Genomic DNA, 115,343 nt, shown 5'->3' with positions numbered 1-115,343 from the left:
TGTACACTTTCAGAAGCCTGTTGTACTTGGGCATTGATTTCAGTAAGGTTTAACGAGGCTAATAGTTGTCCTTTCGAAACATTTTGACCTTCCTTTACATAAATTTTGGCGATGATTCCTCCTGTTTTGAACGATAAACGAGCCTCTTGCAACGAAGCTATTAATCCAGAGGCTTTGATGACTTCATTTGAATTACCTTGGACAACCTCCGCCAATTTTACAGCGATTACATCTTCGTCTGCCAAAGATTTTTTTTCTGCTGCTTTTTTGCCACAACTTACCAGTATCGAAAACAGTAAGAAAAAGCCAATAGAATAAGTGATAATTTTTTTCATATCCTTTGAATATTTATTCTGAAAAATTGATTTAGCATGCTAATGCTTTTTTGAAAGAAGGATTTTCGGGCTTAATGGCAGAGCCGAAAAAATGGGTTAATTCCCCTTTTTCGTTGATTAGGTATTTACAGAAATTCCAGCTTGGTTCTATATTGTTCCAGCCATTTTTGTTTTCATCTGAAAGCCACTGATAAATAGGATGTTTGTCTTTGCCAGAAACACTTACCTTTTCGGTAATCGTGAATGAAACGCCATAGTTTACTTGGCAGAATTCTTCAATCTGAGAGGCACTGCCAGATTCCTGTGCTAGAAAATTATTGGCGGGCATACCGATAACAACTACTTTATCTCCAAATTTTTCATGAAATTTTTGCCAGTCTTCATATTGTGGCGTGTATCCACATTTAGAAGCCGTGTTGATAATCAATACTTTTTTGCCTTTAAAATCAGCAAAGTTGATTGTTGTTTTACCTGTCAGGTTCTTGATTGTTAAATCATAAAATGACTTCTTGCCAGCTTTTGCCGTTTTTGGGCGAGCGATGATATTATTTTTTTCAGTAACGTTTCTGAAAATGCTTTTTATCGTGTTAAACATGATTTCTTAGTAGGGGGTTATTTGATTTCGTAACTAGCTTTGGCTCTTTCTAGGTCAGTCCATTTTAGCCAAACATCATAAAGAGAAATAGACTGTTGTAATTGTGCTGTGGTGATTTGTGTTTGTGCATCAAGCAATTCTATAAAGCTTAGGTTGCCTTCTTTGTATCTGCGAAGCATATCGCGGTAATATCTTTCAGCAGTTGATATTTGCGAAGCCTTAGATTCAAATACCTTTTTAGAGGAACTCAATGAATTTTGTGCCATTTCGGTCTGGAGAGCCAATTGGTTTTTTACCTGTTGTGCTTGTGTATCTAAAGCTGCCAAATCCATTTCCGACTGTTTTACTTTTAACTGATTTCTACCAAATGAATAGACAGGTAAGTCGAACGAAACACCAACCAATACAAAGGCATTTGGACTAAAGAAGTTTTTATCAGCACTAGCTATTTGTGCAAAACGTCCTTGTGAACCTACATCTAAGGAAGCTCCCACTTTTAGTTTTTTGTAAGATTGACTCAACCCTACCAACTGTTTGTTGATATTGATTCCTGCCTGAATCTTATCTAATTCCTCTCGATGTCCATCTTCAAGGTTCAAGTCAAGTAGAGATGTATTGAGGTTTTCAATTTGAATGTTGGCATTAAAATCCTTATTCAATAAAAAATTAAAATAAGCAGCCGCATTTAATTGATTGCCTTTGGCATTGCTAATTTCAGCATCAATTTTAGCGATTTCATTACGGGTACGTACCAGAACGGTTGGATTAGCCGAACCATTTTTAATCAAGCTTTCATTTACCCGTTCGCTTTCTTGAAGAATTTTCAACGCATTTTCATACACCTTAACGGCTTCGGTAGCTTTTAAATAATTAAAATAGGCTGCTTTGATGTCGCGTACTAATTCACGTTTATATACCTGAATTTCGGTTTGCTGTACCGTTATTTGCTCTTGTTTGATAGCTTGATTATACCTAATCTCAGCATTCAAAATGGGCATAGTGGTTTTGAAACGCAAATCGTAAAAATCTTTAGGGACTAGTTGCTCAGAGGAATTAGAGATTTGTGGAAACTTATTTGAATTGGTCAGTGCATTTAAGGTTGTGTAAACAGGGTTTACTAAATCACCTACTGGAATTTCGATTTTACGTCCGCCTTGTGCTGCCGAAACAGTAGTGTTGAAACTAACATTAGGTTTAAAGAGTGCCTTCGCTTCCTCAAGGGCATATACAGCTTTTTGTAAAGAGAATTGTTGCTGTTTGATAATCTGGCTATTTTTTAAACCTTCTTGTACATATTGGTTTAAAATATCAGATTGAGCCTTCGCATCTATCAAGAAGCTAATACTTACAAGCAATAGTAAAACCACTTTATTATTGGCAAGCTTGATTGCTATAAAAGGGTTTGCGTAAATTTTTAGGGTTTTCATAAACGTTATTTAAAATATAAACAGTGTTTAGTTGTTAAGCAAAATAAAAAGCACTTAATCTGAAATGATGGAATAGTGCTTTTTAGATGAATAAATTATAAGGACTTTATTTCGTTACTGGTAGATACCAGATTAGTCGTACATTTTGCAATAATCGTCCCTTGTTCGTTCCTGATTTCGCCTTCGGCGTGGGCTATTTTTTTGCCTACTCTGATTATTTTGGATTTTGCAGTAACCTTTTCTCCAATTTTAGCAGAAAATAGGTAATCAATTGAAAGATTGACTGTACTATAGAAAGCCGTATGTCCCATACTAAAGATTGTCATCCCGATAATGTCATCCATCATCGTGGCTGCTACGCCACCGTGAAGAATATGCGCAGGGTTACACATATCTTTGCGAATGGTGTATTCTACGGTAATAGAGCCATGTTCAAGGCCAACCAGAATGCCATCTAGCCATTTTGAAACAGGCGAAGGACTATTTTCGGCTAAGGGTTTGCCGACGAGGTTAGTGAAAAAATCAAGCGATGGATTAGTCATGTTGAATAAGTTCTATCATCTGTTCCACTGAAGCAGACATTAATTGTTGAATGTGTTCTTGTGGGAACATTTTAAATCTATTCCTTATTTTAAGTGAAACTAAACCGTGCATAAACGACCAAATCGACATAGTTGCTAATTCTAATCCAGAAATCTTGATTAACTTATTATCAATACACTCTTGTACAATAGTGCAGATAAGTTCAAAACATCTATGACCACAGGCCCATTCTTCATTGTCAAAAATGGCTTCCATAGGTGCATTCTGGATAAACATCAAATCATACATGGCTGGGTTTTCCAAAGCAAACTTCATATAAGCATATCCTTGCTGACGAAGTTTTTCAAGGGGATTCTTTATGCCCTCAATCGCATCAGACATTTCCAGTATTAATTTTTCAAAACCTAATTCATGAACAGCAAAGAAAATCTCATTTTTGTCTTTAAAATAAAGATATATTGTTGCTGGACTATACTCCACACGGTCGGCAATGGCACGGATAGAAGCCTTCTCGTAGCCATCTTCTATAAAGGCCTGTTGTGCAGCTTCTAAAATCAATGACCGAACTTCTTGCCTTTCTCTTTCTTTTCTCTCAATAATACCCATATTTTGAATGTTCAATTTTAAAATGTGGATACAATTCCCACAAACATCATTTAACTCTTGTCCATACAGTTGACCTTCCTAATAAAGAAATACCAACATAACCCCTGATTTCTAATGCGTCATTACTCTTTAGCTTCATCGTGCAAGAGTAGCTCTTGCCATTATTAGGGTCATATACGTTTCCGTCTTCCCATGATTTTCCTTTGAAACTAAAGTCTTTTAAAATAGTAGAACCAATAATATCTCTGTTTCTTAGCGAAGGGTCTGGATTCTTCTCATCTTTTTTTCCAGAAGACTTTCCCCAAATTACTTTTCCAAAATATTTTTCTCCTTGTTTAAAAATTAACACCTTCCCGTCTTTTTCTTCAGAAAGCCATTCTCCTAAAATAGCATCTTTACTAATAGACTGTGCCTTGCCAAGATTGATTATTAACAGAAACATAATAATCGTACTAATTGTATTTTTCATATTTTTAGAAGTTTAAAATCATTTGGTACAAAAATAATGAACACTGTTTATAAAAAGAACACCTTTTTGTTAAATTTTTATAAATCTAAGAAAAATTATTTTTCAAAAAAAGTTAAGTGATTGTTTTATAGAGTGTTATGTGTGTCTTGTATTGAATTAACACAATATATGAACATTCTAATTTGCTGGATAGCAAGGATATATTTAATTTTGCAGTTCACGTTCTTGTATTGATTAAATAATGTGCTTTTTTTTAAGTAAAAATTTGGAAATCAATACCCGAAAAACGACAGGTGACAACTGATAACCGATAACAAAATATGAATTATCCACTTACTCAAATTCCTGAGAGAACTACTAAACCACGCCAAAAAGGATACACAATGGTGATGGACAAAGGTCTAAGTATCAGACAGATAGAGGATTTTTTGGAAACGAGTGCTGCTTATACTGACATTGTAAAGTTAGGATGGGCTACATCGTTTGTAACCCCAAACTTGAAAGAAAAATTAGCCGTTTACAAATCAGCAGGGATTCCTGTATATTTTGGAGGGACTTTATTTGAAGCTTTTATTATTCGTAAACAATTTGATGAGTACCGTCGTATTTTAGATCAATTTGGAATGGAGTATGCTGAAGTTTCTGATGGTTCTTTAGAAATGGAACAAGATGATAAATGCGAATATATCAGAACTTTAGCCCAACAAGTAACTGTACTTTCTGAAGTAGGTTCTAAAGACGAAGCTAAAATCATTCCTCCATACAAGTGGATTAAATTGATGAAAGCTGAGCTAGAAGCAGGTGCTTGGAAAGTAATTGGCGAAGCACGCGAAGGAGGAAACGTTGGTTTGTTCCGTGCGTCTGGTGAAGTTCGTCAAGGATTGGTAGAAGAAATTCTTACAGAGATTCCAGAAGAGAAAATCATTTGGGAAGCTCCGCAAAAATCTCAACAAGTATGGTTCGTGAAGTTGGTAGGGGCTAATGTAAACGTTGGCAATATTGCTCCACACGAAGTGATTTCTTTAGAGACCATTCGTCTAGGATTAAGAGGTGATACATTTACTCATTTTTTGGATAAGTAACCACTCAACATCAACAAACAGAAAGAATCAGTTATTAGTGAAGGCGAATGCAAGAAGTGCCTTTTCTCATAACTGATTTTTAATGTATAATACTTACTAAACAAACCCAACGAACAAATGGAAATTATCAACTTTATTTTAGAGTTTCTTAAAAATCCAACTCCTATACTTTCTGATTTTATCAGCGAATATGGAGCTCTTACTTATGCATTACTTTTCTTGATTATTTTCGTAGAAACAGGTTTTGTTGTTATGCCATTATTGCCGGGAGATTCCTTGCTATTTGCAGTTGGTTTTCTAGCATCGTCTACGGGAAAAATTGAAATTAGTTTTGTTATTCCATTATTAATTGGGGCAGCCCTTTTAGGAGATAACTTAAACTATTTCGTTGGAAAGTACTTTAGCGAATACGTAAAATCTAAAGATAAGATTCTATTTTTAAAGCGTGAACACATTACCAAAACAGAAGAGTTTTATGCCAAACATGGTGGACAAACTGTTATCATGGCTCGTTTTGTACCAATAGTCCGTACAGTAGCACCATTTGTAGCAGGTGCTGGCAGTATGAAATACAGTACTTATATAACATTTTGTATACTAGGTGCTGTTTTGTGGGTAACGGCTATTACTTTATTGGGTTATTTTTTAGGAACTAATGAATGGGTAAAACATAATTTAGAAAAAGTAGTATTAGGTATCGTAGCCTTTTCTGTTTTTCCAATGGTTTTTGCTTTTGTAAAAGCTAAGTTTGCTAAATAGATTGTGGAGTTATATCAACAAAAAAGCCTGCAAAAAATATTTTTGCAGGCTTTTTTGTTGATATTTTAAATGCTTATTTCTGAACAACTTTTGCAAAACGGTGATAAAATGGCGTTTTGCTGTTTTCGTTTTTAGGCATGTATTTACCAGTGATGATAGGTACATACATTACTCTACGACGAGACTTCTCACCAACATTAGGTGAAACCTCAACTCTATGCCATAAACGACCATCGTGTACAGTTAAATCGCCTGCTTCAATCTCAAAACCAACTTCCTTTGTATCAGGGGTATGGTCAATAAAATATTTTTTACCAAACAAAAGTTTCAAAACACTTTGGTTTTGTGTACCTGGCAATACTCTTAAACCTCCATTAGAACTTGGACAATTATCTAAGTGTACTCCTACGTTCAACATAGGAAGGATTTTTTGCCCTAAAAATAAATCACGAGGGCTGTCTGTATGCCATCCCATTTGTGTGAATTTACTGTTTAGCGCATTTACATAATGATTAAAGACAAGACCATCCTTTTCGTTGTCGCTAATACGGCCATCATAAGGAGCCAATAACTCAACCAATACTTGTAAGCGAGGATCTTTCAAGAATTCACCTAGGAAAGTACTGTACTTATTGGTAAAGCACATTCTTTGAATCATTTTATTGCCGTGTTCGTCTTTACCAAACTTCAACGGAATACCGTTGATTTTCTCAACGCCATCAGCCAACCATTGCTTTTCAATTTTATTTAATTCGCTGATACACTTTTGTATGGTTTCAGCATTAATGAAATTTTTAAATTGAATTACACCATACTTGCGGAAATAATCTTTCTGCTCTTGTGTTAGTTTCTCCCCTAATTGGAAGGTTTTGTACTCAAACTTTACCATATTTTTACCCTGAATTAAAGTGGTTTGCAAGAACTATATTTGATAGAAAGTTCCTGATACAAAACTAATTTGTGAAACCAAATCAGTTTTGTAAAAAATTGTACAAAATAAAGTTTAACGATCTTTACAATCGTTTCATAAACATAGTTGGGCAGAACTATGTTTACTTAGTCTAGGAATAAGAAAATCAATCTTCTTTTTCTGTAAAACAATGCAAATTAATTGAATGTAATCAAATTGTAAATTTTTCATTAGAAAATTTACAATTTACCTCTGTTAATTTACAAATATTTAGTTGCAAACTTAAAAACGCTCAATAGTTTTTTAACGACTTTCAATTTTTGACTTGCAAAATTAAGGGTTTAATTAATATATTTTCTATCATCCCCTTAAAATACAAGAGTTTATGATTTTTGGACTTAAATTATTTTACTGCTGAGCCAAAAAAACGTTTCTAGTGCAGTGAAAAATAATAATAATATAGCACAGGTAACGGGCCATTTTTGTTTATTGATATAACGTGCAATCACATAAGAAAGTGCAGTAAAGAAAAATGCACCGATAACATCAGCAGTGTAATGAACGTGTTGAACAAGTAACAATATGGCTAATACGATGCATGAAATAGTTGCTAATGCTTTTTCCCAGCGTTTTTCAAGAAACAACCAAATCATGACCATCGTTGCTGTATGACCAGAAAAAAATAAATCTTTTGTGATAGGTTCTGTATCTCCATAGATTAATAACTCGGCAAAAGTATCATGCAAAGGGACTAAACCAATAGGAGGATTTAAAGGAAAAAAATAAATACAAGACATCCTCAATACTGTTTCAATCACAAACGTTAAGCAGAAAAGTAAAAATAATTTTGGCTTAACAATTACCCTACAAAGTAGGAATACAAGCATCCCATAGATAATAGCAAAAATTGGCGTTGAAACATCAAGCGCTGGTATATGGTTTAATACGACATCAGAAAGGTAAGCACCATCACGTTTTTGAATATTAATAAAATAAGAAGGAAATTTTGGGGCAGCCAAAAAAGCAATACCAACTGCTGTTAGTAATTTAATAATAAAGCCATCTGTCTGGATAGCATCTTTCCAGCGTTGTTGAACAACTTTAAAGTAACTTTTTGATGTTTTTTGTGGTTCTGATTTTGTAAGTATGTCGTTCATCAGACAATCTAATTTTTTAATTGGTACTATCTTTGGATATTATTTTTACGTATGTAATCTTACAGGGATATAATCGTTGTAAGAAATACTTTCATAAAAAATACAAACTTACATCAAGTTTTAAACGTTATCAACAATGAGAACAAAAATTAATATCATACTTCTTGGAATATTTACATTGTTAGTGAATATTTCTTGTGCTAAAAGTTCTGATAATCAGAAAAATACGAATAAAATGAACAATGAAAAAGTCAATCTTGAGGGAACAGAAGTAGTTACGTTTGGAGCGGGATGCTTTTGGTGTGTAGAAGCTATTTTTCAACAAGTAGAAGGTGTTGTAAAAGTAGAATCAGGTTATTCTGGAGGAAAGGTGAAAAACCCATCTTATAAAGAAGTTTGTACGGGTCTTACGGGGCATGCTGAAGTAGTACAATTAACTTTTGACCCTAAGAAAATATCGTTTGATAAAATTTTAGAAATTTTCTGGAAAACCCACGACCCTACTACCTTAAACCGTCAGGGAGCTGATGAAGGACCACAATATCGTTCTGCCGTTTTTTATCATAACGAAGCCCAGAAAAAAACTGCGGAGGCTTGGAAAGCTAAACTAAATGCTGAACACGTTTTCCCGAATCCGATTGTTACAGAAATTACTCCATTTTCAGTGTTTTATCCTGCTGAAGATTATCACCAAGATTATTATGAATTGAATGGTCATAATCCTTATTGCCAAGTAGTGATAAAGCCGAAACTAGAAAAATTCACGAAGATATTCAAAGAGAATTTGAAGAAAATGAACTAGTTCAATAAAGACAATTATTTAAAAGGTTAAATTTGAGAAAATTTAGCCTTTTTTGTTTTCATTCAAAAAAATAAATGAAGTCGGCAATCAGACATTTATTTAGCCTGATTTGATTTAAATTTGTATATGAAAGCAATAAAATGTTATCTCAAGTTGTATTTACTAATAGAAGCTGTTTAAACTTTCCGTTTCTGAGGTGAAAGTATTGTATTTTAGAATTGATTTTTTCAAAATTTGGGAAGCATAGCATCGCTACGTTGAGTAAATTTTGGAACAAGCTATTCTAAAAGACTTAGTTTAACCCGAAAGGGAAAGTTTAAACAGCTTTATAATATCAGAACCTACAACCACAATTTACTGTTTAGAAAATTAAGCATATTATACAATCCATCAACAGATGAAAAAGTTATTTTTTAGTTTATTTATATTACTCGCTTTCTCAGTAGCCACTACTGCACAAAAAGTTAACCCTGCAAAATGGTCTTGGACTTTATCAAAAGCAACTCCAGCAGTTGGCGAAACGGTTGACATCATTTTTTCGGTAGATATTCTGGATGACTGGTATTTGTATTCTTCTGATTTTAGTGAAGATTTAGGCCCAACAGTTACTACGATTAAATTAAAAGAAAATGATAGTTATGAGGCCGTAGGAGGTCTAAAAGCTATCAATCCATCTAAGAAATTCGATAAAGAAATCTGGAATGGCGAATATACCTACTTTAAACATAAAGCTACTTTTCGCCAAAGTATCAAGATATTAAAGGCAAAATTCTTCATTGAAGGCTCTTATGATAGCCAATCTTGTTCAGATGTTAGCGGATTGTGTGTTCCTGTAAAAGGCAATTTTTCTTTAACAGGCGCAGAAAAAAAAAACGATAGTTCCATCGAAGAAAAAGTTGTAAAAACAGCTACAGAAAGTACTACTTTAACGCCTGTTGTTAAAGACTCGGCGGTGGTTAAGACAGATTCAGTAATCCAAGCAGATACATTAGTCGCTGAAAAAAGCAATAGTTCTGTAGCATCTGAAACACCAACATTACCAGCAGAACAGGAATCATTATTTGCTTTCTTTTGGGTAGCTTTTGGCGCGGGACTTTTGGCTTTGTTGACACCATGTGTGTATCCACTAATTCCGATGACGGTAAGTTTTTTCACCAAACAAAAAGGGGGAAGAAAATTAGCATTCTTATATGGCTTTTCGATTGTAGCTATCTATGTATTATTTGGCACATTGATTGCCGCATTGGCAGGGCCGGGTTTTGCTAACTGGTTGAGTACTCACTGGGCTCCTAATTTGTTATTCTTTGTCATTTTTGTATTTTTTGGCATTTCATTCCTCGGTTGGTTCGAAATCGTTTTACCTTCAAATTTTGTTAACAAAATTGATGCTCAGTCTGATAGAGGAGGCCTGATAGGGGTGTTCTTTATGGCATTCACATTGGTATTGGTTTCATTCTCTTGTACTGGCCCTGTTGCTGGTTCTATTTTAATTGCTTCTGCCCAAGGTGAAATCATCAAACCTATTATTGGAATGTTGGGCTTTTCTTTAGCCTTTGCTATTCCATTTACATTGTTTGCTATTTTCCCACAATGGCTAAAAAACCTGCCAAAGTCGGGTGGCTGGATGAATTCTGTAAAAGTAATTTTAGGCTTTTTAGAGTTAGCATTAGCCCTTAAATTCTTAAGTACTGCCGACCAAGTATATCACTGGGGTATTTTAGATAGAGAGGTATATCTGGCTTTATGGATAGTTATCTTCTCATTAATTGGTTTCTATTTATTGGGTAAAATACAGTTACCGCATGATTCGCAAACGGATAAAGTAAGCGTGCCAAAAATGTTGATGTCTATTTTGGTTTTTGCTTTTGTTGTGTATATGATCCCTGGAATGTTTGGAGCACCACTAAAAGCATTAGCAGGTTGGTTGCCTCCGCTTACTACACAAGATTTTGTATCGTCGGGTACTTCCGTGAAAACTGAAGGGGATGCTAATTTCCCTAAACCAAAGTATGGCGAATTCCTTACTTTACCACATGGCTTACAAGGCTTTTTTGATTATGAAGAAGCAGTAGCCTATGCCAAAAAAGTAAACAAACCCATCTTTATAGATTTTACAGGGCACGGTTGTGTAAACTGTAGGAAAATGGAAGAAAATGTTTGGTCAAACCCAGCGGTGTTGAAAAGACTGAAAGAGGACTATGTTGTAGTAGCTTTGTATGTAGATGATAAAACTGAATTACCTAAAGAAAAATGGTACATCTCTAAAGACGATGGACAAGAAAAAACGTCAATGGGTGACCAAAACCTAGATTTCCAGATTGTAAGATTCAACGGCAATGCCCAACCCTATTATTGCTTGGTAAATCCGAACGAAGACAAAGGTACTTTGGCTCCACCAAAAGCATTTGATTCAAAAATTGAAAACTTTGTGAAATTTTTGGATGAAGGTAAAGCAAAATATGCTTTGAAGTAACATTTATTAATATATCAATATCAACATGAGTCATCCCGAATTTTAAAATCACAAGAAAGCGGTCAAAAAACTAATTTTGACCGCTTTTTTATGATTGATGGGCAACGAATTCCTACTGTTTGAGCGGAGCGAGTCGGTTCGCCGATGCGATTAGGAATTCTTGATTTTCTTTTGCGGTCCGCCGCGCGGTTACTTTTCTTTCATCAAGGAAAGAAAAGTAAGGACTAGACGATAATTAAGTAGAAAACCTCTCAAATTGCCTCCAAAACGAACAATTTAGGAAAAATTCGGGATGACTCATGTTGGTGTTTTATGGCAAAAACCTTAGTCGATTGAGTGCTTGTTGTTCAAGCCTGACAAGTCTTTCCATTTCTTCTTCGTATAAATTTGATTTTACTTCAAGGAAAAAAAAGAACTGATAATCAGAATATTTTTGAAAAGTAAAACGGATTCTTTCTACTTGATAATCGGAAGTAATCACAGCTACCATATCGGGTTCATAGCGATTAATGATTCTATGACATAGCTGAATGTCTTCAATAGCAGTTTCACCTAAGGAGAATTCAATAAACCTGTCGTGAGCAATTCCCTCTTCTAATAAAAAATTCTGTAGATGTTGGGCATGTGGGTATTCAGAAGTGTTGAAATGACTACCAAAGCCACCAGTACATAAAACATAAAATTCAGGATTATTTTTTAAGAATTTTGATGCACCCAATACTCTGTCAATGGCAATAGGTGAAAGGTTTCCATCATAAGTATTGGCATCAGCCATGATAATCAATAATCCGTTCATAAGGAAAATACCATTTAATAATTTTATAGTTTTATTTGATGGGAAGACATGGCAAAGATAGAACTATAATTGCTAAATAGTTTTTGCCTATCAAAGGGAAATTATGCAAAACTCTTAACTTTGTAATTCAAAAACTGTCAAACCTTATGAATCTTACCCTTTCTCAAGATGCTGATAAGGCATCTATCTTTGAACAAATTGCAGCTGCTTTGGCGGAAGATAACTTTACTGTAGTTAAACAAGACCAAACTCGTCCTTGGGGAGGTTTTTTTGTTATCGACGAAACTCAAGCACCAGCTTTTGCAGCTAAATATTTTCCACATTTGGAAATGTCTGAAATTCAGATTACCAATAAATTATCACCAAAGATTTTAGTTGTAGCTCCTGAAAAACGTTTGTCATGGCAATATCATTTCCGTCGTGCTGAAATCTGGAAAGTAATTGCAGGCACTACGGTAGGTGTAAAGATTAGTGATACTGACGAAGAGTCAGATGAAGTGAAGGTATTAGAATCAGGAAGTTTTATTCAGATGGATACAGGCGAACGCCACCGTTTAATTGGTTTAGGTGGTTGGGGAATAGTAGCTGAAATCTGGCAACATACTGACCCTGAAAATCCATCCGACGAGGAAGATATTGTGAGATTACAAGATGATTTTGGAAGATAATTCCAACCATTATTAGCTTTATTGTGTCATTAATTTACCATAATAACAAAAGGTCGTCAAGAATCATCTATTTTCTGACGACCTTTTTTGTAGTCATAACACCTGAAAAAAACAGAATTTTATGAAAAAATGGTATATTTTTTGATATAAATATTTGATAAGAAAGCATTTTACATCGCCAAAAAAATAAACACGATAAGCAAGGATATAAAAAAAATGCAAATACGACAAGTTTACTAAAACTAGTTTGCTTTACAATTATTTAACATAACCTGCACATATTAAATATTTAATACCTGCCAATAGCTTCAACCGCTTATCCCCGTGTTTTACCTTTTCTAAAAAAAATCATAAAAAACTTTGAGCCAGTTGAAAGTTTCCATAGCTTTGCATAAGAAACTTTTAATGTTTCTAAAGTTTCCTTACCAAATTATTACATCACATTGGAAATCAAAGAAAGAATCATCATTAAGGCGAAAGAATTGTTTTTTCGTTACGGAGTAAAATCTGTGACTATGGATGATATTGCCAACGAATTAGGAATCTCTAAAAAAACGATTTATCTGCATTTTGAAGACAAAGACGATATTGTGTTTCAGTTATTTCAAAGAGAAATGAAGGAAGATAAATGTGAATGGGAAGAACTACACAATTCATCAAAGAATGTCATCGATAGAATGGTAAAATCAATGGAGGTCATTAAGCAAGCCTTTGCCGAGGTAAATCCATCAACATTATTTGATATTAAAAAGTACCATCCTAGGTCATGGAATATCTTTCAAGAACATAAGGAAAAATTCATCCTAGAAAGTATCAAAAGAGATTTAATTGAAGGCATAGAACAAGGCTTGTTCAGAGCAGAAATTAAAATAGATATTCTTGCCAGAATGCGTCTTGAACAAATTGAAATGGGTTTCGACCCTAGTAGTTTTTCAATTAGCAAATTTACCATAGTAGAAGTACAATTAGAACTCCTAGACCATTTTATCCGAGGTGTTTTAACCGAGAAAGGAACCAAAATTTATAATGAATACCAACAAAAGCAAACTTCAAATGAGAAAACTTCTAAGAGGTAATTTGCTCTTATTTAGCATTTTAATTACTTCACAATTCGTAAAAGCACAGCAAAGCTACTCTCTCCGCGAAGCGGTAGATTATGCTGTCAAGAATCATACCTCTATCAAAAATGCTCAAATTGATATTTTAACTGCTGAAGCAAGAGTAAGTGAATTGAAAGGTATTGGTTTGCCACAAGTAAGTGGAAATATTGGGTATACTAACAACCTGATTATTCAGAAAGTATTTATCCCTGCTAAAACATTCGACCCTACTGCTAAAGAAGGAGATGTAATAGCTGCTGAATTCGGTGTTGCCAATAGCGGTCAGGCTGGTATTAACCTGAACCAGATTTTATTTGATGGTTCTTACTTACTAGGGCTTAAGGCAGCAGATGTATACAAAGAGCTATCTAAAAAAACACTTGTACAAACGAAGCAACAAACCGCTGAGAATGTGACAAAAGCATATTACAGTATCTTGGTAAACGAAGAGAGAATCAAATTACTTGATTTAAACATCGGTCGTTTAGATTCATTGTTGCGCGATACTAAAGCATTGAATGTACAAGGATTTGTAGAAAAAATAGATGTGCAACGCCTTGAAGTTCAGATGAATAACTTGAAAATAGAAGCCAAAAATGTACAACGTTTGCAGGATTTAAGTTACCATCTGTTGAAATTTCAAATGGGAAAGAAGATTGCTGAAAACATTACTTTAACGGATAAATTGGCCGACGTAAAAATTTCAGAGGTATTGCCAGAAACACCGCAGGATATTAAATATGGTAATCGTATTGAATATTCTATCCTTGAGACACAAAATCGTTTGGCTGAATTAGACGTGAAAAACCAGAAGGTGGGTTATTTACCAAGAGTAATGCTGACAGGTGGTTACAATTATTCGGCTGGTCGCCCTAAGTTTTCAGACTTAGTTACCAAGCCTTGGTTCAATGCCGCAACACTTGGTTTATCGATACAGATACCAATTTTTGATGGCTTCCAGAAGAAATACAAAATTGTTCAATCACAAAACAGTTTACAAAAAGTAAAAAACAGTTTTGAATTATTAGAAAACACAATCGACCTTCAAGTTACACAAAGCCATATTACGTTAAAGAATGCTTATGAAACATTAGAAGAACAGAAAGCTAATATGGAATTGGCCAAAGAAGTAGTGAGAGTTACTAAAATAAAATATCAACAAGGGGTTGGGTCAAACTTAGAAGTGGTCAATGCTGAAATCGCTTATAAAGAAGCACAGACCAATTATTTTACTACATTCTATAATGCCTTGGTTGCAAAAGTTGATTTAGACAAAGCATTGGGAAGACTTTATACTGAATAGATTCAAATAAGAACAATAAATAATTTAGATTATAAAAAGACATTTACCATCATATCAACATGAAATATTTATTAAACAAACCAAATACCTCTAAGCTCACAGGGCTTCAATTATTATTGGTGGGGAGTATACTAACAAGTTCATTGTTCATGGCATCTTGTAGTAAACCAGATAAAAAAGCTGAATTGGCTAAGTTGAAAACAGAGCAAAAAGAGCTTGATACCAAAATTAAGGCATTAGAAAAAGAACTAGGCGCTGGTGAAGATAAAGCAGAAGCAAAAGTAATTACAGTTGCTGTAATGCCGATTCAGGCTGAAAATTTCAAACATTTTGTTGAAGCACAAGGCGTAGTTACTTCTAAAAACATTGTTCAGGTAACGCCACAAATGGCAGGTGCTATCACTGGTATTTTTATCATTGAGGGTCAGGCTGTGAAAAAAGGACAGTTGGTAGCTACTATCGACAACAATGTGTTGAAAGAAAGTTTAGCTGAAATCAAAAACCAGTTAGATTTAGCAGTTACGCTATACAATAAGCAAAAAACACTTTGGGATCAACAGATTGGTACAGAAGTACAATATCTTCAAGCGAAAGCGAACAAAGAATCTTTGGAGAGACGTATCGTAACAATGGAAACGCAGTTGGCAATGACTAAGGTATATGCTCCAATTTCTGGAACAGTAGAAATCGTTCGTCAGAAAACAGGTGAAATGGGTTCTCCGGGTGTACCGATTGCTCAGATTGTAAACGTTGGCGACTTGAAAATCACGGCTAAAATTGCTGATACTTATGTAGGCTCTGTAAAACAAGGTGCTACAATGACAGTGAAATTTCCAGATATTAACAAAGAGTTGAACGCAAAAATTTCAGTAGTAAATGCTGTAGTTGACCCAGTTTCAAGAACGTTTGGTATTGAAGCCAATATCCCGAATTTGGGTGGAGCTTTAAAACCAAACCAAGTTGCTATTGTTAATATCAACGATTTGACAAAATCTAATTCATTAGTGGTTAATCAAAATATTATCCAGAAAACAGAATTAGGGGATATTGTTTACGTAGCTGTTACCGAAAATGGTAAGAAAGTAGCTCGTAGCAAAGTCGTTAAAACAGGTATTTCTTATAATGGTAATGTTGAAATTTTAGAAGGACTTACTACGGGTGACTTAGTAATTACTCAAGGGTATCAAGAATTAGTAGATGGAACACCAGTGGCATTTTAATCAATAGCCTTCTTCGCATTTACGCATTACTATCACTCAACATTTTATCATGAAAGAGCAAGAAGAAAACGAAGCCCTCACCAACGAGAAACATGGTTCGGGGGCCATATATAACATGATTGGTTGGTTAGCAACCAATCAGAAAACGGTGTACCTTTTCACCGTTGTGCTATTCATTGTCGGTATTGTTATTTATAATATTTTACCGAAAGAACAATTCCCTGATATTAAAGTACCGCAAATATATGTACAAACTATTTATGCAGGAACAACGCCAGGGGATATTGAAAATACCATTACCAAGCCAATCGAAAAGCAAATCAAAACGATTGCTGGGGTAAAGAAAGTAAAGTCGAACTCACTACAAGATTTCTCGATTATTTTAGTTGAATTTAATCCTGACGTGAAAGTAGATGATGCTTTAAGAAAAGTAAAAGATAAAGTTGATATCGTAGAATTACCAAAAGATTTAACCAAGAAACCTGTTGTGCAGGATGTTAACTTTTCGGAATTCCCGATTATGAACATCAACTTAGCTGGGAACTTCCCGTTGGCTAAATTGAAAGATTTCGCAGAAGATTTACAAGATGAGATTGAAGGTTTACCAGAAATTACCCGTGTAGATATTGTAGGTGCATTAACACGTGAAATACAAATCAACCTTGATTTGTACAAAGCACAAGCAGCTGGACTTACTTTTAGTGATGTCCAAATGGCTATTCAGGGTGAAAACGTAAACATTTCTGGAGGTGAGCTAAGTGTTGAAGGTGTTCGTAGAACGCTAAGAGTAAAAGGCGAGTTTAAATCGATGGATCAAATCCAGAATATTCGTCTTCGTTCATCTTTAGGGGCAATGGTTCGTTTAGGAGATGTTGCCGAAGTAATTGATAGCAGTGAAGAACAGCAAGATTTTGCTCGTTTGAATAACAAGAAAGTAGTTACCTTGAACGTCATCAAACGTGGTGGTGCTAACTTGATTGCTGCCTCAGAGAAAATTGAGGAAATTATCGCAAAAGCTAAAGAGAATCGTTTACCACAAGGTTTAGAAATTAAAATCACTGCCGATTCATCTGAAAGAACAAAAGGAGATATCAACGACTTGGTAAATACCGTAATCCTAGGGTTTATCTTCGTAGTATTAGTATTGATGTTCTTCATGGGGGTTCGTGATGCTATCTTCGTAGGTTTATCAGTTCCTTTGTCGGCCTTGTTAGCATTCATTCCTTTGTATTTCATGGGCTTTACCCTGAATACAATCGTACTTTTTGCTTTCTTGCTCGGGCTGGGGATTGTAGTGGATGATGCCATCGTGGTTATTGAAAACTCACACCGTATTTTCAACCGCTATCGTCATATATCAATTGTTGATGCCGTAAAATTGGCAGCTTCGGAAGTATTTATTCCTGTATTATCAGGAACTACTACTACGATTATGCCTTTCGTACCGTTGCTTTTCTGGCCAGGTATTGTGGGTGAATTCATGAAGTTCTTACCAATTACTTTAATCTGTACGTTGATTGCTTCGTTGATTGTAGCTTATGTAATGAACCCAGTTTTTGCCGTTTCATTCATGAAACGTCATGATGAAAACGAGCATGTAGATACAAGTGTACAATCTTTAAAGAAACCTGCTATTATATTAGCTGTCTGTGCGTTGCTAGGTTATATTGTGAATTTTGGCTTAGGTAATTTCTTTGTGTTGATTCTTGCATTGTATGTGTTCAACCATTTTATCCTTACGCCTAAAATCATCATTCCTTTTCAAGAAAAATCGTTACCTGCCTTTAAGAATAATTATCAAAAATTAATCTCTTGGGTAATTACAGGCTATCGTCCAGTATTTGCAGTAATAGGAATGGTTGTTTTGTTGGTAGTTACTTTTGTATTGATGGGAATTGTTCAGCCAAAAGTTATCTTCTTCCCAAGTGGCGACCCTGACTATATCTATATCTACAACAATATGCCTGTAGGTACTGATGCCCGCGTAACGGATTCAGTAACGAAAGTAATTGAAAAGAAGGTATTTGAGGTATTGAAAAAAGAAAATGCTGAAGGAATGGTTAACTCGGTGATTTCAAACGTTGGTAAAAACGCTGGTGACCCAACCAACCCAGATAGAGCACCGACGCCACAAAAATCTAAAGTAACGGTAGCCTTTGTGAGTAAAGTTAACCGTGGAGGTATTTCTTCGGAAGTGATTTTAGATAAAGTTCGTAAAGAGATTAAGGCATTACCATTACCGGGTTCAATTATTTCGGTAGATAGAGAAAACAATGGACCACCAACAGGTGCGCCTATTGCAATTGAAATAGCTGGGGATGACTTTAAAGAGTTGGCGAAACTTGAAAAAAGAGTACTAAGTGCTATTGACAAGTCGGGCATTAAAGGTATTGAAGAACTAAAATCAGATTTAATTACTAACAAGCCTGAAATTATCATTGATGTGGATAAAGAGAAAGCTCAACGTGAGGGTATTTCATCAGCACAAGTAGCGATGGCTGTTCGTACTGCCTTGTTTGGGACTGAAATATCTAAATTCAGAGATGATAAGGATGAATACCCAATTCAATTAAGGGTTAAATCGGAAGATAGAAATCAGATTGAAAAATTATTGAGTTTGAATATTACTTATAGAGATATGGTAATGGGTGGAGTGTTGCGCCAAGTACCATTGAATTCGATTGCTAGTATTTCTTATTCTACCTCTTTCAGTCAGATTAACCGTAAGAATCAAGAGCGTTTAGTAACCTTGAGTTCAAATGTAGTACAAGGATACAATGCTAATGAAATCGTTGCAGAGATTCAGACGTTGATTGATGATATGGATGTACCGAGTGGTTATACACTTCGCATGGGTGGAGAACAAGAAGACCAAAAAGAAACAGGGTCGTTTTTAGCAGGAGCACTTGTTTCGGCAGTATTATTGATTTTCTTGGTACTGGTAATGCAGTTTAATTCTATCTCGAAACCAATTATCATTTTTGTTACCATCTTGCTTTCGTTTATTGGGGTATTGTTGGGCTTTATGGCATTTGGTCAAACATTCTCTGTTATCATGTCAGGTGTAGGTATTATCGCCTTGGCGGGTATTGTGGTAAAAAATGGTATTCTATTGATAGAATTTACCGATGAGTTAGTACACAGGGGTTATCCATTGAAGAAGGCCATCGTTGAAGCAGGGAGTACACGTTTGACGCCTGTAATCTTAACAGCCGCTGCCGCAGTATTAGGTTTAGTACCTTTGGCTATTGGTTTGAGTATCGACTTTGTGGCAATGTTTACAGAACTAAATCCACATATTCATACAGGGTCTGATAGTGCTGCTTTCTGGAATATCTTAGCATGGACGATTATCTACGGACTTACGTTCTCTACGATTCTTACCCTTGTTATCGTTCCTTGTATGTATTACATCAACGAACGAATCAGACAGAAATACTTTGGGAAACCAGTAGTACAAGAAGTTTAGAAAAAGAAGAAGCCACAGCAATTAAGTTGTGGCTTCTTCTTTTTTGTAATGATGAGGTTTCTATTTTTGAAAAGAGTCAACAAAAGTATTTTTCAGTAATTTCCCTTTTTTTACTCGCTGCATTTCTTTAAAGCTTTTCTCAATATTGTCAAGAGGTTCGATTTCCTTATGTTGAGCAAAAATGCCATCAAGCTTTTTTAAGTCTTGGTATTTGTCTGTAATTACTTCCCAAACATTTATCGGTATAACTACTGCTGTTGGTTTCCCATAGGTATCGGATAAGTATTGTAATGCCATCGTCGTAATGTTTTAAAGTGATTATATTGGCGGTCGTGTAATCAAATATAACATATTTTACCGTTTTTGATGACAATGATTTTCTATTTTTAAAAGTTTTTAGACAGAATAAGTAAATTTACTTATGATTTTTAGCCTCCCTAAACCTCTATACGATGACAACGTTATTTTTTACGCTTAAACTTAGTAATACAGCCTTACTTAAAAACAATAACTTTATGTTCTTTCACACTACCAGCATTTTTCACTTTTAGTACATACATACCCAAGTTCAATCCTTCAGAAGGAATAACTTTCAAGATAGTATCTGTAATAGTGTTCTTTTCAAAGGCAATATTTCTGCCGTTGAAATCAAAAAGACTCAGTTCCGAATCCTCTGCATTTTCTACTTTGACATAGAATTCAGGTGTAATAACTGGATTAGGAAATACACCAAACGGGACATTAGCATCAGAAATAACTATTGATTGAGGAATGAAAACCTGTTCTTTTTTATCTGTCTCGATTAGCTTTAAACGATAGTAATTTGTTCCGAACCATGGTGTTTCATCAACAAATTGATACGTTGTTTTATTTGAGGATTCTCCCGCAGCTTTTATTTTACTGATTTGAATATAATTAATACTATCTCTACTTCTTTCCAATACAAAATAATCACTATTGATTTCTGTAGCAGTTTCCCAACTCAATGCTACTTTATGGGTCTCTACCGACTGTGCTTTGAAAGAGGTAAGGGCAGTGGATAATTTTATAAAGTCATTTTTAATGATAAAATTATCAAAGTCTAATGTCGGAGAACCCGTAATGTTTTTTGTCAGAATTTTGAATTTTGTCAAATTCCCATTAAGGTTATCAAGGGGCTGGTCGTTGCTGATTAATGTAGAACCAGCATACAAATCATACTTTTTGACATTAACAAGTCCGCTTCTTGTACCATCATTATAGCTCATCGTTCCGTTACTATTGTTAATAAAAAGGGTGACAGGAATAAATGAATTCGCTAATTGAGGTGCACCTTGAATAATAAGACTTGAAGGGGTATTTACACCAAATTTAATGCTCATTACTGGCGAGGTAGGAGAAGCTGTGCTATTATCAAAATTGGCACCGTCGCCAAAATAAAATTCCACCGCATTGGGGTTTTCTGCCCCAATACTGCTTGCCCTAACCGAAAACTGAACATATAAAGTAGAAGGGGTAGGTGAAAAATCGGTGCTTCTGGTTGCCCTACAAATGGAATTATTCCCTATAAATTTTAAATACTTCTCGCCACTAACATTAATTAGTACATTAGTTAGGTAGTTAAACTGACCTATCGTCGGAGTGGTTTCATTTTCAAAAGGTGTCTGCGAGCTTGAAGTTGCAGTTTCGAAGTTCTGATGGAAGTAAATAACTTGGGTTTGAGCCACTGTGAAGAAAAATCCCCAAAAAAGTACAATAAGCGTTAATTTCATTAGGCGAGTGCGGGTTGATATTGTAGAATTTATTATACGAAAATAAATAAATATTTTTCCGTACAAAATATTTCATAGATTTTAAATCTTATAACGAGCTATTTATGACCTTTTTTTGATTGAAAGCGCAATAAATCAAAGAATTGAGCGATTTAGTAGCAATTTTAGTAATGCCTGCACGCTTTTTTGATAAAACACTATGAGCATAAGATTTATTACAGATTAATGTAATCGTTTTTATATGTTTAGATTTTTTGATAAATTGAGTAGCTATCAATAGCAACCTTACTTATCCTTTTTATTTTAAAATCTAAGCAATTGTGAAATTGCTATTAATCAACAATTTAATTCTTCATGCAACGCAGAACCTTTATTAAACAAACAACAGCATTAACTGCACTTGCTTCTGTAAGTGCGAAAGCGTCTGATAATTCAAACCTTGCTACGTTTCCGTTGGTAATATCAACTTGGAAAAATGAAAAGGCTAATTATGCCGCTTGGGAGTCATTACAAAAAACGGGCAAAGCTTTGGATGCCGTTGAGGCAGGAGCAAGGGTGCCTGAGGCTGACCCAAACGATACATCTGTAGGTTATGGCGGATTCCCAGACAGAGATGGTTTCGTTACCTTAGATGCCTGTATTATGGATGAAAAAGGAAATGCAGGCTCTGTGAATTTTTTGCAAAATATCATGCATCCTATTTCCGTAGCAAGAGCCGTGATGGAAAAAACGCCACACGTAATGCTGTCGGGTGAAGGTGCCTTACAATTTGCACTTTCTCAAGGATTTAAAAAAGAAAACCTCTTGACCGAAAATGCTAAAAAGGCTTGGATAGAGTGGAAGAAAACTTCAAAATATGAGCCTAAAATTAATATCGAGCGTCATGATACAATCGGATTGTTGGCTTTAGGAAACAAAGGTGAAATTTCTGGTGCTTGTACAACGAGTGGTTTAGCTTTTAAAATGCATGGTAGAGTAGGAGATTCACCCATCATTGGTGCGGCTGTTTTCTGTGATGATGAAGTAGGTGGAGCATGTGCTACAGGACTAGGTGAATTTGTTTTAAAAACGCTAGGTTCATTTTTGATTGTAGAATTGATGAGAAACGGAAGAACACCTCAGCAAGCATGTGAAGAAGCCATCATGAGAATTGTAAAAAGATACAATTATAAAGAATTTCAGATTGGATATTTAGCAGTAAATAAGAAAGGAGAATATGGTGCTTATGCTATCCAACCGGGCTTTAATTATACAGTTACGATAGAAGGTGTGACCAAAGTGTATGATGCTGGGTCTTATATGAAATGAGAAATTAACAAAAAAATAATTTATATAAACCAACCTTTTTTGGGTTTTTTCAGTCCTTATAAATAGTACCTAATAAAGCCTTAAATTCAATAGTTTATAAGCAATTAAGTACTCAATACGTCATTAAACAAAATATTTACCGTTTAATAAATTAAAAGTGACTTAATGATAAGTCTTTTGTAATTTTGGGAAAATTATTTGTAATTTTGTCGGACAAATATAAGAAAAGTACAAAATCTTTAATAGATCTCAAGAAATTAATAGCTAAGCGAAAATAATTGATTTCAATAAACCTATGAAACGAATTTTAAAAAACAATCCAATAGTAGTAGTAGCAATTCTATTACTTTCCATAGCAACATTAATTACTTATAGTAGAAATATAGAAGTCATTAGTAACTCAAATAAAGGGTTTTTCTCTGGTAGAATCACTTTTGAAGAAAGTTATAAACATACAATTTATTCAGATAAGGTAGAAGTAAAAAAAGGTATTGAAAGAGGGCTGAAAACTTTAGCAATTGCAATAATAGACGAAAAAACGTCGGAATCAGTATTTGTAAAGTTATACGGTGTTCAAGAAAAAGGAACATTTTTTATCCCCGGTGAAGGTAAAGTACAAAACATAGGGAATTTGATAAAAAACGTAAACCATTTTAGAGAATTGAACAACTTTTACCAAACAACCTTAGTGAACGAAGAAGGATTGAAGAACGGAGTGGGAAGAGTAAATATTACAAAATTGACTGATACTGAAATAGAAGGAGAATTGATTATCATCGGAAATAATTCTGAAGGAAAACAAGCTCAACTAGAATCAGCAAGATTTAAAGCAAAAATTTAATACAAAATAAGTATTAAGGTACTTATTAAAGAAATTATATTTAGTGGTTAGGTGATACTAAAACGTCTGTGCAATTGCAACAGACGTTTTTTGTTTTGTTACCAACCCAATGAAAACTATTTATGGTTTAAACAGCTTCATATTTAACTTTACTAAAAAACTAAATACTATGAACCAACAATTTTCTGTATTTGAGGTAATCTTATTTGTTGGTATAATACAAGGCTTTGTAATATCTATTTCACTGTTTTTCCAGAAGCCATTACACCTCAACAAAAGACTATTGGCTTATATTCTTGTTGTTTTTAATATTTTATGCATCAAAATAATTCTTCATACTACCCATCTTTGGGATAATCCTTCTATACGCTATTTGCCCATTTCATTAGAATTATTGATTGCTCCTATTATCTATTTTTATGCTATTTCATTAACCAATTCGTCTTTTAAAATCAGTAAAAAATACCTCTGGCATTTTTTACCTTATGCTATTTTCGCTGCCTATTCATTAATAGTTTATCTAACTGTGTTACCGATAAGTACTATTGGAGAAAAAGATAAATTGGCGGAGGCATTATATTTCAATGAAATAAAAGCTTTTGAAGATATCTTGTCTGTCATTTCGGCAATTGTTTATTGGGTATTAAGTTATCGTCAAATTGTTCATTATGATAAAATCACTTATCTGCAAACAGCAAATTCTGATATCTCAACGTTGCAATGGCTCAGGAATATTATGGTGCTTTCGGGTATTTTGATAGCTTTATTAGGCTTTAGTCTTTGGCAGAACCAGCTAATATCATGGAAATTTTTTCATGTTTTTCTGGCAGGATTAATTTATTATATGGGCTTTAGAGGCTATAACATTAATCCTCTCAACATTCCTAAAGAAGTCAAGCTAGTATCAGACAAGCAAAAAGAGACTAATGCCCTACTAAACCCTGAACGACAACTAGCTCAAATCGCAATTCTACAGGCTTTAGAACATGACAAAATTTACCTAACCGTTGAATTAACCATTGATTCACTGGCAAAAAGTATAAACCTATCACCCAATCTGATTTCTTCAGTGATTAATAATGAATTGAATACCAACTTCCGAAGCCTTATCAACCGCTATCGCATTGACGAAATAAAGCAAAGGCTTTTAACGAACGATGTTGAAAAATTATCAATTGCGGGCTTGGCTTATGAATGTGGCTTTAATTCAGAAGCCAGTTTTTATCGTGTCTTTAAAGCAATTGAAGGGGTATCTCCTAAAGAATTTCTAGAGAAACATAAAAATAATGACTCTCAAAAAATGTTTTGAGCGTTTTTTCTGAGGAAGAAAGCCTTGGTTTGCAGGACAAATCAACATCTTTCGCTCATGAGAAAAATTATTTATCTAGGTATCTTAGCATCGCTACTTTTTTGTTCTTGCTCTTTGCGGTTTTTGAATGGTAAAAATAAAACCTACCAGCCGCTCCCTTTTACAAAACAAATTCGGAATCCTGAGAAAATCGTAGAGGCTTACGATTTCCTGAAAAGTAAAACAGAATATGATGCTTTCGTAGCAATTAAAGATGACAGTATACTGGTACAATGGGGCGAAGTAGATTTGCCCATTATGACTCACTCTGCCCGAAAAAGCATTATCAGCGTTTTGTATGGAATAGCCATAGACAAAGGTATCGTTCGGCTAAACCAAACACTTGATGAATTGGGAGTTGATGATAAGAAAGCTCCTTTGACAGCCCTTGAAAAAACTTGTACGATTAGAGATTTGCTGATGTCAAGGTCGGGTATTTATCTTGAAGCCTCTGGAGAGACCAAAGAGATGAAGGCATTGCGTCCGCAAAGAGGGATGCACAAGCCTGGCGAGTTTTATTATTATAACAATTGGGGCTTTAATGTATTAGGAACTATTTTAGAAAAACAAGCTAAGATGAGTATCGGTCAAATGATGGAAGAATGGCTTGTCAAACCCTTAGGGATGGAAAAATTCAGGGCAAACCATGTGACTTATAAACAGCCTTCTTTTTCTGAGCACGAACAATATATCATTTATATGACGGCCGCCGACTTAGGACGAATAGGACTTTTGATATTACACGAGGGAAAATGGCGAGGTAAACAAATAGTTTCGTCGCAATGGATTAAAGAAAGCACCGCAGCTTATTCAGCAGTAAAAGATAATGAGCCAATGGATCATTATGGTTATTTATGGCTGATTGACCAAGATGATAAAACTATTTGGGCATCGGGTTGGGGAGGACAATTTATGATCATTGACTCCAGAAATCATCTAGTAGTCGTTTCCAGAAATGATACTGGTCGTTCTTTGATGCAGCAAGGGCTATTTATGTGGAAAGGTAAGCAAGGGCTTAGGAAGCATCATCAATTACTTTACCATTTGATGATAGATGCTCAATAACTTTAGATAAGTACCTCGTAAATCCTTAAAACGGTTACCAACATTCTGTATAAATAGCGAAACAAGGGAATCCATTCCTTTCTGCAATTCAGTGTTTTATTTTGTTCGGATATTTTGTATTTACCCAAGTTAATAAAAAGATATTGCACTTCGCTTTTGTATTTAACTAAGAATCAGTAATTTTGCACCCTAATTTATTAGGATAAAGGAGTACATACGTGAGAACCTATATTGGTTATTCTGTTTTGTATGTAAAAATTAACCTAAGAAAAACGATAAAAAACAAATAATCAACATATTAACAATGGCACGTGATTTAAAGTACACAAGAAACATTGGTATTGCTGCCCACATTGATGCGGGTAAAACAACAACAACTGAGCGTATTCTTTACTATGCTGGTGTAAGCCACAAAATTGGTGAAGTTCACGACGGTGCAGCAACAATGGACTGGATGGAGCAGGAGCAAGAAAGAGGTATTACAATTACTTCAGCTGCAACTACTGTAGGCTGGAAATACAGAGAACAAGATTACCACATTAACATTATCGATACTCCAGGTCACGTGGATTTTACCGTTGAGGTAAACCGTTCGTTACGTGTATTAGATGGTCTTGTATTTTTATTTAGTGCCGTTGATGGTGTTGAGCCTCAATCTGAAACTAACTGGCGTTTAGCAAATAACTATAACGTAGCTCGTTTAGGTTTCGTTAACAAAATGGACCGTTCTGGTGCTGACTTCTTGAACGTTTGTAAGCAAGTAAAAGAAATGTTAGGTTCTTATGCTGTGCCTTTACAATTACCAATCGGTTCAGAAGATACATTCGAAGGTGTTGTTGACTTAGTTAACTTCCGTGGTATCAAATGGAACGAGCACGATAAAGGAATGACTTTTGAAGTTGTGCCTATTCCTGAAGACATGATTGAGGAAGCTACTCAATACCGTGAGAAATTATTAGAAGCAGTAGCTGATTTTGATGAGACTTTGATGGAGAAATTCTTTGAAGATCCAGAATCAATTTCTGAGGATGAAATTTTAGCCGCTCTTCGTGCAGCAACGATTGGTATGAAAATCGTTCCTATGCTTTGTGGTTCTTCTTTCAAAAACAAAGGTGTTCAAACGATGTTAGACTACGTGATGGCATTATTGCCTTCACCATTAGACAGACAAAACACTATTGGTACAGATCCTCGTACTGAAGCAGAAATCGTTCGTCACCCTACAGTTACTGACCCATTTGCTGGTTTAGCATTCAAAATTGCAACTGACCCTTACGTAGGTCGTTTATGTTTTGTTCGTGCTTATTCAGGAGTATTAGAAGCAGGTTCTTATGTATTGAACAACCGTTCAGGTAACAAAGAGCGTATTTCTCGTATCTTCCAAATGCACGCTAACAAGCAAAATTCTATTGAAAGATTAGAAGCTGGTGATATCGCTGCGGTTGTTGGGTTTAAAGACATCAAAACAGGAGATACTCTTTCTGATGAAAAACACCCAATCGTTCTTGAATCAATGGTATTCCCTGAGCCAGTTATCGGTTATGCTATTGAGCCTAAGAAATCAGCTGACCAAGATAACTTCTCGAAAGCTATCGGTAAATTGATTGAAGAAGACCCTACATTAAAGGTTGAATCTAACGAAGAAACAGGACAGACTATCATCAAAGGTATGGGTGAACTTCACCTTGAAATCATCATCGACCGTATGCGTCGTGAATTCAAAGTAGAAGTAAACCAAGGTGCTCCGCAAGTAGCTTACAAAGAATCATTGACGAAATCTACTGAACACCGTGAAGTTTACAAAAAACAATCGGGTGGTAAAGGTAAATTTGCCGATATCGCATTTGAAATCGGACCAAGAGAAGATGGTAAAGAAGGATTGGAATTCATTAACGGTATCGTTGGTGGTGTTATTCCAAGAGAATTTATCCCTTCAATCCAAAAAGGATTTGATGCTGCGATGAAAAATGGTGCTTTAGCTGGATATCCAATGGATTCAATGAAAGTACGTTTATATCACGGTTCTTTCCACGATGTCGATTCAGATGCGTTGTCATTCGAAATGGCGGCTCGTTTGGGTTACAAAGAAGCAGCTAAACAAGCTGGTGCTAAAATCATGGAACCAATCATGGCTGTAGAAGTAGTTACTCCTGACGAATACACTGGACCAATCACTGGTGACATGAACCGTCGTCGTGGTATGATGAAAGGTATGGATTCTAAGCAAGGTGCTGTTATCTTGAAAGCTGATATTCCATTATCTGAATTGTTCGGTTATATTACTGACTTACGTACTATGTCTTCTGGACGTGCTACTGCAAACTTAACTTTCTCTCACTATGAATTCGTGCCACAAAACTTGGCTGATGAAATCGTGAAAAAAGCGAAAGGATTGTAATTCATACCAGCGTACTATTAAAAAATATAAAAGCCTTCACGGAGTTAAATCTGTGAAGGCTTTTTGTTTATAATGAATATTTTTAGCCAATCATTTTTTGTGAAAGATGCAAACTAAGATTAGTTCCTCCTCTTCCTCCCGACAATAAGCATAATTCCTTAAACTTTCCGGGCGTAATGCCTACATGCTTTTTGAAGATGATAAAAAAATAATTGGTACTGCCAAAACCCGCTTTGAAACAGGCATCGCTAATATCATTTCTGGTTTCAGCTAATAATTCCTTCGCAATCTTGATTCTCTCTTGATTGATAAAATCAACAGGTGTAATGCCTAGTTCTCTTTTGAATTGACGAAAGAAGTTAGGCTTGCTCATACAAGCCAAATCACAAAGCTTTTCTATATTCAGTTTCTCGGTGATGTGTTCTTTGATATATTGAATCACGAAGGCAAAGCGATTGGTATTAGCATATTTTTTATAATTATCTACAATCAATACCCTTGCTTGTGTCTGCATGAGTCTGATTAATAGCTCATTAACCATGAAATTGGCAAATAAGTCTTTCGCTGAATTGGTTTCTGTAGAAACTTTTACAAGACGGTCAATGGTATTGCTGACTTCCAACGAGTTTTTTAAATGGAAGGTATCTAAATCTATCTGCCAAGATTCATGTTCTTCTACTTTGGCATATTTTTCATTTAATAGATTAACTGTTTCTTTAATTTGCTCACTTTTAATCGCAAGAGCCATGCATTGCGTAGGGTTCGAGAAATCCGCTTCTGGGAAATCTATCTTCATTTCCTCATTGGCTGGTACAATTACTGACTCGCCAGGGAGGTATTCAAAACCTTGCTTATCAAACAAATGCATTACTTTTTTACCACGAAACATCGTAGTAAGCACAAAGCTATTGAACTTTAAACGGACGTCTTCGCTTTGCTGATGAGTCTCGAATATATTCAATTCAAAATTATCCAATGAATATACAGTACGGTTCTCAACGAGCGTAATTAAATCCTTTACCGGCTTGAGTGCTGGCGACTGGGGCTTATGAATCTGTTTCATTTTAATTTGATTGAACCCAATGGTTAATGGTAGCACAAGTGCTGTAAAACTTTATTTACAATAATACTAAGATGAGCTTACTGATGCAATTTGCTAAATATTAAATGATACAATAGTCAATTTTAATGATACGATTATCATGTTTATGACAATAATTCAATATTATGACAAAAAAATACTATGATACTATCATCAAGTTTTGTGATATAAAAGTAAACAGTAATGGTAATAATTCAAGATAAATTTGTAAAAAATAAATCACGAAACGCATTTAATTTTTATTATGGAAAATCTTGAAGCAGAAGCTCCTGTAACTGCGAGCTCAAATACCGACAATCTTATAGCAAGACCAATTTTTAGAAATCAATACGAAAACTTTATCGGCGGAAAATGGGTAGCACCAGTAAAAGGGCAATATTTTGAAAATCCTTCGCCGATTGATGCTAAGGTTATCACTAAAGTACCTCGTTCGACAAAAGAAGATGTTGATTTAGCATTGGATGCCGCTCATGAAGCTTTTGCTACGTGGTCAAAGACTTCAGCAACAACACGAAGTAATATTCTACTGAAAATTGCTGATATTATTGAGCAAAACCTGATGTATTTAGCTACTGTTGAAACAATTGATAACGGTAAGCCTATCAGAGAAACCATCAATGCTGACTTACCTTTAGTAATTGACCACTTCCGTTATTTTGCTGCTTGTATCAGAACAGATGAAGGTTCTGCTGCCGAACATGACCCCAACACACTTTCTTTGATTATCCATGAGCCTATTGGCGTGGTTGCTCAAATTATTCCATGGAATTTCCCTCTTTTGATGGCTACTTGGAAAATGGCTCCTGCTTTAGCGGCCGGTTGTACGATTGTGATGAAGCCAGCAGAACAAACGCCTGTAAGTATTTTGTGTTTATTAGAATTGATTCAAGATGTTTTACCAGCAGGAGTATTAAACATTGTGAATGGGTTTGGTTTGGAAGCTGGTAAGCCTTTGGCAAGTTCTACGAGAGTGTCGAAGGTTTCATTTACAGGGGAAACTACAACAGGACGTTTAATCATGCAGTATGCTTCAGAAAACATTATTCCAGTAACGATGGAATTGGGTGGAAAATCACCAAATATTTTCTTCCCAAGTATCATGGAGGCTGATGATGATTTCTTTGATAAGTGTTTGGAAGGCGCAGCGATGTTTGCTTTGAATCAAGGCGAAATATGTACTTGTCCTTCAAGAATCCTTGTTCACGAATCTATCGCTGATGCCTTTATTGCTAGATTAATTGATAGGGTAAATGCTATCAAAAAAGGACACCCATTAGATATGACTACGATGATTGGTGCGCAGGCTTCGAACGACCAATACGAGAAAATATTATCATACTTAAAAATTGGAGCAGAAGAAGGTGCGGAAACACTTTGTGGAGGAGCTGCGCATTTACAAGAGGGCGATGCTGTGAATGGATATTATATTCAACCGACGATTTTGAAAGGACATAACAAAATGCGTGTTTTCCAAGAAGAAATCTTTGGCCCTGTAGCTGCATTAACGACTTTTAAAACTGTGGAGGAAGCAATTGAAATTGCTAATGATACCCTGTATGGTTTAGGTGCTGGTGTTTGGACGCGCGATGCGCATGAATTGTATCAAGTACCAAGAGCTATTCAGGCTGGTCGTGTTTGGGTAAACTGCTATCATGCATATCCTGCTCATGCTCCGTTTGGAGGATACAAAAAATCTGGATTCGGTCGTGAAAATCATAAAATGATGCTCGACCATTATCGTTCTTGCAAAAATATGTTGATTTCTTATGACAAAAAGGCATTAGGGTTCTTTTAAGTGAGGAGTGTTGAATGCTGAGTGAGGAGTTTGTGGTTTTCGGTCGTCAGATTTCGGCTTTCTTATTTTAGCCTTAGGTATATGTTTGTTGTAGACAAAAAGCTGACTTCTAAAATCCGATAACTGACATCCGACGACCGAAATTCGACTAAAATCAAAAATCATGGACAAAACCCCGAGAGTATTGGTTACTGCCAAGGCAGAGGAGTTAATCGACCGCCTGCGTAAGGAACATGGACCCATTATGTTTCATCAAAGCGGAGGGTGTTGTGATGGTTCTGCTCCCATGTGTTTTCCTGTTGGTGAATTTAAAACAGGCGCCAACGATGTTTTATTAGGCGAAATTCATGGGTGCGAATTTTTTATGAGTGCCTTTCAGTTTGAATATTGGCAATATACCCAGTTAACATTAGATGTTGTTGAAGGGAGGGGAGCTAGCTTTTCTTTAGAAATACCTTTGGGTCTGCGGTTTATTATTCGTTCACAAGTGTATAGCGAAGATCAATTACAAAATCTAAGTGCAGTTTCAAAAGGGGAATAATCTATTAATCACTAGAGAGGGACTTAAGTCCCTCTCTAGTGATTAATAGATTTATTATATAGTAAACGTGTTCGTTATTAAGCATAAAAATCATTTTCTCTTAGGGTGTGACTTTAGTCACATCCTAATTAGGAAGGAATCGGCAATTTTATTTACACTGGCATCAATAAACCATTTTAGTAAGGAGTCTCAAATAATGAAGATTTATTCATTGTTTGAGACTCCTTTATTTTATAGATTTCTGTCATTAATCGCCAACGAACACTAATCTCTTCAAAATATTGTTTTGTTTTGTTTTCTTTTTGCTCAGAGCCTTGTTAGCTTTGCAAATCAACCTTTGTGGCAATCCGCACAGATGCTTTTAATCATCAAGGGATAGTCAGGGCTAATAATAGATACTTGAACTAATTGTCTTAGTAAAAGTATTTCTTCCCTTAATATTTAACATGACAGAAATACCTGCTTTCAAAAAAGGTTTACCCACACAAATTGCTGTATTGGGCGGTGGTAGTTGGGCAACGGCTATCATCAAAATTTTAACTGAAAACAATGTCAAAGTAAAATGGTGGCTTCGCCGTAAATCGGATGTTGATTTTATTAAAAAGTATAATCACAACCCTAGCTATTTAACAGATGCATTGCTTAACCCAAGAAAAGTAAAGGCATATTACAAAATGTACGATGCCTTGTATGGGGTAGATTATGTGATTTTGGCCGTACCAGCAGCTTTTGTACCCGACGCTTTGAAAAACCTTACACGTAATCACTTTGCAGGAAAGAAAGTTGTATCAGCGATTAAGGGGATGATTCCAGATGAAAACATGTTGGTAACCGACTGGATGGAAAAAGTATTTGGTGTACCGCTTACGCAGATGTGTGTAATTGCTGGTCCATGTCATGCTGAAGAAGTAGCGTTAGAAAAGCAGTCATATTTAACGATTGGCTCGCCCAATATCAATTTAGCCCAAGAGTTTTCTAACTTATTGAGTTGCAGATATATTCAGGCAAACCCTATTGCAGATTTATACGGCGTTGAATACTGTGCAGTGATTAAAAATATTGTAGCAATGGCTTGTGGTATCACCCATGGCTTAGGTTTTGGAGATAACTTTCAGGCGGTAATGGTTTCTAATGCCATGCAGGAAATCAAACGCTTTTTAGATTATGCTTATCCGCAAGCTTCACGAGATTTGAATAATTCCGGTTATTTAGGCGATTTACTGGTAACGGCTTATTCGCAGTTTTCAAGAAACCGTACTTTTGGAAATATGATTGGGCGTGGGTATTCGGTTAAATCGGCACAGATAGAAATGAATATGGTAGCGGAGGGATATTATGCCGTGAAGAGTATTCATCAAATTAATGAGAAATATGGTGTAGATATGCCAATTATTGACGCAGTCTATAAAATTTTATATGAAAGAGCTACGCCAGTAGCCGAAATCAATATTTTGAAAACATATTTGAAATAGGATTTGATGATTTGAAGATGTGGTGATTTGAAGATTTGAAAATGAATGTAATCCATTAGGCATTTAATTATTTTCAAATCTTCAAATTTTCAAATTGGAATTATAAAAGTCCTCTGATTTTATCAGCCGTTGCTTTTAATTCCTCTTGCGATGGTTTTAATTTCTCTCTTGTAAAATTAATATCATTCATCGTATTCAAAGGAATTAAATGAACGTGAGTATGCGGTACTTCCAAGCCAATAACAGATACGCCAATTCTTCGGCATGGAATAGCCTGTTGTAATGCTGGAGCAATCTTTTTAGCAAAAATCATTAGACCAGCCAATAAATCATCGTCTAAATCAAAGATATAGTCTATCTCTTTTTTAGGAACTACCAAAGTATGTCCTTCGGCAAGTGGCATAACATCCAAGAATGCAATGAAGTTTTCGTCCTCTGCAATTTTATGGCAAGGAATCTCGCCATTGATAATTTTAGTGAATATTGTTGGCATGGAAAAATTTGTTTAAGCTACCAGCTATGAGCATCGAGCTTTGAGATTTTAAAATTAATAATTTCCTTGTGAAATGGATGATTTAATAGAAAGCTCAAAGCTCACGGCTCAAAGCTAATAGCTAAAAAACTATTTAAACCATTCAGCGTACATGGTATAATTATTGGCAGTTCTCATAAATACCTCCGCAGCTTCTGGAGAGATATTCTTCAAGAATTTAGCGGGATTACCTGCATAAATAGTTCCAGCAGGAACACGTGTATTTTGTGTAACGATAGCACCTGCTGCAATGATTGATCCTGTTTCTATCACAGCCCCATCCATCACGATAGCACCCATACCAATCAACACTTTGTCTTCAATCGTACAGCCATGAACAATAGCATTATGGGCAATAGAAACATAATTGCCAATGGTCGTTTTAGTTTTCTGATAGGTACAATGGATAATGGCGCCGTCTTGTATATTAGAATTATCTCCAATTGAAACGCTATTAACGTCTCCTCTGATAACAGCATTGAACCAAACGGTGCAGTTTTCCCCAAGTGTTACATCACCAACAACGGTAGCGTTTTCGGCCAGCCAGCAATTTTTGCCCACAGTAGGCGATACTCCTTTTACAGGTTTTATTAAAGGCATTCTTTTAGGATTAAGTTAAAGACAAAAACCTTGTTTTTGGCAACAAATATACAAACTAACTGAGCTTAGGCAATAAAAAAAGGTTGTTCAGTGAAATACCAAACAACCCGAATTAATGTAAAATATAATTGTTTTTGATTGAAAATAATACATTTTAAAATTACTCTTTGATGTCAAACCTACCATCTTTCAAGGCAATAATGTCAGAAGGTTGGTCTTTGTTTTGAAAAGTTACGTTAAAAGTACCCGAATAGATTTTTGAAACAGGGTCAAATCGGATAATATTCACTTCGTTTTCACAGCTTTGACAAATAGCGTATTGAGAACAGTTACCGTTGATACACTTTTGATAAACACTTGCAAAAGGTGTAAACTCAACAGCATTTTTAGGAAAATATTTCATGAACTGATATTTACCAGTATCCTGAACATTATTAATCATAAAGCTAATCGACTCTAAAGTGTTTTGATTAGTTACGGTTAATCTGAGGGTTGAATGTTGATATTTACCCCAAACTACTGGTGCAGGCTTAAAATTAGGATTGGCTTGGTATCGCTGAAAGGGCGTCCAGATAGTTCCATTAATTTTTGCACCAAAAGTTTGTTTTCCAATCTGAGTAATTTCGGGCAATGAATCTGGATGTACATAATCGTTCACCTCACAGCTAAGGAGTGAAAAAGACAGTATAAAGATGATTAAGTACCGATTTTTTCTCATATAAACTACCCTAAGAAATCCAGTTTTGCGAATTTATAAATAATCTTTAATTAAAGTGTACTAATCTAAGAAATTTATTTTAAATTATTTTAAGAATATACTTTACGTTAAAAATATACGTAAAAAATATCCTATTGGATACTATTCATTATAAATAATTATTTTTATATAAATTATTTTCCTCCTTTGTCAAAAAATAAATCTAAAGACCATGAAAAAAATTATTTTAACATTATTTCTATCAACATTCCTAATGTTGGATGTATTGGCTCAATTAACTGTTCCACCCAACGGTGGAAATAAACTGGCTTCTGTTAGCGAAAGGATAGGATTAACGGATGTGACAATTAATTATCACCGTCCAGGAGTAAAAGGACGTGAAGGTAAAATTTGGGGGCAATTAGTGCATTACGGCTTTGCAGATTTGGGTTTTGGCACATCTGTGTCGGCACCTTGGCGAGCAGGAGCTAATATGAATACGACGATTAGTTTTTCAACACCTGTGAAAATAGAAGGACAAGCGCTGCCAGCTGGTAAATATGGGCTGTTTATGGCAGTACAAGAAAATGAGGTAACAATTATTTTTTCAAAAAATGCTACGTCGTGGGGAAGCTATTATTATGATGAAAAAGAAGATGCTTTACGCGTAAACGTAAAACAGCAGAAAGAACAGCCTTTAGTTGAATGGCTAAAGTACGAGTTTGTTGACCAGACTGAAAAATCGGCTACGGTGGCTTTGTTATGGGAAAAATGGAAGATTCCTTTTAAGGTAGAAGTAGATGTATATCCTCTTGTATTAGCTTCTATGCGAGATGAACTGAGAGGTGAAAAAGGGGGAACTTGGCAAACTTTAAATGAAGCCGCTAACTATTGTTTAAAAAACAATGTAAACTTAGAAGAGGGCTTGTCGTGGGCAGAACGATCTATTACCGAACGCTATGTAGGCGACGCAAATTTTACAACGCTTAGTACCAAAGCTGCCATATTAAGAAAATTAGGGAAAGATAGCGAAGCTGATGCTACTATGAAATTAGCTTTACCCAAAGGTAATATGTTAGAAATACACCAATATGCAAAAGCATTGTTGAAGGAAAAGAAAACTCAGGAAGCTTTTGAAGCCTTTAAATTAAATGCAACAAAGAACCCCAACGAATATACCCCTTTGGTTGGTTTAGCAAGGGGTTACTCGGCAATAGCAGATTTTAAAAATGCAATAAAATACGCAAAACTAGCTTTACCGCTTGCTCCGAACGATTTAGAGAAAGATAATATTACCAAAATGATTAAAACCCTGAGCGAAGGAAAGGATGTGAATTAATTTAAAAGAGAAACATGAGTCATCCCGAATTTTAAAATCATAAAAAAGCGGTCGAAATTAGTTTTTCGACCGCTTTTTTATGATTGATGGGCACCGAATTCCTACTGTTTGAGCGGAGCGAGTTTAGGAATTCTTGATTTTCTTTTGTTACTTTTCTTTCATCAAGGAAAGAAAAGTAAGGGCTAGACAATAATTAATTAGAAAACCTCTCAAATTGTCTCCAAAACCCACAATTTTAGGAAAAATTCGGGATGACTCATGTTTAAATACTGCTACACTATTTGCTAAGACTAGCATATTCTTTAGCAAAGTAAGTTAATATTACTTTAGCCCCCGCTCTTTTGATTGATGTCAAACATTCAACCATTGTCTTGGTGCCATCTAACCACCCGTTTTGAGCAGCGGCTTTAACCATAGCATATTCGCCAGAAACGTTATAGGCAGCAATTGGAATATCAAAATTATCATTCAATGATTTGATAACATCCAAATAAGCCAAAGCGGGTTTTACCATTAAAAAGTCTGCTCCTTCACTATAATCAAGTTCTGCTTCAATTAATGCTTCACGTACATTGGCAGGGTTCATCTGATACGTTTTTTTGTCTCCAAATTTAGGCGCTGAATCTAAAGCATCACGGAAGGGACCATAAAATGCGGAAGCATACTTGGCAGAATATGCCATGATAGAAACATTGATAAAACCTTTGCTATCCAGAGCTTCACGGAGTACTCTGACACGTCCATCCATCATGTCTGAAGGACCAACAATATCAGCACCAGCTTCTGCTTGAGCGACAGTCATTTTTGCTAAAATCTCTAAGCTTTCATCATTCAGAATATTCCCTTTTTCATCTACATATCCATCGTGTCCATCAGAAGAATAAGGATCCATAGCTACATCCGACATGATGGCGATAGATGGAAACTTACTTTTAATTTGATGAATGGCTTCTAAATAAACATTTCCTTGGCGATAGCTTTCAGAGGCAATCTTATCTTTTTTGTCTTCAGGCAATAGCGGAAAAAGCGCGATAGAACGAATCCCTAAGTCCTGTACAACAGACATTTCTTCTAATATCTTATCAATAGAATACCTGTAAACGCCAGGCATTGATTTTACTTCGCTAGTTAGGTTGTTGCCTTCCATCACAAACATCGGGTAGATAAAATCATTAACCGATAAAGTTGTTTCTTCTACCATCGCACGAATAGCTGCTGACTGGCGATTTCTTCTGGGTCTTCTTAGCATAATTATAATTGTTGTTCTCTGGTTTTGCTGATTTTTTTCAGCCACAAAGTTCGTAAAACCTTCGAACAAATTTTGGAATATTTTAACTTTAATATTTACCTGATGATAGAAGTATTTGGGTGTTTGTTGATTATAAACCTAGATTTTTACGTTTTCAATATAGTCTCGTTGATATTTCTCCATCTCTTTTACAACCACAATAAAGTATTATTTTGTTCAGTTATTCGCTAAAAAAGCTAACATTTATGCTTAAAAAGAGTAAATATGATGTTAATTACTCCATAATATCAAAAGCGTTAAATATTAATTAGAATTAAGCACAAATTTGTCCTCATTCTTTTAGATTTGTATTCGATTTATCAGCAATGTGTATTACTTTTAGGATAAGTATATATAATAGTAACAACATTTAAAGACAGCCTTGCATTTCAATATTAGCATTTTTTATAAATAAATATAGATTACAAAATATTCCTTTGGCTTGAAAGAGTAATAAAATTCATGCAAAAGTAAAATTGATTTTATTTTAATTTTTCTTAAAATATGAATATTATTTACGTTCATATTTGTAAACAGAAAATATTCTAAAACTTAATACCGACGAATGGAAATTCAAAACCCTCTCACATCATCCGCTAATAAGCAAAAAGTTTTAATTGAAATTGCTTGGGAAACCTGTAACCAAGTTGGTGGAATCTACACTGTAATTCGTACCAAAGTGCCATCAATGGTTGAAAAGTGGGGTAATAATTATTTTTTGTTAGGGCCATATTTTCCGCAAACAGCTTCTGCTGAATTTGAACCTATTCACGATTTGGACGATTCAATTTTGGGTAAAACCATTCAGAAAATGCGTTCGATGGGTTTAGGGGTACATTATGGATATTGGTTAGTTACAGGAAAACCCAGAATTGTATTGTTTGATTTAGCATCCATTGCTGACAGACTTAATCAGATAAAAGCAAGTCTTTGGGATAAGCATCAAGTATCAACATTACATGTTGAAGACATCGTAAACCAAACAATATTGTTTGGTGAAATGATTCGTATTTTTTTAACAGAATTGGCGAATGACCAAGGAAATAAGACGGAAATAGTTGCCCATATCCACGAATGGATGTCGGCTACTTGTATTCCTGATTTGAGAAAAGATAACGTTAAAATCGCTACTGTTTTTACTACCCATGCTACGATGTTGGGGCGTTATTTAGCAGGAAATGTGCCTGATTTTTACGATAAATTACATACGTTCAATTGGCTAGACGAAGCTCGTCATTATGGTATCGAAGCCCAAGCCACCATCGAACGCTTGGCTGCGAATATGTGTCATGTAATGACAACGGTGAGTGATGTAACTGCCAGAGAATGCGAGTTCTTGTTGGGTAAAGTACCAGACTTGATTTTACCGAATGGATTAAATATTACAAGATTCTCGGCTATGCACGAACATCAAAATTTACATACGCTTTTCAAAGACCGTATCAATGAATTTGTGATGGGGCATTTTTTCCAGAGCCAGCCTTTTGATTTAAGTAAAACGCTTTATTTCTTTACGTCGGGTAGATACGAGTTTTCAAATAAAGGCTATGATATTACTTTAGAGGCCTTGGCACGTTTGAACTGGAAAATGAAACAAGCCAAAATAGATAAAACGGTTGTGATGTTTTTTATTACCAAACAGCCTTATCATTCTATTGACCCTGAGGTATTACAATCAAGAGCGGTAATGGACGAAATCCATGAAACTTGTAATGCTATTGAAAAACAAATTGGCGAGAAGCTTTTCAATGCTTCGGCTTCGGCAACAGATTTACAGATGCCAGATTTGAACGGCTTCATTGATGAATACTGGCGTTTGCGCTTGCGTAGAACCATTCAAACTTGGAAAACTAACAAGCGCCCGAAAGTGGTAACACACTTGCTTAAAAATGAAGATGGGATTACAGATTATACCAAAAAAGCAAATTTGATGAACAATCCTGAAGACAAAGTAAAGATTGTTTATCACCCAGACTTTATCGTGTCGACAAACCCTCTTTTCGGGCTTGATTATGGGCAATTTGTGAGAGGTTGTAATCTTGGGGTTTTCCCAAGCTATTACGAGCCTTGGGGTTATACGCCGCTTGAATGTATTGCCAGAGGTGTTCCTACGATTACTTCAGACCTTTCGGGTTTTGGTGATTATATGATGCAAATCATGCGCGACTATGAACAGTGGGGCGTTATGGTAGTAAACCGCAAAACACAAGATTTCCATAAAGCAGCAGAACAACTTTCGGAAATGCTTTTGAAATTTGTAAAACAGTCGCTTCGTGAAAGAATTACCCAGCGAAACCGCGTAGAAAGCATTTCTGATACATTTGATTGGAGCAACCTACGAGCATATTATGATACTGCACAGGACTTAGCATTGAAAAGAAGAAAATAAGCATTTGCAGGAAGTCGGCCCTTGAAAGCTGACTTCTGTATTTTTAGCATAGCGTCACCCTATTATTTGCTTACTTGATACATTCAATAAATTCTATTAAGTTTGTAAATAGACAATCTCTAATTTTAAAGCCGACATTCTTAACTTATGGATATTCTTAATGAAACAATCGCTTGGTTGATGAAGAGACGTTTGCCCCGTATCCAGTCTTTTATGGAACGACCTATGGAAACGCAGGAAGATATGTTTTGGAGTCTTATTCAGTCGGCAAGGCATACAGAATGGGGAAAAAAATATGATTATCAGTCAATTTCTTCCATCAAGCAGTTTCAAGAAAGAGTACCCATTTCAAATTACGAAAGCCTTTATCCTTATATTGAAAGAATGATGCGTGGAGAACAAAATGTTCTGTGGCATTCTGATATTCAATATTTCTCAAAATCTTCTGGCACAACTAACGCCCGTAGTAAATACATTCCTGTTTCTAAAGAGTCTCTGGACGATTGTCATTTCATGGGTGGAAAAGACATGATGACACTTTTGGTAGAAAACAAACCTGATACAGCCGTTTTTTCTGGCAAAGGTCTTTCTATTGGTGGAAGCTTGCAGTCTAATCAGTTAAATGCTCGCACTTATCTGGGTGATGTTTCGGCTGTGGTCATGAAAAACCTTCCGATTTGGGCTCAACTCATCCGTACACCCTCTTTAGAAGTAGCCTTGATGGATGTTTGGGAAGAGAAGATTCAAAAAATGGCTGAGGTAACTTCTCAGGAAAATGTTACGAGTATCTTAGGCGTACCTACTTGGACTTTAGTATTGATTGACAAAATATTAGAAATTACGGGCAAAGATAATATCTTGGAAGTATGGCCAAATTTTGAGTTTTTCATTCACGGAGCGGTGGCTTTTCAACCTTATCGTGAAATGTTCAGTCATCAAGTTTTTCCGTCTTCTTCTGTAAATTATCTTGAAATCTATAATGCTTCCGAAGGATTTTTCGGGATTCAGGACGATTTTAATCGAAAAGATGAAATGCTTTTGATGCTTGATTATGGTATTTTCTATGAGTTTATTCCGATGGAAGAAATTGAGTTAGCTCATCCAAAAGCGTTGACAATAGAGGAGGTAGAACTGAATAAAAACTATGCTATCCTTATTTCGACTAATTCGGGTTTATGGCGTTATAAAATTGGTGATACCGTAAGGTTTACTTCTCGTTATCCTTTCAGGATTAAAATATCAGGTAGAACCAAGCATTTTATCAATGCCTTTGGCGAAGAACTGATTATTGAAAATGCCGAAATAGCTATTACGCGTGCTTGTGAAGCAACGGGCGCTATTTTGAGTGATTATACTGCTGGCCCTGTATATATGGATAACAAGCAACAAGGCTGTCATGAATGGATTATTGAATTTTCGCAAGTACCAAACGACCAGCAGGTATTCAATACAGTGTTGGATGAAACGCTCAGAGAAATTAATTCTGATTACGATGCCAAAAGATATAAAGATATGGTATTGAGTCCCCCAAAGGTGAATGTAGTACCGAAGGAGACTTTTTATGCTTGGATGCGTAATCGTGGAAAATTAGGCGGACAACATAAAGTACCAAGATTGAGTAACTCACGAGAATTTTTAGAACAGATTTTAGTATTGGCTAAAGAGGTTTGTGTGTGATAGCTTTGAGCCGTGAGCGATGAGCTGTCAGCCTTGAGCAATGAGCAACGAGTGATGAGCTTTTAGATGTCGACTTTCAGCTTTAAGTTATGAGCTATCCCTAAAATCAAAATGTCTTTTGTCTTAAAGTCTTAAAGTCTTAAAGTCTTAAAGTCCTAAATCCTAAAGTCCAGAAAGAGTCAAAAAAATGAAATCCCTTCTTCCAACAAATAATGATATATGTGTAAAAGGAACAATTTGGATAGAAAACCATGATGGTTCAGAGCGTTTTCTAGGCAAAGGACGAATTCAATTATTAGAACTGATTATTGAACATGGTTCAATCTCCAAAGCCGCCAAGGCAATGGAAATGTCTTATAAAAGAGCTTGGGATTTGATTACCTCCATGAATACTCAGTCAACCAAACCTTTTGTGATTACCCAAGTAGGCGGTAAAAGCGGTGGAGGTACCATCGTTACGCCAGAAGGGCTCCAAGCCATCGAAGCCTATAAGTCTCTTCAATCTCGTTTTCAAGCATTTCTTGCTCAGGAAAACCAAAAATAGTTAATGCTTGATGTTTTCAATTGCAGTTGATTTATTGAAAATCGCTATATTTGTTTAAATATAACGTTTGATATGGATTCAACTTTTCTTTTGATGCTATTACTTTTAAGCATCGTAGCATTTTTATATTCTTCTGTAGGGCATGGCGGTGCGAGTGGTTATTTGGCAGTCATGGCGATTGTGGGAGTAGCTCCTTCGTTAATGAAATCTTCGGCCTTGATTATGAACCTTGCAGTTTCCCTCTTTTCATTTTTGGGATTTTATCGGGCAGGTCATTTTAAGTTTAAACTATTTTGGCCCTTTGCTATAGCCAGTATTCCCTTTGCCTATTTAGGAGGAACTATGACCCTTTCAGATGCCATCTATAAGAAAATTCTAGCCGTTTGTATTCTTATTTCCATTGCTCGTTTATTGTATCAGTTCAAACAAGAAGAAACCGAAAACAAAGAAGTACCACTTTGGGCTGGCTTGACCTCTGGCGGAATAATAGGTTTGCTGTCGGGAATGATTGGCATAGGCGGAGGCATCGTTTTGAGTCCGCTAATGCTGTTGATGAAATGGGCAAAACTCAAAGAAACTGCCGCAGTTTCTGCACTTTTTATTTTTGTTAATTCTCTTTCTGGGTTATACGGACAAATTACTAAAGGAAATATGCATATTCCTGAGAATCTACAATGGGCTATTTGCGCTACTATTTTAGGAGGCTTGCTAGGCTCGTATTTTGGTAGCCAAAAGTTTAACCTACCTACACTTCGTTACTTGTTGGCCTTGGGGCTAATAATTGCCTCTGCCAAATTGATATTTACCTAATAGTTATAATCGTAAAACAGCTACTCATTTAAACTTTATCTACTATTTTAACATCAACGTTACCTCTATGATAATAACTCTATTCAGATGTCTATCGTTATATTTTACAAAATATAATGCTTTTAAAACAAAATATTTCCTTTTACTGAGTATTTTGGCTACAGTAAGTTTTACAGTTCAAGCTCAGAAAAAAATCCAACAGATAGTTTATAAAGATACCATTCGCCAGTTATCAGAAGTAGTCGTAACAGCATCAAGAACGCCCGAAAGTGTGTTGAAATCGCCAATAAGCATTGCTTTATTGGATAATAAAACGATTCAAAATGCTGCTGCACCTTCCTTTTATGATGCTATCGAAAATATCAAAGGAGTACAGTTACTGACGTCAAGTTTGGGTTTTAAGGTATACAATACCCGTGGTTTTGCAAACCCTACCAATGTACGATTTGTACAATTGGTAGATGGTGTCGATAACCAAGCACCACATATTGGTTCGCCCATCGCTAGTGCTTTAGCACCTACCGATTTGGATGTTGACCATGTTGAAATGCTGCATGGTGCAGCTTCCGCCTTATACGGGATGAATGCACTCAATGGTTTGGTGAATATTTTCTCTAAAAATCCATTTGAGTATCAAGGGCTTAGTTTTCAGCAGAAAACAGGTGTCAATCATTTTAATGATAGTAATGCTTCTGTGCATATTTTTAGTGAAAGCTCTATTCGCTGGGCAAAGGTATTTAATAACATTTTTGCCACAAAAATTAATTTTGAATACCTGACGGGCTATGATTGGATTTCGGATAATAACAGCGATTTAAACCCGAATGGGAATGCTAGCTTAAACCTTTTTGGAAACGACAATCCCGCTTATGACGGTATCAATGGATATGGAAATGAATCGTCGAATAGAAGAAATTTGACTTTAGGGGGCAAACGTTATTCTGTCGCCCGAACAGGATACATGGAAAAAGAAATAGCTGATTTTTCTCTCAGAAATATTAAGGGAGACATTAGCTTGTTCGTTCGTCCTATCAAAAACTGGGAGATAGCTTATACATATCGTTTCGGAGTATTAGATAACCTTTACCAACGTACCAACCGCTTTCGATTGAATGATTACAGTATCGACCAGCATAGTATTAGCCTAAAGTCGCCCTCTATTCAAGCAAAAATCTATATGACTCACGAGAATACTGGGCAGTCGTATAACATTCGTTCAATGGCTGAGAATATCGACCGTAGTTTTAAAGGGGATGATGCTTGGTTTACAGATTTTACCAATCAATTCAATGCTAGTACGAATACAGGTAAAAGTGTTACCGAAGCGTTGCAATTAGCCCGTAGCCAAGCAGATAAAGGAAGACCTCAACCTCACACAGCTGATTTTGATGCCTTAATCAAGAAATTAGGCGATATTAATAACTGGGATATTGGTGCGGCTTTGCGCGTACAATCGTGGTTATATCATGCTGAGGCACAAGCAGATTTAACCCAGCAGTTATTGAGCAACTTACGAGAAAAATGGGGATTGAATATCCTGACAGGTGTGGATTACAGAACATTTGAAGTAGTACCGGATGGAAATTACTTTATTAATCCTACAAAGCCTGATCAAAACCTGACTTATGATAAAGTAGGAGGGTTTGTGCAGTTAACAAAACTGTTTTTGAATGATAAACTCAAATTCAATGGAGCATTGAGAGCCGATAAAAATCAGTATTTCGATTTGCGATGGAATCCGAGAGTAGCCCTTGTTTACTCGCCAACTGGCGACCAGAATATTAGGATTTCTTATCAAAATGCTTATCGTTTCCCAAGTCTTTTTGAGGCTTTCTCGAATGTCAATAGCGGAGGTGTAAAAAGAGTAGGAGGGTTACCAATAATGTCTCAGGGAATATTTGAAAACTCTTATTTCAAAACGTCTATCGATGCTTTTCAAACAGCTATTACCAACGATGTCAATAAAAATGGTTTCACAACGGCACAAGCAGTAGTGAAGAACAAAGGTCTTTTGAAAAAGAATGATTATGGTTATATTCAGCCTGAATCAGTGAATAGTTTTGAGATTGGCTATAAAGGACAATGGTTTGATAAACGACTATACGTTGACATTGATTTTTATTATAATCAATATCAGAACTTTATGGCTCAGGTAGAAACAAATCTACCGCTTACTGCTAGTGCAAATCCCGATTCAATCGCCTTTGCCTTGAACGACCGTACTAAAAATCAACGCTATCGTTTATGGACAAACTCTAAAACCACTGTTTTCAATTATGGTGGAAGCATAGGGTTGAGTTATAGGGTTTATAAAACTTTTATGCTCTCGGGAAATGCATCGTATGCTCAGTTAGACCATAAGACCACTAACGATGGATTGGAAGAAGCCTTTAATACACCAAGATGGATAATGAATGTTTCGCTCAGTAATCGAAAAATCACAGAGCGGTTAGGATTTAATATCAACCTGAAATGGCAAGAAGAGTTCTTATGGCAATCGTCTTTAGCAACGGGCAATGTACCAGCCTATTCAACACTCGATGGGCAACTGACGTATGCTTTGCCAGCACAAAACTTGACACTGAAATTAGGAGGGACAAACCTTTTAAATAACTATTATTATAACTTTTTGGCTGGGCCAAGTGTAGGTGGCTTTTATTATCTAAGTGCTACTTTTAACCTTTAAGCGATATATGGATTTGTGAGAGAAATGTTTACATGTAATTGCAAATCCACCTTTTAGTTTTGCCAAAGTAAAAACAGAAACAACATAATCCAGAGCAAATCTACAAAGTGCCAATAGAATACAATCAGATTGATTTTTAATTGATTCGGAGGATTAACTGAATATACAAAGGAATCGATATACGGAATCCTTTTGATAGCTTCCAAAAATATTTTGATTAGAAAAAATAGTCCTACCAGAAGATGTAAGATGTGTAACCCTGAAAGGATATAGACAAACCCACGGGCAGTACGGAGGTTATTATTCACATTGAGCGATAATAGTTGTTGCCAACCTACTAATTGCATGACAACAAAGAGTAAGCCCAATACAAGCGTAATACAAGTATAGATACGATAATTGAAAAAATTATCTTCTTTAAAATTCAAATTTGCTAAATGAAGTGTCAGACTACTGATTAACATTAACAAAGTGCTTACCCAAAAAATAGGAGGTAATATTAGCTTACCAAAACCTGCATTGGGTCTTTCGATACCCAAATAGGTTAATAATAAGCCTAGAAACATCAATCCACTTCCGAAGATTGCCATCTGAAGCATAAATTTAAAAGGTTCTCTGCGTTGCATATTTGTGTTTAATCTTAAGTTTAGACTACTACAGAGGAAAATTCAGTAATTAGTTTTCAAATTAGCGTATCTTCAAATCTATTTATAGTTTCCCTTCCCAAACGGCGTATTCTTCAAAGTGTTTTTGTGCTTCTATTGCTTCTTCAAAAATTCCAAATACCGTTGAGCCTGAGCCAGTCATGCTTGCATACGAAGCTCCAAGCTCGTATAATTTATTCTTGATGTTTTCGATACGTGGATATTTGGGTAAGAGATGCGTTTCAAAATCATTTTTTACCACATTTTTCCATGTTTGAACAGGTTCTTTCAATACTTCTCTTAAGTCAATCTCATTCTTTTGTGGCTTTACTCCTGAATAAGCCTCGGCAGTAGAAATATGAATGTTAGGGTTTACCAATAAGATAAACTTTCCTGTTAAATCAATAGTAATATCAGCAAATTCATCTCCTTTCCCGAAACAATATTGTGGCTGATTTTGAATAAAAAAGGCACAATCGCTCCCCAAACGGCGAGCGTAGTTTTCCATTTGTACCACTGTTAAACCTAACCCGAAAAGTTCGTTCAATGTTTTAATAGTAAAGGCACAATCTGCTGAACCTCCGCCCATACCTGCTCCAATGGGTACAACTTTATGAAGATGGATAGTGACGGGTGGAATATCAAAATCTTGTTTTAATAAATGATATGCTTTTAGGCAAAGATTACTGTCTGGATTCCCTGGAATAGGCAAGCCTGTGCTTTTAAAAGATAATTCATCGGCAGGTAAAATCTCTAAAATATCGCACCAACCAACAGGATAAAAACAAGATTCGAGGTTATGAAAACCGTCAGCACGTTTTTCAGTGATGTATAAACCAATATTGATTTTTGCGTTTGGGAAAGTAACCATTAGACTTTTATAATTGAAAATGTAAAAACAAAAATACTGCACAAAATGCCTATTTCCATAATTTTAAGGCTCTGTCTGGATAATCGGTAATGAGTCCGTCGGTTCCAATATTTTTCATGGCTAACATATCCGACGTTTCATTTACCGTCCAAGGAATTACTTTCATCCCTTTTTGATGACACATCGCTACTTTTCCTTTAGTCAATTGTTTGAAATAAGGACTGAAAACATCAGGGATAAAACCAAGTTTTTGCAAAGAAGGCTCAATGCCTTCACGTTCAACCAAAGCCGATAAAGTACATCTATCATACTGCTTTATTTGGATTTGCTGATGCCAAAAACGAAGGACATTAAAATCAAAACTTTGGATAATTACTCTTTCGAAAGGAATGTATTGGATGATTGTTTGGTAAACTAAATGAGCAAATACTTCAATGCTTTCAGGCTGAGAAATGCCATACTCCTTTTCTTCCGACTTGATTTCAATATTATAATGAACAAGGTTGAGTCCTTTTTGTTGGATGTAACCTTCACAAAAAGCCAACATTTCATTTAATAAAGGTTTGTTAGTAGCCAGTTTTTGTTGTTCAGGAAAAAACCTATTGCCACGCAAACCAGTATCATATCGACTGATTTCTTCATAAGTCATGTGATACAAATTCAGCGATTTTTCTTCCTTTTTGGTAACAGCTAAACCATTTGGATGGGTAGAAAAAAGCGCATTGATATATGGCTCATGCGAAACTACTACCTGCTGGTCTTTCGTAATGCAAACATCTAACTCTAATGTTTCAACACCTAAATCCAATGCTTTTTTAAAAGCTAAAATAGTGTTTTCGGGCATTAACCCTCGACAACCTCTATGACCTTCTATTTCAAATGCTTTCTGTTGCATAAATAGTAATTAGTGATTGATGATTAGTTTTCGTAACTAATTGATTATTAGAAAATTACTATGTAAAATCCCTGTATAAGAATTAAGGTAAAGAAATTTTTCTGAAAGTAGTGGGCGTACTACCTGTGTATTTTCTGAACTGCTTACAAAAATGACTTTCATCGGTATAGCCAAATTCATCAGCAATTTCTGTTAGGGTTAATTGGCTGTATAACAAGCGGGCTTCGATGAGTTTGATTTTGTGTTTGATGATGTATTGTTTCAACGATTCGCCAGTGTGCTTTTTGAAAAAGATACTAATATATGCAGGAGCATAATTGAATACCTCCGCTAAATGTTCTACACTGAGTTCGGTTGGCTTATAGATGTGTTCTTTGATATACATCAAGATAGCTTCTACAGAATCTTGGAGGACTGGCTTTACGGGAGTCTGACCAAATAAATTTCGGGCAAGAATCATCATCATACTTCTCATTAAACTATCACGAATGATTTCAAAGTATTGAGATTGGCGAGCTTCATATTCTCTTTCCAATACTATTAACAGATTGTGCAATTTTTGCTTCTCTTGTTTGTCCTCTACGATAGACCCACGGCTTTGGGAGGAGGTATACAACAATGTTTTTATTATCTGTTGCCAAGCGCCGTCTTTTTCTCCTATTTGTTGATGAAACGACTCATTGAAACGGATAAAACAAAACTCTGTTAAGTCATGTATTTCAAAATCGTGATAATCTTCTGGTCCTAACAGAAAAACGTCTCCCTCTGAATATTGAAAAGTGTTTCTATTGATGTTATGAATGCCATTTCCCTTTAGGATAAAAATAATCTCAAAGTAGGTATGCTTATGTACCGAGTGCATCCATTTTGTAGTTTCGAAATGATAAATATTAAAAGGGGTATGCAGTACATATCGTTTCATAATCATCTTATTAATAAAGCCATAAAAGTACCGAAAAATATTAGATTTTTACAACCTATGCCGATTTGCTTTGAAGTAGTTTTACAGCTGTATAACCAACATGCAAATAAAATAAAAATAACTATGAAACGTATATTCCTATCAATAACGCTGTTATTGTGTATTATTTTGCTTCCTTCAATGAGTAAACCTGATGAATGGGAATCACTTTTAGATAAAGACCTTACACAGTGGGAAAGCTATTTAAGCTATCGTCATAAAAATGATTATAATGGAAAAATACCGAAAGACTCATTAGGAAATCCTATTCAACCTATCGGTTATAACAAAGACGATACACATGTATTTTCTGTATTGAATGAACCTAACGGCCCTGTTTTAAAAGTAAGTGGGGAAATATATGGCTGTCTGTTCACACGCAAATCATACGAAAATTATCACCTTAAACTTCAAGTAAAGTGGGGTAAACAAAAATATGAGCCAAGGAAAAACAGTTTGCGAGATTCGGGAATACTTTATCATTCTATCGGAGAAGCAGGCGCAGAATATTGGCGTTCGTGGATGCTCTCTCAGGAGTTTCAAATTATGGAAGGGCACATGGGCGATTTTTGGTGTCAAGCTAATTCAGCGATTGATATCCGTTCTCTACCCTCAGAAGGTATTATGAATAGCATTGCCGATGAAAAACAACCATTCGGTACATTCAAAAAAGGAGGTGATTATTATTGTATGCGTGCTGATAACTACGAAAGTCCTGAAGGAGAGTGGACAACACTAGAGCTAATTTGCTTTAATGGCAAAAGCCTTCATATAGTCAATGGACACGTTGTCATGGTACTGAAAAACTCACGATATATTACCTCAGATGGTAAAGAGGTGCCAATGACTAGCGGTAAGATTCAATTGCAAAGTGAATCAGCCGAAACATTTTACCGTGACATCCGCATAAAGCCATTAACCGCTATGCCTAAAATGTATGAAGGATTATTTAAATAGAAAATTATTCATTCCTTAAACTTCCAATAAATAATGATATGAAAACAATAAAAAGACGTTCATTCTTGGCCAATGTGGCAATTACTTCGGCACTAGCTACCGTTACCTTACCATCAGAGGCAAAGCCTAAAGACAAAAAATTTGTACATCACGTATATTTTTGGCTGAAAAATCCCTCAAATGAAGCAGATAGGACAAAACTAATCGAAGGATTAACGACGCTTTCAAAAGTGCCTACTATTCGTTTCCATCACATTGGAGTGCCTGCTAGTACCAATCGTAGTGTGATTGACCGTAGCTATTCAGTTTCGTGGATGCTGTTTTTTGATAATCTGGAACAAGAAGAAGTGTATCAAACACATCCTATTCATTTAAAGTTTATAGCAGATTATTCACATCTTTGGGAAAAAGTAACAGTCTACGATTCAGAACAAGTCTAGATTAAAGTAAATCCAAACGATTCATCCCTAGCGAGTGACTTAAGCCCTACTGATTACCCACATCTTTTAAAAAGTTGAAATAGAAATGTTATTATTGATCAAATTAGCTTAAATGCACATAAATAGTCTTTAAAACCAAGCGTTGAAGCCCTTATCTCTAGCGAGGGACTTAAGTCCCTCGCTAGAGATAAGAATCTGATTATTAATAATTTATAAACTTATGGGTAATCAGTAGGACTTAAGCCACTCGCTAGGGATGAATCGTTTTATAAAAGATGTGAAGAATATTGTTAAAGGTTCAATAGTATTGCTAATTAATCCTTCGTCTTTTAGTATCTTCAAAAGAAATTTAGAAAAGTTTTAATCCATTTCTTTTGCATATTCAAGACACAAAACCCATGAACCATATTACCATAAGAAAAGCCACTTTTGATGATTTAGAAACCCTCTATCGTTTTGAACAAGGCGTTATCGAAGCCGAAAGACCTTTTGATAAAACCTTAAAAAACGAGCTTATACATTATTATGATTTAGAAGGCATGATTACCGCGTCTCACATTGAATTATTAGTGGCTGATTTAGAGGGCGAATTAATAGGTTCGGGGTATGCTCGTATCGAAGATGCAAAGCCATATCTTCAACATCCTAAACATGGCTATTTGGGTTTCATGTATGTTGACCCTAACCACCGTGGAAAAGGAGTAAATATGAAAATTATTCAAGCGCTGAAAGATTGGACACGTTCACAAAATATCACAGAACTTCGTTTAGACGTATACCATGATAATATATCCGCTATAAAAGCCTACGAAAAAATTGGATTCAGCAAACACATGATAGAGATGAGGTTGGGCTTGGGTGAAGAGTGAGATTAAGTATAATAGCTAATAGCTACCTAATAATTTGTTGGATGGTTTGTTAAATCTTTAAAAAATGTAATAATGCTATTTGACTTTAATTTAAAGAGTTCAATTTTATTGATTTTTTTCTTTCATGGAATCGTGTTCTCTTTGCTTTTATTAAAGAAAGGTATTTTTGACCAAAACAAAGGGAGTGCATGGTTAAGTTTGTTTTTGTTTTTATCAAGTCTTTATATTGCACCCTTTATGCTAGGTTATTCAGGCTGGTACAGCAAACAGCCTTATAGGGACATTATGTTTTATACTCCCTTCCAGCAATTGTTTTTATTAGGACCAATAATCTACTTTTATACCCAAAGTTTACTCAATAAATCATTTCAATTATCCCAAAAAGATTTTATACATTTCATTCCCGCAATAGCTTATTTTATCTACACTATTATTGTATTTGTTACAGATAAGTTGATTCTACATGAATACTATTTCTATGCTGATGAAAGAGATAAGGATTTGTCAACATGGTATCAGATGGCAGGTTTAGTATCTATGATGTACTATGTATTGATGAGTTTAAAATATTATGCTATCTACAAAAAAATAGCATTTCAGGTAGTTAGTTTTGCCGAAACAATTTTATTTAATTGGGTGCAACAGTATCTTATTGCTTTATTGCTAATATTATCGCTTCGGGTTTTATTTTTCATTCTAAACCCAGAATGGAACGAATTTGGCAGTAAATTTTGGTATTACCTGTGTTTTTCAATATTGTTTTACTACATATCTATCAGTGGGTATTCAAATTCTATCAAAACAGTTATTCCTTATCAAGCATCTCTTTTCTATAATGATGCTACTTATCTGTTGCATGAAGATAAAGACTATATGAAAGATGAAATCATTACAGCATTAGTCGATGAAAAAGATTCGATAGTAATAGCAGAGATACAAATTTGGAAACAAAAAATTGAGCAGTTGATGATTGTTGATAAAGCTTTTGAAAACCCAGTATTGACTTTAACTGATATTGCCAAAAAACTAGATACTAATCCGAAACAAATATCACAAGTTGTGAATCAGGGTTTCATGATGAATTTCAACGATTTGGTAAATGGCTACAGAATTGAAGCAGTTAAAGAAATGTTGAAAAATGGTGAACATAAAAAACAAACATTACTGGGCATAGCCTTTAGTTGTGGGTTCAATTCTAAATCTACTTTTAATAGAACCTTTAAAAAGCTGACTTCACTTTCACCAAAAGAGTATATAAATAAAATAGAAGATTCAGACAAAGATTTTAATGAATAAAGTAGGTTTAAAACTATGTGCCAAATCTTGATATGGGACGACTTTATACTAAAGGGACATCAATTTTGTTAAAAAAACAAAATATGAAAAGATTAGCTATAATTAAAAAGTCGTCAACTACTAATGTTTTATTGGGATGTTTCACGCTTATTACTATCCATTTTTTTGCGTTGACAACTCTTTTTGGGCAAGTGCCTATCGACTCTGTCAATATTAAAGTAAACGCCATATTGGCGTCTAAAGTAAAAGAAAATAGTCCTGGGGTGGCTGTTGCTATTCTCAAAGATGGTGTATTAATTTCAAAAGCAGTAAGAGGGCAAGCCAACCTCGACTTTCAAATCCCTGTTGATTTTAACACATCGTTCAATATTGCTTCTAATGCCAAACAATATACTGCTGCTTGTATTCTATTATTACAAAAAGACAATTTGATTTCACTTGATGATGATTTTAGAAAATATGTACCTGATATACTAAAGAACTATCCCGAAAAAATCAGCATCAAAAATCTTTTGAATCATACTAGTGGCATAAGAGACGTATATGATTTATGGGCTTTGCAAGATATAACTTGGTGGAAAACATTTGTTAGTAATACCGATGCTATTAATCTACTAAAAAAGCAAACAGATTTGAATTTCAAGCCCAGTTCACAATACTTGTACAGCAATTCTAATTACTTAATTCTGGCAGAAATTGTAAATACTGTTACTAAAATACCATTGAAAGATTATATCAAAGCTAAAATCTTTGAGCCTTTGCAGATGAGTCAAACGGCTTTTGTTGACAATTACATGCAAGTGATACCAAATAGAGCAGATGGATATGGAAATTTTAATGGCTGGAAAAAATACCCTTGGATAACTAGCGTATATGGTGATGGTGGATTGTTTACAACCATTGACGATCAAATAAAATGGGAGAAACATCTTCATAGCCCCACTCTTTGGGATAATCAATTTAATTCAGTGCTTCTTCAGCCTATCAAAACGGGAAATCAAACATTTTATGGTTTTGGATTAATGTTTGAAAATTACAAAGGCTTAACACATACCTATCATGATGGAAGTACTGGTGCTTATAATGCATCTTTTGATAGGTTCCCAACGGAAAACATTTCCATAATTGTTATGACTAATAACACCCAGGTTTGGACGAGGGGGCTTTCGCAAGAATTGGCAACATTGGTAATTGATAAAACCAAATTCATTGAAACTAATAATCTTTTAACAGAAACCGAAACTGCCAACACACAGTTAGATAATTTAGGAGATTATCAGTTTGAGGATAATCGAATAATTAAAATTAGAAAAGATAGTACAGGTTTGTATAGAGACATTTACGGGAGGAATCCTTCTAAATTGAAACAAGAAAGTCCATCAATTTATGCTTATGAAACAGTAAAAGACCTGAAAATTAAGTTTACAGTTCAAAACAAAACAGTAAAATCACTTACTATTTTTCATCCCTCACAATCATTTCAAACAGCCGTAAAACTCCCTGCTGTCAAAGTAGAAACTAATTACTATAAAACACTTAATGGAAAGTACTTTAATCCTGAAACCAATACTAGTATAGCAATTAACTATTTGAAGGGAAATGATTATAGCCTAATTAAAAATAAAGAAAGCCAAGAAGCTACGCTTATTAGAAAAGACTATCTTGCAATGAATTCTTATCAAATGCTGATTGAAAGAAATTCAAAAAACGAGATTGTTGGACTAATCGTTAATGACAACAGAATTTTAAATATAAAATTTAAGAAGGTAAAATAACATCAGCCAAAACCATCAATCAATATTAATTATTCACACACTTTCTATACTATTAATTTAATCATTGAATTCTTTACTCGCTTAATTTTCTTTGATGACTAAGATTAATATAAAATTTCTCTAAATTAGTGCAATTATCGTCGAACTAACATTTCCTACTGTCAATGAAAGATCCTAGAGTAAAAGCAATTGTCTCCTTGGTTATCACCTTTGCTTTGTGTTATGCCCTTAGTACAAATTGGGGAACTGCCCCTGCTTTTGGCCGTTTCTTAAGTCCTTTTACAGGTTTCTGGGTGAACGCAGAAAAACCTTTGACCGATAAAGCTGTTCAAGGCTCTTTAAAAATTGAAGGACTAACCGATGAAGTAACCGTTGAGTATGATGAATTAGGTATTCCGCACATTTTTGCCAATAACGACCACGACTTATACCTAGCACAGGGATATGTTACAGCCAAAGATAGGTTGTGGCAAATGGAGTTTCAAACACATTATGCAGCAGGGCGTTTGACGGAAATAGTAGGAGAAAAAGCATTAGAATCTGACAAGTACAATCGTAGAATGGGCTCTGTCTATGGTGCAGAAAAATCTTTAGCAGGAATGCTGGAAGACCCACAGGCTAAAGTAGCTATCGAAGCTTATGCAGCAGGAGTGAATGCCTATATCAACCAACTAAAGGCTAGAACATTACCAGTAGAATACAAACTTTTAGGGTATAGTCCAGAGCTATGGACACCCTTGAAAAGTGCCTTATTCTTAAAAAATATGTCATTCGTACTAGCTTCTGGTACAGATGATTTACGTATGACGAACATTCTGAGAAAATATGGTAGAGAAGTTGCCGAAGAGCTTTTTCCTAATTATCCTTTTGAAGAAAGTCCGATTATTCCTACAGGAACGCCAATTGATTTTACGCCACTACCTTTGCCTAAAGCTCCTGCAGATTTTGTAGGTATAGGAAGCATGAAAGCAAGCACAGAACGCGATAAAGGAATTGGCTCGAACAACTGGGCAGTCAGTGGTAGTAAATCAGCTTCGGGTTTACCATTGTTAGCGAACGACCCACACCTTACTTTAAGTTTGCCTTCTATCTGGTATCAGATGCAACTAGTAGCCCCGAATGTAAATGTGTATGGAGCAACAATGCCCGGAACACCCAATGTTATCGGAGGTTTTAATCGTGACATTGCTTGGGGAGTTACCAACGTAGGTGCTGATATTGTAGACTGGTACGAGGTAAAATTCAAGGATGCTAAGATGGAAGAATATTGGCATGATGGGCAATGGAAGAAAATTACAAGACGTTTTGAACAGTATATCATGAAAAATGGTGATGTAGTGAAAGACACCGTTTTATTTACCCACCACGGCCCAATTGTATATTTAGACAACGAAAAACCCTTCAAGAAAAATATTCCTACAGGACATGCACTCAGATGGGTCGCACACGATAAATCGCAAGAATTAACGACTTTTTATCGCTTAAATCGTGCTAAAAACTATGACGATTATGTAAAAGCCCTAAGCTTTTATTCTGCTCCAGCACAGAATTTTGTATTTGCTAGTAACCAAGGCGACATTGCTCTTTGGGTAAATGGCAAGTTTCCATTGAAAGCCAAACTACAAGGCAAATATATTTTAGACGGAAGTGACAAAGCCGCTGATTGGCAAAGCTTTATTCCTCATGCACATAACCCTCATGTGAAAAATCCAGCGAGAGGATTTGTAAGTTCGGCTAATCAATCATCTACTGACCCTAGTTATCCATATTATATCAACTGGGAGTTTGCTCCTTCTGAACGTGGCAGACGCATCAATCAGCGTTTAGAAAGTATGACTAATATTACTGTAGATAGCTTAAGAGATTTGCAGAATGATAATTACAACTTAAAAGCCAATGGTATGTTGGATAAACTAATTAGTTTGGTTAAAACACCAACTGCCAAACAAGCCAAAGCTATTAAAGTATTACAAACGTGGAATAAGAAAAATGACCCAGAAGAGATTGCACCGTCAATATTTGAAACATGGTCGAACTTATTGTATGAGTCTATTTGGGAAGATGAATTTGGTTATGACGGAAATATTCCGATGATGTATCCTTCTTGGGATAAAACAGCACAGTTAATAAACCAAACTCCAACAGTTAAATGGTTTGATAATGTAAAAACCAAGAATAAGGTTGAGACGCTCGAAGACTTAGCGAGTACCTCATTGACAGCTACGATGGATAGTTTGACAAAGTGGCAAAAAGCAGATATGGGCGATAGTTGGGCATGGGCAAATTATAAATCAACAGATATAAAACACTTGATTCCCGGGTTGAATTCATTCAGTAAAATGGATGTGAAAATCGGAGGAGGTAAAGGTATCGTAAATGCTACAACCGAACGCACTGGGCCTTCGTGGAGGATGATTGTACAACTAGGAAAGAACAATACTTTTAAGGGATATGGCGTAATTCCGGGGGGGCAGTCAGGAAATCCGGGTAGCCCACATTATGACGATATGATTGAAACATGGAGACAAGGTAAATTGAATGAATTATTATTCCTTCAAAGCAAAGATGAAAAGTCTGCTAGAATTAAAAAGACAATTAAGCTAACCAAATAATAAGTAGCGTTAAAATTTAAAAAAATGGCAAATAATATTTCAACCACAGAAAAAGAATCGTCATTATTAGGCAAAATAGGTTCTTCGTTTTTTAGTCCGCTTACTTCAATCATTATTATGGTGACTTTTGTGAGTCAGTATTTTTTTGACTGGTGGGTAATAGCCTTAGCAGCCTTTGCTGTTTGTTATTTACAAGCAAAATCTAGTGGGGAAGCCTTTCGTAAAAGTGCAGCGGGTATTGCAATACTATGGCTTTTAGTAACATTATATTATCATATAGCTACTGACGGAATACTTTCTACCAAAATTGCATCCATACTTCCTTTGGGTGGCAACGCTGGTCTTTTAATAGCTATAACGGTATTGATTGGCGGATTAGTAGGTGGTTTTGCAGGAATGAGTGGCTACTTAGTGAGGAAGTCTTTAGATAATTAAGACAGGCTTTTGACCTTTTAGCATAGAATTTTATTAGACAAGCCAGCTATGCTTCGATTAAATAGTCTAGCATAGAAAAATGGTAAAAAATATAACTGTTTGATTATCAGTATAATATTAAACAAAATATCACATTTTCAAATTGATACAAAATTAGTATATTTGTTAAATTTTTATCTTCTAATTACCCCATCCGAAGACTAACATAATTCAAAAATTATCCCTTGGGGCAGGGGCTTTAACTGAAATGAAAAAATTATCCCTAATCTTGTGCAGTGGCTTATTAGCAATTGGATGTTTCTCGTGTGATAAATCTGCCAACAAGGAAAACGCAACATCAAGCTCTTCAACCTCAACTACTAGCGGCGAAAAGAAAACAGTTTATGTAAACACAGATTCATTATTGGCAAATTATCAATTCTATAAAGATGCCCAAAAAGAATTTGAAAATAAAGGCTATCGTTTACAAGTAGATTTGGGTCAACGTGAAAGAGCTTTACAAGGTGAATTACAAGCAATTCAACAAAGAGCACAAACAATGACACAAGCAGACTTGCAAGCTGCTGACATGATGTTGAAGAAAAAAGGTTCTGAATTACAGCAATACAGCCAACAAAAACAAGCAGCTTTAGCCGAAGAACAAGGCAAAAAAATGCAAGAATTGTATGCTAACATTCGTGAATATATCAAAAAACATAATGCAGAAAACAAATTTGAATTTGTATTAGGATATACTTTGAGTGGCGGTGGAATTTTGTTCGCTGATGATAGTGCAGACAGAACAAAAGAGATTGTTGAAGGCTTAAACAAAGAATATGCTGAGAAAAAAGGACCTGAAAAGAAATAATTAAAGATTATTCTTTAAAGTTTTTATAATTTTGCGAAAGAAAAGCCGTACAGATTTGCTGTATGGCTTTTTTTAGCAAGAATTAATCCTACACTTTTTGATTAATAAGCATTAAATTTTACAGAAAATGGCAAAGGAGAGCATAGAAAAAAATATAGAAATTAAGAATAGAAGGGCTTCGTTTGAGTACTTTTTTATTGAAAAATTCTCGGCAGGAGTAATGCTGATGGGTACAGAAATTAAGTCAATTCGCCAAGGGAAAGTGAATCTTACTGACGCTTATTGCTTGTTTTTGAATGAAGAACTGTACATCAGACAAATGAATATTTCTAAGTATAACGAAGGGACACACTATAACCACGAGCCACTTAGAGACCGCAAATTATTATTGACAAAAAAGGAGATTAAGAAGTTACAAAACAAACTGAAAGACCAAGGGTTGACCATTGTTCCGACCAGAATGTATATTTCTGACAGAGGTTTTGCTAAAATAGACATTGCTTTGGCGAAAGGTAAGAAGCTTTATGACAAGCGTGATACTATTAAAGAGAAGGATGTAAAGAGAAGTATGGAACGTGAATAAACAGTGATTTAATATGTCAACATATTAAATCACTGTTTATCTAATGAACTAAGTAATCAATACAATTTAAGCAACGTTTTTATTTATCTTAAACAATTGATAGCTAGTAATACTAATCACCAATTACTATTTACTAATCACTATTTAAGTAATAGCTCAAATCTCATCACTCACAGCTACTAATTTAGCTAGTCTATTTCTATCGAATCTTTTTCACCAACTTGTTGTCTCCACATCGCATAGTACAACCCTTTGTTGTCTAATAATTCAGTATGTGAGCCATTTTCTACGATTCTCCCTTTTTCCAATACAAAAATCTTATCGGCGTGCATAATGGTAGAAAGTCTATGGGCAATCACGATGGTAAGATGAGTATGCCCTTCCGAAACCTCACGAATGGTTTCCGAAATTTCTTCTTCTGTTAGCGAATCCAACGATGAAGTAGCTTCATCAAATACCAGTAAATTAGGGTTACGCAATAAAGCTCTGGCAATGCTCAAGCGTTGTTTTTCTCCACCCGATACTTTTACGCCACCTTCACCAATGACGCTATCAAGTCCTTTGTCGGCACGTTCTAAAAGCGTATTACAAGCTGCTTTTTTCAATACATCCAAACATTGTTCATCAGTGGCAGACGGATTGACGAATAATAAATTCTCTCTGATTGTTCCCGAGAAAAGCTGAGTGTCTTGTGTTACAAAACCGATGCGTTCACGTAGCTGGTCGAAATCAATCTCATTATAGTTGTGTCCATTGAAAAGAATCTTACCATCTTTTGGTCGATACAAACCTACCAGCAATTTCACCAAAGTAGATTTTCCAGAACCAGAAGGCCCTACGAAAGCAATGGTTTCACCTTTTTTAGCTTCAAATGAAATTTTACGCAAGGCATCTTTCGTAGCAGATTGATGACGGAATTGTACATCTTCAAAAGCCAACGTATCGATGCTAATAACAGGGTATGGATTAGCAGGCTTAACTTCTACTGGAATTTTAAAAATGTCTTCAAAATTCTGTAACGAAACCTCCGCTTCACGATAAGTATTTACTACATTCCCAATTTCTTGTAAAGGACCAAAAAGGAAGAACGAGTAAATATTCAATGAATAAAATTCACCAATGGTTATCTTTTTTTCATATATCAGATAAATCAATACCAGTACCATCAAGGCACGAATTAAATTCACGCATGTACCTTGTACGAAAGACATTGAACGGACATAACGTACCTTTTTGAGTTCAAGGGCTAGGATTTTCTGAGTAGTAGCATTCAATTGAGCCACCTCTTGTTTGGCTAAGCCAAGTGATTTTACTAATTCAATGTTTCTTAAAGATTCTGTCGTAGAACCTGCCAAACCCGTTGATTCTCGAACGATTTGTATTTGAATGGTTTTTATTTTTTTACTCAATACCGAACTAATCCAAGCAATCAGGGGTCCTGTTACTAAAAATAAAGGCAGAATCATCCAATGTACAGAAAAGGCATATATTGAGATAAATATTAGGGCAATTACCGACTGGAAAAGGATATTGATACCTACTGAAATGAGCTTTTCTACATCTACTCTTACTTTTTGAAGCTTACCAAGGGTTTCTCCAGAGCGTTGGTCTTCGAAGCTTTCATAAGGTAATTCTAAGGAATGACTAATACCATCGGCATAAATCTGTGCGCCTACACGTTGTGTAACAGTACTGATAAAATAATCTTGAAAGTTTTTAGCTACCCTACTTACAAATGCTACTCCTACCGAAGCACCAGAGAGGGGGAGAATAGCATATAAGAACTCGTGAACAGTATGATTGTCTGAATTATAAACCGTTGCGACATCATCAATGATTTTACGAAAAATAAAAGGGTCGAGCAGTGAAAAAATTTGATTAATAGCCGCCAAGGCTAATGCACCAAGTACGGTAGCTTGGTATTTTTTTAAATAACGGTAAAGTATTTTCATGTGGATTGATCGCTGAATTATGGGATTACTTATTTAACTGAAACAAAAAAAAATAAGTTCTAAACAACTTACTTAACCATAAAAGAAATAGCCTCAAAACTATTAAATCTAGTTCTGAGGCTATTTTCTTAATATTAACTTTATCTAAAAACGCTTTAAAGCCATTTCAGAAACTGTTTGTCCGATTGACAATGAGGAAGTTGCAGCAGGAGATGGCGCGTTCAAAATATTGATTACTTTCTCGTCTTCGATGATAGAGAAGTCATCTAATAACCCTCCAGTACGGTCGCAAGCCTGTGCTCTTACACCAGCACCGCCTTCAATTAAATCAGATTCTTGGATGTCTGGAATTAATTCTTGCAAAGCCTTTGTAAAAGCTGCCTTAGAAAAACTTCTGTACATTTCACCCAAACCTGTTTCCCAATATTTGGCCGCTACTTTCTGAAAACCACCCCATGTAAGGGTATCCCAAAGTTCTTTTGGGTCTATGTCTAATTTTTTATATCCTTCTTTTCTGAAAGCCAGTACCGCATTTGGTCCCGCTTCGATACCTCCACGCATCATTCTGGTGAAGTGTACGCCTAAGAATGGGAAATTGGGATCTGGAACAGGATAGATTAAGTTTTTAACCAAATAATGTTTTTCTGGACGAATTTTGAAATACTCGCCACGGAAAGGAACAATACGGACATCAATTGGCCAGTCTTGTGACATCTGAGCTACTTTATCGGAGTACAGTCCTGCACAGTTAATCACCAATTTAGTTTCGTAGGTATTTCTTTCAGTTTTAATGATTGATAACGAATGCCCTTTGGTAACGCCTATTACTTTTTCATTAAAAAGTAACTCAGCACCAAGGCTTCTTAATTTATCCGCCATTTTTTGCGATACTACTTTGTAATCAACAATTCCAGTTTGTGGAACCCACATGCCTTCTACACAACTAACATAAGGTTCATATTCTTTTACTTCTGAGGGCGAAATTTTACGCAATCCTTCTAAGCCATTTTGTTGGCCACGGATGTATAAATTTTCAAGCTGTTGGCGTTGTTCGTGCTTGGTAGCTACTACTACTTTCCCCGTTAGTTCATAAGGGATATTTTCTTGGTTACAAAAATCTATTAGCTGATGATATCCACGGATACAATTGGTTGCTTTCAGTGAACCGGGCTTATAATAAAGCCCCGAGTGAATAACACCAGAATTATTACCTGTTTGATGAACTGCTACTTCACGTTCTTTTTCAAGTACCAAAACTTTCATTTCTGGGCGTTGTTCCTTGATTCTTAGAGCGGTAGCAAGCCCAACGATTCCTCCTCCGATTACGATAATATCGTGCTGCATAATATATTTTAGGGTTTTCTCTTTAAATACCTTAACGAAAATAGGCTGTAAAGATACAACAAAAAGACCTCTGACGATTTAAAACGTCGCAGGTCTTTTAAATTAGTCCGTAATTTCACAGAAATATTATATCGGTGATAGTTTATACGTTGTTGTAATTTCGGTAACAGAAGACGGTGAAGCGCCTAAAAAAGCCAAAGTCATCGTCCAAGCATCATCCTGAGAACCATTTGGTTTTAACACAGAATTATACTCAATAACATCTTTATTGAACTGAACAATATTAAACACTTCTACCGGACTATTTTCAATAGCTAGTTCTAATTGTTTGTCATTATTGAGCAATTTCCACTTACCTTTCTGTACAACTAAACCTTCTTGAAGGCTTATAATAGTACCATCAGTCTTGAAATTGATTTGGATTTTAGAAATTGTATTGTTCAAGCCAACATTTTGTTGTCTTGAAAACACAAGTTTAGTTTTTGAGCCACCTTGGATGTTAATTTCTCCGTACTGCCAAAAACTGTTAAGAAGCGTTTGTTTAACGCTATTAGTGCTCTTTGCACTGCTTGCAGGAACTACCTTTTCTAAAGGCGTAATACTTTCGTTGCAACTAGTCATCAGCCCAATACACAGTATTGAGATGATCAATAATAATGGTTTTCTCATGAAATTTAATGGCGGTTAAATTCATTACAAATATAGTTGCTATAATGACATTTCAAAGGGATTCTGTCGTGCTGACAGGCTTTTGAAATTTTATGATTGCTATAAGAAAGATAAATCAGTGTTTTTCGTTATAAATCTTAAATAAACGTGGTATTTTTTTTTGTTAAAAGCTGAAAATTTTTCCTGATTTTTCTCTATCATCTTTGATTTTCGACAAAAGTCATAAAATCGTAGGCTAAAGTACCTTCAACATGATATATTATCATAACCAGCAAATCCAATGAAAACACTTCTATTGCTCATGTTTTGTAGCTTTTGTACAAGCCTTTTTGCTCAGGTAACCCCAGCTAAAGAACCAAGATTTTACCTGCTTAAACTGAAAGTAGTGGATAGCGAGACAAGTGGAAACCTGGAAGGCTCATTTGTGAAAGTATTCAATAAGACCAAACAGCTGTTAGTAGACTCTGTCAGAGTACAGAATGGGTATGCAAAAATCAAACTTGAAAAAGGGAATGACTACGATATCATTGCACGATTCGATGAATACCTAACACGCCGTGCCAACTTTAATGCTGCTTGTTATTTGCTTGATTCCAAAAAAGCTTTTTGTGTGTCGGGCATCATGATTGAAAATGTAACTACTTTGGCTAACCAAAATGAATTAATAGAGGCTACTATTAATATGCAAAAAATAAACCTCAATGATATTTACAGGATTGATAATATCCATTATGATTTTAATAAATGGGAAATCAAGAAAGAAGCCTTTCAAGGATTGTACACGTTAATACAAATTCTGAAAGACAATCCTGATATTAAGGTAGAGCTAGGGTCACATACCGATAGTAGGGCAGATGAGGAATATAACATGAGCTTGTCGCAGAAACGCGCAGCCCAAGCGGTTAATTTCATTATTACCAAAGGGGGAATTGCCCAAGAAAGAATTATTGCCAAAGGTTATGGCGAAACCCAGTTGCTGAATCAATGTAAGGATGGCGTAGTATGTTCGGAGAAAGAACACGCTATTAATAGGCGAACAGAGGTGAAAGTATTAGGGTATAAAAACAGTGAAAATATGAATAAACTACAAAAGGCAGGCGCTATTTCGGGTGCTAAAAATTGAAGATAATTTAGCTATTGATACCTAGTAAGGTCTTTATATAACTCTATCTTGCTGATTATCAAAAACTTTATCAGTAATGTTTTGTAATTACAAAGGGAATGTGTAATTTTGCACTCCAATTTTTAAAACAACATTACATACTTATGGAATTACGTAATTATGAAACGGTATTCATCTTAACTCCCGTTTTGTCTGAACAGCAGACAAAGGATGCCGTTGAAAAGTTCAAAAAAATCCTAACGGATAACAATGCTGAAATCATTAATGAAGAAGCATGGGGAATACGTAAGCTGGCGTATCCTATTCAAAACAAACAAACTGGTTACTATTATATCGTTGAGTTTAAAGCAGAAGGAACTCTAGTAGCTAAATTGGAACTTGAATACAAGCGTGACGAAAAAGTGATTCGTTTCTTGACAACTGTTCTTGATAAGCACGCAGTAGCATACAACGAGCGTAAGCAAAAAGGTTTGGTAGGTAAAAAACCAGTAGCTGCAGAAGCAAAAGCAGAATAAGTAAGACATTCACGAAATTCAACATTTTGAAATCATGACATTAGTAAACGAACCAGTTGACAAAAGCGTAATCCGCAAAAAATATTGCCGTTTCAAAAAATCAGGCATTAAATATATCGACTACAAAAACCCTGACTTTTTATTGAAGTTAGTAAACGAACAAGGAAAAATTCTTCCTCGTCGTCTTACTGGTACTTCTTTAAAATTTCAACGTAAAGTAGCTGTAGCTATCAAACGTGCTAGACACTTGGCTTTAATGCCTTACGTGGCTGACGGATTGAAATAGTTATTATAAATAAGGTTTTAGATAATAGGTTTTAGGTAATAAGAAATGGGCTGATGGTTTTAACTGTTGCCTTTAAATAAAGCCCTAATATCTTAATAAAATAAAAAAATGGAAATCATCTTAAAGACTGACATCGCAGGTCTCGGTTATAAAAATGACGTAGTTAATGTAAAGCCAGGATATGGACGTAACTACTTGATTCCACAGGGTTTCGCAGTTCAAGCGACGGGATCAAACAAAAAAATTCTTGCTGAAAACATCAAGCAAGTAGCTCACAAAGCTGAAAAAGTGAAATTAGATGCTTTGGCTTTGGCTGAATCTATCGGTGATATTACATTAGCTATTGCTGCTAAAGTAGGTGAAAGCGGTAAAATCTTTGGTCGTGTTACTACTATCCAAATCTCTGAAGCTTTGAAAGAAAAAGGATTTGAGGTAGATAGAAAGAAAATCGCTTTGGATACTGAAGTGAAATTTGTTGGTGATTACACTGCAACACTTGATTTACACAAAGAAGTGAAGCACAAAGTGAAATTCACAGTAGTAGCTGACTAATTATTTATCCATAAATGGTTAACTACCGTTTGATAAATTATTTAAATAAAATAAAGAAAGCATCTCAGATTCTGGGATGCTTTCTTTATTTTTGTAGGATTTTTCTATGATTATCCACTTATTATTAGCTTAAAAAGCAACGCTTTTTAGGCTATTGGCGTCTTATACTTCACAAACACTTGTACTTTACTTAAATTCAGTGAATATGCTTAAGAGATTGTTACTGATTTTGTTGCTCATCAGCACCCATAACTTATTGTTTAGTCAAACAACAATCAAACTCACTTCGCCTGTACTCAGACAAATATTTCAACGTAATTTGAGTAACGAAGCCATTGTTACGATAACTGGAACTTACTCACAACCGATTGATACGCTGCAAGTAAGGATGAGCCCTGTGAAAAGTGGACAAGGCATTGCGATAGACTGGACTGTCCTAAAGGCTAATCCACTTGGTGGGTTATTCAAAGGGTCGGTTACTGTGAAAGGGGGCTGGTACAAAATGGAGGTAAGAGGCTTATTAAGAGGAAAAGTGGTTGGTGATGTTGCAAGTATTGAGAAAGTAGGAGTAGGTGAAGTATTTGTGATTGCAGGACAGTCTAATGCAGGAGGAAGCGGGCTTCGGTCTGATGCAGAAACTGCTGCTGGAGATGATAGAGTAAACTGTGCTAACTTTTTAAAAGATTATAGTGAGAACGGCTACAAAAAAGAATTTGACCCCAAGAATACAAGTTATGTAACATATACTACAAGTAATTATTCGCTTATTGAATTCTCTCAACTCAGCAAAAATGTAACGATTGGTCCTTTAGGTTTAGGCCCTTATTATTGGGGAAAAGTAGGAGATGCTCTTGCTGCGAAGCTGAATGTACCTATTATGTTTTTTAATACAGGCTGGGGAGGTTCGTCAGTAAGAACTTGGCGAGAAAGTGCTGAAAATCCTACGGTTCCTACTTTAGGAGATTTTCAAGACGTTGGCATGCCACTTCGATATTTTCCTGTAGGTTATCCTTATGAAAACCTAAATTCTGTATTACGCTACTATGGTATAAACCTTGGAGTAAGAGCCGTACTGTGGATGGAAGGAGAAACCCAAAACCTAGTGAACCTTGAAGCTATTGCCCAAGGCAAGCCTGCTCCGGTAACGATTGATAATTATTTGGATAATCTTCAGCGTTTAATCAAAAAGAGTCGCCAAGATTTAGGGACTAATAAACTTGCTTGGGTAGTTGCACGCACTTCCTATTCAAGTCAGCGTGGTTGTGATTCTATTTTATCACCACCCAAACCCTCGCCAATCATTGTAAATGCACAAAACCAAGCGATAACGACTGATGCCCTCAGACCTATTTTCCCAGGGCCATTTACAGATAATATTCAGGTAGATTTTATCGGCGAAAGAGACCGCTGTGTACACTTTACTGGCAAAGGATTAACAGATGTTGCCGATGCATGGATTAGGGCGCTGACAGTAGATAATAAAAACTTTTTTGAAACAGTAGAGCCCATTTCAGCAGACACTATTCCTAGTGTTTCGCTTGAATGTGTTTCTACAGATTTAGTAAGGTTGAGTTTGCCAGCAGGATATCAACAATATCGATGGGTAAATGAAACAACCTTTCAAGAATATAATACCCGAACAGTAAATGTTCCTGCGGGTTCATACGTGGTTAAAGTGACACGTGCTAATGGGAATATCGTTCAAGTGCCTAGCTTTACAGTAAAAACAAATTTGCCTCCTAAAGCCCCTGTTATCAAGGCTATCGACGATGTCAATTTTTGTATAGGTACTAGTGTCACCATACAAAGTACTACAGAAGCAGAAAACCCTATTTATCAATGGAATGCACCTATTTCTAATATAGCTGCTACCAGCAATATTTCTGTAAGCAATGAAGGAAGTTATACATTAAGAGTAGTAGATAAAAATGCCTGTCAATCACCTATTTCAAATGAAGTAAAATTGACAGTAAAACCTCGTCCTGTAGCACCAACGATTTCATTCACAAGTTCAACAGAGTTTTGTGATGAACAGAGTGTCACGCTGGTATCATCTAATGAAGGAGCAGTAAGCTATTTATGGAATACAGGAGAAACAACTCAAAGTATTGTCGTTAAAAATGCAGGAACATTCTTTGTTCAAACGCGTGGTACAAATAACTGTTTATCACCTACGTCAAAAGACAATATTACAACGTTTGTAAACCCGTTACCTAAGCCTCCAACTATCAATGCTTTAAGCGATGTTGTATTTTGCGAAGGTTCAAGTGTAAACATCAACCTTACGTCGCCAGATGCCAAAAAGTACACTTTTACTTGGGAAAGAAATGGAGTTCTTACCAATAACAATCCCTCACTGATTAAAGTCTCTGGCACGGAATTAGTGAAAGGTTTTGTAAGAGACGAAAAAGGCTGTTTATCAAAAGCATCGAATGTTGTTCAAACGACATTAAAAGATAACCCAACGTCAGTAAGTATCGTACAAAAAGGGACTTACACTTTAGGGGTAAAAACGGCAAAGTTGCCTACTGAGTTTGTCTGGAAATATGAAGGAAAAACATTGGCTACGGCTCCTAAAGATACTATCATCAGAGCAATAGATGCAGGTAATTATACAGTGCAGGCTAGAAATATTTATCAGATTCAAGGATATGTGAATCCATTGGTATGTATTTCAGAAATAGCCACTTATGGTTTGGTGTCTTATGATGATAAAGGGCTATCGGTATACCCGAATCCTTCAAGAAATGGTAGATTTACTTTAGAGAGTAGGTATAATTTAGAAAATACAATTATCGCTATTTATACAGTAGATGGAAGACTAATCTATCAGGGTAAAATAGATGTGTTAGATGCACAAAAAGTGCTTGATTTGAGTACCCTAGTAGATGGTACTTATATCTTAAGAGCAACAAATAACAATTTTAAAATTTCTAAGAAAATACTTATCGAAAGATAAGTATTTTTAGATAAATATATCAAAGGATTCGCTTTACGTGAATTTTGTATATTTTTATTACGTTAAAAGTTTTACGAATAGGGTTACGCTAAAAAATTACCTCCTTACTTATTTTATCTTGTTGAGATAAAGTTTAAACAATAATTCTGATGTTATTTCCCAAAAGAATTCTTTTGTTGGTATTAAATCTTTGTATTCCAACTTTACTTTTTTGTCAGATAAAGATTACTTCGCCTCAAAACAGAGCTGTCTATCAGCGAAACCAAGAAGGCTTTTCACAAATTACTATTTCAGGTACATACGAAAAACAAATTGATAAAATAGAAGCTAGATTAATCCCTGTTGAAGCTGGACAAGGTGAATATGTAGATTGGACAGTTATAAAAGTACTGCCCCTCAACGGCAATTTCAGCAGCGTCATGAGAGTTAAACAAGGGTGGTATAGCTTGGAGTTAAGAGGTAGTTTGTATGGAACCCTCATTGAAGGTACTACACGACTGGAAAGAGTAGGAGTTGGGGAAGTTTTTGTAATAGCTGGGCAATCTAATGCCCAAGGGATGCCCCAAATTGCGGGAATTGGGGCAACAAACGATCGTGTAAACTGTTTTGGGTCTGCCACAAATACAGATTCAGGCGGAGATTTTTATATTTCATTATCTCCGTTTTCAAAATTAGAAGCCAATAGTAGAATTGCCCCAAGAGGAATGAATGGTTGGTGTTGGGGAAGACTAGGCGATTTACTTGTAAACAAATTAAATGTACCAGTGATGTTTTTTAATGCTGCTTTTGAGGGTACCTCAAGTAGCACTTGGGCAACTACTGCCAATGGAAACAATGCGCCTAATCCATATATTGGTGGTACTTATCAAAACAAACTTCCTTATCAAGACCTTTCAGATGCCTTTCATTATTTCGTTGCTCAATTAGGCATTCGTGCTGTTTTATGGTGTCAGGGTGAGTCTGATAATTTTTTGGTTAATCAAAAACTAGCTACCAGTAGCGAGGTATATCGTTCAAATCTTCAAACAATTATCAATAAGTCTAGGTCAGACTCTGGCAAAGATATAAGCTGGGTAGTCTCTTTGACTTCTGGAGGGTCTGCTACCCCATGTAGTGGTATTTGCGGTACACCCATTGTTACTGACCAGAATATTATCAATGGACAATTGGCAGTAATTAACCAAGCCAATAACAATGTATTTTTTGGGCCTAATACCGACCAAATTCAGGTTGTCGGTCGCCAAGATGGTGTACATTTTAATGGAGTAGGCTTGGAGCAACTAGCAAATGCATGGAATAATGCGTTGAATGATAACTTTTTTGGAAACTCAAGACCCCACTTACCGATGACAATTGGTAATTTGGATTTCTATTGTGGGAGCAATCAGGTAGATGTAAACTTGCCAGATGGTTACTCAAACTATCAATGGTCTAATAATGGTAGTAATTTTTCAAGCGGTGTATTTTCAAGCCAGAAACTGACTAGGCTTTCAGTAGGAACCGATAAAAAATATTATGCTCGTTTTCGTGATAATGTAGGCAATGTTATTCAGGTACCTTATATATCTTTTGTAGGGAGCTCTGTTCCGTCGGCATCTATTACGGCTAGTAGTGATGTTAGTTTTTGTGATGGAAATAGTGTGACATTAAATGCTAGCGACGCAGCTATCTATGAATGGAGCAACGGAAGTATTGCAAAGGCTATTAATGTTTCTACCTCAGGAAGTTTTGCCGTAAGAACTGTTAATCAGTATGGTTGCCAATCTGATTTTTCACCAACCGTTACTACAACGAATAAGCCTTTACCGCCAAAACCAACCATTGCAGCGAGTGGCCCAACAACTTTTTGTGCAGATACTGATGTAACATTGACCTCATCTAATACACAGGCAGGTAGTTATTTATGGAGTACAGGAACAAATAGTCAGAACTTGAGAATAAATACTTCGGGTACTTACAGAGTAACAACGATTAGTCCACAAGGTTGTTCTTCTCCGATTTCAGATGGCGTTCAGATTGTAGTAAATCCTTTGCCACCAACTCCGACTATTGTAGCCAGTGGCCCAACAACTTTTTGTGCAGATACTGATGTAACACTTACTTCATCAAATGTATCGGCGAATAGGTATTTGTGGAATACAGGAACAAGCACTCAGAACCTAAGAATAAATACTTCGGGTGATTATACTGTCAGAACGATTGATGGTAACAATTGTTTTTCAATGACATCAGCAGTACAAAAAATAACGGTGAATCCTTTGCCAGCCACGCCTACTATTTTATCAACAAAAGATACTGTGTTTTGTGATGGAGATAATACTACTTTACAAATGAGCTTAATCGCTGGCAACAGACCAACGTGGCTTGCTAGTCAGAATGGTACAGTTACAAATTTTGGTATTCAAAACCTAACTATTACACAGACTGGAAGGTTTCGTGCTTATCAGACTGATGGGAATGACTGTAAATCGCCGATTTCGCCAACTGTATTTGTATCAGTAAAAGCGAATCCTCCACGAGTAGATTCTATCGTTCGATTAAGTCCTTATACCGTAGGGGTAAATGCTGTTAGGGCTGACCAATACGTTTGGCAGGTGAATGGTGTAGCAAACAATAATCTATCGGGAAGTTCAATAAGATTTACCGAGGAAGCTAATCTGAGTGTTATTGCTAAAAACGTTTATAAAACATTATTTTACGGAGATAAGGTTTGCTTTTCTCCTGTTTCAAACCAGTATATCTTTAAATTCTTTAATGATAATGGCGTGTCAATTTATCCAAATCCAAGTAATGGAGTATTTAAAATTGAAGCCAGAGACCCTTGGAACAATACTACGTATGAAATATATGATTTATTAGGAAGGTTTATACAAGCAGGTACAATTTCGTCTTTAGATACCAGTAGAACAATGGATTTATCAGGGTTGGCTGAAGGAGAATATATGTTGAGATTGAATGCAGATTCGCTTTTGATAGCTAAAAGAATTATAATTAACAGATAGCTTAAAAATTAGTCTGGAGGTTTTCTTTAAAATTTCCAGACTAATCCTAATTGATTTCCTGTAAAAATTATATGCTGGAAAATGCGCTTGTTTTTAGTATAATGAGAGCGATGTACACCATACATAATACCATCAAAAAGTAATAAAAAACCTCCTTGTAATATTACGGACTGTCCATATCCCTTTAACCTTTCTTCTTGGTCTGTTGAGTTCTTGCTCTTCTCTAATAAATATACTCCCGTCATTACATAAGCTACATCCAAGCCTGAATTAATCAAAAATGTTTTTTCTATAGCATGCTGTTCTTCCAAACTCAGTAATACTCCCGAGTTACTATAATCTTGATTCTTATTTTGTAATAAGCCCAATCCTGCCAAAGTGCCGTTCACTACATTCCAATAGATATTCATTTCATAAAAATACCGATTACTGCCAGTAGTAGTATTAGCCCTTAAGATACCATTAGTAATTAAATTGACCCCTGCCCAACTGCCAAGTACCTTCATGCCATGTTGATTTAAATGAATGCGTTCTTGCTGAAAGGTAACGATGGGGTTTTCTTGTGCAAAAGCAGTTTTTGAAAATAATAAAAAGAAGAGAAAAACGAAAAAGGGAGTTTTCATGTTGATAAGGGTTTCTTAAACAACCTGAGTTGATGGGTTTTGTTTTAAACAAAAACGCTCGTCATTTTTAGGATGACGAGCGTGTGATATTTATATTTTTGCTAGCGCTTCCTTCACTGCATCAAAGTTAGGAACATCACCAGCACTTTCTAGTACTTCTGCATACTGAATAATGCCATTGCCATCTACTACGAAAGCTGAGCGTTTTGAAACACCTTTCATTCCTAAAACAAAGTTCTCATAAATGCTTTCATAAGCAGTTGAAACCTCTTTGTTAAAATCAGATAGTAAATCAAACGGAAGGCTTTGTTCTGCCTTAAATTTATCTAAAGTAAAAAGAGAATCGACCGAAATCCCTATAATCTCAGCATTTAGTGCTGAATAGGCAGCAATATTATCTCTCATTTCACAAAGTTCTGCAGTACAAACACTTGTAAAAGCTAAAGGAAAAAAAAGGATAACAACATTTTTGCCTTTATAGTCTGACAGACTAATTTCTTTTTTTACCGTATTAAATAAAGTAAAATTTGGAGCTATATCACCAATTTGTAAAGCCATTTTGTATCTTATAAAAAGTATGAATAAAATTTATACAGTTACTTCTTCAATGCCTAATGCTTTTCCAGCAGTAGGGATTACTTGAAATTCAACACCAGATTTCTTAGTATCTTTAAAAGCTTCACGTGGTTTGATGCTTAAAATCTGGAATAATTCTTGGTCATTTTTAACCGCAGGGTTTGGCGTAGTCAATAACACATCGCCTGAGAAAATAGAATTAGCACCAGCCATGAAACAAAGTGTTTGTCCTTCGTAAGTCATATCCATACGTCCAGCCGACAGCCTTACCATTGATTTTGGCATCAAAATTCTAGCAGTAGCGATAGTTCTTACCATATCCCAGATAGAAGCCGGCTCTTGTTCACCAAGTGGCGTACCTTTGATAGGCACAAGGTTATTGATAGGTACTGAATCAGGGTGCTGAGGCATATTAGCCAGTGTTTTCAACATACCGATACGGTCGCCGTCAGATTCACCTAAGCCGATAATACCGCCTGAACAAACAGAAATTTTGGCCTTGCGCACATTATCAATAGTATTCAAACGATCAGAGAAAGTACGGGTAGAAATTACATCTTCATAGTGTTCTTCACTGGTATCAACATTATGGTTGTAGGCATATAAACCAGCATTTTTTAGTTTTTCAGCCTGAGATTCTGTCAACATCCCTAAAGTACAGCAAACCTCTAAACCCATAGCGTTTACGCCTTCTACCATCCCTAATACTTTGTCAAAATCTTTGTTGTCACGTACTTCACGCCAAGCAGCACCCATACAAAAACGTGAGCTACCAGCATTTTTAGCTCTTTCAGCTGCCGCCAATACTTCATCAAGTTCCATTAACTTTTGAACTTTCACGTCGGTATGATAACGAGCTGCTTGAGAACAATAAGAACAATCTTCTGGGCAACCGCCTGTTTTGATTGAAAGTAATGTGCTGATTTGTACCTCCTGAGGGTCATTGAATTGGCGATGTACAGTAGCTGCACGGTACACTAATTCCATGAAAGGGAGATTATAAATTTCTTCGATTTCCTCTCTAGTCCAATTATTTTTTATCATGGTATCATCTTGGCGATTTTTATTCGCTTTATGTTAATTAATCAAAATTAAACATGGATTTTGGGTTTGACAAATTGACAAGCCTTTTTGTGTTTTGAAATTTATCTAAAAATAGGATTTTTTACGGATTTTAGTTTACAACTATATCCATAATTATTTTATTAATAAATTTTTTGAAGAAATAATTAATATACTAAATCTTGAATGATTAGTTTTTAATTCTTTTTAATGTGCCATATGTAGAATTTAATGCTATACAGGCTCATTTTTTGTGATTTTTTAGAATTAAATTCTAAATTAGGGAATTTGTGAAATTTGTTTTTTCTATAATCACGTGTTATTTTTGATTAAGAATCCTTCAAAAAGCAATAACCATGAGTCAGAAAATTTTAATATTCGATACCACCCTTCGCGATGGCGAACAAGTACCGGGTTGTCAATTAAATACCGAAGAAAAGTTACAAGTTGCAGAACAACTAGAACTACTTGGGGTAGATATTATCGAAGCTGGTTTCCCTATTTCTTCACCTGGCGACTTCCGTTCGGTAGAAGCGATTGCCAAATTAGTTAAAAATGCCACTGTATGTGGGCTGACTCGTGCCAAGAAAGAAGATATTGATGCGGCTGCTGCGGCATTAAAGCATGCTAAATATCCAAGAATCCACACGGGTATCGGTTCATCAGATACACACATTAAATATAAGTTTAATTCAACACGTGAAGAAATTCTAGAAAGAGGTGTTTGGGCTGTAAAATACGCAAAATCGTTTGTAGAAGATGTTGAGTTTTTTGCAGAAGATGCTGGTCGTGCAGATTTAGTATTTTTAGCACAATTGACAGAAGCTGTGATTGATGCAGGTGCTACAGTGGTTAACTTGCCTGATACTACTGGTTATTTGTTGCCTCAACAAATGTTCCAACGCATCAACTATTTGTTTGAAAACGTACCGAATATCCACAAAGCAGTAATTTCAATGCATAATCACAATGATTTAGGATTGGCTACTGCTAATACTATTGCAGGTATTCAGGCTGGTGCAAGACAAGTAGAGGTAACTATCAACGGAATAGGAGAACGTGCGGGTAATACTTCATTAGAAGAAGTTGCCATGATTTTGAATACACATAAAGATTTAGGTTACCATACTGATATTAATTCAAAACACCTTTATCCGTTCTCGCAGTTTGTTTCTAATTTAATGGGAATGCCTGTACAAGCGAATAAAGCGATTGTAGGAGCGAATGCTTTTGCACACTCTTCTGGTATTCACCAAGATGGTTTCTTGAAACATACTCAGAACTACGAAATCATGAGCCCTGAAGATGTAGGTGTTCCTTCTTCTGCTATTGTATTGACTTCTCGCTCGGGTCGTGCTGCGCTTCGCCACCGTTTGCAATTACTAGGATTTGAGTTTGAAAAACCAGATTTAGATAAACTTTATACCCGTTTCTTGTTAATGGCTGATGCTCGTAAACAATTGAATGATGAAGATTTGAAAGAATTGGTTGGATAAGATATATCAAATAAAATACAAAAGGCTTCTCTGATTGTTCAAGGAAGCCTTTTGTATTTTATATAATCCACTAAACTTTAGTCGACAAATACTTTAAGCCATCCAAGAGCCTATCTAAATCTTGCAGACTTGTATAAACATGTGGCGTTACCCTTACACCATCCAATTTTTCCCATTTTACAGGCGATGTATGGATTTTATATTTAGCAAACAATTCTCCTTCTATTTTCCCAGCATCCATTCCCTCCACACTAAAATGTGATAGCGCTCCTGAGTATTCAGCTTTCAGAGGAGTATTCAATTTGATTTTAGGCATAGAGGAAGCCTCTTTAGCCCAATAGTTTTTCAAAAAGCGAAGACGAGCCTCTTTTCTAGCATTTCCAATGGCTAATTGAAAGTTTAAAGCCTGCCCAATGGCTTGTTCAATAGGGAAGGGACGAGTACCGAGATTTTCAAATTTTCTGATATTATCTCCATTAGGTTTGTCGTTAGGAATCAACGGAAACACTTTACTGATTTTCTCTTTTTTAATCCAAAGCATTCCAGAGCCAATGGGTGCTGATAACCATTTATGCAAACTAGTTCCATAATAGTCTCCACCCAAATCAGGGATTTTGTATTCTAAATGGGCGAATGAATGTGCCCCATCTATCAATACCTCAATACCACGCTTGTGGGCTTCCTCAGCGATACGTTTAGCAGGTAAAATTTGTCCGTTCCAATTAACAATGTGCGTAATATGTACCACTTTAGTACGGGGCGTCATTTGTTCAACATACTTTTGAACAATCAAATCGTTGTCTTCCAGAGGTAAATCAATGTTTACATAATTGATTTTTAATCCTTCGCGGAGTTCTCTTTGTCGCCAAGCATGTAGCATATTGGGATAGTCATATCTACTCATTACGATTTCGTCGCCACGAGTGAGGGGCAAGCCTAAAATAACTGTGTCGAGGGCTTCGGTAGCATTGCGATTAATGGCGATTTCTTCAGGAGAAACGCCTGCAAATTTCGCTAGGTTTTCGCGTAGGGGTTCACGACCTTGGTCTAGAATCCTCCACATAAAATAGCTTGGTGCCTCATTGGCTAATTTGTTGTAGCGTTCTACGGCATTTTGGACAACCGTTGGGGCTGGACTAACCCCGCCATTATTCAAATTGATGATTTGAGGAGAAACCGTATAGGCTTGTTGAATTTGAAACCAAAAGTCTTCATCAGAAGCCATTAACGTGGCTGATTTATCTGGTGAAAAACTACTAATCGACTGTAAGTCGTTGGAAGATAAACCTTTAAATGTTGGCAGTAAGGAAGTACCGGCAAGCGCAGTAACCTGGTTTAGAAAATTTCGTCTTGATGTCATATTTAGTTTGTTTTACATAAATATACAAAACAATTCAACACGATATGGCATGTAAGTACACAAAAAAGCCAGTCAAAACATTCCTGACTGGCTTTTTCATAAACCCTAAACCAAACTAATCTATTGACTATTTTTTGTCTTTTTTAACTTCTTTTTTGTTCACCAATTCACCGTCTTTTAATTTTTTGGAAACGGTTAAATAAGGACCAGAAATGATGGTTTCGCCATCTGTTAAACCTGAAAGGATTTCAATATTTTCAAAGTCAGAGATACCTGTTTTTACTTCTTTCATTTTTGCTTTGCTGTCTTTTCCTAGTACAAAGACTACTTCTTTAACTTTCTCTTTCTTGATTACTTTTTCATCTTCCTTAGGCTCTGCTGGTGCATCACCCTCTTTTTTCTCTTCGCCATCTTTCATACTTGGGTCACGAGTAGTAACTGATGCTAATGGTACAGATAAAACGCCATTTTTACGGTCAGTAATAATTTCAACAGAAGCTGTCATTCCCGGTTTTAATGGATAAGAGTGTTTTCCCACAATTAAATCTTGATATGATTTACGTAGCACTCTAATTTTTACTTCAAATTCAGTTACTGCATCGGTTGAAACGGTAGTCGCTGAAGTACCTAACCCGTTGGCAGAACTAGCTATTTCATAAACAACACCTTTGAATTTTCTGCCAGAAGCACTGTATGAATCTACATCAACAATTACGGTATCATTCATTGAAACACGTGTAATATCGTTTTCGTTCACATTTACACGTACTTCCATTTTATTTAAATTGGCAATTCTAAGTAGTTCAGTACCAGCCATTTGAGACGTACCAACTACACGTTCGCCTAATTCAACATTCAGCTTTGAAATAGTACCACTCTGCGGAGCATAAATAGTTGTTTTCGTTAAGTTAGCTCTTGCTTCTTTTAAAGCCGCTTCCGAACTTTTAACGTTGAATGATGAAGCTAATACACTTGCCTTCGTAGATTCTACATCTTGTTTTGCTACTAAATACTGCGAATTGAATTGGTCAAAATCAGCATCGGAAATTACCTTATCATCATGTAATTTCTTATTACGATCATAATCAACTTTAGCTTTCAACAAACGTGACTCTGCTTGAGATTGCATTGCTTTTGATTGCTCTACTGATGCCTTAGATGAATTTACTTGTGCCTCTGCCCGAGCCAATAATGATTCATAATTATCAGGACGAATTTTCAAAAGTAATTGACCAGCCACTACAGAGTCACCTTCGCTTACATATAGTCCTACAATTTCCCCTGAAACATCGGGCGAAAGTTTAACTTCAATCTCAGGTTGAATTTTCCCAGAAGCGGATACTCTTTCGATAATATCAGCTTTTTTTGCTTTAGTGAATTCAACTTCCGTAGATGGTTCTTTTCCAATGAGGCCTTTTTGTTTTGCAACAATTAATGCAATAACTAATACCACGATGATTCCACCTAATATCCACCAGATTTTATTTGAAGATTTCTTTGCCATAATGTTGGGTAATTGTGTGATGATGTGTAATCGTTCTATACACAAATCACAAGTTAAAAGGTAAGTGGTTTATTTTGATAATAATCTAAGATTTTTGTTCTAAAAATAAAGTCATATTTTGCTTGTACTTGGTTGCCACGAGCTTTGTCAAGGTTTGTTTTTTGTAAACTGTAGTTAACAAAATCAATTGCTCCAGCTCCAAATCTACTTTCTGCTGCTCTGAAAGATTCCTCCAACGCCGTTACTTGTACCGTTAAAGCATCAAAGCGTTTAGCAGCGTTATTCATGTTTGTGTAGGCTTGTTCGATGTTCTGGCGTAGTGTTTGGCGAGCTAACTGGGCGGTATAGTCAGCATTGCTTTTTTGGATTTTAGCTTGTGCTACTCTGTTTTTGTTTAAGAAACGGCTAAAAATAGGAATAGTAGCATTAAAACCAAAGCCATAATTGGCGGTATTTTTTAGCTGTTGAAAATAAGCTACTGTTCCGTCTTCTACAAATTTTGTTTGAGAAACAATCAATGGGTAGTCTACTCCATTTACATTTACATTTCCTAAATTAGAAGTAGTTACACCATCTTGGCGGTAAACTTTCTGAGCGTTAGACTGGTTAGCACCTAAGCTAGCTCCTGCAGATATGGTTGGTAAAAAACCTGCTCTAGCAATATCAATACCTTTGATGGCACCTTCAATTCTCAAATCGGCCGCTTTTATTGTAGGCTGTGCTTTTTCGGCAATTTCATATATTTTAGCAGCAGTAGCATCGTATCCTTCAGAAGTAGTAGGAACAGGTAATGCAATTCTTTCAACGGTTACGTCAGTAATGTTTTTATCATTCAATAATTGTATTAATGATAATTTTGCTAAATCTAAAGTACTTTGGTTATTGATAACCGTAGTTTCTTCTGTCGCTAATTGTGCTTTTAAATCTAGTAGGTTAGACTGTGGTAAAGAACCCGCATTGACTAACTTTTCAGTACGTTGAATTTGTAAAGCCGTAATTTGTGTCTGGCTCTGCGAAATCAGTAGAATGTCTTGCGCATTCAAAATATTAAGATACGCTAAAACTACTTGCAAAGAAATGCTTTCTTTCATTGCTTGTAAATCTAATTCAGTCGCTTTCAACAATAAATCATTCTGAAGTATCGTATTTCTTAATAGAAAGCCATTGAAAAGCGTAACGTTAGCATTAACACTTAAACTGTTGTAATTGATGTTCTTTTCAACATAAGTGTTGGTGAATGGGTCAAGGCTTCGACCAAAGTTGAATGATTCATTAATTGAACCATTAGCGTTGGGCAAACGATTATCTTTTGATTGTTTCAATTGTAAGCCATTCAATAATACTTGGTTTTCACTTTGTTTTATTGAAATGTTGTTTTTCAAGGCAATATTTACAGCATCTTGCAATGATACTTTGTTGTTATCATTTGAGCTTGCTTGGATTGCGTTTTGAGCTTTTGCTTGAAAAGTCAATAAAGTAATGCCTGTTAGGATTAGTAATGAGAATTTCATAATTCTTATAATTTATGGTTCAATGTTACGAATGATTTTTGGGGCTTTAAAAATTTTTAGGATAAACGGCTATGATGCTAGGATAAAAGGGAAATAGATAATATTCCTTAAAATTCAAGATCATGGAAGTGTATCACTAAAAGATTTTTCAGGGAAAAACCACAAGTAATATGCCATCCACTATAAGCGATTGTCTTACAGGTATTTATGAATACTATTTAACAAAAAAGTGTCCGTTTTCGGACACTTTTTTGTTAAAATCGAACGATTAACAGCTTTTTACCAAAAAACTATTCAATAATCTGATAAATCTGTTTGGCGACTCTTCTGGAAACAGCATTGAAATGCCACCACTCGTAATCAATTGCTGTAAAACCTGCTGATTTCATGACAGTGCGAAGTAGTATTCTATTGGCTACTTGCTGTTTTGTAAGTTTCTTTTGGTCAAGAAAATAATCTTCTTTAATGGGGTATGCCAAAGCCCCAAAGTAATCATACTTAGTGCCCATGTCTAATGCTTTACCGTCTGCTGTAGCAATGGTCAAATCAACCGCACTGCCGTAATTATGAATTGACCCCTCGGCAGGGTTTGCTACATATTTGGCTCTTTCTTTAGGCGTATATTGCGTAAGCGTATTCCATAATATTTTTTGGATGCTATGCGGGCGACCGCCATCATATACCAACAGCCGATAATTAGGATGTTTCTGTTGGAGAATAGTATTCGCTTGTTTTAACATTTTAGCTGGTCGCTTCTGCATAAAACAATTGGTGATACAACCATAGACATCTTTTCCCACAAAGTTATCTGTAGTAGAATATTTCAATTCAACTAAAACAGAAGGGTCTATTTCTTGAATATTGACTAATCCTTGTTGAGCCATTTTTTGCTCATACTCACAGTCGGTTTGTGGTTTCTTCTTAAGGTTCTTTGGAGGATTATGATCGTTTTTCTCAACTTTCACCTCTTTCGCATTAGCCGAAACTACCAGATAAGGCATCACGAAAAGTAATAGACAGAAAATTTGTTTTCTCATATTGTTGATGTCATTAAAGAATAAAACATAAATTTAAGGGTGAAATGCTTTGAATGGTGAAAATAAAGCAATTTTAGCTTTTAATACGTCCTGTTCAAGCGGTTCGCCGCCCGATTAAAATTTTGAAATTGAGCTCATAAAACCCTAATGATAACATGGCCTTAAATTACCTTTGGATTGCCTTTTTTATTGTCGCTTTTATTGTCGCATTAATCAAACTCATTTTTACAGGAGATACGGAAATATTTAAAATAATTATTGATGGAATGTTTGATTCTTCCGAAGTGGCGGTAATGAAAATAGCTTTGCCTTTGGCGGGTGTCATGACGTTTTTTATGGGTTTATTAAACATTGGCGAACGTGCAGGGGCTATCAATTTTTTAGCTCGTTTAGTTGGTCCTTTTTTTAGCCGATTGTTTCCTGAAATTCCTAAGAACCATCCAGCAAATGGACAGATGATTATGAACTTCTCGGCCAATATGCTAGGGCTAGATAATGCCGCTACACCGTTTGGGCTAAAAGCCATGCAAAGTCTGCAAGAATTGAATCCGAGTAAAGATGTGGCGTCTAATGCACAAATCATGTTTATGGTTTTGCATAGTGCTGGGCCAGTACTGATTCCCCTTAGTATCATGGCACAGCGTTCTATTTATGGTGCCGCTGACCCGTCTGATATTTTTATTCCTTGTCTGATAGCTACTTACGTTGCTACGGTTACGGGATTACTGTTTGTAGCCATTCGTCAAAAAATCAATTTGTTAGATAGGGTAATCCTTACTTGGTTAGGGGGCATTTCGTTATTTATTGGGTTAGTGCTTTGGTATTTTTCAAGTATTCCGAAAGAGCAGATTGAAGTGGTTTCAAAGATTTCTTCCAATGTTATTCTCTTTACATTCATCATTTCGTTCCTTGTAGGTGCAATGATAAAAAAGGTGGATGTCTTTAGTGCTTTTATTGAAGGGGCAAAAGGCGGATTTGAAACGTCTGTCAAAATTATTCCCTATTTAGTGGCAATGATTGTAGCGATTGGTGCCTTACGCAATTCTGGAGCATTAACGTGGGTAGTGGATGGCATGAAGTATGCTTTTGCATTAACAGGAATGAACACGGACTTTACCGACGCTTTACCTACAGCTTTGATGCATCCTTTGAGTGGGGGTGGGTCAAGGGCAATGATGATTGATACGATGAAAACCTTCGGGGCTGATTCTTTCGCAGGTCGTTTGTCCTGTGTTTTCCAAGGGTCTTCAGATACTATTTTTTATGTATTGGCTTTGTACTTTGGTTCTGTCAATATCCGCAATACTCGTTATACACTTTGGGCAGGCTTAACAGCCGATTTAGTAAGTATCATTACGGCTATCTGGGTAAGTTATATTTTCTTTCATTAAGTGTTTAGCTTTGAGCTATCGGATTTCGGCTATCGGATTTCGGATTTCAGCTTTCGGATAGATTGATAATCTGCGAAAATCAGCGGTTTTAAATCTCTAGAATCTGCGGGTAAAAATATTGATTAAAAGCTTTGAGAGGTGAGCTTTGAGCTATCGGATTTCGGTCATCGGCTATCACAGCAGGTTAATAATCTGCGAACATCAGCGGTTTAAAATCTCTAAAATCTGCGGGTAAAAATATTGATTAAAAGCTTTGAGAGGTGAGCTTTGAGCTATCGGCTTTCGGTCATCAGCTATCGGTTTTTGGGTTTTAGCTTTCGGAGTAGATTAATAATCTGCGAAAATCAGCGGTTTAAAATCTCTAAAATCTGTGGGTAAAAATTCTCCTTGAAAATCATTTTAGTAATGATTCATTCGCCTAACATTGAAAAAAATGCAGTATAAGCTTACCTTTATGTTTTAATTCAAAAAATCACTACTTAGTAAAGTAATGGGAGTCTTTGAAGAGGTAGTAATTGACAATAGTAAAGTTTTAAAATTGAAGTTCATTTTGGATATACAAGCAACGAAAATCGCAATTATTGGCCTTGGTTATGTAGGCTTACCTTTGGCAGTAGAATTTGGGAAAAAGTACCAAGTTTTAGGTTTCGATATTAATCAAACACGTGTAGATGAACTAAATGCTGGTCACGACCGCACGCATGAGGTAGCATCGGCACAATTAAAAGCTTCTGAGAAACTTACTTTTTCGGCTACGCCTGAGATGCTGAGTAGCTGTAATATATTTATCGTAACAGTACCTACACCGATTGATAAATACAAAAAACCAGATTTGATTCCTTTGCTTTCGGCCAGTAAAACGGTAGGGAAGTATCTAAAGAAAGACGACATTGTAATTTATGAATCAACCGTATATCCAGGCTGTACAGAAGAAGACTGTGTTCCTGTCTTAGAAAAAGAAAGTGGATTGATATTCAACCAAGATTTCTTTTGTGGTTATTCACCTGAACGCATCAATCCAGGCGATAAGATTAATACCTTGACGAAAATCAAGAAAGTTACTTCTGGCTCTACTGAAGCAATTGCTGAGTTTGTTGATAAGCTGTATGGCTCAATTATCGAAGCGGGTACTTATAAGGCATCTAGCATTAAAGTTGCGGAGGCAAGTAAGGCTATCGAAAATGCTCAACGAGATGTAAATATTTCCTTTGTCAACGAATTGTCATTAATATTTGATAAAATGGGTATTGATACCTCAGAAGTATTGGAAGCAGCAGGTACCAAATGGAATTTCTTGAAATTTAAACCGGGCTTAGTAGGTGGACATTGTATCGGTGTAGACCCTTATTATCTATTGCATAAATCAGAAAGCTTGGGTTATTATCCTCAGGTTATTTTATCGGGAAGACGTGTAAACGATAATATGGGGATTTTTGTAGGAGGAAAATTGATTAAATTATTAATTAAAAAAGGACACAAAATTGAAGGCAGTAAAGTCTTGATTTTGGGTATTACCTTCAAAGAGAATTGTCCAGATATTCGTAACTCAAGAGTGATTGATGTATATCAGGAATTAAAGGAATTTGGTGTAAAAATCGACGTTTATGACCCGTGGGCTGATAAAAAAGAAGTTCATGAAGAATATGGCATCACACTTATCGATACAATTTCCGAAAAATATGATGGTATTTTACTAGCTGTTTCGCATGACGAATTTCAACAATTGGATTTAGAAAAACTTAAAAATCCAGACGCAGTAGTGTACGATATTAAGTCTTTATGGAATAAAAATTTAGTAGATGCTAGATTGTAAAAAATTATCATTTGTTCATAACAATAAATGTTATATCTTTACCACGCCACTGATGGTGGGACTAGATAGAAAAAAAGACGAGCAGCTTTGTTCGTCTTTTTTTGTTTTATTTTGATGATGATAAAATTAGGGACTCATCACAAAAATTTAAAATTATATGTCAGTGAAGGAATGGGAGAACCAAAGATAGTTAGTTGATACGCTCTTAGACCGTTCTCTGGTCTGAGATATACTGAGTACGCATTTGCACGCCCGTACAAGTTATAGACTGCAAAAGTCCACGAGCCTTCCCAACGTTTTTTCTTTAGACTAGGGTTATGGATAGTCCAAGAGAAGTCGAGCCGATGGTAGTCTTTGATTCGTTCATTATTTCTATCCAGATAAAAAGGATATTTCACATCATTATATTCAACAAATCCATTTGGTAAGGTAAAAGGTCGACCAGTATTATACACAAAAGTAAAACCAAATTCATGGTGTTTGCCTTGGGCAATACTGATGGTAGCATTAAAACTATGAGGTCTGTCAAAGTTTGTCGCATACCAATTACCATTATTGATTTGCTCTTCAAATCGTTCCCCTATTTTTATTTGGTTCAAGGCCCTAGAATACGTATAGTTTATCCAACCTGTGGCTGCTCCTTTTTTCTTACTAAGCATTAGTTCGATACCATAAGCTTTACCTTTGCCTTGTAATGTTTGAGTTTCTATATAAGGCTGAAACAGGAAATCTGCTCCGGGTTTAAAATCAATAATATTTTCAGTATTACGATAATATGCTTCTAATGAAAATTCATAAATATTGTCTTTAGCATTTTTAAAGTAACCTATAGAAAACAATTGACTTACTTGTGGCTTAATATATTTATTACTTGTTGCCCAACGTGAGGTAGGCAGGGGTGTTGTTGTATTAGATACTACCTGTAGGTACTGCCTCATTAAACTGTAGCCAAACTTAATAGAACTAAGTTCACTAAGGGTATATTTTAAGGCAAGGCGTGGTTCAAAGCCGCCGTAATTTGCAGAAGACTGGCCAGATTGGTAAAAGGTTGAATCAATAACACTAAAATCAGATTTAGGTAATGATGGGTCATAGTCTCTGACGGTTGTTGGACCCATTGCCCAGTATTGAGAATACCTAAGCCCGAAGGATAAATTAAGACGCTTGCTCAAGGCATATTCATCTTCTATATAAATACCCGATTCTATACTTTTTTCTTCGGGTGCAGAGATGTAATTAACACTTTGGGAAGTGCCAGGATTAAGTGTCCCCGGATTAATATTGTATAAAATACTACTGATGCCTACTTCTATTTTATGTAGGTCTGTATTATAGTTTAAGCTTGATTTTAGCTGGTGATATTTAATGCCTGATTCGATGGATACTTTATTATTACTATTTAATTCTGGCAACAAAGTTTTAGGTTGATAGTTGGTATAAACTGCCACAGTTTGAAGGTTTAGCTTATTGCTGAAAGCATAAAACCATTTCAGAGAAGCATTGATAGTACTATAATCATACTGGGTGGAGGTAGCATTCACGTTTCCAATAGTCCCTAATAAATCGGTTTGAAAGAAGTCTTTGCTTAAATATCCAGAAAAAGATAATGTGTTTTTAGTGTTTATTTTATAGTATATTTTTGTGGCAAGGTCATAAAAATTTGCTTTGATATTCTCTAGTCTGGGAGGACCCAACCTGAACATAAAGTCATTGAAAGACGCTCTTCCAGAAACCATTATTCCTAATTTATTTTTTATCAAAGGTTGTTCTACGGTCAATCGATTAGATACCAGACTAATACCACCTGTCATTTTGAATTTTTCTAAAGATGGATTTATCATAAAAATATCAATCACCGACGAAGCTCTACCACTGAATCGAGCAGGAATTCCACCTTTATATAAATCCAAACCAGATACGGCATCTGGAGGAAAAATTGAGAATAACCCAAAAAGATGCGTTGGATTAAAAATGGGAGTATCGTCTAAAAGAATAAGGTTTTGGTCAGTTGTACCCCCTCTGATATTTACGCCATTGGCGGCTTCACCAACAGAAGTAACCCCAGGTAACATTTGTAACCCTCGTAGAACATCGGTTTCTCCCATCATAGCAGGAATTCGCTTAATCATCTTTATACTCAAAGGGTTTACGCCTAATAATGGTCTAGCTACATTATTATTCCCCCCTTGGCTATTCACTACCACTTCATCTAACTCACGAGAGACATTTACTAAGTTGACATTTAAATTGATATTTTGGGTGTTGACAAATAACTTCACATTAAAAGCTCTATACCCTAAATGATTGATAGAAAGAGAATAATTACCCTTTCGTAAATATAAAGTATGCACCCCCGTACTGTCTGAAGAAAAATAGACTTTTTGAAAATCAACTCTTACAGCAGCTTCTTTCAAAATACTGTTATCGCTTGAGTCTCTAACGGTTATTTTTATTGTTACGAAATGCTGTTTTTCAGCTTCCTGTGCTAAGCCGTTGAAATGGAATAATAGACAGGAGGTGATTAATAGTAGTATTTTTGTTTTCATTCGTTTAGAGGTTATTGCCAGCCTTCAGGTTTAAAAGGAGTACGGGTTGCACTTTTTTTGCAAGTAGCTAAAGGTGCCATCGGGCCTGGGTCATGCACTACTACGTGCCCTAAAATATTAGAACGTTCACCTGTAGCGGTTGCTCTGTCTATCCAATGGCGTTTCTTTTGAATATTAACTACACTAAAATATCCGACTATTTTTTCTTCGGGATTGGTGATATTACTAATATTACCTACAATTGCCGTAGGAGGAGTATCGGCAAGCCCACCATTGGTTTGTGTTTGCGATTCAAGGTTTTTATAGAAAGTATAAGCATCTGGAGAAATACACATCTGCTGAATTTCAACCAAACACCCAGAGGCAAAATAAAAAGGTATTTGAGCCACACGTTTACCAGTAATTAAGCGACCGTCTGATGCCAAATCCGAGAATACATTTACTTTGTCACTTTTCATAATGCCATAACACATGGTCATACAGGTATAGTCATAATATGGTTGTCTTGAGCCTGGAATACAGCTTTCAGTATAAGGGCTATAAATACTAGAATAGCAAGTGACACACTCCTCTAGTTTTTCAAAGTGGATATATCGCCATAGGTAATAGTTTTTTTGTGAAGCAGGGTCTTGGAAGTCTATAAAAACATCGTTGGCAGAGACAAATTTTTTGCCATCCTCTGAAAGCCTACTTTGAGGGTTAAAACTATCATGAATATTTAGGATTGGCGGTGTTATAGATGACTGCTGAGGTGATGATTGATACTTTTGTTCACCTTTTTCATCATCATATAAAGTAAAATTCAACGTATATTTTTCAGAAGGTTCAATACTGAAATTTGAGGGGGGAACGAAAATGCCTATTCCTGTTTGTACCAGTTCTATTTTTTGTTTTGAATTAATCAAATAAATATAGACATCTAAAGGCGAAGCAGGTTGTGTACGAGTGTAACCATTAGTATAGACAGAATACTGAATTTTGATGGTATCAGGGTTTTCAATGTCATTGGTAAGCAGTCCCTGAACAACCAGTATTTTATTTTCCTGATTAAAATTAACATCATAAGGGTCTATACAGGAATACAATCCCGTTAAGATTAAAACGGAAAGAAAAAGGCGATTAATTGAGGCAATGAATTGATTATTCATGTATTTATTGAATAGTAAGAAGTATTTATTTTAAGCGTGAATCGATGTTGTCAATCTAGCCGAATAACAATGAGAAATTATTAAATGATGTTTTAGTTAGCTATATTTTTCATTTTTTTTTACTAAAAACACCTGTTGAAATCAAAGGGAGAACAATCTGCCAGATGAAATTATCTTGACATTTTATATATCGAAATTAACGATATTTTTATGTATTATACATAAAAAGTACAATATAATTATTGGGGTTATCGGCTTTACTATCAAAAAGAGCAAAAAAAAACAGTAGCAAGCCTTGAAGGTTTGCTACTGTTTAAAACGCTTTTATATTGTTATTTAGACCTTATGTCATTCTGCATGACCGAATACTAAACCACAGTACGAATTTTTAATTCATCTAATTGTTTTTGATCGATTGTTGAAGGGGAGTCAATCATGATATCACGTCCTGAATTGTTTTTCGGGAAGGCGATAAAGTCACGGATTGAATCTGAACCACCGAATAAAGAACAAAGACGGTCGAAACCGAATGCTAATCCCCCATGTGGAGGCGCTCCGTATTCAAAAGCATCCATCAAGAAACCGAATTGGTGTTTTGCTTCTTCGTCCGAAAATCCGAGTACTTCAAACATTTTTGCTTGTAGTTCTTTTTGGAAAATACGGATAGAACCACCGCCTACTTCAACACCATTGATAACTAAATCGTATGCGTTTGCACGAATTTTTCCTAATTCTCCTGTTTCCAGATACTGTAAATCCTCTGGTTTAGGGCTAGTGAAAGGGTGGTGCATCGCAAACCAGCGGTTTTCATCTTCGCCATATTCTAATAATGGAAAATCTACAACCCAGTGAGCAGCATATTTTTTAGGGTCACGCAAACCTAAACGATTACCCATTTCAAGGCGTAATTCATTCAATTGTTTACGTACTTTATCACCAGTACCCGAAAGAATCAAGATTAAATCTCCTTTTTCAGCTCCGAATGCTTCAGCCCATTTCTTCAAATCTTCTTCTGCATAGAATTTATCTACTGACGATTTTAAGCTTCCATCAGCATTGTAACGAAGGTAAATCATCCCTTTCGCACCAATTTGCGGACGCTTTACAAAGTCAGTTAATTCATCAACTTGCTTACGTGTATATTCCGCACAACCTTTGGCGTTGATACCCACTACGACATCGGCAGCATCGAATACTGGAAAATCTTTGCCAGAAGTCAAGTCGATTTCGTCGCTTTTCAATTCCACAAACTTCATATCAAAACGAATGTCTGGTTTGTCAGAACCATAATATTTCATGGCGTGTGCATACGTCATACGTGATACTTCGCCCAATTCCATATTTTTTACGTTTAAGAACAAATGGCGAATCAAGCCTTCAAACATATTCAATACGTCTTCTTGCTCGATAAACGACATTTCGCAGTCAATCTGAGTAAACTCTGGCTGACGGTCAGCACGTAAATCTTCATCACGGAAACATTTTACGATTTGATAGTAGCGGTCAAAGCCCGAAACCATCAATAATTGCTTGAATGTTTGTGGTGATTGTGGTAAAGCATAAAACTCGCCTGGGTTCATTCTTGAAGGAACGACAAAGTCTCTTGCACCTTCAGGAGTAGACTTTATCAACACAGGAGTTTCTACTTCTATAAAATCTTGTTTGTCGAGATAATCTCTTGTAAAACGTGCCACTTGATGACGTAACTGTAAGTTAGCTCTTACAGGATTACGACGTAAATCTAGATAACGATATTTCATACGAATATCATCACCACCATCTGTGTCGTCTTCAATCAAAAAAGGAGGCAATTTTGCTGGGTTGAGTACTTCTAAAGAAGTAACTTTTATTTCAACATCACCAGTCGGAATTTTATCATTTTTAGAAAGACGTTCAACTACATTACCAGTCGCAGCAATTACAAATTCACGACCGAAGGTACGAGCCAAATCTAACACTTCTTTAGGCGTTTTGCCTTCTTCAAGCATCAACTGCGTGATACCGTAGCGGTCACGGAGATCAATCCAGATCATACCGCCTTTGTCACGAGTTTTCTGTACCCATCCACAGAGGGTAACCGTTTGGTTTACATTTGTGAGGCGGAGTTCGCCATTATTATGTGTTCTGAGCATAAAGAATTTATATCCTGCCACAGGCTTTGTTGCGAAAATCAATAGGAATTTTCCAATTCCAGATAGGCAGAAACTTGTGGTAAGTTTTTATTTTTTGCAAAATTACAGAAATTAGACGTTTTGAAAACTATTTGATGAGTTTAAAGATTGGTATTTATAGCGTGATTGATAAAATAGATTGAATAAATAAAATATTTTTAGGTACGATTCTATAAAATCGTGCTATGATTTATGAAAAAAGTAGCAATAATTGGAGCAGGAATTGCGGGAATTTCAACCGCCATTCGGTTGGCTCATAAAGGTTTTGAAGTAGCTGTTTTTGAAGCAAATGCTTATGCTGGAGGCAAATTGAGCAGTTTTGAGCGCGAAGGGTATCGTTTTGATGCGGGGCCTTCTTTGTTTACTTTGCCACATTTGGTAGACGAACTTTTTGAGTTAACAGGCAAAAAACCTAACGAATATTTTGATTATGTAAAATTGCCAGATATTTGTCATTATTTTTGGGAAGATACCACAAAACTTACCGCTTGGGCTGAAACTGAGCGATTTGCAAAGGAAGTTGAGCAAATTACGGGCGAGCCTGCACAGAAAATTCTGGATTTCTTGAAAGACAGTGCTTTTAAATATGAAGTGCTGGACGGACTCTTTTTACAAGACTCATTGCATAAACTTTCTACATGGACATCGCTAAAAGCTTTGAAGGGATATCTGAATTTACCTAAACTTGGTATCTTCGGAACGATGAATCAGGCGAATGAAAAATTATTTAACAATCCTAAGATTGTACAACTCTTCAATCGTTATGCCACTTACAATGGGTCAGACCCTTATCAAACCCCTGCTACCCTCAATATTATTCCTCATTTAGAATATAATATCGGAGCTTTTTTTCCAAAAAAAGGAATGGTTTCTATCACAGATTCATTGGTGAAACTAGCCGAAGACTTAGGTGTAACATTCAACTATGAAAGCAAAGTAGAAGAAATACTAGTAACCAACAAAAAAGCGTCAGGCATTCGGTTTAGTAATTCATCACAGCAACATATTGAGAAAGATGTTGACGTAGTGGTTTCTAACATGGATGTAACCCATACCTATCGCAAGCTTATGCCTACCCAACAGCATCCTGAGCGATTATTAAATCAACCCAAGAGCAGTTCGGGTGTAATTTTTTATTGGGGTATCAAACAACAATTTGCAGAATTAGGGCTACACAATATTTTCTTTAGTGACGACTATCGGAAAGAGTTTCAGACAATGTTTAATGATAAAACCATTACATCCGACCCTACGGTTTATATCAATATTACCTCCAAATTAAAAAAGGATGATGCTCCCAAGGGCTGTGAAAACTGGTTTGTACTCATCAATGCACCAGCTAATGAAGGACAAGACTGGGATAAAATCATAGCTGATACTCGCCAAAATGTGATTAAGAAAGTATCCAGGATATTAAAAGTAGATATTTCCGACTTAATAGTATGCGAAGAAATTCTTGACCCACGAACTATTGAATCGAAAACATCGTCGGCACAAGGAGCTTTGTATGGCAATTCATCCAACAATCGCTATGCGGCTTTTTTAAGACACGCAAATTTTTCGTCCAAGATAAAAAATCTATATTTTGTAGGAGGAAGCGTACACCCTGGTGGAGGTATTCCTTTGGCAATTTCCTCGGCCAAGATTGCTTGTAAATATATCGACGCTTAGAATAATAATCGTACCAATTAGGGGTTTTTATTGTATCATTTGTCTTGCTTAAAACTAAAGCTTTATAAAATATGAAAAGACTAATCGCTATACTGGTTTTGATGATTTCTTGTGTGAGGGTTTCGGCACAAAACGTTTTTACGAAAGTTCCGACTTTACCACATACGCATGAGGTTGATGTTTTTTTCTTGCATGAATTGCCCATTAAAGAGCCTTATTTCAAAACATTGATGATTGAAACCGATAGCAATGATTATAACGATGCACTTGTACAGCTCAAACAAAAAGCACAGTCTGTAGGGGCTGATGCCGTAATTATCCTGAATTACGATAGGGGGCATCTGATAAGCGTTGGAGCGAAGTACAAAAAAAATATGACAAGTATTGATTCTACAGTGGCTTTTTTAAAAACTATTAGGGTAGTGCCTATTAATAACAACAAAGGCAGTGGCGATATTCAATTTGATATTGATGGGACGATTAAGCCTAACCAGAGCAAAGAACTGATTAATTATTTTGAAGATAATATTCTGAACTATGATTTTGATTTTCTGATAAGCGATAAGTCGTCTCGTTGGCAAGAAACCGCCGACATCTATAATCGAATTGAAAAACGAAAACTAAAAAACAATAACGGAATCGTAGTAAAAAAGGTAACGCTGAATTATGGTAATAGCAATAGTAAAATCCCGCAGGTTTTAGAGGTAGATGATATCAATCAAAATTATGCCTCTTCGTCGATGTGGCATACCGAAAGATTGTTCCCCGTGTATAATAACATAGGAAAACTTACAGAACTAAGCGTTTATTGGAAGAATGCATTGGTGCGTCGTCAACAATTATTTTATGATGCCAAAAATCGATTAATCATGGCTGATTGGGTAAAATTTGAAAACCAGAAGCCAATTCCTTTCCTCCGAGTAGAGTATGAATATTATAAAAATGCGGATTTGAAATTGTAATCTTGCGTACATTCGTAAAGTTTTAGAACTTTGCCTTATCAAATTTAAAATTTACGAATTACATAAAGAGATGCTTCAAAGAATTCAAACCTTATTATTACTTGTCGTTGCCGTAGCAATGGCATCAGTAACAGTTTTACCTATCTGGGAAAAAAATAGTGCTTTGTTGAATGAAAAGGTAGTTTTAACTGCTTTTAATCTTGAGCATTGGAAAGAGAATGCTTGCATAAGTACTGCCAGCACGGCTGCTATTGGTATTTTAGCAATTATCGCTGTTTCGATTGCGATTTTTTCAATTACGCAATACAAAAAAAGAGTATTACAGATGACCTTGGGCTTAATCAATTCGATATTGATTGCCGTAACGCTGGGAATTACTTTTTATGAAGTGTTTAAAGTAGGTGTACCGATGTTTGAACCAGAAGCCCAAGGAAACTATGGTGCCGGTTTTGTAGCAGCAGTAGTATCAATGTTGGCCAACATGATTGCTAATCGTTTTATTCGTAGGGATGAAATGTTAGTGAAGTCTTCTGATAGAATGAGATAGAGATTTAAATATTTTACCCGCAGATTTACAGAGATTTTTATCGCTGATTTTCGCAGATAGTATATGTCTGTGAAAATCAGCGTTTTTTTAATCAGCCAAATCAGCGGGTAAATATAAACTCAGTTTTTGATTGTAAATTTTATCTTTCTTTACCCGCAGATTTACAGAGATTTTTATCGCTGATTTTCGCAGAATATATCTTATCTGCGAGAATCAGCGTTTTTTATCTGCAAAATCAGCGGGTAAAAAACTTATTTAGATACCTGTTTAATATGATATTCCTGTATCAAAGCTGGATTCTCTGGCGTCAACGTAAAGCTAATTTCAATATTGGCTTTTTCTCCTTCTAACACAAAAGTGCCCCTCAGATTATTCTCTGGTTTAATTTCTTTTATTCCTAAAATTTTTCCTGCATTTTCAAAAATGGGTGTTGCTTCTTTCTGCAAGCTTGGCACGAAATAATCAAGGAAGAAGTTCTCAGCGAAAATGCCGCTGGTTTCTGCATTTTTCCAAGTAGGCAATAGTGCCGTTAGCTCATTAATTCGTTGTTTCAGAATCGGTGAAACAGGAATTGGGTTAGGCTTTAGTTTGGCTAATGCTACCAAGGTATCCAATACTTGTATATTAAAATAACCAGCATTGGCATAGGTAAGATTGCTAAATGAAATGACTCCAATCCCATAATCTTGCAGGATACGCCAGTTACTACCAAAGCCCGGTAAACCACCGCTATGCCCAACCGAACGCCTACCTTCGGCATCTGTAGATTGCCCTAAACCATAACCATAAGCACTTGCTATTGCCATTTTACGACCAGTAGGATATTTATAGTTCTGATTTATGCCAATAAACTGCCAAGGTTGTTGCATTTCTCGAACGGAACTTCTTTTTACAGGCCCTTTTTCAATACCATCGCTAGCTGGCCACACAGATTGATGAAAAGCTACATATTTACTAAAATCTTCTATCGTTGTAATCATCCCGCCCATTGCCCCATAAGCACCGTCGTGTAATAATGGTTGTTCTACCCATTCTTCGTTCAACCAACGGTAACCATGTGCCAATTGCTCGGCAGGCACTTTGCTATATTCCCAATAGGTGTGGTTCATCCCTAAAGGTTTTAAAATATTCTCGTTGATGTATTGTTGATACGACTTTCCAGAAACTTTTTTGATGATATATCCCAACATTGCAAAACCCATGTTGCTGTATTCATAAGCAGTACTTGGATTATTAGAGAACGTGATTCCCTTTTTGAACATTTTCAACATAGCCTCGTCGCTGATAGCCAACTGACGGTCGCCCCAAGGATTATCTTCTGGAAAACCTGCTGAATGTGTTAATAAATTGCGGACAGTAATTTCTGGGGCATCTTTCGTCAACAAATGTTGCCCTTTTAATTCAGGGATGTACAAATACGCAGGATTATCCAATTTTAGTTTGCCTTCATCCCTTAATTTCAAAATAGCCATAGCCGTAAAGCTTTTCGACATGCTGGCAATTCTAAAATCTGACTGTATGGAGGCTGGTATTTTTTTCTCAAGGTTGCTATACCCCACAACACCCGAATGTATTAATTTGCCATCTACTACCAAGCCATACGTAAAAGCAGGATAATGGTTTTTTTCAGCATAAGCTTTAAAAATTTGGTCTATTTGAGGTAAGCTTGCCTTAATATTTTTTAAGCGTTCGTCCTCATTTTGTGCTTTTATTTGATAGCTACCTAATGAACAAAGAAAAAGACAGAGGAATAGTAATTTTTTATAAATCATTTGTTTGTCGAGTTTGTGAATACGATGTGAAAAGAATAATCCAAAATACTTAAATAGTTTGATAATCTACCTCAATTGATGCTACTTTAATTTTAGGCAATACTTTATGGTAAAGTAAAAAAGAAAATGTAGTTTAAAATTAAGTTTTTATTTAAAATATTGATTATGAGTATATTATGGATGAGTTTTTCGCTTAATAAAAGCATGATTAGGGTATGGTGTTAGCTATAAATACCTTTCTTTGTTACATTTATACAAATTTATTCAGTAATTATCCTATCTTGTCGGTCTTTAAAGAGTATTTCATAATACTAAGTGTCTTTTCTGTACATGCAAAGTCAAACGAGCTTCTCTTCTGATAAAATATTATGGGAAACCTTCAAGCAAGGTGATAAAAAAGCGTTTGCTATGATTTATGAACAATATATTCAAGCCCTCTTGAATTATGGACATAAGATTACCCAAGATGAAAGTTTGATTGAAGACAGTATTCAGGATTTATTTTATGAATTATGGAATAGCAAAAGTAAATTAGCTGAAACAGATTCGATTAAATTTTATCTATTCAAAGCACTACGCAACAAGATTTATCGGAATAAAGAAAAAAATAATTTTGATGTTATTGATGAAAACCAACCATTGCCAGATTGGTTGAGCGAAGTATCTACAGAATACAGTATTATCCTTCAAGAGCATGAGGAATCACAGCTCAGTCACTTGAAAAAAGCCATTCAAAAGCTTCCTAAACGCCAACAAGAGGCGATAAACCTGCGTTTTTTCCATGATTTCAGTAATGAAGAAGTTGCTCAATTAATGGGCGTAAACTACCAATCTGCCTGTAAGTTTATCTATACAGGGTTACGATTTTTAAAGGAACATATCATTTATCCTATCCTTGTTGTATTGATTACTAGCTACTTTGAAAAGTTTTAAAATATTTTTATAAAAAAATGGATTAAAATAAGCAGTTCCATGCATTAGTAAATGAAGCTGTTTAAACTTTCCGTTTCTGAGGTGAAAGTATTGTATTTTTGGATTGATTTTTTCAAAATTTGCGAAGCATAGCATCGCTACGTTGAGTAAATTTTGGAACAAGCTATTCTAAAAGACTTAGTTTAACCCGAAAGGGAAAGTGTAAACAGCTTCAATATAAGACGTTTAAAATCATGTCGATGAATTATCAAAACTTTGAAATAGAAGATTTTGTAGCAGATGATTATTTTAAAAACTGGGTATTAGCACCCAATGCTGAAAGCGAAATGTTTTGGAATAATTATATTGAACAATATCCTGAAAAAAATGCTGTGGTTGAAGAATCTCGCCTACTCATTATGGGGCTGAGGGAAGCAGAAACAGCGTATTTCCCTATTAAAAAAACAGCAAGGATTTGGGATAATATTCAACAAAAAGTACAAAATGAGGAAGATGAGCAAATAATAGGCAGCATATTTAGATTAAGAATCCCTTATCTTCGTATAGTGGCAACGTTAGCCATTTGTATGGGTTTGTCGTATTGGTGGGTTAGCCATAATCAATCTTCTGCCCTATACACGGCTTTATTCAGTAGTACGAAATCTGATACAGATTTGGTAGAAGAAGTAAATCTAGGAAGTACAACTAAGAAAATATATTTAAGTGATGGGAGTATAGTGAGTTTAGAGAAGAATTCTAAACTGAGGTACAAAAAAGGCTTTGAGGTGAGTAAAAGAGTAGTTTATTTAACAGGAGAAGCCTTTTTTGAAATCTCTAAAAACCCTAAACGACCATTTTTAGTGTATTCCAATGAGGTAATTACCAAGGTGTTGGGAACAAGTTTCAGAGTAACAGCCTACGAAAATGCCAAAGATATTGTGGTTTCGGTAAAGACGGGCAAAGTATCTGTTTTTGCGAATAAATCGGCTACCGAAAGAGATGAAAAGTTGGAGGATGAATTGAAAGGAGTAGTGCTGAAACCAAATCAACAAGCTGTTTATGAGCGTAATACAGATAGATTAAACAAAACGTTGGTAGCAATACCCGATATATTGGTACTACCACCTGTAAATCAGAATTTTGAATTTGATAACACCCCCATCAGCGAGGTTTTTGCTACTTTACAAAAAGCCTATGGGATTGAAATCGTTTATGATGAAGATTTAATGAAAGCATGCTTTTTAACAGCACCTTTAGGAAATGAATCACTGTTTGAAAAAATGAGAGTTGTCTGTAAAACAATAGGAGCAAGGTATGAAATTATCGATGGTCAGGTTGTCGTTTACAGCAAAGGATGTGAATAAAAATCAATCAATAATTACCAACCCAAAACAATTTACTATGATAGCATAATACCTTAACCAATGTATTTTAATGGAAAAGCCGGTCGACGCTACCAACATCAACCGACTTTAATTTGTCCCTCTTCTTCGCACGCTAATGAGATAGAGGAAAGGAAGCATTTTGCAATTTTTTACCATTTACAAAACCATTTCAAAAGTATGGAAAAACATCGAAAAATTCCCCAGATTTTTCTAAAAATCATGAAATTATCTTTTCAACAGTTTCTTATAGCCATTCTATTTACAAGTATGAGTTTTGCTCATACGAGTGCTCAGGCTATTCTAGAAAAGAAGATATCCTTGCATATCGATAAAAAAGATATGAAAAGTGTGCTGAAAAGCATAGAACATTCGGCTGGAATAAGGTTTACTTATATCCAAAGTCTTATTCCCTCAGATAAAGTAATTTCTGTCAATTTCAACAATGAAAAATTGGCCGTAATTCTTGAAAATTTATTAAAGCCTCATAAGATTGATTATGAAGTGACAGATAAGTATATCATCCTAAGTAAACAATTGAGCGACTTGAAATTAATGCAAATGAAAGACTTTGATAGCGATTTCAGACAAAATTTAGCAATCAATATCACAGGGAAAGTAGTTGATGATAAAGGAGAACCCTTGCCAGGTGTAACAATCAAAGTAAAAGATACTTCAAAAGGCACAGCAACGGATGGTAAAGGCGAATATAAAATAGCAGTACCTGATGCCCAGAGTATACTTACTTTTTCTTTTGTAGGCTACATTCCTCAGGAGGTTGTTGTAGGGAATAGGAATATCATTAATGTTACGTTAGCAATTGATAATGTAACATTATCAGAGATTGTGGTAGTTGGTTATGGTACCCAAGACCGCAGAGATGTAACGGGTGCGGTAGCTACTATCAAAACACAAAATATTAAAGATTTACCAGTAACCAGTGTTGACCAAAAACTGGCTGGACAAGTAGCAGGGGTACAAGTAAGTCAAGTATCAGGTACGCCTGGGAGTGGCCCTGTTATCAGGATTCGAGGGTCAGGTTCAATCGGAGCAGGTGACGACCCTTTGTATGTAATTGATGGTTTTCCGATGACAAACTATTATAGCAAAACATCCAATCCATTAAGTACAATTTCACCCGATGATATAGAATCAATCAGTATTTTAAAAGATGCTTCTTCTACGGCTATTTATGGCTCAAGAGGCTCAAATGGCGTTGTGTTGATTACTACCAAACATGCCAAACAAGGAGCTACGAATATTGAATTTAGTGCTTATACGGGTATGCAGACAATACCAGACCGCAATAGAGTACAAGTAATGACAGCGGCACAATTTGCTCAGAATAGAATAGATGCTGCACAAGGTCTAGCGGCTATAAAAGGTGTACCTTTTGATATCAATACTGTTGCGGAGGCATATCGTAATCCTAGTAGTATTGGGGCAGGGACAAACTGGTTTAATGAAATTAGTAGAAATGCACCCATGCAAAACTATAATCTTACCATAACCAAAGGAACTGAAAATTTACGTTCAATGGTTTCATTGGGGTATTTTAATCAACAAGGTGTTTTATTGAATACCGATTTCCAACGTTTTTCTATTCGTGGAAATATTGATGCCAATATTTCTAAAAAAATTACCGTTGGTTTAAATATTTCTCCTTCGTTTACTATCAGACATCTAGCCGAAACAGAAGGACACTTTAATACTGCCATTGTTACCCAATCGTATTTGAATAGTCCGTTTCCTACGGTGTATCAAGCAGATGGAAGCTTTACACCAAATATCACCTCTGCTGGTTTTTTTAACAATGCCAATCCTGTAAATATGTTGGTAAATACTACCAATTATGGTAATAACATTCGTACCCTCGCCAATACCTATTTAGGAATTGAGATACTGCCTAATTTAAAATTTTTGACAACTTTCAATACCGATTTATTAATAGATACACAGGATAAATTTACACCTTCAACTGTAGGAGGTTTCCGTAATCCTCCGCCTACGTTGGCCACAGGGAGTAATTATTCTGCTCGTACTTTCAACTGGTTGTCAGAGAATACGCTTACTTATAGCGGTACTATTAAAGACCATAGATTTACGGCTTTGGTGGGTTATTCTGCTCAAAAAGAGATTAATAAATCAACCACAGTGAATGGAAATGGTTATGCTGATGATGTGATTCAGACCATCAATTCGGCGATTGCTACGGGTGTTAGTGCTTCGGCTGGTGGTGGTAAAGCTGCTTTATTGTCATACTTAGGTAGAGTAACCTATGCTTATAAAGATAAATATTTGTTTAATGCGACTGTCAGAAGAGATGGCTCTTCAAAATTTGGGTTGGATAATCGTTGGGGAACATTTCCTTCGGCTTCTGTAGGATGGAGAGTATCTGAGGAAAAATTCTTTCCTAAATCCGAAATTATTGATGACCTAAAGCTAAGAGTAAGCTATGGTTTGGCAGGTAATAACAACATCGGAAATTTCACGGCTCAAAGATTATTAGGATTGGATAACTATGTATTTGGTGGGAAAATCGTAACGGGTCAGGCTATCAACTCTTTGGGAAATACCAATTTAGGTTGGGAACAGTCTAAACAAACAGATATTGGTCTGGATGCTTCGTTGTTGAAAGGAAAGTTAAGCTTGATTATTGAATTATATGAAAGATTTACAGAAAGCATGCTTCAAAGCATAGATATTCCTTCATCTTCAGGCTTTTCCTCAACGATTACCAACTTAGGGAATGTCCGTAACCAAGGCTTAGAAATTTCATTGAGTAGTAAGAATGTCAATAAAAGTAAATTCCATTGGGACACTGATTTCAACATTTCTTTCAACAGAAACAAAGTAATCAACTTAGGTAACAGAACCAAAATACAGTCGGGAGATAATGGTAGTGTAACAATGGTTGACCAACCAATGGGTTTGTTTTATGGATATAAAAAGGCGGGAGGTTTCTTCAATACTGCCGACGACCTAGCGAAGTATCCTCGTGCTGCTGGGCAGACAATTGGGAGTATACGTTTTGTAGATGTAAACAACGATGGAAAGATTGATGCTAACGACCAAACAGTTATCGGTAACCCTTATCCTAATTTCACATGGGGCATGACAAACCGCTTTAGCTATGGGAAACTAGATGTTTCTATTCTAGTAAATGGCTCGCAAGGCGGACAAATCCTTGATTTTTATAAACGTTTTACTTACAACCAAGACGGTGTTTTCAATTTACATGCCGACGTAGTGAATGCTTATAAAGACATTAATAATCAAGGAAATGGAAATGTACAAAGTGCTGGTTCTGCCTTAGCAGGAGATTCTTTTTCAAGAAATACGAGTGATGCTTGGGTAGTGGATGGCTCATACATGGTAGTAAGAAACGTCACGATTGGCTACAACTTCAAACCTAAGAAATACTTTAAAGGACTAAGAGCTTATGTATCAGGACAAAATCTTTTGACTGTTTCGCCATATACGGGTTCATTCCCAGAAGTAGGTTTTAATGGTAGCAATTCGCTAGCTCCGGGTGTAAACTATGGTAGTTACCCAGTGGCGGCTACTTATACTGTAGGTATTAATTGTAAATTTTAATCGCTGAATCGAAATGAAAAAAATAACGATATTATTACTTTCTTTGGTTTTAGTTGCATGCAAGGACTCCTTTCTTGAACTAACGCCAGATACCAATGGTTCGGTCGATAATTTTTACCAAACCAAAGACCAATACATTCAGGCAGTAAATGCTGCTTATTCACCGTTGCAAGGAATCTATACTGGTACACTATGGCTTTTTGCTGAATTACGTTCTGATAATACTTCGTATCAGCAAAATACAGGTGACCGCTCAGGAACTATTCGAGAAGAACTAGATGAGTTCAGAGAGAACGACCAAAATTCCAATTTTCAAACATTCTTTAGCGCAAGTTATCTAGGAATCAGTCGATGTAATTTGTTATTATCTAAATTATCATCAGCTACTTTCGACCAAGCTACTCGTAATCAACTAGAGGGAGAAGCTCGTTTTCTGAGAGCGAGTTATTACTTTAATTTAACAAGAGTATTTGGTGATGTCCCCTTGATTTTAAAAGAAGTAAACTCCCCAGAAGGAGCCTTCGCTACTGCTCCACGAGTAGCCGAAGCAGAAGTGTATAAGGCCATCATCGACGATTTTACAGTGGCAGCAAGCAAACTGCCTGCCAAATACGCAGCAGCAGATTTGGGTAGAGCTACCTCTGGTGCAGCAAAAACGTTGTTGGCAAAAGTATATCTTACTCAAAAGAATTATACCGCTGCCAATGATTTATTGAAAAATATTGAAGCAGAAGGAGGCTATCAGTTAAATGCCAATTATGCCGACAATTTTAAAAAGAAAAACACAGCTGAATCTATCTTTGAAATTCAATACGTAGAAGGACCAGGAGGCAAAAGTAGCAACTTTGCTTATTCATTTGCCCCTTTCAATGCTGGAAGTAGCGTTACAGGTTTTGCTTTAGCCTCTGGGGCTGCTGCGGGTTGGAATATTCCTACCCAAGACCTTATGGATACTTATGAAGCAAATGACAAACGATTTGTTGCCTCTATTAATACCACTTTTGTTGACCCAACTACTAAAAAAGTAGTGCCCTATATCCAAAAGTACGTTAACCCTCCGTATTTAGAGCGTTATAATACCGCCGATAACTTTATTGTAACACGTTTAGCAGATGTATTACTGATGCAGGCCGAAGCTTTGAATGAAATTAGTTTTCCCAATCAAACAGCTTTTGATTTATTAAATAGAGTTCGCCAAAGAGCAGGATTATCTGTGAAAACTCAGACTGATATTACGTCGCAAGGGGCTTTGAGAGACGCTATCAAGAAAGAAAGGAGAGTAGAATTAGCTTTTGAAAACCACCGTTGGTTCGATTTAGTGCGTACTGGCGACGCAGTAGCAGTGATGACGGCTCATGCTGTTAAAGAAAAGGCTATAAAATCGTATATATTACCCAATTCATTTGCTACAATCGCGCTGAAGTTCCCATATCCATATCGTGAAACACAGATTACTACGAAATAACATTGAGTGTGCTTGATGAAAAGAGGCTGTAGCTAAAATTAACTTTGCTAAAACAACCTCATTGTTGCTAGGGAGTGGCTTAAAGTCGCTCCCTAGCAATATCATTACAAATAGGCTTGCTAAATGTTTGTTTTAAAACAACCTTTCTATGATAAACAGCAATAAAAAAATATCCTTGTTCTTACAATTGATAGCTTGTTTTTTAATAAGTTTTCGGGGTTTTTCACAGCAAAAATCCACTGCTATTGTAGAGCATATTTTCCAGAAACCTACTCAACAATATGGTATTCGGTGTTGGTGGTGGTGGCTCAACGGTAACGTTACGAAAGAAGCCATTACCCGAGATTTAGAAGAGATGAAAGCTAAGGGATTTAGCGGTGCTTGTATTTTTGATGCAGGAGGGTATAATCAACGAGGGAATGGTGATGTGCCAGAAGGACCGATGTTTGGCTCAAAGGCTTGGAGAGTGCTATATGTGCATGCCATTAAGGAAGCCAATCGATTGGGTTTAGTAATGTCTCTCAGTATTCAAAGTGGCTGGAATTTAGGTGGCCCCGACATTACCACTACCGAAGCTGCCAAACAAGTAATCTCTTCTGAAACCCCCATAGTAGGCGGGAAATTAGTTGATATTACTTTAGCTCAACCTAATATCAAAGAAGATTTTTATAGAGAAATTGCTGTATTAGCCATTCCCAATAAAGGTATTAAAAACCGTAAACCTATCAGAGATTTTGAGAATAAAGCCGCTACCCGCGAAGTAGGTTGGTCTGTTCCCGAAACCAGACCGTTGCTGATAGATATTCCTGCAACCGAAGGGGAAGAGGATGCGCAGAAAAAAGAAGTAATCAATGTTTCGCAATGGGTAAAAAATGGTAAGCTCTTGTGGAATGCGCCTAAAGGAAATTGGCTTATTTTACGCATGGGATATACGGTTACGGGTGCGGAGGTTTCTACTGCTAGTGGCAAATGGCAAGGGAGGGTAATTGATTATACTAGTGCAAAACATTTTAATCGCTATTGGGATACCAACGTTGAGCCTTTGTTAAAGATGATTGGACCAATGGCAGGCAAAACTTTACGGTATCTACAAACCGATAGTTTTGAAGCTGGTGGCATGAATTGGTCAGACGGATTCGAGCATGAATTTAGGAAAAGAAGGGGCTATGACCCTGTTCCATATTTACCAGTATTGGCTGGGAAAATTATTGAAAGTCGTGAGGCAAGTAATAATTTTTTGAATGATTTAAGAAAAACTTTGAGTGACTGTATTTCGGATAATCATTATCGTGTATTTGCTTTACGGGCTAAGAAATATGGCATCGGGATTCAACCGGAATCGGCAGGACCACATGCAGGACCTTTTGATGGATTGAAAAACTATGGACATTCAGAAATCATGATGAGTGAGTTTTGGTCGCCATCACCGCATCGCTCTAAAGATGTTGACCGTTTTTTTGTAAAACAAGCTGCCAGTGCTGCCAAAATCTATAACAAGAAATTAGTAGGGGCAGAGTCTTTCACGACTATCGGTCCGCATTGGAACGATGTCATCTGGGCAGATATGAAACCCAGTGCTGACCACGAATTTTGTGCAGGCTTGAATTTGATTTATTTACATACTTTTACTTGCTCGCCTAAAGAAATGGGCTTACCCGGACAAGAGTATTTTGCGGGAACACATTTTAATCCAAATGTTACTTGGTGGAATTACTCTACAGCATTTGTTCAGTACCTCAGTCGTTGTCATTATATGATGCAAGAAGGAAGGACTGTTGCCGATGTGTTGTATTATTACGGTGACCATGCCCCCAACTTAGCACGTTATAAAGCAGACGACCCAGCAGGAGCTTTGCCCGAATATGATTATGATGTAATTAATGAAGATAGATTGTTAGTATTATCAGTAAAAGACGGAAAAATCATGTTGCCACATGGTGATTCGTATAATGTTTTGGTATTGCCAAATCACAGGATATTGTCATTGGCGGCGCTAAAAAAAGTACAACAATTGTTATTACAAGGAGCAACGATTATTGGAACAAAATCATTGAGTACAGCCAGTTTAGTATCATACCCAAATGCTGAATTGGAGAGAGCTAAAATAGTACAGCAGATTTGGGGAGATGGAGAAAGTGCTACAGGTGAAAAACAATATGGCAAAGGGACAATAGTTTGGGGCAAGAAAGCCAAAGAGGTATTAAAATCAAAAAATATTCTTGCTGATTGCGAATGGATTAATAAAGAAGCAGGACAAAATTTTGACTACATCCACCGCAAATCTGGAGCAATAGATTATTATTTTATCAGTAGTCAAAATAAAGAAAAAGCACAAGTAACAGCAAAATTTAGAATTGGGGATAAACTACCAGAATTTTGGGATGCTGTAACTGGTGAAATATCTCCTGTGAAAGAATACACTGTGGCTGATGGGCAAATCAGTATTCCGCTTCAATTCAACCCTAATGGTTCTATTTTTGTCGTTTTCAGGAAAAAACTGACTTCTAAAGAACATCAAAGTGGAGCAAATTTTACCAATTATGAAGTAACTCAAACCTTAGATAAACCTTGGCAAGTATATTTTGACCCTAAATGGGGTGGAACGAACTGGATTACTTTTGATAAATTGTACGATTGGACAAGTCGTTCAGAAGAAGGAATCAAGTATTATTCAGGAACGGCCATTTATAAAACCCAATTCGATGCTGAGAATGAACAAGACGAAATTGCTTTGGATTTAGGCGAAGTAAAAGATGTAGGGATTGCGAAAGTAAAACTCAATGGTAAAGATTTGGGTATATTGTGGTGTCCGCCTTTTAGGGTTGCTGTAAAAGGTTTACTCAAAAAAACAGGAAATGAATTAGAAATAGAAGTGGTCAATACATGGAGGAATCGCCTAATAGGTGACCGAGAAAAGCCAGCTAATGAACGTTATACACAAACTAATATAACCATAAAGCCCGACTGGAAACTGATGCCTTCTGGCCTATTAGGTCCTGTTCAGTTGATGAAGGAAAAGTAGAGAGTATAATTTGCACCAAAAATTACCGAAACATGAGTCATCAAGAATTTTAAAATCACAAAAAGCGGTCTAAAACTAATTTAGACCGCTTTTTTGTGATTGATGGACAATGAATTCCTACTGTTTGAGCGGAGCGAGTCGGTTCGCCGATGCGATTAGGAATTCTTGACTTTCTTTTGCGGTCCGCCGCGCGGTTACTTTTCTTGCGTCAAGGCAAGAAAAGTAAGGACAAGACGATAATACATACAAATCCACCACAACTCACTATTTTATGAGAAAATTCGTGATGAGTCGCATTTATTTTAGATCTATGCTATTCTCAAATAGCATTTCTCAAAATCTTCACTGCATCTTCGGTTTCTTTAAAATTCATGGAAGCAAAACCTATTCTACAAGCATTCTCATCAGGATATGCTGACCCATCAGAGATATAAAGTCCATTTTTAGCCACTTTTTTAGCAAGGTCTATCAAAGAAATACTTTTGTCAAACTTTGTCCAGATAGCCATACCGCCATCAGGAATTTTAAAGTCGATAACGTTCCCCAATTCCTTTTTCAATAAGTCACAAGTAAAGTCTCGTCGTTCTTTATAGATTTTCAACACTTTTGCCGCATGGCGTTTTAGCGTCCCGTTTTCCAACATATCAGCCAAAGATAATTCTAGAATGGTATCACCTTGTCGGTCTATGATACGCCTAAGCTTGGCTAGTTCTTCAATGATTTCTTGGTTTGCTACGACATACCCAACCCGAAAAGTAGGAGCAATTTTTTTAGTAAACGAACCAATATATACTACCAAACCATGTCGGTCGGCACTTGCTAAGGGTAATACGGGTCTATTCGCATAATGGAAGTCATAATCGTAATCATCCTCAATAATATAAAAACGATACTTTTCTGCCAAAGCCAATAGTTTAATCCTTCGTTCGGGTGTAAGCGTCACCGTAGTAGGATGGTAATGATGTGAAGTAACGTAAATTGCTTTAATGGGTTTTTGCAGACAAATATCCTCAATGGCATCCACAACAATACCATCCTCATCAATGGGAATAGTGTTGATTTTTGCTCCTAAAGTAGCAAAGGTCATATTAGTAGCAGGGTAATTTAAAGCACCTACAATTACCTCATCACCTTTTTCAAATAGTGCTAAGCCAACCAAATAAATAGCCATCTGACTTCCTCTGGTAGTGATAATCTTTTCAGGGGTTGTATTCATGCCCCGTGTTTCATTCAACACTTTTGAAAAAGTTTCACGAAGTCGCCATGTGCCATATACAGAGGAATAATTAAGTACAGAAGGTTCCCCAAACTTAATATAATGAGCATACAAACGAGCTAGTTCGTCTCTAGGTGCTAACCGTACATCAGGTAGCCCGTCATTAAAGGCTAGTCTTTGCGTAATAACAATAGGAATTCTTACGTGGCTATTCTTAGGAAAATCCATCGAAAAATTATCTTTCCCTTCTTCCTGAAAGTCTTTTTGCGATAATAGAATAGGCTTTACATTGGGCAGATGTTGAGCAATGAAAGTGCCTTTTTTAGGTAATACCTCAATCCAACCTTGCGAATACAATTCATCGTAGGCTGCTACAACTGTTTTTCGATGCAGTGCCAGTAGCTCTGCCATTTGTCGGGAGCTCAACAGTTTTGTACCTTTTTTCAGAATACCAGATTGAATATTCTTGATGATTTCATTGGCTATTTGTACATAAACAGGCAAAGAAGCATCCTTCCTGATGTCAAGTAAGGTTTTATAAGGAATTTCCATCTGGACTACTTGTATGTGAAATTGTGGAGTACTAAACTAATCCAGTAAAGATATAAATTTGTAAAGATTATTGACCGTAAACCCAATTAAAAATATGGCAACACTACCAATTACTGAAAGAACAAAAATTAGCCGTGCAGCAAAAAAAGGCGATTATACTGAAGAAACTATCCATAGTATTTTAGATGAAGGGCTTTTCTGCCATGTATCTTATGTAGAAAGAGAAATACCCATGTGTATTCCGACAGGCTATGGTCGTATCGGCAACACATTATACATTCATGGTTCGGTGGGCAGTCATTTTATGCGTGCCATTGCCGATGGCAGAACCGTTTGTATTAGTGTATCTTTGATTGATGGACTCGTATTAGCAAGGTCCGCTTTTAGTCACTCAGTCAATTATCGGTCTGTAATTATGTTTGCTCCAGGAACAGTGGTTACAGACGAAACCGAGCGGTGGAATGCCTTAGCAGCCATTACAGAACAATTTATTGCAGAGCGTTGGGATAATGTTCGTCTGCCCACTAAAAGTGAAATGCAGAAAACAATGATTATTTCGTTTCCTTTAGAAGAAGCTTCAGCAAAAACAAGAACAGGACCACCCAATGATGATGAAGAGGATTATGATTTTCCTGTTTGGGCAGGCGTTTTACCTTTGAAATTACAGGCACAAAACCCTATTCCAGATCCAAAAATGCAATTTGATATACCTGTGCCGGAATATATTAGTAAATTAGTTAGTAAATGAGTGAGTTTTTAAATTGTGAATTAGTGAGTTGTGATTGAGTGATTAAATATTGAGTCAATTAACTTTAGCATTATTCATTAAAAATTAATTTACTTAATCACAATTCATTATTTTTTTAGCTTTGTCAACTCTTTAAGAGTTGACAAAGCTAAGGGTTATTTCACAATCACAACCGCGGCGGCGGACCGCTCACTCATTCACTCAATCACAACTAGTAACATGCAAATCCTACCTCCATCATCCGAAGAAAATTTTGGTCTTTTTAGTAATTATATCAATAAAGTAAATACCCTTGAATTATTAAAAGGACTAGAAGACAACCAAGAAATATTGATTCAAAAAATGCTTTCATTGGATGAAGCAACGTTAAACTATCAATATCAGCCTAACAAATGGACTATCAAAGAAGTGGTAGGTCACGTGATTGATACAGAAAGAATCTTTGCTTACCGTGCTTTACGCTTTGCCCGTCAAGATAATACTTCTTTGGCTGGTTATGATGAAGTATTATATGGTGATACCTCTAATGCTGGTCAAAGAACCATTCAAGATTTACTAGAAGAATTTACGGCTGTCCGCAAAGCTACTATTACTTTATTCAAAAGTTTTAATGAAAAAATGCTTGAAGAGAAGGGCGTAGCTAGTAGTTTTACCATTTCTGTACGTGGTTTAGGCTATGCTATTTTAGGACATTGTACGCATCATTTGCAGATTATTGATGAGCGATATTTGAGGAATTAAATGGATTATGTTTTAAATCAATGGACAAGTTCAATATTGAAATTGTCCATTGATTATTATTGAAGTTGTTTACACTTTCCCTTTCGGGTTAAACTAAGTCTTTTAGCATAGCTTGTTCCAAAATTTACTCAACGTAGCGATGCTATGCTTCGCAAATTTTGAAAAAATCAATCCAAAAATCCAACACTTTCACCTCAGAAACGGAAAGTTTAAACAGCTTCATTGATAAGTATAGAACCTGAATTTATAACGAATAAATATTTCTCCTAAAATTCACCCATCCCAACCAGCTAAAAAGTAACGTAAAGGCAAATAGAGAAAGATAGGATGTCATACTACCTACTACTGTTTTATCATTAAATGTTTCTATGTTAAACTTGCTCCATTTTTCACTAGCAACAGGCAATTCACTGAATATTTTTGGATAAAAATAAAGCCTCATTTTTTCGTGAAATCTGCCAGTTTCATCCATAAAGTGTAATTGATTAGCTAAGCTAGATTGAGCAATCTCATTGAGCTGAAGCTGTGTATGTAGTGTAGGGATAAACTGTGCTATATTGGCACTTGCAGTATTACGTTGTGCTAATTTTTGTCGTAATTCCTTTACTTGTGCCGAGGCATCATCGTCACCCATTTGTTGCATGGCATAATACCAAAGCCAACTAAATTCTTTGTTAGGCAATGGATATTTTTTGAATTGTGGATAATGTGCGTAAAACTTATTCATCGTTAAGTTTTTATCCATATCCCATTTTTCATGATATCCTTTTCGTTGTTTCACCGTTGTTGCTAGGGCTTCGGGCACGGGATATTTGTTAATCAGATAATTGTTGACGGTAGCAGGTAAAATAATGATGAGGGATATCCAAACAGAAAGTAGAATAACCGCATTTGTGTTAGAACTCCTTTGGAGAGATGCCACCCAAAAACAAAGTCCAAACCAAAATAAAATGTATAAAATAGAAATACTCAAAAATGCCCAAAAGGTTTTTTCGAGGGGTATTGCTAACAAAGGAATAGCCAACAAAAGTATGAAAAGTAATGCACCAATAAGGATTAGCAATCTGACAAAAAATAGTTGGATCACAAACAAAAAAGGATTTTTACTTTGTATCGCCACTATTCGCCAAGTACCATTTTCTTTTTCTTCAGAAATAATATTATAAGTGAAAGCAATGATGAGTAGTGGGAATAGGAAAATCAACACAAAACTAAAATCAATATTGCCAAGTAAAAGGTTATTGGGGTTATTCAAATCAGCATCATATTTCTGTGCTTCTAAACCACGAATTGTGATGCTCTGGATAGATGGATTTACATCTCGTTGACCAATTGACAACCCATTAATAGGGAGGGTATTATTGACCAACGAGAATTTTAAGTAGTATAATAAAAGTCCTATTTCATCTTTATGGAAATTTACATTTCTTTCAATATATTCTTTTTGATAAGCCTCTGTTTCAACAACACTTTGTTGCTGTTTTTTTATAAATTGCTTACCTATAAAAAGACTAATGATACCAGCTACCAATAAAAAAATCAAACCAATTTTTACGCCATTTGACCGTACAAAATTCTTAAATACTAAAACTATCATATTAAATTGCTTTTAGGGTTTTAGATAGAAGTCTGATAAAAAATAGTAATAGCCCAATCCAAAAAATAAAGGCAATGATAGAAATAATTTCGTTGCTGAAAACGGTTTCTACGCCCGAGGATTTATATTCAAACTCTTGTATTTCAGCCCAATGCTTTTTGTCAATTTTATAAGGCTGGTCGACAGGAGGTTTTTTATTACTGATGTATTTAATTTGAAGGGCATTCATTTCCTGAGCCATTTTGTAGCGATATTGTTCTGCTTGTTGCTGAAAATCTATGTATGAAGCAAAATCAGTGTTCGAAAGAGCCATAGAAAGGTTTTTTATCGCCATAAAAGGGTCTAAAAAAGCCATTGCTTTAGAAAAACTATTTTGCCGTTCATAAATAGCCAATAATCTATCTAAGTGTTTACTGTAAATAGTAGCACTAATTTTTTCACCTTCTGCCATCACAAAACCACTATAGTTGAAAGGGAGTTTATTCACAGAATCAACTTTGTACGTTCGTAAGAGGGAATCTTTTAAACTTTTGTAATGTGGGTCGTCGGGGTTATGGCTATCGCCTTCTTTTAGAATGTCATTTTCGATCGCCGCATTGAATGTTACTTTTGAAGGAGCCACATATAAGTAAGCACCCAAGGCTTGGGAACCTCTGGGAAGTACAATAGTAAGCATTAACCAAATGCCAATCAATGATGTGAGAGCTGTTTTTGAGGTTTTGCTAATGGCAGATATCAATATGGCTATCACGCAAAAAATGACCAAATAGATAAAATATACCAGAATAAGCAATAAGAGCCTGATGGTTTCATCTAGCGAAATACTCATATCTTGTAACAACCACCAAAGAAAAATAGTAGTGAGTATGATAGGAATAAAAAGTGTCATTACTACTCCAATAATTCCAAGACTTTTACCGACTATTAGTTGTTTCCAGCTTATACCTTGGCTCAATAGTATCTTTAAAGTACCATTTTCTCGTTCAGTAGCAATACCGCTAAACCCAAGAAAAAAGATGAGTAAGGGTAATAGAATCTGCAAAACCATAGCGATACTAATTTCACCAAAACGTAATATTCCTGTAGAAAAGCTAGCCTCAGAAAAGTTGACACTATTCTGTTTATGTGCTTCTAAAAAGATGGTATTGCCATAAAAGCTTTCCATTCCAAAATCAAAAACACTTAAAGGAGCTTTTGGACGAAAGGCAAAATGCCCAAAATGTGCCATCCGATGTGGATGTTTATCGGGATTGCTTAGCCAATCTTTTCTGGCTTGTTCTTGATATTTCGAGCTTATTTCATTTTGATTTTTAAAATTTATCCAGCCCGAAAAAGCTGCATAAATCAATAATAAGCCAATAAAAATAGTCAAGGTGAATACCGCCTTATTTTTAAAGGCGGTATTCCAAAAATGTTTGGCGATTAAAATTTCAGCACTAGATAACATATTTTCTTAAAATTTGTAGGTCAACGTAAGTGTAGTGTTTCTAGGTGAACCCGGGAATAAACGCAGATAGTTTTGAGCACCCAACCAATAAGTGGTATTGAATACATTGCCAGCATTTAATGCTACCTGTACATTACTCTTGTTTGGAGTGTAGTACACTGCGGCGTCAAAAACGGTAAAAGCGGGCACTTCAAAAGCACGTGTAAACCACGGTATTTTATTGCCTTGGTGTTGTAAGCCAAAACCAATTCCTAGGTCTTGTAAAACAGAAGTTGATTTAAAATTGTAGCGAGTCCAAACATTGAAGCTATTTTTAGGCGTATTTTGTTTCCGAGCACCAATCAACGACTCGTCTCTGTCATTGATAATGATGGCATCTATGTAACTATATGAAGCATTAATTTGCCAATTCGGATTAATATAACCTGCAATGTCCCACTCTAATCCACGACTTCTTTCTGCTCCACGAGTTACCAGTAGGTCTGGATTCGTAGGGTCGTTGGCATTCATAAGGATATTTTTTTGATTGATTTCGTATATTGCCACATTAAGCCTAACTCTATTATTAAACAAATCGGTTTTTATACCAATCTCTTTCAGATCACTCTTCAATGGGTCGAATTGACTACCAGCAGGCAATGACCCCGTTTGTGGCATGAGTGTTACAGTGTTTGACTGCGGCTGAAAGCCTTCTAAATAAGTACCGTAAACATTAATAGCTTTGTTGATAGCATAAGTAAGGCCTATTCTTGGTAATAGGGCAGTTTTTTGTACAGTTAATGGGTTATTAGCTTGGTAATTGGTAATATCTTCAAACCATTCGTTTCTTAAACTGAGCAAAACCGTAAATCGATTCCATTGTAATTGTTCTTGAATATAAATGGCATTGGTGGTAGTGAGGGCAGGAGGTAGTGCCGTACGTACATTCAAATTATAGTCTTCTACGTTTCTGATGGTATAGGTAGGATTATTCAAATCAAAATGATTGACATTGGGTTTGGGCAATACTTTTCCATCAACTGTAATGGTCTGGTAGTTAGCCGCATTTGCCAAGACAAACGTGCTGGCTACAGTCCCATTGTTGAGCAAGAATCCTCTTGCTGCATTTTGTCCACCGCCCTTTAATTTTTGCCAACTGTTTAAATCATAGCCGACCAATAATTTATGGTTTGCTTGACCTGTTTTAAAGTCAAAATTGAAATAACTGTTTAGGTTATCTATGTTCCAATACTGCTGACGCTGAATAAACTGCATGGCCGCTAAGCTACTAACAGGTTGATTAGCAATATCTACAGCAAAAGCATTGGTCGTACGGTGTTCTTGTAGGTTTTCCGTCCATGACTGCTTCATATAAGAAGTATTGAAGCTAATATTAGGTGTAAACTTATGAGAAATATTTCCCATGATAATTACCTCTTTTGATTTAAAGAAGTCGTTTGGTGCACCTAAATTCAGACTAATTGGTGTACTGTTCAAATCAGTTTCGCCTGCTTTTGCACCAAAAATAGGCTGCCCACGGTCTAAGTTGCCATTCATATTGCTGAAAATTAATTCGGCATTGATAGCTGTTTTGTTATTAGGAATATAACTGAATGAAGGAGATATTAAAACAGATTTATTACCTACTAAATCTCTATATGACCTAGCTTCTTGATAAGCCGCGTTTACTCTATACAACAATGTTTTAGCATCATTCAATGGCCCTGTAAAATCAAGGGTTCCTCTAAAAGTACTAAAACTACCTACGCTCATACTTACTTCTTTTCTATCAATTGCCAAAGGCTTTTTAGTAACTAAATTGATACTCCCGCCAGGATCTACCGATGAAAAAGTAGCACTAGCAGGCCCTTTTATTACTTCAACTCTTTCGATGTTTGTTGTCAAAGGTTGCAAGAAATAGTACTGACGAGTACGCATCCCATTGATAATTTGTCCTTCTTCGTTTTGACTAATTCCTCTGATGGTATATTGATTATAAAAACTTGAAGGAATTACCCCACTAGCGATTTTTACAGCATCGGCTAAATAAAAGGCCTGTCGGTCTGCCATTAATTCCTTGGTCACGGTAGAAATAGACTGTGGAATATCTTTATTCAAAGCCGATGTTCTGGTGGCTGAAAAAGAGTATTCGCTGTTGTAGTCTTTGGCAACTCTGCCTAATACTTCAACCGTTTGCAATTCTTTTGTTTCAGGAGTTAGTTCAATAGTAAGGAAACCACCATTGGCTTTTATCTGATAGGTTTTATACCCTATAAATGAGACCAATATTGCGCCTTTGCCTGCAAGTTTGAAATTCCCGTCGATATCTGTAATTGTGCCTTTCTCTGAATGGATAAATTTGACAGTAGCTCCCGATATTTTATCACCAGTGTTGGTGTCAGTAACTTTTCCCGTGGTGATTTGCGCTTGAAGGTAAATAGAGGTCAATATCAATAATATAGTAAAGAGATGTTTCATGTGGGCTTTGTTAGGATGAAAATTATTTGATTTTATACTGTTTGCAAATACAACTGTTCCAACTCGTTAGCTGAAATATCTTTGGCATCAATCACCGAAACCAAGTTGCCTTCTTTCATGATACCGATGCGGTGTGCTACTTCTTTGGCACGGAAAATATCGTGTGTAGCCATCAAAATGGCGGTTCCATTGGCTGAAAGTTCTTTGATAATATCCGAGAATTCGTTTGATGCCTTTGGGTCTAATCCAGAAGTAGGTTCGTCAAGCAACAAAACTTTGGCATTTTTAGCAATGGCTATGGCAATGCCTACTTTTTGACGCATGCCTTTTGAATAACCTCCTAAATCTTGGTGATGGGCAGTTTCTTGAAGTCCTGCTTTACTTAAAAAAGACTTCAATTGCTCTTTTGAATACGAAAAGCCCGCTAATGCACTAAAGAAATCAAGGTTTTCAATGCCTGTTAGGTTGGGGTACAACATTACCGTTTCGGGGATATAGGCTAAGTGCTTTTTAGTTTCTAGGGCATTATCTGCCACGGAAATTCCATTAATATTAGCTGAGCCACTACTAGGGCTAATAAAGCCTAGAAATAGATTGATTGTAGTCGTTTTTCCAGCACCATTTTGCCCTAATAAAGCAAATATTTCTCCTGCTTGTATTGTTAGATTCAGCCTATTCAGTGCGGTGTGGTTGCCATAAGTTTTTGATAAATTTTTAGCTGTTAACATATTGTGGTATTTGTATTTTTTTTGCAACAATGATGCAAATGTAGTTAATTATTTTAATTGCAACGTAGTTGCAATTAAAATAATATTGTATTTTTGAAGAAAAACTTACGAGACATGGGGAAGCAAATAATTATTATAGCAATGCTTTTAGCAGGTATCCAGCTTGCTACTGCACAGGGATTTGACACTAAAAGAATAACATGGAATGATTTGAAGGATGTGCGTTTTAAGAAACGACTTAATATTGAATTAGGGATGTTTTTCCTTTATCCGACTTTTGGACCGAAAGTAGCAGTACTTGATGGCAGAGAATTGATTATTAAGGGTTATACCATTCCTATTGATACTGAAGGCACATTTGTGGTGTCACAAAATCCGATGGCAATGTGCTTTTTTTGTGGTAAAGCTGGTCCAGAATCTATGATTCAGTTAAAATTTGCCAAAGCACATCATTTTAAAACTGACGAAATCCATAGTTTCAAGGGGAGGCTCAGGCTAAATACTAACAACGTAAACGAATTAAATTATATTCTTGAAGATGTTGAGATAGAGGATTAATACTACATAATCGATGATTTAAATGACAATCTGAATAGTATTGAAGCCTAGGATTTTGTAGATTATACACTCTATTTGCGAATGATTGATGAGCAAGATTTAGTAAAGTAAATAGGTTTTAGAATTTATTTATAGCACTTTGTCTAAGATAAATGGACAGAGAATAACATAAAGTATTGTTATTTTTAGATATTGTTGGTTATTTCGTGTAAATATTGCTTAAAAAATGACCAACCCCATAAAAAGT

At 35.9% G+C, this 115,343-nt stretch carries 92 protein-coding genes (2 of these 92 running past the window's edge); 53 read left to right on the top strand and 39 right to left on the bottom strand.

Features of this window, described 5'->3' with window-relative positions:
• The 6 genes from VB264_RS03170 to VB264_RS03145 all read right to left on the bottom strand — a co-directional run.
• A protein-coding gene (locus VB264_RS03170) for an efflux RND transporter periplasmic adaptor subunit (RefSeq protein ID WP_323246683.1) crosses the window boundary here: on the bottom strand, positions 1-335 show its 5' portion. 715 nt of this gene lie to the left of the window's left edge; the window shows 335 of its 1,050 coding nt (coding positions 1-335); its start codon is at positions 333-335; the stop codon falls past the left edge of the window.
• Positions 336-366: 31 nt separating this feature from the next.
• Positions 367-930, bottom strand: coding sequence for a glutathione peroxidase (locus VB264_RS03165; RefSeq protein WP_323246681.1), 564 nt, complete (start codon positions 928-930; stop codon positions 367-369).
• Between the two features lie 17 nt (positions 931-947).
• Positions 948-2,357: a TolC family protein gene (locus VB264_RS03160; protein WP_323246680.1), complete on the bottom strand. Its 1,410-nt coding sequence runs from the start codon at positions 2,355-2,357 to the stop codon at positions 948-950.
• A gap of 95 nt (positions 2,358-2,452) precedes the next feature.
• Entirely contained in the window at positions 2,453-2,899 is a 447-nt protein-coding gene (locus VB264_RS03155; RefSeq protein ID WP_323246678.1) for a PaaI family thioesterase, read from the bottom strand.
• The gene (locus VB264_RS03150; RefSeq protein WP_323246676.1) at positions 2,892-3,521 is read right to left on the bottom strand and encodes a TetR/AcrR family transcriptional regulator; all 630 of its coding nucleotides are present in this window, start codon (positions 3,519-3,521) and stop codon (positions 2,892-2,894) included. The genes VB264_RS03155 and VB264_RS03150 overlap by 8 nt, the downstream gene beginning before the upstream one ends.
• A gap of 31 nt (positions 3,522-3,552) precedes the next feature.
• Positions 3,553-3,975: a DUF2147 domain-containing protein gene (locus VB264_RS03145; protein ID WP_323246674.1), complete on the bottom strand. Its 423-nt coding sequence runs from the start codon at positions 3,973-3,975 to the stop codon at positions 3,553-3,555.
• 320 nt (positions 3,976-4,295) lie between these two features.
• Here VB264_RS03145 and VB264_RS03140 point away from each other — a divergent pair, with 320 nt between their 5' ends.
• The gene (locus tag VB264_RS03140) at positions 4,296-5,057 is read left to right on the top strand and encodes a phosphosulfolactate synthase (protein WP_323246672.1); all 762 of its coding nucleotides are present in this window, start codon (positions 4,296-4,298) and stop codon (positions 5,055-5,057) included.
• Positions 5,058-5,174: 117 nt separating this feature from the next.
• On the top strand, positions 5,175-5,816 hold the full coding sequence (locus VB264_RS03135) for a VTT domain-containing protein (protein WP_309920954.1): 642 nt from the start codon (positions 5,175-5,177) through the stop codon (positions 5,814-5,816).
• Between the two features lie 73 nt (positions 5,817-5,889).
• On the opposite strand, the gene VB264_RS03130 is transcribed toward VB264_RS03135, so the two are convergent.
• Positions 5,890-6,705, bottom strand: coding sequence for a phytanoyl-CoA dioxygenase family protein (locus VB264_RS03130; protein ID WP_323246669.1), 816 nt, complete (start codon positions 6,703-6,705; stop codon positions 5,890-5,892).
• 419 nt (positions 6,706-7,124) lie between these two features.
• Positions 7,125-7,883 (bottom strand): phosphatase PAP2-related protein, encoded by a 759-nt coding sequence (locus VB264_RS03125; protein ID WP_323246667.1) that lies wholly within the window; start codon positions 7,881-7,883, stop codon positions 7,125-7,127.
• A 136-nt stretch (positions 7,884-8,019) separates the two neighbouring features.
• Between VB264_RS03125 and msrA the strand changes: the two genes are divergently transcribed.
• Together msrA and VB264_RS03115 are read left to right on the top strand one after the other, a co-directional pair.
• Complete coding sequence (gene msrA / locus VB264_RS03120) at positions 8,020-8,685, top strand: peptide-methionine (S)-S-oxide reductase MsrA (RefSeq protein ID WP_323246666.1); 666 nt, start codon at positions 8,020-8,022, stop codon at positions 8,683-8,685.
• A gap of 397 nt (positions 8,686-9,082) precedes the next feature.
• A complete protein-coding gene (locus tag VB264_RS03115; protein WP_323246664.1) occupies positions 9,083-11,158 on the top strand; it encodes a protein-disulfide reductase DsbD family protein in 2,076 nt (691 codons plus the stop codon).
• A 310-nt stretch (positions 11,159-11,468) separates the two neighbouring features.
• Here VB264_RS03115 and VB264_RS03110 read toward each other — a convergent pair whose 3' ends face one another.
• Positions 11,469-11,954 (bottom strand): YdcF family protein, encoded by a 486-nt coding sequence (locus VB264_RS03110; RefSeq protein ID WP_323246662.1) that lies wholly within the window; start codon positions 11,952-11,954, stop codon positions 11,469-11,471.
• A gap of 146 nt (positions 11,955-12,100) precedes the next feature.
• Between VB264_RS03110 and VB264_RS03105 the strand changes: the two genes are divergently transcribed.
• The 5 genes from VB264_RS03105 (at position 12,101) to VB264_RS03085 (ending at position 19,714) form a co-directional block, all read left to right on the top strand.
• On the top strand, positions 12,101-12,622 hold the full coding sequence (locus tag VB264_RS03105) for a cupin domain-containing protein (protein ID WP_323246660.1): 522 nt from the start codon (positions 12,101-12,103) through the stop codon (positions 12,620-12,622).
• 443 nt (positions 12,623-13,065) lie between these two features.
• Positions 13,066-13,698: a TetR/AcrR family transcriptional regulator gene (locus VB264_RS03100; protein WP_323246659.1), complete on the top strand. Its 633-nt coding sequence runs from the start codon at positions 13,066-13,068 to the stop codon at positions 13,696-13,698.
• Positions 13,676-15,025 carry a TolC family protein gene (locus VB264_RS03095; RefSeq protein WP_323246658.1) on the top strand — a complete coding sequence of 450 codons (1,350 nt, stop codon included), beginning with the start codon at positions 13,676-13,678 and terminating at the stop codon, positions 15,023-15,025. The genes VB264_RS03100 and VB264_RS03095 overlap by 23 nt, the downstream gene beginning before the upstream one ends.
• Positions 15,026-15,084: 59 nt before the next feature.
• Positions 15,085-16,245 carry an efflux RND transporter periplasmic adaptor subunit gene (locus tag VB264_RS03090; protein ID WP_323246657.1) on the top strand — a complete coding sequence of 387 codons (1,161 nt, stop codon included), beginning with the start codon at positions 15,085-15,087 and terminating at the stop codon, positions 16,243-16,245.
• Between the two features lie 115 nt (positions 16,246-16,360).
• Positions 16,361-19,714 (top strand): efflux RND transporter permease subunit, encoded by a 3,354-nt coding sequence (locus VB264_RS03085; protein ID WP_323246705.1) that lies wholly within the window; start codon positions 16,361-16,363, stop codon positions 19,712-19,714.
• A gap of 60 nt (positions 19,715-19,774) precedes the next feature.
• On the opposite strand, the gene VB264_RS03080 is transcribed toward VB264_RS03085, so the two are convergent.
• Both VB264_RS03080 and VB264_RS03075 read right to left on the bottom strand, forming a co-directional pair.
• Positions 19,775-20,011 (bottom strand): hypothetical protein, encoded by a 237-nt coding sequence (locus tag VB264_RS03080; protein WP_323246656.1) that lies wholly within the window; start codon positions 20,009-20,011, stop codon positions 19,775-19,777.
• Between the two features lie 197 nt (positions 20,012-20,208).
• Positions 20,209-21,465, bottom strand: a complete 1,257-nt coding sequence (locus tag VB264_RS03075; protein ID WP_323246655.1) for a T9SS type A sorting domain-containing protein — start codon at positions 21,463-21,465, stop codon at positions 20,209-20,211.
• Between the two features lie 354 nt (positions 21,466-21,819).
• On the opposite strand from VB264_RS03075, the gene VB264_RS03070 reads away from it, so the two are divergent.
• From VB264_RS03070 to fusA, 5 genes are all read left to right on the top strand, one after another.
• The gene (locus VB264_RS03070; RefSeq protein ID WP_309920918.1) at positions 21,820-22,773 is read left to right on the top strand and encodes a N(4)-(beta-N-acetylglucosaminyl)-L-asparaginase; all 954 of its coding nucleotides are present in this window, start codon (positions 21,820-21,822) and stop codon (positions 22,771-22,773) included.
• Between the two features lie 295 nt (positions 22,774-23,068).
• Complete coding sequence (locus VB264_RS03065) at positions 23,069-23,614, top strand: hypothetical protein (RefSeq protein WP_323246654.1); 546 nt, start codon at positions 23,069-23,071, stop codon at positions 23,612-23,614.
• A 169-nt stretch (positions 23,615-23,783) separates the two neighbouring features.
• On the top strand, positions 23,784-24,923 hold the full coding sequence (locus tag VB264_RS03060; protein ID WP_323246653.1) for a helix-turn-helix domain-containing protein: 1,140 nt from the start codon (positions 23,784-23,786) through the stop codon (positions 24,921-24,923).
• A gap of 57 nt (positions 24,924-24,980) precedes the next feature.
• Complete coding sequence (locus VB264_RS03055; RefSeq protein WP_323246652.1) at positions 24,981-26,027, top strand: serine hydrolase domain-containing protein; 1,047 nt, start codon at positions 24,981-24,983, stop codon at positions 26,025-26,027.
• Between the two features lie 304 nt (positions 26,028-26,331).
• Positions 26,332-28,425: an elongation factor G gene (gene fusA, locus VB264_RS03050; RefSeq protein WP_323246651.1), complete on the top strand. Its 2,094-nt coding sequence runs from the start codon at positions 26,332-26,334 to the stop codon at positions 28,423-28,425.
• Between the two features lie 82 nt (positions 28,426-28,507).
• Here fusA and VB264_RS03045 read toward each other — a convergent pair whose 3' ends face one another.
• On the bottom strand, positions 28,508-29,488 hold the full coding sequence (locus VB264_RS03045; RefSeq protein WP_323246650.1) for an AraC family transcriptional regulator: 981 nt from the start codon (positions 29,486-29,488) through the stop codon (positions 28,508-28,510).
• 283 nt (positions 29,489-29,771) lie between these two features.
• Between VB264_RS03045 and VB264_RS03040 the strand changes: the two genes are divergently transcribed.
• The 3 genes from VB264_RS03040 to VB264_RS03030 all read left to right on the top strand — a co-directional run bounded on the left by VB264_RS03040 (position 29,772) and on the right by VB264_RS03030 (position 33,335).
• Entirely contained in the window at positions 29,772-31,322 is a 1,551-nt protein-coding gene (locus tag VB264_RS03040; RefSeq protein ID WP_323246648.1) for an aldehyde dehydrogenase family protein, read from the top strand.
• A gap of 163 nt (positions 31,323-31,485) precedes the next feature.
• Positions 31,486-31,863 (top strand): DUF779 domain-containing protein, encoded by a 378-nt coding sequence (locus VB264_RS03035; RefSeq protein WP_323246647.1) that lies wholly within the window; start codon positions 31,486-31,488, stop codon positions 31,861-31,863.
• A 446-nt stretch (positions 31,864-32,309) separates the two neighbouring features.
• Entirely contained in the window at positions 32,310-33,335 is a 1,026-nt protein-coding gene (locus VB264_RS03030) for an NAD(P)H-dependent glycerol-3-phosphate dehydrogenase (RefSeq protein ID WP_323246646.1), read from the top strand.
• Between the two features lie 100 nt (positions 33,336-33,435).
• On the opposite strand, the gene VB264_RS03025 is transcribed toward VB264_RS03030, so the two are convergent.
• The 3 genes from VB264_RS03025 to VB264_RS03015 form a co-directional block, all read right to left on the bottom strand.
• A complete protein-coding gene (locus tag VB264_RS03025) occupies positions 33,436-33,828 on the bottom strand; it encodes an HIT family protein (protein ID WP_309920890.1) in 393 nt (130 codons plus the stop codon).
• 129 nt (positions 33,829-33,957) lie between these two features.
• Positions 33,958-34,467 (bottom strand): gamma carbonic anhydrase family protein, encoded by a 510-nt coding sequence (locus VB264_RS03020; protein ID WP_323246644.1) that lies wholly within the window; start codon positions 34,465-34,467, stop codon positions 33,958-33,960.
• A gap of 160 nt (positions 34,468-34,627) precedes the next feature.
• A complete protein-coding gene (locus VB264_RS03015; RefSeq protein WP_323246642.1) occupies positions 34,628-35,185 on the bottom strand; it encodes a hypothetical protein in 558 nt (185 codons plus the stop codon).
• 211 nt (positions 35,186-35,396) lie between these two features.
• Between VB264_RS03015 and VB264_RS03010 the strand changes: the two genes are divergently transcribed.
• Entirely contained in the window at positions 35,397-36,503 is a 1,107-nt protein-coding gene (locus tag VB264_RS03010) for a DUF2911 domain-containing protein (protein WP_323246641.1), read from the top strand.
• 277 nt (positions 36,504-36,780) lie between these two features.
• On the opposite strand, the gene hemB is transcribed toward VB264_RS03010, so the two are convergent.
• Positions 36,781-37,752: a porphobilinogen synthase gene (hemB, locus tag VB264_RS03005; RefSeq protein ID WP_323246640.1), complete on the bottom strand. Its 972-nt coding sequence runs from the start codon at positions 37,750-37,752 to the stop codon at positions 36,781-36,783.
• A gap of 604 nt (positions 37,753-38,356) precedes the next feature.
• Between hemB and VB264_RS03000 the strand changes: the two genes are divergently transcribed.
• The 5 genes from VB264_RS03000 (at position 38,357) to VB264_RS02980 (ending at position 45,897) form a co-directional block, all read left to right on the top strand.
• Entirely contained in the window at positions 38,357-40,180 is a 1,824-nt protein-coding gene (locus VB264_RS03000; protein WP_323246638.1) for a glycosyltransferase, read from the top strand.
• Positions 40,181-40,327: 147 nt separating this feature from the next.
• On the top strand, positions 40,328-41,857 hold the full coding sequence (locus VB264_RS02995) for a GH3 auxin-responsive promoter family protein (protein ID WP_323246635.1): 1,530 nt from the start codon (positions 40,328-40,330) through the stop codon (positions 41,855-41,857).
• A gap of 187 nt (positions 41,858-42,044) precedes the next feature.
• The gene (locus VB264_RS02990) at positions 42,045-42,401 is read left to right on the top strand and encodes a winged helix-turn-helix domain-containing protein (RefSeq protein WP_323246633.1); all 357 of its coding nucleotides are present in this window, start codon (positions 42,045-42,047) and stop codon (positions 42,399-42,401) included.
• Between the two features lie 93 nt (positions 42,402-42,494).
• Positions 42,495-43,211: a sulfite exporter TauE/SafE family protein gene (locus VB264_RS02985; RefSeq protein WP_323246631.1), complete on the top strand. Its 717-nt coding sequence runs from the start codon at positions 42,495-42,497 to the stop codon at positions 43,209-43,211.
• Positions 43,212-43,278: 67 nt separating this feature from the next.
• Positions 43,279-45,897, top strand: a complete 2,619-nt coding sequence (locus VB264_RS02980; RefSeq protein ID WP_323246630.1) for a TonB-dependent receptor — start codon at positions 43,279-43,281, stop codon at positions 45,895-45,897.
• 53 nt (positions 45,898-45,950) lie between these two features.
• On the opposite strand, the gene VB264_RS02975 is transcribed toward VB264_RS02980, so the two are convergent.
• The 4 genes from VB264_RS02975 to VB264_RS02960 form a co-directional block, all read right to left on the bottom strand.
• The gene (locus VB264_RS02975; RefSeq protein WP_323246626.1) at positions 45,951-46,523 is read right to left on the bottom strand and encodes a cytochrome c oxidase subunit 3; all 573 of its coding nucleotides are present in this window, start codon (positions 46,521-46,523) and stop codon (positions 45,951-45,953) included.
• An 82-nt stretch (positions 46,524-46,605) separates the two neighbouring features.
• Complete coding sequence (ispE, locus tag VB264_RS02970) at positions 46,606-47,412, bottom strand: 4-(cytidine 5'-diphospho)-2-C-methyl-D-erythritol kinase (RefSeq protein WP_323246624.1); 807 nt, start codon at positions 47,410-47,412, stop codon at positions 46,606-46,608.
• Positions 47,413-47,461: 49 nt separating this feature from the next.
• Positions 47,462-48,307 (bottom strand): glycerophosphodiester phosphodiesterase family protein, encoded by an 846-nt coding sequence (locus VB264_RS02965; protein ID WP_323246622.1) that lies wholly within the window; start codon positions 48,305-48,307, stop codon positions 47,462-47,464.
• Positions 48,308-48,389: 82 nt separating this feature from the next.
• Positions 48,390-49,229: a helix-turn-helix domain-containing protein gene (locus VB264_RS02960; RefSeq protein ID WP_323246620.1), complete on the bottom strand. Its 840-nt coding sequence runs from the start codon at positions 49,227-49,229 to the stop codon at positions 48,390-48,392.
• A gap of 123 nt (positions 49,230-49,352) precedes the next feature.
• On the opposite strand from VB264_RS02960, the gene VB264_RS02955 reads away from it, so the two are divergent.
• The 9 genes from VB264_RS02955 (at position 49,353) to smpB (ending at position 59,082) form a co-directional block, all read left to right on the top strand.
• Positions 49,353-50,225: a 3-keto-disaccharide hydrolase gene (locus tag VB264_RS02955; protein WP_323246619.1), complete on the top strand. Its 873-nt coding sequence runs from the start codon at positions 49,353-49,355 to the stop codon at positions 50,223-50,225.
• A gap of 38 nt (positions 50,226-50,263) precedes the next feature.
• A complete protein-coding gene (locus VB264_RS02950) occupies positions 50,264-50,665 on the top strand; it encodes a Dabb family protein (protein WP_323246618.1) in 402 nt (133 codons plus the stop codon).
• 398 nt (positions 50,666-51,063) lie between these two features.
• Positions 51,064-51,534, top strand: a complete 471-nt coding sequence (locus VB264_RS02945) for a GNAT family N-acetyltransferase (protein WP_323246616.1) — start codon at positions 51,064-51,066, stop codon at positions 51,532-51,534.
• A gap of 72 nt (positions 51,535-51,606) precedes the next feature.
• A complete protein-coding gene (locus VB264_RS02940) occupies positions 51,607-52,830 on the top strand; it encodes a helix-turn-helix domain-containing protein (protein WP_323246615.1) in 1,224 nt (407 codons plus the stop codon).
• A gap of 83 nt (positions 52,831-52,913) precedes the next feature.
• Positions 52,914-54,605, top strand: coding sequence for a serine hydrolase domain-containing protein (locus tag VB264_RS02935; RefSeq protein ID WP_323246614.1), 1,692 nt, complete (start codon positions 52,914-52,916; stop codon positions 54,603-54,605).
• 164 nt (positions 54,606-54,769) lie between these two features.
• Entirely contained in the window at positions 54,770-57,217 is a 2,448-nt protein-coding gene (locus VB264_RS02930) for a penicillin acylase family protein (protein ID WP_323246613.1), read from the top strand.
• A 24-nt stretch (positions 57,218-57,241) separates the two neighbouring features.
• Positions 57,242-57,652, top strand: coding sequence for a hypothetical protein (locus tag VB264_RS02925; protein WP_323246612.1), 411 nt, complete (start codon positions 57,242-57,244; stop codon positions 57,650-57,652).
• A gap of 247 nt (positions 57,653-57,899) precedes the next feature.
• Positions 57,900-58,499, top strand: a complete 600-nt coding sequence (locus VB264_RS02920) for an OmpH family outer membrane protein (protein WP_309920830.1) — start codon at positions 57,900-57,902, stop codon at positions 58,497-58,499.
• 127 nt (positions 58,500-58,626) lie between these two features.
• Positions 58,627-59,082 carry an SsrA-binding protein SmpB gene (smpB, locus tag VB264_RS02915; RefSeq protein ID WP_323246608.1) on the top strand — a complete coding sequence of 152 codons (456 nt, stop codon included), beginning with the start codon at positions 58,627-58,629 and terminating at the stop codon, positions 59,080-59,082.
• A gap of 188 nt (positions 59,083-59,270) precedes the next feature.
• Here smpB and VB264_RS02910 read toward each other — a convergent pair whose 3' ends face one another.
• The 3 genes from VB264_RS02910 to VB264_RS02900 all read right to left on the bottom strand — a co-directional run bounded on the left by VB264_RS02910 (position 59,271) and on the right by VB264_RS02900 (position 63,047).
• Complete coding sequence (locus VB264_RS02910; protein WP_323246607.1) at positions 59,271-61,034, bottom strand: ABC transporter ATP-binding protein; 1,764 nt, start codon at positions 61,032-61,034, stop codon at positions 59,271-59,273.
• Positions 61,035-61,178: 144 nt separating this feature from the next.
• A complete protein-coding gene (lhgO, locus tag VB264_RS02905; RefSeq protein ID WP_323246605.1) occupies positions 61,179-62,378 on the bottom strand; it encodes an L-2-hydroxyglutarate oxidase in 1,200 nt (399 codons plus the stop codon).
• Between the two features lie 126 nt (positions 62,379-62,504).
• Positions 62,505-63,047: a hypothetical protein gene (locus VB264_RS02900; RefSeq protein ID WP_323246604.1), complete on the bottom strand. Its 543-nt coding sequence runs from the start codon at positions 63,045-63,047 to the stop codon at positions 62,505-62,507.
• Between the two features lie 280 nt (positions 63,048-63,327).
• Here VB264_RS02900 and VB264_RS02895 point away from each other — a divergent pair, with 280 nt between their 5' ends.
• From VB264_RS02895 to VB264_RS02870, 6 genes are all read left to right on the top strand, one after another.
• Entirely contained in the window at positions 63,328-64,170 is an 843-nt protein-coding gene (locus VB264_RS02895) for an OmpA family protein (protein WP_323246602.1), read from the top strand.
• Between the two features lie 143 nt (positions 64,171-64,313).
• Positions 64,314-64,685 (top strand): 30S ribosomal protein S6, encoded by a 372-nt coding sequence (gene rpsF, locus VB264_RS02890; RefSeq protein ID WP_323246600.1) that lies wholly within the window; start codon positions 64,314-64,316, stop codon positions 64,683-64,685.
• A 34-nt stretch (positions 64,686-64,719) separates the two neighbouring features.
• Positions 64,720-64,971, top strand: a complete 252-nt coding sequence (rpsR, locus tag VB264_RS02885; RefSeq protein WP_184137058.1) for a 30S ribosomal protein S18 — start codon at positions 64,720-64,722, stop codon at positions 64,969-64,971.
• A 108-nt stretch (positions 64,972-65,079) separates the two neighbouring features.
• Positions 65,080-65,523, top strand: coding sequence for a 50S ribosomal protein L9 (gene rplI / locus VB264_RS02880; protein WP_323246598.1), 444 nt, complete (start codon positions 65,080-65,082; stop codon positions 65,521-65,523).
• Positions 65,524-65,728: 205 nt separating this feature from the next.
• Positions 65,729-68,482 (top strand): T9SS type A sorting domain-containing protein, encoded by a 2,754-nt coding sequence (locus VB264_RS02875; protein WP_323246596.1) that lies wholly within the window; start codon positions 65,729-65,731, stop codon positions 68,480-68,482.
• A gap of 149 nt (positions 68,483-68,631) precedes the next feature.
• Positions 68,632-71,484, top strand: a complete 2,853-nt coding sequence (locus VB264_RS02870) for a T9SS type A sorting domain-containing protein (protein ID WP_323246594.1) — start codon at positions 68,632-68,634, stop codon at positions 71,482-71,484.
• 26 nt (positions 71,485-71,510) lie between these two features.
• Here the strand turns inward: VB264_RS02870 and VB264_RS02865 are convergent, their stop codons facing one another.
• From VB264_RS02865 to bioB, 3 genes are all read right to left on the bottom strand, one after another.
• Positions 71,511-72,107, bottom strand: a complete 597-nt coding sequence (locus VB264_RS02865) for a DUF6992 family protein (protein WP_323246592.1) — start codon at positions 72,105-72,107, stop codon at positions 71,511-71,513.
• A 90-nt stretch (positions 72,108-72,197) separates the two neighbouring features.
• Complete coding sequence (locus tag VB264_RS02860) at positions 72,198-72,665, bottom strand: peroxiredoxin (RefSeq protein ID WP_323246590.1); 468 nt, start codon at positions 72,663-72,665, stop codon at positions 72,198-72,200.
• A gap of 30 nt (positions 72,666-72,695) precedes the next feature.
• Complete coding sequence (bioB, locus tag VB264_RS02855) at positions 72,696-73,727, bottom strand: biotin synthase BioB (RefSeq protein ID WP_323246588.1); 1,032 nt, start codon at positions 73,725-73,727, stop codon at positions 72,696-72,698.
• A 374-nt stretch (positions 73,728-74,101) separates the two neighbouring features.
• Here bioB and VB264_RS02850 point away from each other — a divergent pair, with 374 nt between their 5' ends.
• The gene (locus VB264_RS02850) at positions 74,102-75,241 is read left to right on the top strand and encodes a 2-isopropylmalate synthase (protein WP_323246586.1); all 1,140 of its coding nucleotides are present in this window, start codon (positions 74,102-74,104) and stop codon (positions 75,239-75,241) included.
• 70 nt (positions 75,242-75,311) lie between these two features.
• On the opposite strand, the gene VB264_RS02845 is transcribed toward VB264_RS02850, so the two are convergent.
• The 4 genes from VB264_RS02845 to VB264_RS02830 all read right to left on the bottom strand — a co-directional run bounded on the left by VB264_RS02845 (position 75,312) and on the right by VB264_RS02830 (position 80,653).
• A complete protein-coding gene (locus VB264_RS02845) occupies positions 75,312-76,601 on the bottom strand; it encodes an aminotransferase class V-fold PLP-dependent enzyme (protein WP_323246585.1) in 1,290 nt (429 codons plus the stop codon).
• A gap of 127 nt (positions 76,602-76,728) precedes the next feature.
• Complete coding sequence (locus VB264_RS02840; protein ID WP_323246583.1) at positions 76,729-78,105, bottom strand: efflux RND transporter periplasmic adaptor subunit; 1,377 nt, start codon at positions 78,103-78,105, stop codon at positions 76,729-76,731.
• A 53-nt stretch (positions 78,106-78,158) separates the two neighbouring features.
• Positions 78,159-79,616: a TolC family protein gene (locus VB264_RS02835; RefSeq protein WP_323246581.1), complete on the bottom strand. Its 1,458-nt coding sequence runs from the start codon at positions 79,614-79,616 to the stop codon at positions 78,159-78,161.
• 290 nt (positions 79,617-79,906) lie between these two features.
• A complete protein-coding gene (locus tag VB264_RS02830; RefSeq protein WP_323246580.1) occupies positions 79,907-80,653 on the bottom strand; it encodes a M15 family metallopeptidase in 747 nt (248 codons plus the stop codon).
• 155 nt (positions 80,654-80,808) lie between these two features.
• On the opposite strand from VB264_RS02830, the gene VB264_RS02825 reads away from it, so the two are divergent.
• Together VB264_RS02825 and VB264_RS02820 are read left to right on the top strand one after the other, a co-directional pair.
• Positions 80,809-82,044 carry a nucleoside recognition domain-containing protein gene (locus tag VB264_RS02825; RefSeq protein WP_323246578.1) on the top strand — a complete coding sequence of 412 codons (1,236 nt, stop codon included), beginning with the start codon at positions 80,809-80,811 and terminating at the stop codon, positions 82,042-82,044.
• A 490-nt stretch (positions 82,045-82,534) separates the two neighbouring features.
• Complete coding sequence (locus VB264_RS02820; protein WP_323246576.1) at positions 82,535-83,857, top strand: nucleotide sugar dehydrogenase; 1,323 nt, start codon at positions 82,535-82,537, stop codon at positions 83,855-83,857.
• A gap of 137 nt (positions 83,858-83,994) precedes the next feature.
• Here VB264_RS02820 and VB264_RS02815 read toward each other — a convergent pair whose 3' ends face one another.
• From VB264_RS02815 to aspS, 3 genes are all read right to left on the bottom strand, one after another.
• Positions 83,995-86,403: a TonB-dependent receptor plug domain-containing protein gene (locus tag VB264_RS02815; RefSeq protein ID WP_323246574.1), complete on the bottom strand. Its 2,409-nt coding sequence runs from the start codon at positions 86,401-86,403 to the stop codon at positions 83,995-83,997.
• 11 nt (positions 86,404-86,414) lie between these two features.
• A complete protein-coding gene (locus VB264_RS02810) occupies positions 86,415-87,551 on the bottom strand; it encodes a DUF4249 domain-containing protein (RefSeq protein WP_323246572.1) in 1,137 nt (378 codons plus the stop codon).
• 368 nt (positions 87,552-87,919) lie between these two features.
• Complete coding sequence (aspS, locus tag VB264_RS02805; protein ID WP_323246571.1) at positions 87,920-89,683, bottom strand: aspartate--tRNA ligase; 1,764 nt, start codon at positions 89,681-89,683, stop codon at positions 87,920-87,922.
• Positions 89,684-89,914: 231 nt separating this feature from the next.
• Here aspS and crtD point away from each other — a divergent pair, with 231 nt between their 5' ends.
• The 3 genes from crtD to VB264_RS02790 all read left to right on the top strand — a co-directional run bounded on the left by crtD (position 89,915) and on the right by VB264_RS02790 (position 92,902).
• On the top strand, positions 89,915-91,393 hold the full coding sequence (gene crtD, locus VB264_RS02800) for a 1-hydroxycarotenoid 3,4-desaturase CrtD (RefSeq protein ID WP_323246569.1): 1,479 nt from the start codon (positions 89,915-89,917) through the stop codon (positions 91,391-91,393).
• A gap of 71 nt (positions 91,394-91,464) precedes the next feature.
• Entirely contained in the window at positions 91,465-92,355 is an 891-nt protein-coding gene (locus VB264_RS02795) for a hypothetical protein (RefSeq protein WP_323246567.1), read from the top strand.
• A 70-nt stretch (positions 92,356-92,425) separates the two neighbouring features.
• On the top strand, positions 92,426-92,902 hold the full coding sequence (locus VB264_RS02790; protein ID WP_323246565.1) for a DUF4293 domain-containing protein: 477 nt from the start codon (positions 92,426-92,428) through the stop codon (positions 92,900-92,902).
• Between the two features lie 251 nt (positions 92,903-93,153).
• Here VB264_RS02790 and VB264_RS02785 read toward each other — a convergent pair whose 3' ends face one another.
• Positions 93,154-94,674 carry a serine hydrolase domain-containing protein gene (locus VB264_RS02785; protein ID WP_323246563.1) on the bottom strand — a complete coding sequence of 507 codons (1,521 nt, stop codon included), beginning with the start codon at positions 94,672-94,674 and terminating at the stop codon, positions 93,154-93,156.
• Positions 94,675-95,004: 330 nt separating this feature from the next.
• Here VB264_RS02785 and VB264_RS02780 point away from each other — a divergent pair, with 330 nt between their 5' ends.
• The 5 genes from VB264_RS02780 (at position 95,005) to VB264_RS02760 (ending at position 105,052) form a co-directional block, all read left to right on the top strand.
• The gene (locus VB264_RS02780) at positions 95,005-95,607 is read left to right on the top strand and encodes an RNA polymerase sigma factor (RefSeq protein ID WP_323246561.1); all 603 of its coding nucleotides are present in this window, start codon (positions 95,005-95,007) and stop codon (positions 95,605-95,607) included.
• 239 nt (positions 95,608-95,846) lie between these two features.
• Entirely contained in the window at positions 95,847-96,950 is a 1,104-nt protein-coding gene (locus tag VB264_RS02775) for a FecR family protein (protein ID WP_323246559.1), read from the top strand.
• A 198-nt stretch (positions 96,951-97,148) separates the two neighbouring features.
• Entirely contained in the window at positions 97,149-100,565 is a 3,417-nt protein-coding gene (locus VB264_RS02770) for a SusC/RagA family TonB-linked outer membrane protein (protein WP_323246556.1), read from the top strand.
• 13 nt (positions 100,566-100,578) lie between these two features.
• On the top strand, positions 100,579-102,030 hold the full coding sequence (locus VB264_RS02765) for a RagB/SusD family nutrient uptake outer membrane protein (protein WP_323246554.1): 1,452 nt from the start codon (positions 100,579-100,581) through the stop codon (positions 102,028-102,030).
• A 148-nt stretch (positions 102,031-102,178) separates the two neighbouring features.
• On the top strand, positions 102,179-105,052 hold the full coding sequence (locus VB264_RS02760) for a glycosyl hydrolase (protein WP_323246552.1): 2,874 nt from the start codon (positions 102,179-102,181) through the stop codon (positions 105,050-105,052).
• 319 nt (positions 105,053-105,371) lie between these two features.
• On the opposite strand, the gene pdxR is transcribed toward VB264_RS02760, so the two are convergent.
• Positions 105,372-106,820, bottom strand: coding sequence for a MocR-like pyridoxine biosynthesis transcription factor PdxR (gene pdxR / locus VB264_RS02755; protein WP_323246550.1), 1,449 nt, complete (start codon positions 106,818-106,820; stop codon positions 105,372-105,374).
• Positions 106,821-106,914: 94 nt separating this feature from the next.
• Here pdxR and VB264_RS02750 point away from each other — a divergent pair, with 94 nt between their 5' ends.
• Both VB264_RS02750 and VB264_RS02745 read left to right on the top strand, forming a co-directional pair.
• On the top strand, positions 106,915-107,568 hold the full coding sequence (locus VB264_RS02750; protein WP_323246548.1) for a pyridoxamine 5'-phosphate oxidase family protein: 654 nt from the start codon (positions 106,915-106,917) through the stop codon (positions 107,566-107,568).
• Between the two features lie 219 nt (positions 107,569-107,787).
• On the top strand, positions 107,788-108,309 hold the full coding sequence (locus VB264_RS02745; RefSeq protein ID WP_323246546.1) for a DinB family protein: 522 nt from the start codon (positions 107,788-107,790) through the stop codon (positions 108,307-108,309).
• Between the two features lie 244 nt (positions 108,310-108,553).
• Here the strand turns inward: VB264_RS02745 and VB264_RS02740 are convergent, their stop codons facing one another.
• From VB264_RS02740 to VB264_RS02725, 4 genes are read right to left on the bottom strand one after another with little or no spacing between them, the layout of a single operon-like run.
• On the bottom strand, positions 108,554-109,906 hold the full coding sequence (locus VB264_RS02740; protein ID WP_323246544.1) for a DUF3526 domain-containing protein: 1,353 nt from the start codon (positions 109,904-109,906) through the stop codon (positions 108,554-108,556).
• A 1-nt stretch (position 109,907) separates the two neighbouring features.
• Positions 109,908-111,353, bottom strand: a complete 1,446-nt coding sequence (locus tag VB264_RS02735; protein ID WP_323246542.1) for an ABC transporter permease — start codon at positions 111,351-111,353, stop codon at positions 109,908-109,910.
• Positions 111,354-111,359: 6 nt separating this feature from the next.
• A complete protein-coding gene (locus VB264_RS02730; protein WP_323246540.1) occupies positions 111,360-113,810 on the bottom strand; it encodes a TonB-dependent receptor in 2,451 nt (816 codons plus the stop codon).
• Positions 113,811-113,842: 32 nt separating this feature from the next.
• Entirely contained in the window at positions 113,843-114,538 is a 696-nt protein-coding gene (locus tag VB264_RS02725) for an ABC transporter ATP-binding protein (protein ID WP_323246538.1), read from the bottom strand.
• A gap of 114 nt (positions 114,539-114,652) precedes the next feature.
• Between VB264_RS02725 and VB264_RS02720 the strand changes: the two genes are divergently transcribed.
• Together VB264_RS02720 and VB264_RS02715 are read left to right on the top strand one after the other, a co-directional pair.
• Entirely contained in the window at positions 114,653-115,096 is a 444-nt protein-coding gene (locus tag VB264_RS02720) for a DUF3299 domain-containing protein (RefSeq protein WP_323246536.1), read from the top strand.
• Between the two features lie 226 nt (positions 115,097-115,322).
• Positions 115,323-115,343 carry the 5' end (the start) of an RNA polymerase sigma factor gene (locus VB264_RS02715; RefSeq protein WP_323246534.1) on the top strand. 573 nt of this gene lie beyond the right edge of the window, so the window shows 21 of its 594 coding nt (coding positions 1-21); the start codon lies at positions 115,323-115,325; its stop codon lies off the right edge, out of view.

The organism is Arcicella aquatica (genome assembly GCF_034928825.1).
Taxonomy (GTDB): domain Bacteria; phylum Bacteroidota; class Bacteroidia; order Cytophagales; family Spirosomataceae; genus Arcicella; species Arcicella aquatica.
The sequence above is the reverse complement of the archived record's forward strand: the minus strand, read 5'-3'. Positions and strand labels throughout refer to the sequence as shown.

Coding starts and splice junctions, on each gene's coding strand:
- bioB (WP_323246588.1), bottom strand. CDS start 73,727: ATGATAAAAAATAATTGGACTAGAGAGGAAATCGAAGAAATTTATAAT.
- VB264_RS03090 (WP_323246657.1), top strand. CDS start 15,085: ATGAAATATTTATTAAACAAACCAAATACCTCTAAGCTCACAGGGCTT.
- msrA (WP_323246666.1), top strand. CDS start 8,020: ATGAGAACAAAAATTAATATCATACTTCTTGGAATATTTACATTGTTA.
- VB264_RS03115 (WP_323246664.1), top strand. CDS start 9,083: ATGAAAAAGTTATTTTTTAGTTTATTTATATTACTCGCTTTCTCAGTA.
- VB264_RS02790 (WP_323246565.1), top strand. CDS start 92,426: ATGCTTCAAAGAATTCAAACCTTATTATTACTTGTCGTTGCCGTAGCA.
- lhgO (WP_323246605.1), bottom strand. CDS start 62,378: ATGCAGCACGATATTATCGTAATCGGAGGAGGAATCGTTGGGCTTGCT.
- VB264_RS02820 (WP_323246576.1), top strand. CDS start 82,535: ATGGGAGTCTTTGAAGAGGTAGTAATTGACAATAGTAAAGTTTTAAAA.
- rplI (WP_323246598.1), top strand. CDS start 65,080: ATGGAAATCATCTTAAAGACTGACATCGCAGGTCTCGGTTATAAAAAT.
- VB264_RS03035 (WP_323246647.1), top strand. CDS start 31,486: ATGGACAAAACCCCGAGAGTATTGGTTACTGCCAAGGCAGAGGAGTTA.
- VB264_RS02845 (WP_323246585.1), bottom strand. CDS start 76,601: ATGACATCAAGACGAAATTTTCTAAACCAGGTTACTGCGCTTGCCGGT.
- pdxR (WP_323246550.1), bottom strand. CDS start 106,820: ATGGAAATTCCTTATAAAACCTTACTTGACATCAGGAAGGATGCTTCT.
- VB264_RS02720 (WP_323246536.1), top strand. CDS start 114,653: ATGGGGAAGCAAATAATTATTATAGCAATGCTTTTAGCAGGTATCCAG.
- VB264_RS03020 (WP_323246644.1), bottom strand. CDS start 34,467: ATGCCTTTAATAAAACCTGTAAAAGGAGTATCGCCTACTGTGGGCAAA.
- VB264_RS02910 (WP_323246607.1), bottom strand. CDS start 61,034: ATGAAAATACTTTACCGTTATTTAAAAAAATACCAAGCTACCGTACTT.
- VB264_RS02985 (WP_323246631.1), top strand. CDS start 42,495: ATGCTATTACTTTTAAGCATCGTAGCATTTTTATATTCTTCTGTAGGG.
- VB264_RS03110 (WP_323246662.1), bottom strand. CDS start 11,954: ATGAACGGATTATTGATTATCATGGCTGATGCCAATACTTATGATGGA.
- rpsR (WP_184137058.1), top strand. CDS start 64,720: ATGACATTAGTAAACGAACCAGTTGACAAAAGCGTAATCCGCAAAAAA.
- VB264_RS02745 (WP_323246546.1), top strand. CDS start 107,788: ATGCAAATCCTACCTCCATCATCCGAAGAAAATTTTGGTCTTTTTAGT.
- VB264_RS02930 (WP_323246613.1), top strand. CDS start 54,770: ATGAAAGATCCTAGAGTAAAAGCAATTGTCTCCTTGGTTATCACCTTT.
- VB264_RS02730 (WP_323246540.1), bottom strand. CDS start 113,810: ATGAAACATCTCTTTACTATATTATTGATATTGACCTCTATTTACCTT.
- VB264_RS02900 (WP_323246604.1), bottom strand. CDS start 63,047: ATGAGAAAACCATTATTATTGATCATCTCAATACTGTGTATTGGGCTG.
- VB264_RS03135 (WP_309920954.1), top strand. CDS start 5,175: ATGGAAATTATCAACTTTATTTTAGAGTTTCTTAAAAATCCAACTCCT.
- VB264_RS02830 (WP_323246580.1), bottom strand. CDS start 80,653: ATGAGAAAACAAATTTTCTGTCTATTACTTTTCGTGATGCCTTATCTG.
- VB264_RS02795 (WP_323246567.1), top strand. CDS start 91,465: ATGAAAAGACTAATCGCTATACTGGTTTTGATGATTTCTTGTGTGAGG.
- VB264_RS02735 (WP_323246542.1), bottom strand. CDS start 111,353: ATGTTATCTAGTGCTGAAATTTTAATCGCCAAACATTTTTGGAATACC.
- VB264_RS02725 (WP_323246538.1), bottom strand. CDS start 114,538: ATGTTAACAGCTAAAAATTTATCAAAAACTTATGGCAACCACACCGCA.
- VB264_RS02955 (WP_323246619.1), top strand. CDS start 49,353: ATGAAACGTATATTCCTATCAATAACGCTGTTATTGTGTATTATTTTG.
- VB264_RS02940 (WP_323246615.1), top strand. CDS start 51,607: ATGCTATTTGACTTTAATTTAAAGAGTTCAATTTTATTGATTTTTTTC.
- VB264_RS03025 (WP_309920890.1), bottom strand. CDS start 33,828: ATGCCAACAATATTCACTAAAATTATCAATGGCGAGATTCCTTGCCAT.
- VB264_RS02840 (WP_323246583.1), bottom strand. CDS start 78,105: ATGGCAAAGAAATCTTCAAATAAAATCTGGTGGATATTAGGTGGAATC.
- VB264_RS02945 (WP_323246616.1), top strand. CDS start 51,064: ATGAACCATATTACCATAAGAAAAGCCACTTTTGATGATTTAGAAACC.
- ispE (WP_323246624.1), bottom strand. CDS start 47,412: ATGGTTACTTTCCCAAACGCAAAAATCAATATTGGTTTATACATCACT.
- VB264_RS03160 (WP_323246680.1), bottom strand. CDS start 2,357: ATGAAAACCCTAAAAATTTACGCAAACCCTTTTATAGCAATCAAGCTT.
- VB264_RS02870 (WP_323246594.1), top strand. CDS start 68,632: ATGTTATTTCCCAAAAGAATTCTTTTGTTGGTATTAAATCTTTGTATT.
- VB264_RS03145 (WP_323246674.1), bottom strand. CDS start 3,975: ATGAAAAATACAATTAGTACGATTATTATGTTTCTGTTAATAATCAAT.
- VB264_RS02895 (WP_323246602.1), top strand. CDS start 63,328: ATGAAAACACTTCTATTGCTCATGTTTTGTAGCTTTTGTACAAGCCTT.
- hemB (WP_323246640.1), bottom strand. CDS start 37,752: ATGCTAAGAAGACCCAGAAGAAATCGCCAGTCAGCAGCTATTCGTGCG.
- VB264_RS03040 (WP_323246648.1), top strand. CDS start 29,772: ATGGAAAATCTTGAAGCAGAAGCTCCTGTAACTGCGAGCTCAAATACC.
- aspS (WP_323246571.1), bottom strand. CDS start 89,683: ATGCTCAGAACACATAATAATGGCGAACTCCGCCTCACAAATGTAAAC.
- rpsF (WP_323246600.1), top strand. CDS start 64,314: ATGGAATTACGTAATTATGAAACGGTATTCATCTTAACTCCCGTTTTG.
- VB264_RS03075 (WP_323246655.1), bottom strand. CDS start 21,465: ATGAAATTAACGCTTATTGTACTTTTTTGGGGATTTTTCTTCACAGTG.
- VB264_RS03000 (WP_323246638.1), top strand. CDS start 38,357: ATGGAAATTCAAAACCCTCTCACATCATCCGCTAATAAGCAAAAAGTT.
- VB264_RS03095 (WP_323246658.1), top strand. CDS start 13,676: ATGAGAAAACTTCTAAGAGGTAATTTGCTCTTATTTAGCATTTTAATT.
- VB264_RS03125 (WP_323246667.1), bottom strand. CDS start 7,883: ATGAACGACATACTTACAAAATCAGAACCACAAAAAACATCAAAAAGT.
- VB264_RS02950 (WP_323246618.1), top strand. CDS start 50,264: ATGAAAACAATAAAAAGACGTTCATTCTTGGCCAATGTGGCAATTACT.
- VB264_RS02920 (WP_309920830.1), top strand. CDS start 57,900: ATGAAAAAATTATCCCTAATCTTGTGCAGTGGCTTATTAGCAATTGGA.
- VB264_RS03130 (WP_323246669.1), bottom strand. CDS start 6,705: ATGGTAAAGTTTGAGTACAAAACCTTCCAATTAGGGGAGAAACTAACA.
- VB264_RS02995 (WP_323246635.1), top strand. CDS start 40,328: ATGGATATTCTTAATGAAACAATCGCTTGGTTGATGAAGAGACGTTTG.
- VB264_RS02965 (WP_323246622.1), bottom strand. CDS start 48,307: ATGCAACAGAAAGCATTTGAAATAGAAGGTCATAGAGGTTGTCGAGGG.
- VB264_RS02810 (WP_323246572.1), bottom strand. CDS start 87,551: ATGAATAATCAATTCATTGCCTCAATTAATCGCCTTTTTCTTTCCGTT.
- VB264_RS02835 (WP_323246581.1), bottom strand. CDS start 79,616: ATGAAATTCTCATTACTAATCCTAACAGGCATTACTTTATTGACTTTT.
- VB264_RS02815 (WP_323246574.1), bottom strand. CDS start 86,403: ATGAAAACAAAAATACTACTATTAATCACCTCCTGTCTATTATTCCAT.
- VB264_RS03045 (WP_323246650.1), bottom strand. CDS start 29,488: ATGAAACAGATTCATAAGCCCCAGTCGCCAGCACTCAAGCCGGTAAAG.
- VB264_RS02785 (WP_323246563.1), bottom strand. CDS start 94,674: ATGATTTATAAAAAATTACTATTCCTCTGTCTTTTTCTTTGTTCATTA.
- VB264_RS02850 (WP_323246586.1), top strand. CDS start 74,102: ATGAGTCAGAAAATTTTAATATTCGATACCACCCTTCGCGATGGCGAA.
- VB264_RS02875 (WP_323246596.1), top strand. CDS start 65,729: ATGCTTAAGAGATTGTTACTGATTTTGTTGCTCATCAGCACCCATAAC.
- VB264_RS03080 (WP_323246656.1), bottom strand. CDS start 20,011: ATGGCATTACAATACTTATCCGATACCTATGGGAAACCAACAGCAGTA.
- VB264_RS02935 (WP_323246614.1), top strand. CDS start 52,914: ATGAAAAGATTAGCTATAATTAAAAAGTCGTCAACTACTAATGTTTTA.
- VB264_RS02865 (WP_323246592.1), bottom strand. CDS start 72,107: ATGAAAACTCCCTTTTTCGTTTTTCTCTTCTTTTTATTATTTTCAAAA.
- VB264_RS02775 (WP_323246559.1), top strand. CDS start 95,847: ATGAATTATCAAAACTTTGAAATAGAAGATTTTGTAGCAGATGATTAT.
- VB264_RS03165 (WP_323246681.1), bottom strand. CDS start 930: ATGTTTAACACGATAAAAAGCATTTTCAGAAACGTTACTGAAAAAAAT.
- VB264_RS02770 (WP_323246556.1), top strand. CDS start 97,149: ATGGAAAAACATCGAAAAATTCCCCAGATTTTTCTAAAAATCATGAAA.
- VB264_RS03085 (WP_323246705.1), top strand. CDS start 16,361: ATGATTGGTTGGTTAGCAACCAATCAGAAAACGGTGTACCTTTTCACC.
- VB264_RS03155 (WP_323246678.1), bottom strand. CDS start 2,899: ATGACTAATCCATCGCTTGATTTTTTCACTAACCTCGTCGGCAAACCC.
- VB264_RS02990 (WP_323246633.1), top strand. CDS start 42,045: ATGAAATCCCTTCTTCCAACAAATAATGATATATGTGTAAAAGGAACA.
- VB264_RS02765 (WP_323246554.1), top strand. CDS start 100,579: ATGAAAAAAATAACGATATTATTACTTTCTTTGGTTTTAGTTGCATGC.
- VB264_RS02825 (WP_323246578.1), top strand. CDS start 80,809: ATGGCCTTAAATTACCTTTGGATTGCCTTTTTTATTGTCGCTTTTATT.
- VB264_RS03140 (WP_323246672.1), top strand. CDS start 4,296: ATGAATTATCCACTTACTCAAATTCCTGAGAGAACTACTAAACCACGC.
- VB264_RS03060 (WP_323246653.1), top strand. CDS start 23,784: ATGAACCAACAATTTTCTGTATTTGAGGTAATCTTATTTGTTGGTATA.
- VB264_RS02760 (WP_323246552.1), top strand. CDS start 102,179: ATGATAAACAGCAATAAAAAAATATCCTTGTTCTTACAATTGATAGCT.
- smpB (WP_323246608.1), top strand. CDS start 58,627: ATGGCAAAGGAGAGCATAGAAAAAAATATAGAAATTAAGAATAGAAGG.
- VB264_RS03105 (WP_323246660.1), top strand. CDS start 12,101: ATGAATCTTACCCTTTCTCAAGATGCTGATAAGGCATCTATCTTTGAA.
- VB264_RS02980 (WP_323246630.1), top strand. CDS start 43,279: ATGATAATAACTCTATTCAGATGTCTATCGTTATATTTTACAAAATAT.
- VB264_RS02925 (WP_323246612.1), top strand. CDS start 57,242: ATGGCAAATAATATTTCAACCACAGAAAAAGAATCGTCATTATTAGGC.
- VB264_RS03015 (WP_323246642.1), bottom strand. CDS start 35,185: ATGAGAAAAAATCGGTACTTAATCATCTTTATACTGTCTTTTTCACTC.
- VB264_RS02750 (WP_323246548.1), top strand. CDS start 106,915: ATGGCAACACTACCAATTACTGAAAGAACAAAAATTAGCCGTGCAGCA.
- VB264_RS03030 (WP_323246646.1), top strand. CDS start 32,310: ATGACAGAAATACCTGCTTTCAAAAAAGGTTTACCCACACAAATTGCT.
- VB264_RS02780 (WP_323246561.1), top strand. CDS start 95,005: ATGCAAAGTCAAACGAGCTTCTCTTCTGATAAAATATTATGGGAAACC.
- VB264_RS03070 (WP_309920918.1), top strand. CDS start 21,820: ATGCAACGCAGAACCTTTATTAAACAAACAACAGCATTAACTGCACTT.
- fusA (WP_323246651.1), top strand. CDS start 26,332: ATGGCACGTGATTTAAAGTACACAAGAAACATTGGTATTGCTGCCCAC.
- VB264_RS02740 (WP_323246544.1), bottom strand. CDS start 109,906: ATGATAGTTTTAGTATTTAAGAATTTTGTACGGTCAAATGGCGTAAAA.
- VB264_RS03065 (WP_323246654.1), top strand. CDS start 23,069: ATGAAACGAATTTTAAAAAACAATCCAATAGTAGTAGTAGCAATTCTA.
- crtD (WP_323246569.1), top strand. CDS start 89,915: ATGAAAAAAGTAGCAATAATTGGAGCAGGAATTGCGGGAATTTCAACC.
- VB264_RS02960 (WP_323246620.1), bottom strand. CDS start 49,229: ATGAAACGATATGTACTGCATACCCCTTTTAATATTTATCATTTCGAA.
- VB264_RS02860 (WP_323246590.1), bottom strand. CDS start 72,665: ATGGCTTTACAAATTGGTGATATAGCTCCAAATTTTACTTTATTTAAT.
- VB264_RS03055 (WP_323246652.1), top strand. CDS start 24,981: ATGAGAAAAATTATTTATCTAGGTATCTTAGCATCGCTACTTTTTTGT.
- VB264_RS03010 (WP_323246641.1), top strand. CDS start 35,397: ATGAAAAAAATTATTTTAACATTATTTCTATCAACATTCCTAATGTTG.
- VB264_RS02975 (WP_323246626.1), bottom strand. CDS start 46,523: ATGCAACGCAGAGAACCTTTTAAATTTATGCTTCAGATGGCAATCTTC.